110 protein-coding genes, 1 tRNA gene, 1 other RNA gene and 3 pseudogenes (1 of these 115 cut by a window edge) are annotated in these 115,343 nt (G+C 53.2%); 68 read left to right on the top strand and 47 right to left on the bottom strand.

Translation table 11 applies throughout. The features are described from left to right. Positions 1–1,374, bottom strand: the 5' portion of a protein-coding gene (locus ETA_RS15670) for an NADPH-dependent 2,4-dienoyl-CoA reductase (RefSeq protein ID WP_012442595.1). Its footprint begins 636 nt before the window's first position; the window shows 1,374 of its 2,010 coding nt (coding positions 1–1,374); its start codon is at positions 1,372–1,374; its stop codon lies off the left edge, out of view. A gap of 360 nt (positions 1,375–1,734) precedes the next feature. Here ETA_RS15670 and idnO point away from each other — a divergent pair, with 360 nt between their 5' ends. The 11 genes from idnO to ETA_RS15615 all read left to right on the top strand — a co-directional run bounded on the left by idnO (position 1,735) and on the right by ETA_RS15615 (position 12,736). After that, on the top strand, positions 1,735–2,499 hold the full coding sequence (idnO, locus tag ETA_RS15660) for a gluconate 5-dehydrogenase (protein WP_012442594.1): 765 nt from the start codon (positions 1,735–1,737) through the stop codon (positions 2,497–2,499). Positions 2,500–3,125: 626 nt separating this feature from the next. Further along, the gene (locus tag ETA_RS15655; protein ID WP_012442593.1) at positions 3,126–3,752 is read left to right on the top strand and encodes a carbonic anhydrase; all 627 of its coding nucleotides are present in this window, start codon (positions 3,126–3,128) and stop codon (positions 3,750–3,752) included. Further along, complete coding sequence (locus ETA_RS15650; protein WP_012442592.1) at positions 3,749–5,227, top strand: SulP family inorganic anion transporter; 1,479 nt, start codon at positions 3,749–3,751, stop codon at positions 5,225–5,227. Before ETA_RS15655 ends, ETA_RS15650 begins: the two co-directional genes overlap by 4 nt. Before the next feature lie 98 nt (positions 5,228–5,325). Next, entirely contained in the window at positions 5,326–6,375 is a 1,050-nt protein-coding gene (locus tag ETA_RS15645) for a dipeptidase (RefSeq protein ID WP_042959140.1), read from the top strand. 175 nt (positions 6,376–6,550) lie between these two features. Further along, the gene (pqqA, locus tag ETA_RS19425) at positions 6,551–6,625 is read left to right on the top strand and encodes a pyrroloquinoline quinone precursor peptide PqqA (protein WP_004160001.1); all 75 of its coding nucleotides are present in this window, start codon (positions 6,551–6,553) and stop codon (positions 6,623–6,625) included. Between the two features lie 95 nt (positions 6,626–6,720). Beyond that, on the top strand, positions 6,721–7,632 hold the full coding sequence (pqqB, locus tag ETA_RS15640) for a pyrroloquinoline quinone biosynthesis protein PqqB (protein WP_012442590.1): 912 nt from the start codon (positions 6,721–6,723) through the stop codon (positions 7,630–7,632). Then, positions 7,629–8,384, top strand: a complete 756-nt coding sequence (gene pqqC / locus ETA_RS15635; protein WP_012442589.1) for a pyrroloquinoline-quinone synthase PqqC — start codon at positions 7,629–7,631, stop codon at positions 8,382–8,384. The genes pqqB and pqqC overlap by 4 nt, the downstream gene beginning before the upstream one ends. Next, the gene (pqqD, locus tag ETA_RS15630) at positions 8,381–8,662 is read left to right on the top strand and encodes a pyrroloquinoline quinone biosynthesis peptide chaperone PqqD (protein ID WP_012442588.1); all 282 of its coding nucleotides are present in this window, start codon (positions 8,381–8,383) and stop codon (positions 8,660–8,662) included. The genes pqqC and pqqD overlap by 4 nt, the downstream gene beginning before the upstream one ends. After that, the gene (gene pqqE / locus ETA_RS15625) at positions 8,649–9,797 is read left to right on the top strand and encodes a pyrroloquinoline quinone biosynthesis protein PqqE (protein WP_012442587.1); all 1,149 of its coding nucleotides are present in this window, start codon (positions 8,649–8,651) and stop codon (positions 9,795–9,797) included. The genes pqqD and pqqE overlap by 14 nt, the downstream gene beginning before the upstream one ends. Positions 9,798–9,800: 3 nt before the next feature. Then, the gene (gene pqqF / locus ETA_RS15620; protein WP_012442586.1) at positions 9,801–12,191 is read left to right on the top strand and encodes a pyrroloquinoline quinone biosynthesis protein PqqF; all 2,391 of its coding nucleotides are present in this window, start codon (positions 9,801–9,803) and stop codon (positions 12,189–12,191) included. A gap of 311 nt (positions 12,192–12,502) precedes the next feature. Next, positions 12,503–12,736, top strand: coding sequence for a hypothetical protein (locus tag ETA_RS15615; RefSeq protein WP_012442585.1), 234 nt, complete (start codon positions 12,503–12,505; stop codon positions 12,734–12,736). Positions 12,737–12,811: 75 nt separating this feature from the next. On the opposite strand, the gene ETA_RS15610 is transcribed toward ETA_RS15615, so the two are convergent. Both ETA_RS15610 and ETA_RS15605 read right to left on the bottom strand, forming a co-directional pair. Further along, a complete protein-coding gene (locus tag ETA_RS15610) occupies positions 12,812–13,249 on the bottom strand; it encodes a bleomycin resistance protein (RefSeq protein WP_042959137.1) in 438 nt (145 codons plus the stop codon). A 152-nt stretch (positions 13,250–13,401) separates the two neighbouring features. Then, complete coding sequence (locus tag ETA_RS15605; protein WP_012442583.1) at positions 13,402–14,031, bottom strand: hypothetical protein; 630 nt, start codon at positions 14,029–14,031, stop codon at positions 13,402–13,404. A 1,484-nt stretch (positions 14,032–15,515) separates the two neighbouring features. On the opposite strand from ETA_RS15605, the gene ETA_RS15600 reads away from it, so the two are divergent. From ETA_RS15600 to ETA_RS20065, 7 genes are all read left to right on the top strand, one after another. Then, entirely contained in the window at positions 15,516–16,106 is a 591-nt protein-coding gene (locus tag ETA_RS15600) for a fimbrial protein (protein ID WP_012442582.1), read from the top strand. A gap of 54 nt (positions 16,107–16,160) precedes the next feature. After that, on the top strand, positions 16,161–16,871 hold the full coding sequence (locus ETA_RS15595) for a fimbria/pilus periplasmic chaperone (protein WP_042959135.1): 711 nt from the start codon (positions 16,161–16,163) through the stop codon (positions 16,869–16,871). 19 nt (positions 16,872–16,890) lie between these two features. After that, positions 16,891–19,524 carry a fimbria/pilus outer membrane usher protein gene (locus ETA_RS15590; protein ID WP_012442580.1) on the top strand — a complete coding sequence of 878 codons (2,634 nt, stop codon included), beginning with the start codon at positions 16,891–16,893 and terminating at the stop codon, positions 19,522–19,524. A 14-nt stretch (positions 19,525–19,538) separates the two neighbouring features. Then, positions 19,539–20,045: a hypothetical protein gene (locus tag ETA_RS15585; RefSeq protein WP_012442579.1), complete on the top strand. Its 507-nt coding sequence runs from the start codon at positions 19,539–19,541 to the stop codon at positions 20,043–20,045. A 111-nt stretch (positions 20,046–20,156) separates the two neighbouring features. Beyond that, positions 20,157–21,179, top strand: coding sequence for a hypothetical protein (locus tag ETA_RS15580; RefSeq protein WP_042959133.1), 1,023 nt, complete (start codon positions 20,157–20,159; stop codon positions 21,177–21,179). A gap of 77 nt (positions 21,180–21,256) precedes the next feature. Further along, positions 21,257–21,763, top strand: a complete 507-nt coding sequence (locus ETA_RS15575; RefSeq protein WP_042959132.1) for a hypothetical protein — start codon at positions 21,257–21,259, stop codon at positions 21,761–21,763. A 97-nt stretch (positions 21,764–21,860) separates the two neighbouring features. Then, positions 21,861–22,025 carry a hypothetical protein gene (locus ETA_RS20065; RefSeq protein ID WP_157861817.1) on the top strand — a complete coding sequence of 55 codons (165 nt, stop codon included), beginning with the start codon at positions 21,861–21,863 and terminating at the stop codon, positions 22,023–22,025. On the opposite strand, the pseudogene ETA_RS20725 reads toward ETA_RS20065, so the two are convergent. Beyond that, positions 22,015–22,513, bottom strand: a pseudogene (locus ETA_RS20725) (helix-turn-helix domain-containing protein). The gene ETA_RS20065 and the pseudogene ETA_RS20725 overlap by 11 nt on opposite strands. Between ETA_RS20725 and ETA_RS20475 the strand changes: the two are divergent. Together ETA_RS20475 and ETA_RS20060 are read left to right on the top strand one after the other, a co-directional pair. Beyond that, positions 22,488–23,175: pseudogene (locus ETA_RS20475) on the top strand (IS3 family transposase); the annotation flags it as partial. The pseudogenes ETA_RS20725 and ETA_RS20475 sit on opposite strands and share 26 nt — an antisense overlap. 179 nt (positions 23,176–23,354) lie before the next feature. After that, on the top strand, positions 23,355–23,666 hold the full coding sequence (locus ETA_RS20060; protein ID WP_157861816.1) for a hypothetical protein: 312 nt from the start codon (positions 23,355–23,357) through the stop codon (positions 23,664–23,666). A 23-nt stretch (positions 23,667–23,689) separates the two neighbouring features. Here the strand turns inward: ETA_RS20060 and ETA_RS15560 are convergent, their stop codons facing one another. Both ETA_RS15560 and ETA_RS15555 read right to left on the bottom strand, forming a co-directional pair. Beyond that, positions 23,690–24,178 (bottom strand): DoxX family protein, encoded by a 489-nt coding sequence (locus ETA_RS15560; protein WP_012442573.1) that lies wholly within the window; start codon positions 24,176–24,178, stop codon positions 23,690–23,692. A gap of 156 nt (positions 24,179–24,334) precedes the next feature. Then, positions 24,335–24,652, bottom strand: a complete 318-nt coding sequence (locus ETA_RS15555) for a Tn3 family transposase (protein ID WP_083772851.1) — start codon at positions 24,650–24,652, stop codon at positions 24,335–24,337. A gap of 716 nt (positions 24,653–25,368) precedes the next feature. On the opposite strand from ETA_RS15555, the gene ETA_RS15550 reads away from it, so the two are divergent. The 10 genes and pseudogenes from ETA_RS15550 to ETA_RS19740 all read left to right on the top strand — a co-directional run bounded on the left by ETA_RS15550 (position 25,369) and on the right by ETA_RS19740 (position 35,972). After that, positions 25,369–25,929 (top strand): tyrosine-type DNA invertase, encoded by a 561-nt coding sequence (locus ETA_RS15550; RefSeq protein WP_012442572.1) that lies wholly within the window; start codon positions 25,369–25,371, stop codon positions 25,927–25,929. Between the two features lie 445 nt (positions 25,930–26,374). After that, positions 26,375–26,923 (top strand): type 1 fimbrial major subunit FimA, encoded by a 549-nt coding sequence (gene fimA / locus ETA_RS15545; RefSeq protein ID WP_042959128.1) that lies wholly within the window; start codon positions 26,375–26,377, stop codon positions 26,921–26,923. A gap of 70 nt (positions 26,924–26,993) precedes the next feature. Continuing rightward, positions 26,994–27,533 carry a type 1 fimbrial minor subunit FimI gene (fimI, locus tag ETA_RS15540; protein WP_012442570.1) on the top strand — a complete coding sequence of 180 codons (540 nt, stop codon included), beginning with the start codon at positions 26,994–26,996 and terminating at the stop codon, positions 27,531–27,533. Positions 27,534–27,656: 123 nt separating this feature from the next. Continuing rightward, the gene (locus tag ETA_RS15535; RefSeq protein WP_231853340.1) at positions 27,657–28,331 is read left to right on the top strand and encodes a fimbria/pilus periplasmic chaperone; all 675 of its coding nucleotides are present in this window, start codon (positions 27,657–27,659) and stop codon (positions 28,329–28,331) included. A gap of 92 nt (positions 28,332–28,423) precedes the next feature. Next, positions 28,424–31,051, top strand: a complete 2,628-nt coding sequence (locus ETA_RS15530) for a fimbrial biogenesis usher protein (protein ID WP_012442568.1) — start codon at positions 28,424–28,426, stop codon at positions 31,049–31,051. A gap of 21 nt (positions 31,052–31,072) precedes the next feature. After that, complete coding sequence (gene fimF, locus ETA_RS15525) at positions 31,073–31,597, top strand: type 1 fimbrial adaptor subunit FimF (protein ID WP_012442567.1); 525 nt, start codon at positions 31,073–31,075, stop codon at positions 31,595–31,597. 12 nt (positions 31,598–31,609) lie between these two features. Further along, positions 31,610–32,113 (top strand): type 1 fimbrial minor subunit FimG, encoded by a 504-nt coding sequence (gene fimG / locus ETA_RS15520; RefSeq protein WP_012442566.1) that lies wholly within the window; start codon positions 31,610–31,612, stop codon positions 32,111–32,113. 45 nt (positions 32,114–32,158) lie between these two features. After that, positions 32,159–33,073, top strand: a complete 915-nt coding sequence (locus tag ETA_RS19415; RefSeq protein WP_012442565.1) for a fimbrial protein — start codon at positions 32,159–32,161, stop codon at positions 33,071–33,073. Between the two features lie 624 nt (positions 33,074–33,697). After that, positions 33,698–34,465, top strand: coding sequence for a helix-turn-helix domain-containing protein (locus tag ETA_RS15510; protein ID WP_042959125.1), 768 nt, complete (start codon positions 33,698–33,700; stop codon positions 34,463–34,465). Positions 34,466–34,960: 495 nt separating this feature from the next. After that, positions 34,961–35,972: pseudogene (locus ETA_RS19740) on the top strand (transposase). A gap of 100 nt (positions 35,973–36,072) precedes the next feature. Here the strand turns inward: ETA_RS19740 and ETA_RS15495 are convergent. From ETA_RS15495 to ETA_RS15460, 8 genes are all read right to left on the bottom strand, one after another. Then, a tRNA-Phe gene (locus tag ETA_RS15495) sits at positions 36,073–36,148 on the bottom strand. A 360-nt stretch (positions 36,149–36,508) separates the two neighbouring features. Next, positions 36,509–37,357 (bottom strand): hypothetical protein, encoded by an 849-nt coding sequence (locus ETA_RS15490; protein ID WP_012442561.1) that lies wholly within the window; start codon positions 37,355–37,357, stop codon positions 36,509–36,511. Between the two features lie 190 nt (positions 37,358–37,547). Next, positions 37,548–38,111 carry a helix-turn-helix domain-containing protein gene (locus tag ETA_RS15485; protein ID WP_012442560.1) on the bottom strand — a complete coding sequence of 188 codons (564 nt, stop codon included), beginning with the start codon at positions 38,109–38,111 and terminating at the stop codon, positions 37,548–37,550. Positions 38,112–38,145: 34 nt separating this feature from the next. Then, positions 38,146–38,889 carry a fimbrial biogenesis chaperone gene (locus ETA_RS15480; protein ID WP_012442559.1) on the bottom strand — a complete coding sequence of 248 codons (744 nt, stop codon included), beginning with the start codon at positions 38,887–38,889 and terminating at the stop codon, positions 38,146–38,148. Then, positions 38,886–40,205, bottom strand: a complete 1,320-nt coding sequence (locus ETA_RS15475; protein WP_012442558.1) for a fimbrial protein — start codon at positions 40,203–40,205, stop codon at positions 38,886–38,888. The genes ETA_RS15480 and ETA_RS15475 overlap by 4 nt, the downstream gene beginning before the upstream one ends. 21 nt (positions 40,206–40,226) lie before the next feature. Then, positions 40,227–42,683, bottom strand: a complete 2,457-nt coding sequence (locus ETA_RS15470; protein ID WP_157861815.1) for a fimbria/pilus outer membrane usher protein — start codon at positions 42,681–42,683, stop codon at positions 40,227–40,229. Positions 42,684–42,778: 95 nt separating this feature from the next. Continuing rightward, positions 42,779–43,492 (bottom strand): fimbrial biogenesis chaperone, encoded by a 714-nt coding sequence (locus tag ETA_RS15465; protein WP_068794411.1) that lies wholly within the window; start codon positions 43,490–43,492, stop codon positions 42,779–42,781. A gap of 60 nt (positions 43,493–43,552) precedes the next feature. Next, positions 43,553–44,107, bottom strand: a complete 555-nt coding sequence (locus ETA_RS15460) for a fimbrial protein (protein ID WP_012442555.1) — start codon at positions 44,105–44,107, stop codon at positions 43,553–43,555. A gap of 1,185 nt (positions 44,108–45,292) precedes the next feature. Here ETA_RS15460 and ETA_RS15455 point away from each other — a divergent pair. Next, on the top strand, positions 45,293–47,437 hold the full coding sequence (locus tag ETA_RS15455) for an ornithine decarboxylase (RefSeq protein WP_012442553.1): 2,145 nt from the start codon (positions 45,293–45,295) through the stop codon (positions 47,435–47,437). A 60-nt stretch (positions 47,438–47,497) separates the two neighbouring features. Here ETA_RS15455 and ETA_RS15450 read toward each other — a convergent pair whose 3' ends face one another. The 4 genes from ETA_RS15450 to mutY all read right to left on the bottom strand — a co-directional run bounded on the left by ETA_RS15450 (position 47,498) and on the right by mutY (position 51,137). Then, a complete protein-coding gene (locus tag ETA_RS15450) occupies positions 47,498–48,151 on the bottom strand; it encodes a TetR/AcrR family transcriptional regulator (protein WP_012442552.1) in 654 nt (217 codons plus the stop codon). Positions 48,152–48,648: 497 nt separating this feature from the next. Further along, the gene (gene mltC, locus ETA_RS15445) at positions 48,649–49,728 is read right to left on the bottom strand and encodes a membrane-bound lytic murein transglycosylase MltC (RefSeq protein WP_012442551.1); all 1,080 of its coding nucleotides are present in this window, start codon (positions 49,726–49,728) and stop codon (positions 48,649–48,651) included. A gap of 51 nt (positions 49,729–49,779) precedes the next feature. Further along, on the bottom strand, positions 49,780–50,052 hold the full coding sequence (locus ETA_RS15440; protein ID WP_012442550.1) for an oxidative damage protection protein: 273 nt from the start codon (positions 50,050–50,052) through the stop codon (positions 49,780–49,782). After that, positions 50,052–51,137: an A/G-specific adenine glycosylase gene (gene mutY / locus ETA_RS15435; RefSeq protein WP_012442549.1), complete on the bottom strand. Its 1,086-nt coding sequence runs from the start codon at positions 51,135–51,137 to the stop codon at positions 50,052–50,054. The genes ETA_RS15440 and mutY overlap by 1 nt, the downstream gene beginning before the upstream one ends. 220 nt (positions 51,138–51,357) lie before the next feature. Here mutY and trmB point away from each other — a divergent pair, with 220 nt between their 5' ends. The 3 genes from trmB to ETA_RS15420 all read left to right on the top strand — a co-directional run bounded on the left by trmB (position 51,358) and on the right by ETA_RS15420 (position 53,249). Continuing rightward, a complete protein-coding gene (gene trmB, locus ETA_RS15430; protein WP_012442548.1) occupies positions 51,358–52,077 on the top strand; it encodes a tRNA (guanosine(46)-N7)-methyltransferase TrmB in 720 nt (239 codons plus the stop codon). Further along, positions 52,077–52,403 (top strand): YggL family protein, encoded by a 327-nt coding sequence (locus tag ETA_RS15425; RefSeq protein ID WP_012442547.1) that lies wholly within the window; start codon positions 52,077–52,079, stop codon positions 52,401–52,403. Before trmB ends, ETA_RS15425 begins: the two co-directional genes overlap by 1 nt. Positions 52,404–52,532: 129 nt before the next feature. Then, the gene (locus ETA_RS15420; RefSeq protein ID WP_012442546.1) at positions 52,533–53,249 is read left to right on the top strand and encodes a YggN family protein; all 717 of its coding nucleotides are present in this window, start codon (positions 52,533–52,535) and stop codon (positions 53,247–53,249) included. A 176-nt stretch (positions 53,250–53,425) separates the two neighbouring features. Here ETA_RS15420 and hemW read toward each other — a convergent pair whose 3' ends face one another. The 4 genes from hemW to ETA_RS15400 form a co-directional block, all read right to left on the bottom strand. Further along, a complete protein-coding gene (gene hemW, locus ETA_RS15415; RefSeq protein WP_012442545.1) occupies positions 53,426–54,562 on the bottom strand; it encodes a radical SAM family heme chaperone HemW in 1,137 nt (378 codons plus the stop codon). After that, a complete protein-coding gene (gene rdgB / locus ETA_RS15410) occupies positions 54,555–55,148 on the bottom strand; it encodes an RdgB/HAM1 family non-canonical purine NTP pyrophosphatase (RefSeq protein WP_042959122.1) in 594 nt (197 codons plus the stop codon). Before rdgB ends, hemW begins: the two co-directional genes overlap by 8 nt. A gap of 135 nt (positions 55,149–55,283) precedes the next feature. Continuing rightward, positions 55,284–55,823 carry a YggT family protein gene (locus ETA_RS15405; RefSeq protein ID WP_012442543.1) on the bottom strand — a complete coding sequence of 180 codons (540 nt, stop codon included), beginning with the start codon at positions 55,821–55,823 and terminating at the stop codon, positions 55,284–55,286. 8 nt (positions 55,824–55,831) lie between these two features. After that, a complete protein-coding gene (locus tag ETA_RS15400) occupies positions 55,832–56,545 on the bottom strand; it encodes a YggS family pyridoxal phosphate-dependent enzyme (protein WP_012442542.1) in 714 nt (237 codons plus the stop codon). Between the two features lie 14 nt (positions 56,546–56,559). Here ETA_RS15400 and ETA_RS15395 point away from each other — a divergent pair, with 14 nt between their 5' ends. Continuing rightward, positions 56,560–57,567: a type IV pilus twitching motility protein PilT gene (locus ETA_RS15395; protein WP_012442541.1), complete on the top strand. Its 1,008-nt coding sequence runs from the start codon at positions 56,560–56,562 to the stop codon at positions 57,565–57,567. Between the two features lie 8 nt (positions 57,568–57,575). Here the strand turns inward: ETA_RS15395 and ETA_RS15390 are convergent, their stop codons facing one another. The 12 genes from ETA_RS15390 to metK all read right to left on the bottom strand — a co-directional run bounded on the left by ETA_RS15390 (position 57,576) and on the right by metK (position 68,275). Beyond that, positions 57,576–58,214, bottom strand: a complete 639-nt coding sequence (locus tag ETA_RS15390) for an NrsF family protein (RefSeq protein WP_012442540.1) — start codon at positions 58,212–58,214, stop codon at positions 57,576–57,578. After that, positions 58,201–58,767 (bottom strand): sigma-70 family RNA polymerase sigma factor, encoded by a 567-nt coding sequence (locus ETA_RS15385; protein ID WP_012442539.1) that lies wholly within the window; start codon positions 58,765–58,767, stop codon positions 58,201–58,203. Before ETA_RS15385 ends, ETA_RS15390 begins: the two co-directional genes overlap by 14 nt. Before the next feature lie 73 nt (positions 58,768–58,840). After that, positions 58,841–60,079 (bottom strand): protein-disulfide reductase DsbD family protein, encoded by a 1,239-nt coding sequence (locus ETA_RS15380; RefSeq protein WP_012442538.1) that lies wholly within the window; start codon positions 60,077–60,079, stop codon positions 58,841–58,843. Between the two features lie 24 nt (positions 60,080–60,103). Continuing rightward, the gene (locus ETA_RS15375) at positions 60,104–60,667 is read right to left on the bottom strand and encodes a peroxiredoxin (RefSeq protein ID WP_012442537.1); all 564 of its coding nucleotides are present in this window, start codon (positions 60,665–60,667) and stop codon (positions 60,104–60,106) included. Positions 60,668–60,804: 137 nt separating this feature from the next. After that, positions 60,805–61,230 carry a Holliday junction resolvase RuvX gene (gene ruvX, locus ETA_RS15370; protein ID WP_042959120.1) on the bottom strand — a complete coding sequence of 142 codons (426 nt, stop codon included), beginning with the start codon at positions 61,228–61,230 and terminating at the stop codon, positions 60,805–60,807. Then, positions 61,227–61,790, bottom strand: coding sequence for a YqgE/AlgH family protein (locus ETA_RS15365; RefSeq protein WP_012442535.1), 564 nt, complete (start codon positions 61,788–61,790; stop codon positions 61,227–61,229). Before ETA_RS15365 ends, ruvX begins: the two co-directional genes overlap by 4 nt. Positions 61,791–61,879: 89 nt before the next feature. After that, entirely contained in the window at positions 61,880–62,824 is a 945-nt protein-coding gene (gene gshB, locus ETA_RS15360; protein WP_012442534.1) for a glutathione synthase, read from the bottom strand. 116 nt (positions 62,825–62,940) lie between these two features. Continuing rightward, positions 62,941–63,672, bottom strand: a complete 732-nt coding sequence (gene rsmE, locus ETA_RS15355; protein ID WP_012442533.1) for a 16S rRNA (uracil(1498)-N(3))-methyltransferase — start codon at positions 63,670–63,672, stop codon at positions 62,941–62,943. Positions 63,673–63,725: 53 nt separating this feature from the next. Next, positions 63,726–64,439 carry a deoxyribonuclease I gene (gene endA / locus ETA_RS15350; RefSeq protein ID WP_012442532.1) on the bottom strand — a complete coding sequence of 238 codons (714 nt, stop codon included), beginning with the start codon at positions 64,437–64,439 and terminating at the stop codon, positions 63,726–63,728. Positions 64,440–64,561: 122 nt separating this feature from the next. Further along, positions 64,562–65,074, bottom strand: coding sequence for a SprT family zinc-dependent metalloprotease (locus tag ETA_RS15345; protein ID WP_012442531.1), 513 nt, complete (start codon positions 65,072–65,074; stop codon positions 64,562–64,564). Positions 65,075–65,296: 222 nt separating this feature from the next. Further along, on the bottom strand, positions 65,297–66,694 hold the full coding sequence (locus ETA_RS15340) for a sugar porter family MFS transporter (RefSeq protein WP_012442530.1): 1,398 nt from the start codon (positions 66,692–66,694) through the stop codon (positions 65,297–65,299). Between the two features lie 426 nt (positions 66,695–67,120). Next, positions 67,121–68,275: a methionine adenosyltransferase gene (gene metK / locus ETA_RS15335; RefSeq protein WP_012442529.1), complete on the bottom strand. Its 1,155-nt coding sequence runs from the start codon at positions 68,273–68,275 to the stop codon at positions 67,121–67,123. A gap of 819 nt (positions 68,276–69,094) precedes the next feature. Here metK and speA point away from each other — a divergent pair. From speA to speB, 3 genes are all read left to right on the top strand, one after another. Then, complete coding sequence (gene speA, locus ETA_RS15330) at positions 69,095–71,071, top strand: biosynthetic arginine decarboxylase (RefSeq protein WP_012442528.1); 1,977 nt, start codon at positions 69,095–69,097, stop codon at positions 71,069–71,071. A gap of 67 nt (positions 71,072–71,138) precedes the next feature. Beyond that, positions 71,139–71,600 carry a YidB family protein gene (locus tag ETA_RS15325; RefSeq protein ID WP_012442527.1) on the top strand — a complete coding sequence of 154 codons (462 nt, stop codon included), beginning with the start codon at positions 71,139–71,141 and terminating at the stop codon, positions 71,598–71,600. Between the two features lie 123 nt (positions 71,601–71,723). Beyond that, on the top strand, positions 71,724–72,647 hold the full coding sequence (speB, locus tag ETA_RS15320; RefSeq protein ID WP_012442526.1) for an agmatinase: 924 nt from the start codon (positions 71,724–71,726) through the stop codon (positions 72,645–72,647). 83 nt (positions 72,648–72,730) lie between these two features. Here the strand turns inward: speB and ETA_RS20620 are convergent, their stop codons facing one another. Beyond that, positions 72,731–72,961 (bottom strand): cysteine peptidase family C39 domain-containing protein, encoded by a 231-nt coding sequence (locus ETA_RS20620; protein ID WP_012442525.1) that lies wholly within the window; start codon positions 72,959–72,961, stop codon positions 72,731–72,733. 313 nt (positions 72,962–73,274) lie between these two features. Then, positions 73,275–73,595, bottom strand: a complete 321-nt coding sequence (locus ETA_RS15310) for a hypothetical protein (protein WP_012442524.1) — start codon at positions 73,593–73,595, stop codon at positions 73,275–73,277. 930 nt (positions 73,596–74,525) lie between these two features. Between ETA_RS15310 and ETA_RS15305 the strand changes: the two genes are divergently transcribed. After that, complete coding sequence (locus tag ETA_RS15305) at positions 74,526–75,509, top strand: TauD/TfdA family dioxygenase (RefSeq protein WP_012442522.1); 984 nt, start codon at positions 74,526–74,528, stop codon at positions 75,507–75,509. Positions 75,510–75,523: 14 nt separating this feature from the next. Next, the gene (locus tag ETA_RS15300; protein ID WP_012442521.1) at positions 75,524–76,156 is read left to right on the top strand and encodes a LysE family translocator; all 633 of its coding nucleotides are present in this window, start codon (positions 75,524–75,526) and stop codon (positions 76,154–76,156) included. 106 nt (positions 76,157–76,262) lie between these two features. Here the strand turns inward: ETA_RS15300 and loiP are convergent, their stop codons facing one another. Beyond that, positions 76,263–77,015 carry a metalloprotease LoiP gene (gene loiP, locus ETA_RS15295; protein WP_012442520.1) on the bottom strand — a complete coding sequence of 251 codons (753 nt, stop codon included), beginning with the start codon at positions 77,013–77,015 and terminating at the stop codon, positions 76,263–76,265. Positions 77,016–77,301: 286 nt separating this feature from the next. Between loiP and tkt the strand changes: the two genes are divergently transcribed. The 7 genes from tkt to ETA_RS15260 all read left to right on the top strand — a co-directional run bounded on the left by tkt (position 77,302) and on the right by ETA_RS15260 (position 85,684). Next, positions 77,302–79,293 carry a transketolase gene (tkt, locus tag ETA_RS15290; RefSeq protein ID WP_012442519.1) on the top strand — a complete coding sequence of 664 codons (1,992 nt, stop codon included), beginning with the start codon at positions 77,302–77,304 and terminating at the stop codon, positions 79,291–79,293. A 270-nt stretch (positions 79,294–79,563) separates the two neighbouring features. Then, on the top strand, positions 79,564–80,610 hold the full coding sequence (gene epd, locus ETA_RS20050; RefSeq protein WP_012442518.1) for an erythrose-4-phosphate dehydrogenase: 1,047 nt from the start codon (positions 79,564–79,566) through the stop codon (positions 80,608–80,610). Between the two features lie 21 nt (positions 80,611–80,631). Further along, positions 80,632–81,795, top strand: coding sequence for a phosphoglycerate kinase (gene pgk / locus ETA_RS20045; RefSeq protein ID WP_012442517.1), 1,164 nt, complete (start codon positions 80,632–80,634; stop codon positions 81,793–81,795). Between the two features lie 82 nt (positions 81,796–81,877). Beyond that, positions 81,878–82,957: a class II fructose-bisphosphate aldolase gene (gene fbaA, locus ETA_RS15275; protein WP_012442516.1), complete on the top strand. Its 1,080-nt coding sequence runs from the start codon at positions 81,878–81,880 to the stop codon at positions 82,955–82,957. A gap of 183 nt (positions 82,958–83,140) precedes the next feature. Further along, positions 83,141–84,022 (top strand): small-conductance mechanosensitive channel MscS, encoded by an 882-nt coding sequence (gene mscS, locus ETA_RS15270; RefSeq protein WP_012442515.1) that lies wholly within the window; start codon positions 83,141–83,143, stop codon positions 84,020–84,022. A gap of 187 nt (positions 84,023–84,209) precedes the next feature. Next, positions 84,210–84,827 carry an arginine exporter ArgO gene (gene argO, locus ETA_RS15265; protein WP_012442514.1) on the top strand — a complete coding sequence of 206 codons (618 nt, stop codon included), beginning with the start codon at positions 84,210–84,212 and terminating at the stop codon, positions 84,825–84,827. A gap of 131 nt (positions 84,828–84,958) precedes the next feature. After that, positions 84,959–85,684 (top strand): oxidative stress defense protein, encoded by a 726-nt coding sequence (locus tag ETA_RS15260; protein ID WP_193345518.1) that lies wholly within the window; start codon positions 84,959–84,961, stop codon positions 85,682–85,684. A 51-nt stretch (positions 85,685–85,735) separates the two neighbouring features. On the opposite strand, the gene ETA_RS15255 is transcribed toward ETA_RS15260, so the two are convergent. Next, a complete protein-coding gene (locus tag ETA_RS15255; protein ID WP_012442512.1) occupies positions 85,736–86,635 on the bottom strand; it encodes a LysR family transcriptional regulator ArgP in 900 nt (299 codons plus the stop codon). A 202-nt stretch (positions 86,636–86,837) separates the two neighbouring features. On the opposite strand from ETA_RS15255, the gene rpiA reads away from it, so the two are divergent. The 3 genes from rpiA to serA all read left to right on the top strand — a co-directional run bounded on the left by rpiA (position 86,838) and on the right by serA (position 89,122). Continuing rightward, a complete protein-coding gene (gene rpiA, locus ETA_RS15250; protein ID WP_012442511.1) occupies positions 86,838–87,497 on the top strand; it encodes a ribose-5-phosphate isomerase RpiA in 660 nt (219 codons plus the stop codon). Positions 87,498–87,575: 78 nt separating this feature from the next. Continuing rightward, positions 87,576–87,710: a hypothetical protein gene (locus tag ETA_RS20605; protein ID WP_269446401.1), complete on the top strand. Its 135-nt coding sequence runs from the start codon at positions 87,576–87,578 to the stop codon at positions 87,708–87,710. Between the two features lie 173 nt (positions 87,711–87,883). Continuing rightward, positions 87,884–89,122 carry a phosphoglycerate dehydrogenase gene (serA, locus tag ETA_RS15245; protein ID WP_012442510.1) on the top strand — a complete coding sequence of 413 codons (1,239 nt, stop codon included), beginning with the start codon at positions 87,884–87,886 and terminating at the stop codon, positions 89,120–89,122. A gap of 70 nt (positions 89,123–89,192) precedes the next feature. On the opposite strand, the gene ETA_RS15240 is transcribed toward serA, so the two are convergent. The 3 genes from ETA_RS15240 to zapA form a co-directional block, all read right to left on the bottom strand. Then, entirely contained in the window at positions 89,193–89,780 is a 588-nt protein-coding gene (locus ETA_RS15240) for a 5-formyltetrahydrofolate cyclo-ligase (RefSeq protein ID WP_012442509.1), read from the bottom strand. A 132-nt stretch (positions 89,781–89,912) separates the two neighbouring features. Then, a non-coding RNA gene (gene ssrS, locus ETA_RS18900) (6S RNA) lies at positions 89,913–90,097 on the bottom strand. A gap of 41 nt (positions 90,098–90,138) precedes the next feature. Further along, complete coding sequence (gene zapA, locus ETA_RS15235; RefSeq protein WP_012442508.1) at positions 90,139–90,468, bottom strand: cell division protein ZapA; 330 nt, start codon at positions 90,466–90,468, stop codon at positions 90,139–90,141. Between the two features lie 170 nt (positions 90,469–90,638). On the opposite strand from zapA, the gene ETA_RS15230 reads away from it, so the two are divergent. The 10 genes from ETA_RS15230 (at position 90,639) to ETA_RS15185 (ending at position 102,261) form a co-directional block, all read left to right on the top strand. Then, positions 90,639–91,217 carry a YecA/YgfB family protein gene (locus ETA_RS15230; RefSeq protein WP_012442507.1) on the top strand — a complete coding sequence of 193 codons (579 nt, stop codon included), beginning with the start codon at positions 90,639–90,641 and terminating at the stop codon, positions 91,215–91,217. Positions 91,218–91,268: 51 nt separating this feature from the next. Next, on the top strand, positions 91,269–92,585 hold the full coding sequence (gene pepP, locus ETA_RS15225) for a Xaa-Pro aminopeptidase (protein ID WP_012442506.1): 1,317 nt from the start codon (positions 91,269–91,271) through the stop codon (positions 92,583–92,585). Then, positions 92,582–93,760, top strand: a complete 1,179-nt coding sequence (gene ubiH, locus ETA_RS15220; protein ID WP_012442505.1) for a 2-octaprenyl-6-methoxyphenyl hydroxylase — start codon at positions 92,582–92,584, stop codon at positions 93,758–93,760. The genes pepP and ubiH overlap by 4 nt, the downstream gene beginning before the upstream one ends. 13 nt (positions 93,761–93,773) lie before the next feature. After that, the gene (gene ubiI, locus ETA_RS15215) at positions 93,774–94,976 is read left to right on the top strand and encodes an FAD-dependent 2-octaprenylphenol hydroxylase (RefSeq protein ID WP_012442504.1); all 1,203 of its coding nucleotides are present in this window, start codon (positions 93,774–93,776) and stop codon (positions 94,974–94,976) included. 80 nt (positions 94,977–95,056) lie between these two features. Next, complete coding sequence (locus ETA_RS15210) at positions 95,057–95,359, top strand: hypothetical protein (RefSeq protein ID WP_012442503.1); 303 nt, start codon at positions 95,057–95,059, stop codon at positions 95,357–95,359. Positions 95,360–95,584: 225 nt separating this feature from the next. Further along, positions 95,585–96,583 carry an Abi family protein gene (locus ETA_RS15205; RefSeq protein ID WP_012442502.1) on the top strand — a complete coding sequence of 333 codons (999 nt, stop codon included), beginning with the start codon at positions 95,585–95,587 and terminating at the stop codon, positions 96,581–96,583. 399 nt (positions 96,584–96,982) lie between these two features. Next, positions 96,983–98,080 carry a glycine cleavage system aminomethyltransferase GcvT gene (gene gcvT / locus ETA_RS15200; protein WP_012442501.1) on the top strand — a complete coding sequence of 366 codons (1,098 nt, stop codon included), beginning with the start codon at positions 96,983–96,985 and terminating at the stop codon, positions 98,078–98,080. A 23-nt stretch (positions 98,081–98,103) separates the two neighbouring features. Next, complete coding sequence (gene gcvH / locus ETA_RS15195) at positions 98,104–98,490, top strand: glycine cleavage system protein GcvH (protein WP_012442500.1); 387 nt, start codon at positions 98,104–98,106, stop codon at positions 98,488–98,490. A 70-nt stretch (positions 98,491–98,560) separates the two neighbouring features. Continuing rightward, a complete protein-coding gene (gene gcvP / locus ETA_RS15190) occupies positions 98,561–101,440 on the top strand; it encodes an aminomethyl-transferring glycine dehydrogenase (RefSeq protein WP_042959118.1) in 2,880 nt (959 codons plus the stop codon). A gap of 77 nt (positions 101,441–101,517) precedes the next feature. Further along, the gene (locus ETA_RS15185) at positions 101,518–102,261 is read left to right on the top strand and encodes an SDR family oxidoreductase (RefSeq protein ID WP_012442498.1); all 744 of its coding nucleotides are present in this window, start codon (positions 101,518–101,520) and stop codon (positions 102,259–102,261) included. An 88-nt stretch (positions 102,262–102,349) separates the two neighbouring features. Here ETA_RS15185 and ETA_RS15180 read toward each other — a convergent pair whose 3' ends face one another. Then, on the bottom strand, positions 102,350–102,958 hold the full coding sequence (locus ETA_RS15180) for an HD domain-containing protein (RefSeq protein WP_012442497.1): 609 nt from the start codon (positions 102,956–102,958) through the stop codon (positions 102,350–102,352). Positions 102,959–103,171: 213 nt separating this feature from the next. Between ETA_RS15180 and trhA the strand changes: the two genes are divergently transcribed. Continuing rightward, on the top strand, positions 103,172–103,831 hold the full coding sequence (trhA, locus tag ETA_RS15175; RefSeq protein ID WP_012442496.1) for a PAQR family membrane homeostasis protein TrhA: 660 nt from the start codon (positions 103,172–103,174) through the stop codon (positions 103,829–103,831). Here trhA and ygfZ read toward each other — a convergent pair whose 3' ends face one another. Continuing rightward, entirely contained in the window at positions 103,832–104,818 is a 987-nt protein-coding gene (gene ygfZ, locus ETA_RS15170) for a tRNA-modifying protein YgfZ (RefSeq protein WP_012442495.1), read from the bottom strand. It lies immediately after the preceding gene. Positions 104,819–105,042: 224 nt separating this feature from the next. Here ygfZ and sdhE point away from each other — a divergent pair, with 224 nt between their 5' ends. Beyond that, a complete protein-coding gene (gene sdhE, locus ETA_RS15165; protein WP_012442494.1) occupies positions 105,043–105,309 on the top strand; it encodes an FAD assembly factor SdhE in 267 nt (88 codons plus the stop codon). Further along, positions 105,290–105,703 (top strand): protein YgfX, encoded by a 414-nt coding sequence (locus ETA_RS15160; protein WP_042959116.1) that lies wholly within the window; start codon positions 105,290–105,292, stop codon positions 105,701–105,703. The genes sdhE and ETA_RS15160 overlap by 20 nt, the downstream gene beginning before the upstream one ends. A gap of 125 nt (positions 105,704–105,828) precedes the next feature. Here ETA_RS15160 and fldB read toward each other — a convergent pair whose 3' ends face one another. Next, on the bottom strand, positions 105,829–106,347 hold the full coding sequence (gene fldB, locus ETA_RS15155; protein ID WP_012442492.1) for a flavodoxin FldB: 519 nt from the start codon (positions 106,345–106,347) through the stop codon (positions 105,829–105,831). Positions 106,348–106,530: 183 nt separating this feature from the next. Next, positions 106,531–107,484 carry a DMT family transporter gene (locus tag ETA_RS15150; RefSeq protein ID WP_012442491.1) on the bottom strand — a complete coding sequence of 318 codons (954 nt, stop codon included), beginning with the start codon at positions 107,482–107,484 and terminating at the stop codon, positions 106,531–106,533. A 218-nt stretch (positions 107,485–107,702) separates the two neighbouring features. Here ETA_RS15150 and xerD point away from each other — a divergent pair, with 218 nt between their 5' ends. From xerD to recJ, 3 genes are read left to right on the top strand one after another with little or no spacing between them, the layout of a single operon-like run. Further along, positions 107,703–108,596 (top strand): site-specific tyrosine recombinase XerD, encoded by an 894-nt coding sequence (gene xerD, locus ETA_RS15145; protein ID WP_012442490.1) that lies wholly within the window; start codon positions 107,703–107,705, stop codon positions 108,594–108,596. 45 nt (positions 108,597–108,641) lie between these two features. Next, positions 108,642–109,343: a bifunctional protein-disulfide isomerase/oxidoreductase DsbC gene (gene dsbC, locus ETA_RS15140; RefSeq protein ID WP_012442489.1), complete on the top strand. Its 702-nt coding sequence runs from the start codon at positions 108,642–108,644 to the stop codon at positions 109,341–109,343. Between the two features lie 5 nt (positions 109,344–109,348). Then, the gene (recJ, locus tag ETA_RS15135; RefSeq protein ID WP_012442488.1) at positions 109,349–111,067 is read left to right on the top strand and encodes a single-stranded-DNA-specific exonuclease RecJ; all 1,719 of its coding nucleotides are present in this window, start codon (positions 109,349–109,351) and stop codon (positions 111,065–111,067) included. A gap of 15 nt (positions 111,068–111,082) precedes the next feature. On the opposite strand, the gene ETA_RS15130 is transcribed toward recJ, so the two are convergent. After that, a complete protein-coding gene (locus tag ETA_RS15130) occupies positions 111,083–111,706 on the bottom strand; it encodes a LysE family translocator (RefSeq protein ID WP_012442487.1) in 624 nt (207 codons plus the stop codon). A gap of 128 nt (positions 111,707–111,834) precedes the next feature. On the opposite strand from ETA_RS15130, the gene prfB reads away from it, so the two are divergent. Next, positions 111,835–112,933, top strand: a protein-coding gene (gene prfB / locus ETA_RS15125) for a peptide chain release factor 2 (protein WP_157861814.1) whose coding sequence is annotated in 2 segments (ribosomal slippage) — positions 111,835–111,909 and positions 111,911–112,933 — 1,098 coding nt in all. Because the reading frame shifts where the segments join, the coding sequence is not laid out codon by codon here. Between the two features lie 9 nt (positions 112,934–112,942). Then, a complete protein-coding gene (gene lysS, locus ETA_RS15120) occupies positions 112,943–114,463 on the top strand; it encodes a lysine--tRNA ligase (RefSeq protein WP_012442485.1) in 1,521 nt (506 codons plus the stop codon). Between the two features lie 72 nt (positions 114,464–114,535). On the opposite strand, the gene ETA_RS15115 is transcribed toward lysS, so the two are convergent. After that, positions 114,536–115,159, bottom strand: a complete 624-nt coding sequence (locus tag ETA_RS15115; protein WP_042959114.1) for a hypothetical protein — start codon at positions 115,157–115,159, stop codon at positions 114,536–114,538. Positions 115,160–115,343: the final 184 nt, after the last annotated feature.

Below are 115,343 nucleotides of genomic sequence, written 5' to 3'. Positions count from 1 at the left end.
CTCATCAAATGCGATCACATCCCGTGCGTTAACCCGCTGGTTAAGCCGCTGGGTAACGTGGAGCAGCTCCAGCTGACGGCGGAAGTAGCGCAGCGTTTCGCTAAACTCCTCCTTGCCGGGAATTTGCCGGGCGATGTTGAACTGGCCGCCAATTTCTCCCTGGGCATCAAACAGCGTGACCGCATGCCCGCGTGCGGCGGCGTTAACGGCAAACGCCAGCCCGGCAGGCCCGGCGCCGATCACCGCCAGCGTTTTTAACTGACGGGCAGGGCGGCTGACAAGTTCGGTTTCGTGGCAGGCGCGGGGATTGACCAGGCATGAGGTCAGTTCACCGACGAAGACGCGATCGAGACAGGCCTGGTTACAGCCGATACAGGTATTAATCTCATCGCTGCGCCCCTGGCTGGCCTTCATCACGAATTCGGCATCGGCGAGGAACGGACGCGCCATCGACACCATATCGGCGCAGCCCTCATCCAGCAGCGCCTGGGCAACGTCAGGATGGTTAATACGGTTAGTGGTAATCAGCGGAATGTTGACATGCCGTTTCAGCATTTGCGTCACCCAGGCAAAAGCGGCACGCGGCACCGAGGTGGCAATCGTCGGGATACGCGCCTCATGCCAGCCGATACCGGTATTTAGCAGGGTGGCACCCTGTTGCTCCAGCGCTTTGGCCAGACGGATCGTCTGCTCCAGCGTGCCGCCCTGTTCAACCAGGTCGAGCATCGACAGGCGGAAGATAATGATAAAGGCGGGTCCGGTCGCCGCGCGCACCGCCTTAAGGATCTCCAGCGCAAAACGCTGGCGACGGCCTTCATCGCCCCCCCACTCGTCGCAACGGTGATTGGTGTGCGCCGCGAGAAACTGATTAATCAGATAGCCTTCAGAACCCATAATTTCCACGCCGTCATAGCCCGCCAGCTGGGCCAACGCCGCGCAGCGGGCATAATCAGCAATCAGGCGCAAAATATCCGTATGGCTCATCTCTCGCGGGCAGAAAGGGTTAATGGGGGCCCGTATCGCGGACGGGGCCACCAGCGTGGGCTGGTAGCTATAGCGCCCGGCGTGCAGGATCTGTAGCGCAATTTTCCCCCCGGCCTGATGCACCGCATCGGTCACCAGGCGGTGCTGCGGCAGCTGTGAAGCGGCATTCAGCACCGATGCCCCCGCGCTAACTACACCTTCCGCCGCAGGTGCGATCCCGCCGGTGACGATCAGCGCCACCCCGGCGCGGGCGCGCTCCGCATAGAATGCCGCCAGCCGCTGCGGACCGTCCGGGTGTTCTTCCAGACCGGTATGCATCGAACCCATCAGAAAACGGTTTTTAAGCTGGGTAAAACCCAGATCCAGCGGGGCAAAAAGTGATGCGCTCATGGTCGGTTATCCCGAAGTGGTCGGATGAGTTCTACTGTAGCGGGCAAATGAGCCGGGTGAAAGATGAGTTAAACGCTTTGTGATGAAGGCCACTGATTGATGCGAAAGCGCAACCTGCCTCACGCCATTCATCATTTTAACCGCAGCGATCTGACCCACGCTTATTTGGGTGAAACATCGCTTTACCAAAGGCGGTAAAACGTTATCTGGCCGGGGTCTACACTGATTAGCATCATTTGGCTTCGCACTATCAGCGGTAGCAGCCTGCGGATATGACCGTCAGCAGGTTTGGCGAGCGATGTGCTGTTGACGAAGCGGAAGCTGCCCGAGTGCCATTCACCGACTTTAAAAAGGATAACCATGAACTCTCTTTTCTCGCTCGAAAATAAACGGGTACTGATTACCGGCTCTGGCCGTGGCATTGGGTTTCTGATAGCCAAAGGGCTGGCCGAGTCCGGGGCAGAAGTGATCGTGAATGCGACCACTCCGCAGGGAGCGGATGAGGCGGCGGCGGCGTTGCAGCAGCAGGGATTCAGGGCGCATGCCGTGGCGTTTAACGTTACTCAATCCCACGAGGTCAATGCTGCCGTGGAGAAGATAGAGCTTGAAATCGGCCCGATTGACGTGCTGGTCAATAACGCCGGTATCCAGCGCCGCCGCCCGTTCCTGGAATTTCCGGAGCAGGACTGGAACGAGGTGATCGCTGTTAATCAGACGGGGGTATTTCTGGTGTCGCAGGCGGTGGCGCGGCGGATGGTGACGCGCGGTCGGGGAAAAATTATCAATATTGGCTCAATGCAGAGTGAGCTGGGGCGCGAGACTATCACCCCCTATGCGGCATCTAAAGGTGCGGTAACGATGTTGACGCGCGGGATGTGCGTTGAGCTGGCGCGCCATAATATTCAGGTCAACGGTATTGCTCCGGGCTATTTCAAAACCGAGATGACCCAGGCGCTGGCCGACGATGAGGCCTTTACCGCCTGGCTATGCCAGCGCACGCCGGCGGCGCGCTGGGGCGATCCGCAGGAGTTGATCGGGGCGGCCGTGTTCCTCGCCTCTAAAGCCTCTGATTTTGTTAATGGCCACCTGCTTTTTGTCGACGGTGGAATGCGCGTCGCCGTCTAGCCTGGCGGCTATAATGGTGGTTGCAGGGGAGTCATGGCCCCTGCAAGGTAAAGTTCTGCCGTTGCCGTCTTAATGGATGCTATTTAGTCATGTTATGCGTGACGCTTTTCGACTCGGCGCAGGGCTAAGAAAATTGATTTTGATAACGTCAAGTATCGGAATATATTTTCGGTTCCACTATTCAATGTAAATCTATTTAAATAATTTCAAAATAATTGACGTTAGCTGATAACGCAGGTAACTAACTAATTGTATTTTTCAACAGAGGAGTTCTTTTTAAATGATATTTTAATCAAATCTAAATCAGGTTTTTTATGAGCCGTGACAAAGGTTTTTTTAGTTTTAAAAAATGTCATTTTAATAAGATTTTGACTGATGATTTTATTTTAAGTCAATGAAAAATATATTTTTATTTTCATCTTTTGTCCTTGTTTTACGGTGGGGGTAAGTCCGTGTTACTTGAGGAAGGTGGAGGCCAATGATCTCCCAAAAAAGATGAATTAATCACTTTCAAAAACACACCTCGCTCAAACTTAAGATGATTCTTAATCACTTTTTATCAATTAAGATGTTAAAACTTATTTCTCAGCGAGTTAAGAAACTGCTTCTGGAAGAGAGATTATATTTTGAGGACACTCAAACCCCTGTTAGCTAAAAACCGCAGCTGGGCGCTACAGCGACAGCAGCGTCATCCCCAGTATTTTCGGAAAAATGTAGACGGGCAGCAGCCACATTCATTATGGATTGGCTGCTCCGACAGCAGGGTGCCGGCGGAAGTCCTGACCGGCGCGCACCCGGGCGAACTGTTTGTGCATCGTAATATCGCTAATATGGTCGTCAGCCATGATGATAACTTTATGAGCGTATTGCAGTATGCCATCGAATATTTGCAGGTTTCCCGCATTGTGCTTTGTGGTCACTACGGCTGTGGCGGCGTGCAGGCGGCACTGACGTTGCCGGATATTCCGCTAAATGACGAGAATTCAGCGCTGGCAAGGCGCATCACCCTGCTGCGCGAAGCGCTGTCTGCCGATCTTGCTACGCCTGACGCGCAAGAAAATGAGGTTGAACGCCTTAACCGTCTTGTCGAAGCTAACGTTCTGGCGCAGTTCGGCCAGCTGGTGAAAACGGCACCGGTGCTTAATGCGTGGCGTAAGGGGGGCGATCTCGATGTATTTGGCTGCGTTTATGACCTGCACAGCGGACATCTGAAAGAACTTGTTCAGCAGCAATCGGAAGAGGATAGCGTATGAATCTGCAAACCTTACGTCAGGATATCCCCGCCGGACTGGTGGTCTTTCTGGTGGCCCTGCCGCTATGTCTGGGCATTGCCCAGGCCAGCGGCTTGCCGCCGTTTGTCGGGCTGCTTACCGGAGTGCTGGGCGGCCTGGTGGTCACCACTTTCAGTCCTTCAAAGTTTGCGGTCAGCGGGCCGGCGGCGGGGCTGGTCACCATCGTCACCGGCGCGATGGAAACTCTCGGCTCCTTTTCGGCGCTGCTGCTGGCGCTGATGATTGCTGGCGTGCTGCAATTTCTGCTGGGCGTGGTGCGTGCCGGGCGCTTTATCAGCCTGGTGCCGGGCAGTGTGATCAAGGGGATGCTGGCGGCCATTGGTATCCTGCTAATTATCCAGCAGATCCCGGTGGCGCTCGGCGCGGCGGGTGAAAACGGTCTGGCCTCGTTGCTGAACGGTGGTGCACTCAACGTCTCTTTGCCAGCGATGGCGGTTGCACTGGGTGGGCTGTTAGTTCTCTGGCTGTGGACAACGGCGGCGGTGAAAAAGAACCGCTGGCTGGGCTGGATGCCTGGCCCGCTGGTGGCGGTGCTGCTTGGCTGTGTGGCAACGGTTTTCGGCGGGCGTCTGTTTCCTGAATTAGCGGGAGATCTGCCGCGCATTTCCTTGCCGGCGTTTGACAGCCTGGCGTCATTGACCGGTGAGCTACAGCGCCCGGACTGGATGGCCTGGCAAAATCCGGCGGTGTATCTGGTTGCCGTCACGCTGGCGCTGGTTGCCAGCCTGGAAACGCTGCTTAGCCAAGAAGCGTTGCAGAAAATACGCTCGCAGTATCCGGCGCCCTCGCCGGACAAAGAGCTGCGCGCCCAGGGTATCGGCAATACGTTGAGCGGCTTCCTCGGCGGTCTGCCGATCACCGCCGTGATCGTGCGCAGTTCGGTCAACGTGGGCGCTGGCGCACGCGGTAAGCTGTCTATTCTGATCCACGGCGGGCTGCTGCTGCTCTGCGGCCTGTGGTTCAGCGGGTTGCTGAATGCGATCCCGCTCGCCAGCCTTGCCGCGGTGCTGCTCTATACCGGCTATAAGCTGGCCTCGCCGGGCCTGTTTGTAGCGCAAATTCGTCAGGGTACGCAGCAGTCTGTGCCTTTCCTCGCCACCATCGGCGGCATTTTGGTCTTCGGTATGCTGGCGGGGATCGCGATTGGCTTTATCACACAGATCCTGTTCAGCACCTGGCGAAGCCAGCGTAACGCGATGATGCTGACGCGTTATGACGATCACTACGTCCTGTGCTTTCAGCAGAACCTGAACTTTATGCATAACCCGCGCTTAAAAAGTTTGCTGTCCCAGATCGCGGAAAACAGCGTGGTGATCGTTGACCATGACAATGCGGAATATCTCGACCCGGATGTTACCGCGGTACTGCAAGAGTTTGGCGCAGAGGCGCAAAAGCGGGGGATCCAGCTGAATCACTGGCCGGTTAAGCTGGCGTAAAGCAGCATGCTGTTCACGAGAGAAGGCCACGGCGGCGTGGCCTTTTTTTGCCGCGCCTATATTATAGAAGGCTTGACGATTGAACCAATGGCAACCCGATGACCGATCCCTCTGCGCGAACCCCAGTCTTCGACGGGCATAACGATCTGCTGCTTCATCTGTGGCTTAATCACCCACAAAACCCTGCCGATGCCTTTTTTAATCAGCGTCTTAGCGGTCATCTCGATTTTATCCGTATGCGGCAGGGCGGTTTTTCCGGCGGGCTGTTTGCCGTATTTGTGCCGCCATCGGACTACGTGGCGAAGTTCCACGGTCGCGACGCACGGCAGGAAGCGCTACGCCACGATGCGCTGGCGATCACCGAAAGCCAGATAGCCATCCTACAACAGCTGGCATCGCGGTCGGGGGGGCGGGCAAAAATCTGCCGCAGCGTCAGTGACATTGAGCAATGTCTGGCCAGCGGCGTGCTGGCAATGGTGATGCACATTGAGGGTGCGGAAGCGCTGGATGCCGATTTAAGCCAACTCGATCGTTGGGTGGATGCCGGGCTGCGCAGCATCGGGCCGTTCTGGAACCTCCCTAACCGTTTTGGCTTTGGCGTCAGCGGCCGTTTCCCCGGCTCACCGGATACCGGTGAGGGCCTGAGCGCGGCAGGAAAGCAGCTGATCCACCTCTGTAACCAGCGCCGGCTGATGATTGATGTTTCACATATGAATGAAAAGGCCTTTTGGGATACGGCCAGGCTGAGCGATGCGCCGCTGGTGGCCAGCCATTCCAACGTGCATGCGCTTTGCCCGCAGCCGCGCAACCTGACAGACAGGCAGCTGGCGGCGATCGCAGAGAGTGATGGGCTGGTGGGCCTGAACTTCGGCACTGCCTTTCTGCGCCGCGACGGCAGGCGCGGAGGGGATATGCCGCTAGGCGTAATGGTTCAGCATCTGGATTATCTGCTGGAAAAGCTGGGGGAAGATCGGGTTGCCTTTGGTTCCGACTTTGACGGCGTTAGCCTGGCGGATGATATTGGTGACGTGAGCGGATTGCCGCGGCTGCTGGCGGTACTGCGCAGTGCGGGTTACAGCGAGCCGCTGCTGGAAAAGCTGTGCCGGGCCAACTGGCTACGAATACTGCGAAAAACGTGGGGAAAATAACCGCTTATATATGAACCAAATAGTACAATTAGCATAAACTGCTCAAATTGCAGGGTTGATATCGATTTATCATCGGTGCAACATCTGTCCCGCTACGTTACCAAAATCGGTAATGAAGCGATTTTGATCGGTAATAACAACCTTTGCTTCTTTTTTTACACCTGAGGAACTGATAATGCAGTGGACTAAACCAACTTTTATCGATATGCGTCTGGGCCTGGAAGTGACCTTATACATCTCTAATCGTTAACCGTTCTCTTTATCACAACGTGAATAACGCTGGTTAAAACGGTGATGCCTGTGGTCAAACCCAGGCATTTTTTCATTCCCTTTCCCGGTTAACCCATGAAAATCAAAGTTCTCGGCTCTGCGGCCGGCGGCGGTTTCCCGCAGTGGAACTGCTATTGCCGCAACTGCCAGGGCGTGCGTGACGGTAGCATTGCCGCCACGGCGCGCACCCAGTCTTCCATTGCGGTCAGTGATAACGGCCGCGACTGGGTGCTGTGCAACGCCTCCCCCGATATCTGCCATCAGATTGCTGCTAACCCCGAGCTTCATCAACCTGGCGTACTGCGCGGTTCGGCGATTGGCTCCATTATTCTCACCGACAGCCAGATCGATCACTGCACCGGGTTACTGAATCTGCGCGAAGGCTGCCCGCACCAGGTGTGGTGCACGCCGGAGGTGCATGCGGATCTGACCAGCGGTTTTCCGATCTTCACCATGCTGCAACACTGGAACGGCGGGCTGGTGCACCATGCTATCCAGCCCGCGCGGTCGTTTTCCGTCGCGGTGTGTCCGTCGCTGCGCTTCACCGCTATTCCCATCCTTAGCAACGCGCCGCCGTATTCGCCATTTCGCGGACGCCCACTGCCTGGCCATAATATCGCGCTGATGATTGAAGATACCGCCAGCGGCAGCAGGCTGCTGTATGCGCCCGGATTAGGTGAGCCAGACGCGCCGCTGTTAGAATTAATGTCACAGGCCGACTGCCTGCTGATTGACGGCACGCTGTGGCAGGACAACGAACTGGCGAATACCGGCGTTGGGCGCAATACCGGCCGCGATATGGGGCACCTGGCGTTGGGTGAAGAGCGCGGGCTGATGACGCTATTAGGCGAACTGCCTGCTGCACGCAAAATTCTGATCCATATTAATAATACTAATCCGATCCTTGATGGATCCTCTGACGAGCGCCTGGCACTGACCGCACGCGGCATCGAGGTTAGCTACGATGGCATGAGCATAGAACTATGACCGAACCGGCACTGATGACCCCACAACAGTTTGAACAGGCGCTGCGCGCGCGCGGAGCTTATTACCATATTTATCACCCGTACCATATCGCTATGCATAATGGCGAGGCAACGCGTGAGCAGATCCAGGGCTGGGTAGCGAACCGCTTTTATTACCAGACCCGCATTCCGCTGAAGGACGCGGCGATTATGGCCAACTGCCCGGATGCGGCAACGCGGCGTAAATGGGTGCAGCGTATTCTTGACCACGATGGCCATGACGATAGCGATGGCGGCATTGAAGCCTGGCTGCGTCTCGGTGAAGCGGTCGGCCTTGACCGTGAGGTGCTGCTGTCGGAGCAGCTTGTGTTGCCCGGCGTGCGCTTTGCCGTTGATGCCTATGTCTCCTTTGCCCGGCGTGCGGTATGGCAGGAGGCCGCCTGTAGTTCACTGACCGAACTGTTTGCCCCCGAAATTCACCAGTCGCGCCTCGACAGCTGGCCGCAGCACTATCCGTGGATTGAGGAAGAGGGCTACGGCTATTTCCGTGGCCGCCTTGGCCAGGCCCGGCGCGACGTCGAACATGGCTTACAGCTGGCGCTGGCGTACTGCAACAGCGTGGAAAAGCAGCAGCGTATGCTGGAGATCCTACAGTTTAAGCTGGATATCCTGTGGAGCATGCTGGATGCCATGACGATGGCCTATACTTTGAACCGTGCGCCTTACCACACCGTGACCGATCAACCCGTCTGGCATCAAGGAAAGCTGCTGTGAGCCTCGACCAAAGCATCCCCGTGTTCCGCCGCGGCTATCGCCTGCAGTGGGAAGAAGTGCAGAACTGCCATGTGATCCTTTACCCGGAGGGAATGGCGAAACTTAACGACAGCGCGACGATGATCCTCGAACTGGTGGACGGCAAGCGCTCGCTGGCGGAGATCGTGCTGGCACTGAATACGCGTTTTCCGGAGGCGGGCGGCGTCGATGACGACGTGGCCGATTTCTTTGCGGCCGCGCGCGAACAGAAGTGGATAATTTTCCGTGAACCCCTCTGAATCTAACGTTAAACCGCCGCTGTGGTTACTGGCCGAGCTGACCTACCGCTGCCCGCTACAGTGTCCGTACTGCTCTAATCCGCTCGACTTTGCCCAACAGGAAAAAGAGCTAAGCACCGCCCAGTGGATCGAGGTGTTTAAGCAGGCGCGGGCGATGGGCGCGGTGCAGATCGGCTTTTCCGGCGGTGAGCCGCTGGTGCGTAAGGATCTGCCGGAGCTGATCCGCAGCGCCCGCGAACTCGGTTTCTATACCAACCTGATTACCTCCGGGATCGGACTGACGCAGAAGAAGATCGACGCCTTTGCCGAAGCCGGGCTGGATCATATTCAGATCAGCTTTCAGGCCAGCGATGAAACCCTGAATGCCGCGCTGGCCGGATCGCAAAAGGCGTTTCAGCAAAAGCTGGAGATGGCGCGCGCGGTCAAAGCGCACGGCTATCCGATGGTGCTGAATTTTGTGCTGCATCGTCACAATATTGACCAGCTCGACCGCATTATCGAGCTGTGTATCGAACTGGAAGCCGATGATGTCGAGCTGGCAACCTGTCAGTTCTATGGCTGGGCGCAGCTCAACCGCGAAGGCCTGTTGCCGACGCGCGACCAGCTGGTGCGTGCCGAGGCGGTGGTTCATCGCTACCGCGAGAAGATGGCCGCCAGCGGTAATCTGGCCAATTTACTGTTCGTCACCCCGGACTATTACGAAGAGCGGCCGAAGGGCTGCATGGGCGGCTGGGGGGCCATCTTCCTTAGCGTGACGCCGGAAGGTATGGCGCTGCCTTGCCACAGCGCACGCCAGCTGCCGATCCGGTTCCCGTCGGTGCTGGAGCACAGTCTCCAGGATATCTGGTTCAACTCGTTTGGCTTTAACCGCTATCGCGGTTTTGACTGGATGCCGGAGCCGTGCCGCTCCTGTGATGAAAAAGAGAAAGACTTCGGCGGCTGTCGCTGCCAGGCGTTTATGCTGACCGGCAATGCCGATAATGCCGACCCGGTATGCAGCAAATCAGAACATCATGGCACCATCCTCGCCGCGCGTGAACAGGCCAACTGCACCAATATTCAGGTAAACCAGCTACGGTTCCGCAACCGTGCGAACTCTGAACGGGTCAACTCTCAGCTTATTTTTAAGGGCTGACGGATGGAGCCGCTGCGTCGACGACTCGAAAACGGTTTGCGCGTTGCGCTGATTAGCGATGCGCAGGCGGTGCACGCTTCGGCGCTGCTTCAGGTTGATGTCGGTAGCCATCATGAACCCGATAACTGGCCTGGGCTGGCCCATCTGCTGGAACATCTGCTGTTTGCCGGCAGTCGCGATTATCAGGATGACGACCGGCTGATGGCATGGCTGCCGGCACAGGGGGGGCGGCTGAATGCCACCACTCACGGCAGCAGCACGGCCTTTTTCTGCGAATGCCCCCCGCCGCTGCTGGCGTCCTCGCTGGCGCGTCTGAGCGATATGCTGCTGGCTCCGCTGCTGGCAGAGAAGGCGATCCGCCAAGAGGTCGCCACTATTGATGCCGAATGCCGTCTGCTGGCCGGGCATCAGGATACGCTGTGTGATGCCGCGCAGAGTCGCGCTTTTACCGCGCACCCCTGGCAGCGTTTTCACATCGGTAACGCCGCGAGTTTTGGTGATGACGGGCCGGCGCTGCGCCTGGCGTTACGTCAGTTTCATCAGCGCTATTATCACGCGGCGAATATCACGCTGTGGTTGCAGGGGCCGCAGTCGCCCGAAGCGCTCTGGCAGATGGCCCGGCAGTACGGCAGCGCGTTTGCGGCAGTCGGCCCGCGACCGCCCGCGCTGCCGTTACTGCATTACTCACCGCAGCGCGATATCGACCTGCAACTGGCGGGCGCGCCGCGTCTGCGTCTTTCATTCCTGTTGGATCGGCCGCGCGGCGGCGAACTGACGTTGCTGCGCCAGCTATGGCTGGACGAGGCGGCGGGGGGGCTGATGGCGACGCTGCGCGCGCGCAATCTGTGCGACGGCGCGCGGCTGCTGTTGCCGTATCAAAGTGCCTTGCAGACGCTGGTCAGTTTCGACATTGTGCTGGTTGATGAGAGTCAGGCGGCAGAGGTGGAAGGGTGGGTGCATGGCTGGCTGCAACGGCTGACGACGCTGGCGGCGGAGCCGCGCCAGCACTATGTGCGGCTCGCCCGCCGCCAGTTTGCCGCACTGCCGTCGATGGACCGGCTACGCGAACGCGCCTTCGGTTTTGCTCCACCGCCGATGCAGAAAGGCGGCGGATTCGGGCTGCTGGCGCAGCTGTCGGCGGCGCGTTTAGCCCGGCTGTGGATCGGTGCGCAAAAGTCGGTGCCACGGTGCCGCGTACAGGGGTTCAGCCTTAACTGTGCGGCGCAGACGCGTGCGCCGGTAAAGGCGCATCTTCCAGCTGAAGAACGTGTCTTTTTTCAAAGTAATCAACGCAGTATGCGGATCTCGTTGCCCGAAGCACGGGTGGCGTTAAACCATCAGCGGGCGGATAAGAACAGGGCTGCACTGCTGTTGAGTCCGCTCGACGATCTTCCGCCCCCGTGGGGCGTGATTATGCAGTCGAGCCTGCGGGCGCTGGCTGCCGATTGCGTCCATCAGGGCGGTGATCTTCGCGTCAGCTGTCAGGAAGGTCTTTGGGTTATCCAGCTGTGCGGCAGTCCGGCGTTGATGATACGCATGCTGGCATCGCTAAACCAGCAGCTGTGCGGGATAACCCCGGCGACGATCGCGCAGGGAGAGCGTGAATACCGGCGGCAGCAGCAGGCACAGCGTGAGGATATCGCGGTGCGTGCGCTGCTCAACGCCTTACCCGTGCTGTTGCGCGCATCGCATTATCAGCCAGCAGAACAGCCGCTGCCGCGCCTGGCGTGGCAGGCGGTACTGGATGGCGGTGATGAGGCGCTCTGCCGATCTTTGTCTCATCTGCTCACTTCTTTTCCCGGCAGGGTTAATCCGCCGCACTGGGCGCAGCCGCAGCCACCCGTGCCGCAGCCTGAGTATCAGGTGGCGACCGCCAGCCGCGATGCGGTCCTGCTACGCTTCTGCCCGCTGGTGGAAAACAGCGCACAATGCATGGCTGCCTGGCAGCTGCTGGCGCTGATCTACCAGCCGGCATTTTTTCAGCAGCTGCGCGTCGAGCAGAATATTGGTTATGTGGTCAGCTGTCGTTTTTATCAGGCCGCAGGGCGTTCAGGCGTCTTGTTTGCACTGCAATCTCCGCATGTGAGCACTGCCGATCTTTCGGCGTACATCGATAGTTTTTTAGTCGGGATCAGCGAGGCGCTGGCCGCCATCAGCGTTGATACGTTGCGCGAGAAGGCCGCGCTATTGCTGGATCAGCAGCAGCGGGAACCGGCCGATTTTCAGCAGGAAAGCCTCCGGCGCTGGCTGGCCGCACAGCAACCACGGCCTCATCCCGATGAGGTCGCCGTGCAGGCGCTAACCCCTGCTCACCTTTCAGACTATCATCAGCGCCTGATCGCTGACCGTCAGAACGCCTGGACGCTGATCGGCACGGAGGTCGACAGCCTTTAAGAAGCGTTCGCCTATCTCTGAGCGCATCCATCGCTTTTCCCGCCTTGCCCCCGTAAAGAAAACGGGCGCTCCTCTTACTGACCCATGTTTTTTTTCCGTTGTACCAGATACCTGAACACGAAGAAGAAACGAAATCACTGAAGATGATTGTTGGTTTTTTGTTCTTATAATTGTGCGTTATGCGGATTTTTTATCTTAATTCAGGCTTTGTAACCCCTTTGAAATAATGTTTATGACTGTTGTGAGTTCCATTTTGAACCATTGCGGCTTGAGATTTGTCTTAATGAAGCCTATTTTTTTGGGGATGGAAAATGAAAATCAGTACAAGAACGACATGGATAGCTCTCTTCATCTTTTGTTTATTAGTCTGGGCGCTAATCATTATCTCCTTAGTTTGTGTCTCAAATCGTGATGAAAAGAAGCTACAACAGCCAGCACAACAGGATGCAAATAAGCTGGTTAAGAAGTTAAAAAGGCTCGATCTCAATGAAAAACAAAAACAATTTATCGACTCATTGATTGTTTCTGATGAAAAGAAGCAATAAGTTGTGTCCGTAAGGCATTTGGCTTCTTCTTAAGGTTGTGACCAGCAGGATCTGCCTGGTCACGTGAGACAAAGGCTATGACGAGGAGGGCGGGGATTCAATATACTGACTGAAGCGCAGCAGGTATCCGTCCGGGTCCTGCACTAAAAACTCCCTCTGGCAGACTTCTGTCGAACCAATGTGGTAAAAATTGTCCCGCAGCTGGCGATACAGAGGAATGCGACGATCGTGCAGACTGGCGAGAACAGGATTGACGTCATCAATCTCTATCTGAAAATTAACGCCGCGCCCGAATGGCCTGATCAGCTCTGCGGTGTTCCAGCCTTCATCATGATATGCCTCCAGCATCAGCTGGGCTTCACCCAGTGCAATATAGGCGAAGTCAGGCTGATGCCGTCGGATGATGACGGTAAAGCCAAGAACGTCAGTATAAAAATGCAGAGATGCCGTAAGATCGCTGACGGTCAGTTCTGGCACCATACGATTCCAGTCAGTTTGTTGCTCATCGATCATTCATGTTTCTCCTTTTGAAGGTTCTGGCAGAAGCTGTGATCAATGGTTTAATACGCTGTAGATGGGACATTCATCATCACGATCATCCGGTACATGTTATGTCTCTTTGGATATGAATTCACCACGCCCGGTCATGATAAGACGTAGCCCCATCAATCTGCTAAGTACATTCTTAAGAAAGCCTCGCCGTTTCTCGTGTAGAGGGTTTGCAAAAAAGCAAAACTACCCAAGCCGGTTTTGTTAACGATGTTAGCGCGATGGCTTAGAAAATTTTTGTCTTTGTACCTGAACTGTTCCGGTAGCTGCTCGCTGCGGCTCTTTTTAAGAAAAAAAGGGAGTAGTTTGACTTCTGAGCGGGTTAACGTATAGCTGGTGTCGGTGCTGTGCTTGTCTTTTATCTTTCTGCTGTGAATGACCTTCTTGAATGCATCTATGTCTTGTTTCATCTCTATGATTTTATAGATATTTTTAAGGGGAGGTGGGGGGACTCTGTCCGTTTGTAGCCAGGCGATTTCAGCGTTGTCAGCTTTTTCAACGATATCTTCAAGCAGTGCAAGGTGTCCCGCAGAGCAAATGTTGCTGTCAACGAACACCTTGATGCTTTCCGTATGTTTTAGAAGGGAAAAAAGATAAGGATCTGGGTTGGATGGATTGATGGGGATTAAGCTTGGGCAAAGAGACTGTAGTGCTAAAATAAGATAATTATTCTCGCTAATAAGAATATTCCCTTTTGGCTCAGCGCTTGAAGACTGGGCCTTAATCATGTTCATGCTGATTTCCATGTTGATTTCCGTGTTGATTTTTCGAGAAAGACATTACATTGCCTGTAATAAAACTGTCATTTTTCGCGTGACAATAATATGACATCTTGTTCAGTTTCTCATGTTGCTTAACCCTATTTCGTCCGGGTACAGAATGAGACCTGTCGGCTTGGTTTTCCGCTCTTATGAAAAATGAGCATAGCGTTATTGTTATCCACACAATAAATGTGGTCTGAAAATGAAATAGAATTTCAGTGCATGTTATACGAGAAGTATTTAATCTCTTAATTTGCAGAAGATGACCAGCAGCCCAGTATGAAGATACCCTTTTAGATATAAGGTCTTTACCTCTCTTTGTTGCTCAATAGTGCCCCTTCATTTCAGATAGCATTCGCATATTATAAATAACGTAGAAATCACTGTTTTGGTAAAGTTGTGGTATACGGGTTGTCGTATCTTTTTATGTTATCAGAGAAAAAATTGTTTAAGCTGAAATGCACTGGTGGGCGCTAATGAGCCCAGTGACTGCTCTGATTCAGTCTGAATAATTTTGTTAGCAAAGAAAAATAATTTAATTGCATCAAGTTGTCAATATGTCATTTCTTTATGAATATATTTTATAATCACGTTGGTGATTGTTTTCATAGTGAGGATAGGAGAGGAGAAATTTCAACTGTGATCACAGATGTCATAATTAACCTTAACTTTAGGTAACGCGATATTCTTAAGATAATACCGGAGTCGGATTCAGATGCTTAAGTACGAGAATGTCCGGTTTTTTTAAGCAACAATACGAATTGATTTTCTAAAAAATATATTTAAATCAGACATTTATTTATTTTTAAATGGTGATGTATATATAGGATACATTCATAAGTTTTCCGCTAAGCTAGATAAGTGGAATTAGGACCATTCCAGAATCAAAAGGATGCGACGATCATTTTTACTATATAGATAGGCGTTGGCTATCAATTGACGAAGATAGAGCGGTAACAACAATTTTACAACCTTAATTAAGGTAAGTACTATCCTAATCGAAATGGATGGGATTTTAAGATTTTAAGGATGAATTTTCGTGAGCGCGACCATAGTATCATCACTTATATATGTAATGTTACCTGACTGAGGGAGTTTGTTATGCAGACTGTTCTTACACGAATAGGCTGTATTGGATTTTTTTAAACCATCCGTTTTTTTACATTATGATCTGGTTTCTTTATAGCGTGTAGAGATATCCTTTTTCTACATGTATGGCTATGTCTGTCCACATTTGCCTATTATAAAGCAGGTGATAAAGTTTTCCCCCTATATCATTTTACATAAATGAATTGGGTGTATTGTTACGCCCATTTATAGCGCAAGATGTTAACAGAGAATGCTTTTAATATCTGAGCGTGAAGTTGAAGTGTGAAGTAAAACATTCGTTTTTTTATGATCGAAATCGGTTTTTCCTGGTTTAAGTATCAATGAAATCATTCAACCCATAAAGGAAGTTGGGAATTAAAATGTGCATAATTAAAAAACGTTTTTCTGCTGTTTTCACGCTGGCTGCCGTTGCCATTATCTCTAACCCAGCGTCCGCAGCTGAAAATGAAACGGAAACAAAGCCAACGGTTTCTGTTCAAGGTGGAACTTTGCAGATGCAGGGTTCAGTGGTTAATACGCCGTGCGCGATTGATAACGATTCAGCATCTCAGTCGATAGCGCTAGGCCAGCTGCGTACCGCAGAGATTAACGATAAAAACAAAGTCTCCAGCCCGGTTGATTTCTCAATCAAACTTATTGGCTGCGCTATAGATACTTATTCTAAAGCCTCGGTGACCTTCAGCGGTAACACCCTGGCAGGCCATTCTATGGCGCTGGCTCCGGTTGGCTCCCAAGCTAACAGCACGGTAGCAAAAGGCATTGGTATCCAGATTTTGCAGGATGGTAATGCGGTACAGGTCGATGGCGAAAAGGCGACTGCGGCCAAGTCACTCAACTCGGGTAACAGTGACCTGAAATTCCAGGCGCAGTACATTGCGATGGGTCAGGCAACGGAAGTCACTCCGGGTGCTGCGAATGCCAATGTGAGCTTCACCGTAAATTATCAATAACCTGTTCGTGTGGTCACCATCCTGTCGATGGTGACTTTTTTCGAGGTTTTACTCATGTTAGCTTCACGCTTTAATTACCGTCGGCTTTTGCTGCTTGCCTCACTTTGTCTGCTGCCCTCCGCCGTCATCGCCGGAGGGATCACGCTCAATGCTACCCGCGTTATCTATCCGCAGGAGGCTAAACAGCTCACGGTGTCAGTGCGTAACACGGCCGATAAATCGACCTTTTTGGTGCAGTCCTGGGTAGAAAATTCAGATGGACATAAAACCCGCGACTTTATTATCACCCCACCGCTTTATACCAGCGCGCCAAATGATGAAAACCTTCTACGGCTGATTTTCAGCGGTCAATCGCTGCCCGTCGATCGGGAAAGCCTGTATTACCTCAATGTGAAAGGTGTTCCTTCGGTTGACAAGGAGGCGATGGAAAACCAGAACGCGCTGGTGCTGGCGGCGATCACGCGTATCAAAATGTTCGTGCGTCCTGCCGGACTCAGCCCTTCTGCGGATGATGCGCCGCAACGATTACGCTTTAGTCGTACAGAGGGCAAATTGAAGATCACCAATCCCACACCCTATTATCTCACGCTTACCGATATCAACGTGGGCAAACAGGAGCTTGAGCCCATCATGGTCTCTCCGCTATCAGATGCTTTTCTCGACGTGACGGGCCAGGGTGACCGAGTCAGTTACAGCTCGATTAATGATTATGGTGCCACTACTCCACCCCGTGAAGTCTCTATTCACTCGTCTCATCAGCGTTGAGTGAGGGCGGGAAGTGATCATGTTTCAACTGCAAATCCCTGGCGTCATTTTGGGCGCAACCATGTTGCTGATGTTGATGGTTTCCGTACGCGCCGAGCTGTATTTCCCGCCGGGGCTGGTCGCCGACGATGAGGCATCGATAGCGGATCTCTCCCTTTTTGAAAAACAGGGAATGCAGCTTCCGGGCTCCTATGAGGTGGAGATCTGGCTAAATGGCAATCCTGTTACCAGCCAGAGGCTGCGCTTTGTCGCAGCCCAGCGCGAGGGTGATAAAAAAGACGTTGCAGAGATAACTGAGGGAAAGACCGTCCGCGATAGTACCGGCCTGACGGCCTGCCTGACAGGCCGCGATATGATCGCGTTTGGCGTCAATTTACAGCGATACCCCTTACCCGCCTTACAGGGTGAAGACAGCTGCCTGTCACCCGGCACCTTTATTCCACAGGCGTGGACGGCGTTTGATTTCCGCAAAATGCGTCTGGAGGTCAGTATTCCGCAGATTGCGTTACACAATAGCGCACGCGGCGACATCCCGACCGAGCGTTGGGATGAGGGAGTCTCTGCCGCCATGCTCAGCTACAGCCTCAATGGAACCGACAGCCGTGGGCATTATGGCAATAGCCGCAGTCATTTTTTGAATTTGAACGGTGGCATCAATCTGGGGCCGTGGCGACTGCGTGACCGCCGTAACTGGAGCGAATACCGCAGCCGTAACCGTAATGAACAGCGTTGGCAGCACGGTACGACGATATTGAGCCGTGCCATTATCCCGTGGCGCAGCGAGCTGACGCTGGGCGACGACACCAGCAGTGGCGATGTATTTGACTCTTTTGCCTTCAGGGGCGCACGCCTGGCGAGCGATGATTCGATGCTGCCGGAAAGTCTGCGCGGTTATGCCCCGGTGATACGCGGTACTGCCGGATCTAACGCGCGCATCAGCATTAAGCAAAATGGCTATGAGGTGTACCAGGCCACGGTCGGCGCGGGTGAGTTTGTTATTAGCGATCTTTTCCCCATGTACGCCAGTGGCGACCTGCTGGTCACGGTGACCGAAGTGGACGGCAGCGCCCGCAGTTTTAGCGTGCCTTACTCCTCGGTTCCGGTGTTGGTTCGTCAAGGCCGTACCCGCTACGATCTGACCCTTGGCAGCTATCGCAGCAGCGGCCAAGGCTATAGCCAGCCGCGGGTGATGCAGGGAACCCTCGTTCACGGGCTTCCCTGGGGACTGACTGCCTACGGCGGCGTGCAGTATGCCGACAGCTACCGTGCTGCGGTGTTAGGGGCGGGGGTCAACATGGGCGTGCTTGGCGCACTTTCTGCGGATATAACCCATGCTGACAGCACGCTGAGTGATGGCAGCCAGCACCGCGGGCAATCTTTGCGCTTCCTGTACGCGCGCTCGCTTAACGCGCTCGGCACGACTTTCCAGCTGACCGGCTATCGCTACTCGACGCGAGGTTTCTACACACTGAGTGAAACGACCCTGAAAAGAATGAGCGGCTGGCACTATAACGACGAGCGGCTGGACACGCAGGGCCAGCCATTACCACCACGGGAGACGGATTTCTACAGCCTGTATGACAGTAAAAGGCAACGTTTACAGGCCAGTATTTCCCAGCAGATTGGCTCGTTCGGATCGCTCTATTTGTCCGGCAGCCAGCAGAGCTTCTGGAACCGTTCTGGCGTAACGCGTTCAGTGCAGGCTGGATTTAGCAGCACCCTCGGCTCGCTGAGCTACACCCTGTCGCTCAGCCAAAACCGCAATGCCGGGATGGATCGTGCGGACAGTTCGGTTTCTTTCTTTGTGTCTTTGCCGCTGTCGCAGTGGATGCCGGCAGGAACCCCGTCAATTTACGCCACCTTTAATGAAAGCCGTAATAGCGATGGTGCAATATCACAGCAGGCCGGACTGAGTGGGACCCTGCTGGATGCAGGCAATCTGAACTGGAACCTGATGCAGGGGCGTTCACGCGGCGACACCAGCAGCAGCGCCAGGATGAGCTACCGCGGTGCACTGGCCGATGTAGGCATGGGATACAGCAGCAGCAGCAACTATCGCCAGCTTAACTACGATGCCGCCGGCAGTGTGGTACTGCACCGTGATGGACTGACGGTCAGTCAGCCGCTGGGCGACACCAATATCCTGGTTGCGGCTCCCGGCGCAGCGGGCGTGAAGCTGGAAAACGGCAATGGTTTGCAGACCGACGGGCGCGGCTACGCGATACGTCCGTGGGCATCCGGCTATCGAGAAAACCGCGTGGCGCTGGATGTCAGCACGCTGGATGACCGTACGGAGTTGGAGGGTGCGGTGATGCAGGTTGTGCCGACCCGCGGAGCGCTGGTACGGGCAGATTTTAAAACGCGTAGCGGCGTACGCGCCCTGTTTACGCTCACCTTCGACGGTAAGCCCGTGCCGTTTGGCGCACAGGTCAGCAGCGGCGACAGCAGCGGTATCGTCAGTGACGAGGGGCAGGTTTACCTGGCCGGTCTGGCAGAAGAAGGCGAATTAACAGTCCGGTGGGGGGGCGGTGCGCATCAGCAATGCACGCTCAGCTACCGGATTCCACAGGATAAACAGCAGGCTCCGCTGGCACAAATGCAGGCCGTTTGCCGTCAGCTGAACGCAGTACCTGTCTCTACAATCAACCACTAAGGAAAGTACATATAATGAAATACCCGATTTATCTTTGCGCCCCGCTGTTGGTGATGATGGGCGTGGCGAGTACGGTATATGCCCTGGATTCTAATACCGTTCAGGTCGCCATGAAGGCGAATGTTACCGCATCCTGCACGATCTCAACGTCGACAGCAGCGGTAGTGCTGGACGCTATTCCTGCATCAGATTTTGTCGGTAAAAAGGATGGCGATCCCATTGGGAATTCCAAAGTCTTCAAGTTAACGCCGACATGTTACGGCAAGCAGAATTACACGCTTACCCTGACCCCATTATTGACAACGTCAACCGCCTGTATAAAAACGAGCGCCGACTTTATGCGTTTTTGCCTCAGTGAGGACAGTAAGGCGATTGATTTCAAAAATGGCTCTGCCACGTTAACCAAAGCCGTCGCCGATGGGACAAAAACGTTTACCGTGATGCCCCAGGTTGGAAAAAATAACGGGGTGACGGCAGGGGATATTGAGGGAGGACTGACCATAATTATTGCACCTCAGTAATTATGCTCAGGGGCTGCGCTGGCGCATCCCCCTATTTTTATTTCCAGCCGCCGCCGCCGTTATCAATAAGATATTTGGTGATTAGCAGACCTGCCTATTTCAGGAGAAGTGATGTCCACCACTATGTCCAGCGCTGCACGCCCAGAAGTGGCGTCCGCACCGTGTTTAACCTACCGCCGTTTTTTGGCGTGCAAAAGTCAGTACTTTCTGGCTGCTGCCCTACTAGGGGGCGGGATCGCCAACTGCGCTTGGGCAGAATTAAATGCGCAGTTTGGTAGTATGAATTTGACCTATACCTTAAAGCCAGGGGAAGCAGATGATCAGGGGATCCCTGGATCCTTTTTCGGCGCTGCATGGGATATTAAGCTGGGCGAACGGGCTCCCACAGGGATCATTGAAGAAATAGTACTTGACAAGGCATTGGTGTTACCGGCTGGCATTATGATGGGAATGAGCCTGGATTTTGAAAGTGACTTTCAAAGAGTCGGCAGTGAAAATCATGTGACCTGCATGCAGAAGGTATTGATTCATAAAGAATCTGGTCAAATACCCTGGGTTGTGAAACCTTGGAATGATTGCGATATGAAAGTCTGGCCATTTATGCGCTATGTCGCGGATATCACTTCATCAGGCACCATGCAGCTCGTCAACAATACTGACAAACCCTTCAGGTTTACAACCAATCTGACCGTCAAAATGTACCAAGGGGCGCAGGTACGGGGAATTGTAGATTTCACCGTAGGGGAACGTAAGTCCTGCACCATTGATATTGCCGACTCGCTTTATTTGGGCAAGATCTCGGCGAGCAGGCTGCAAAAGATAACTGAAGGAGAGATTGTCGACGATCTTGGCGGGATGTTGGGGGCGGTGCTGAAGTGTAACCATAACAGAGCGGCATATTTAACCATAACCTCTTCTTCAACGTCTACGGACGGTTGTGCCAGCGACAATCTTGGTTCGCTGAACTATTGCGCCTACCTGGATGGGAAAAAACTCAGTATGGGTGAGAAATATGGGCCGATATGGAGACCTATTGCGGAAACAAAAAATATTACCTTTCTCGCAACTAAGGGAAAGAAAAGCACCGGCGGAAAGTCCCAGGCGCAAATACTGCTGACCTTTGAACCGCGCTGAATATACCGCGAACAACGCATTGCAGATCGTTGCTGCCAGCGGCTGCCGCTGGCCCGACTAATTTAGAGAAAAAATCAATGAAATACCCGGCTTATCTTGGCACCATGTTAGTGGTGGCGGCACAGCTATCGGCGGTGCCGCATGCCGCTGCCGGCTCGGCGGCGGTTACGCTGTATTCCGATATCACCTCATCCTGCACAATATCACAGCCCGAAGTGGTAACGCTGCCCAATATCCCGGCACTGGCCTTTGCCGGTAAAGATCCCGGCAGTATTCTTATGGATTACTGGGCCGAATTAAATATCACCGTGTCATGTCCAGGTGCCACGCGTTACAGTTTGACTTTTACTCCCGGCGGAGCCACGCCCACCAAGACCCAGTGTATGGCAACGGATAAAGCATTTATCCGTTTTTGCGTATTAGATTTCTTAACCGTTCTGGATTTTAGCAAAGGCCCGGTAGTGTTATCTAAGCCTGTAATATCGACCAGCACGGCATACCATGTGCTCCCAGCGGTTGGAACAGGTGATATCACCGCGGGAACGGTAAACGGCATAATGACCGTTGTGGTTGCCCCGCTGTAAAGGCCATACCCTCCGGGCTATCGGTTTCTAACCTATTCCCTCGTTTATTCGCCCTCGCAGCCAGAGTGAATGCGCCATCAGTCAGGCGATGTGCCACGTGGCACCGCACAAAAAATCGTCCTGCTGGTGGATTCCTCAAATTTGGGCGCAAAAGTTCATTGTGGTGTGCAGCCTGGATGCGGGTGACGCGCCGATCACCACCAACAACAACGTCGGATGCAACGTGCTGTCCAGCGGCATCAGGGCTTATTTCACTCTGTGAGTTCGGTTTTTCCGGCCACCTTACCAAGTACCACAATATCCGTGGCATGACATTCAAAAGAGGCGGGGTCGTCTTCAACGCGCAATTTGCCTCCGGCAGGCGATAAACCTGGCGGATGCTCTTAAAGCCGTCGATCTTAATCAGCCAGCGCCCGTCATTAGTCTCGCCGTTTTTCTCATCGACCAAATAGATAGATTGTTCAAATTCTACCAGCAGCGGTGCGACAGTTTCTGCCGGGATGAATTGCGGATCGTAATTAACCTAGTCTACCGATGAGAAATCCCCGTTGGTGATTTCCATAAATTGTAATGTTAACGCTGAAACGATGCTGGTATCCAGATGACAGGCAATTAGCCTGTCATGGGGAAGTTATCGCGCACCCAGCGGTTAGCCATCGTGCTTTACGATACGCCAAGGTGACCGCACAGCACCTGGCGGGTATTCATTCCGTAGGCATTAGGGATACGGGGGATGGCAGAAACCCGAATTCGTTACAGTGTGTAGCAGCTTCATATCCTGCTGCGGCACGAAGGCTTGACTGGTTAACCACAAGAAAACACATCGATTTATCGTCTGGAAAGGCTAAGGCTGAGTCAAGCGCTCACTGCGGCGCGTGACGTGCAGGGACAGGCGTATCCGCCCGCCCGTAACCGTTGTGGAACAGTGCCGGAGCATGGATTCCGTCGCTGATAATCAGTTCAACTGGTGCCGGATCCGTGTCCTGACTGTCGTCGATAATTTTAGTCGTGAATGCGTGGCGATTGAGGTAGGCCAGGGACTTCGCGGTGACGATGTGGTCGCCGTGATGGAGCGGATCAGGCAGACACAGCAGCGTGCACCACGACGTCTACAGACGGACAATGGCAGCGAATTTATCTCGAAAACGCTGGAGCGCTGGGCATATGAAAACGGGGTGGAGATGGACTTCTCACGCTTCGGAAAGCCCACATATAACGCCCTGGTTGAGTCATGTAACGTCAGCCTGCGTGATGAATATCTGAACGTGCACTGGTTCCTGTCACTGGAAGATGCTTGGGAGAAAATCGAGCACTGGCGGCAGTAATATAACCAGTACTGACCGCATTATTCGTTAAATAACCAGACCCCGGCAGAATTTGTCCGAAGCCTGCAAACAGGCCCGGATTGCTGATTTATCTCGTCACCGATAGTGGGAGGAGATCAATAGGGGGAGCAGAAATCTACCGAAACCCCAAAAGCGAAGAGCCAGCCCGTAGGCTGGTTCTTCTAAATAGTGGTACCGGACTCAGAATCGAACAAGGGAGTAGTTGATGGTGATTTGTTGTATCTCACCCTGATTATGATTCGGGTGTGAAAATACATTTAAATTACTCATGTTACATATGTGGCGTTAAGCCACAGTTGCTTCCAGATGTATCTGTCAAAGGTGGGGAGAGTAAACCAAACCAAGCTGCAAACGCTGTTTTCAGCGATTGTGACATGATTACCGATGCTTCTACCGACTTTGATGATTTTGGGATACTACGCTGGAAACCCCGATTGTGCGTTATCCCGGTTTTAGCCCGGCAACGGCTCAATAAGTTTATTGCAGCTTTGGAAGGTATAATGTCCGTTCATGCTAACGTCGCTGAAAAAGATGCAATGGATTTTCCTAAACATTAAACGTCCCAGAAAAGCGGGGCGTTTCACTTATGGCGCAGAGAATGTCCCCGTAATGCAAGACGTTTAGCGACAGGGCGGTCAACGCTCAGCGGGCCGCCTCCCTGCACAACCAGCAGCAGGCAAATGACGATATAGGCAGATTCGGGCAGGTAAAACAGCCAACTGTACCAAGTAAGCAAATTGAGATTCGCCGGTATATGGTGTAGTCCGACGGTAAACAATGCCACCAGACTGATTATCATCAGCACCAGCGCGCTCACGCGTGTCAGGAATCCCGCCGCCATCAACAGCCCGAACAGCGTTTCGCAGCCGGCGACAAAAAACGCCATAAATGCCGGGAACGGGATGCCTGCTTCGGTAATGGTTTCCAGCATCATGGCCTGGCTTTCTGGCATAAAAACTTTGTTAAAGCCCGAGGCGAAGAAGAACACCCCGAGGGCGACTCGTATTATGACTAGCGGAATAAAGCTGCGGGTGCCTGGCGTCTGAAACAAAGCTTGCAAATAGGTCATAAATCTTTTCCCTGAATTATAGAATTTAATGTCCCTTACAGGACCGGTATTTATCTGCCCTGACGCAGGTCAAGTTCATATAGCCTCAGATTCGCTGCGCTGTTGGAACATACTGAACGCAGCATTTAAGTGCAAGCGCGGTACAAAAAATTACATTCAGAGGTTATCCGCTGGGATCGCTGAAATCTCATTTATCCCATTTTCAGCCTGGCAATCAGCGTAATTCCACCGTGGTTTTGGAAGGTATAATGCTGCCAACGGCGATATCCGGATCTGAGCATCAATCCCTTTGACATTGCCTTCCAATTCCGGTCGTTCCAGCAATCGCGACAGGATCGCCGAGTTGTGATACACGGAAGCGTTCGAAATAAGCTGCTCACACAGGTTGCTCATTTTTTGTTTCAATGCCATTTTTCCCCGGTTAACTTGTTCTTTCTGCCGCTCATCACGCAGTAGCTTTACCCATTTCGTCATCGTAGAAGGCCTGCGTCCATGACTACCTGTGCCTGCGTGACTGTTAATTTTGAACGACAACTAAATGGGCCAATTTGCATTTCATTTCTGAAATAAAATTTTCTCTTTATATCAGAGGACCTGTGCTGTGCGGAGGTGCGCATATTACCTCTTTTCAGGAGGGAAATTTAGTAAATCAATTTAGAGCACGGTGAAATGTACCGGTGCGGTGAGTTAGTTTCAACGGCATTTGTGTGGTCACACCTAATGAAGTAATAGCCAGAATAATTGCCAAAAATAGCAGGTGCAGTGGAACAGAAAGATGAGCACTGTTTGTGACAGATCCGGACCGCTGTTCTGAATGAATAGCTGTAGAATAAATTCTGCCTGCTGATATACGGGTTCTCAAGGGAAAAAAAGGGTCGAAAAGGTATCTTCGATGCCAGCATAAGCTACGGTCACCCCGCGAATTTATCCTCTACTCAATAACCAACCGCGCAATTTTCAGCAATTTTCTTACACAAATACAACATCCTCATCAGAGGAAACGATCATTTTTTTCAGAAAGTCTCTGGAAGCAAAGGGCGTGTTTTGCAGAAATACTTAAATAATATTAAACTGGGAATATTGCTACATCTGATAACGGGGCTTGAGAAATAACTTAGATGACAATACTATCAAGTCTCGAAAAATAAAATATTAATTTTTAATAACTTAACACTAGGAAGAGTTATCACGTGAATAAACGAAAATATCTTACTCATGATGAAATTCAACGCCTGCTTCAGGCCTCTCGAGAGGGCACCTACCCAGTGCGTGATGAGTGTATGATTAAGATGTGCTTTATCCACGGTTTTCGTGTAAGCGAGCTATGTCACTTGAGAATTTCAGACATCAGTCTCGAAGACGGAATAATACATGTTAACAGATTGAAAGGTGGTCTGAAAACAACGCATCCCTTACTAAAATCAGAATTACTACTCTTGAAAAAATGGCTTAAGGAGCGCCTCTTATGGCGTGGCTCCGATACTTCGTGGATTTTTCTGTCGCAAAAAGGGGGGGCTATGTCACGCCAGCAGATATACAAGCTGATACGGTCGTATGGCGCGGCAGCTCATATTCCTGTCGATTTGAGTCCTCACATGTTACGCCATGCCTGCGGATTCGCTTTGGCTGACAGGGGAGCCGATACACGGTTAATTCAAGATTATTTGGGCCACAGAAACATACAGCATACAGTTTTATACACGTCGAGTAATTCAGCGAGGTTTATAGGCGTTTGGCAGGGGGATGTATAAATAACGGGTCAAAATGAACCAAACTGTAAATATTGTGCTTTAAATTCGCACTTAGGTCAAATAATAGTGCATGTAAGAATCCACCTTCAATAAAAATCAATAATTTCAATAGTATGGGGAATTGTCAGCTTACTGCAATTTTAGTTGGCCATACGAAATTATTCTCATGCGCTGAAAAAAATTCTAATGCATAAGCTAAGTGCAGGATTAAACTCCACTAATTAGGTGTTTTATGAAATAAAACACCGCCCTCTTTACATAAAAAAAACAAATACAAATTTATTCACTAAATGCGTCAATTTGGTTCATTTTGACTACTTATGAATAATGTGGAATTGATACCGAATCGTATTTTCTCGGGATTGCTAAGCGTTATTTGAGTCAATAAATGAGTCAGCTTTCGACGGCCCCTGTGGCTCTTTTCCAAGACATGGAGTTTGGACCTATGAGTAAAATTCGTTTCATCAATAGCCTGATCGCTGCTTCGCTGCTGACTGCTGGTATGGCACACGCAGCAACCACTACCGTTAATGGCGGTACCGTTCATTTTAAAGGTGAAGTCGTTAATGCTGCCTGCGCCGTTGACGCCGGCTCCGTCGACCAGACCGTACAACTGGGTCAGGTAAAGACCGCCACTCTGAGCGAAGCGGGCAAAACCAGTTCTGCCGTCGGTTTCAATATCCAGTTAAACGACTGTGACACATCTGTAGCGACCAAAGCTGCGATCGCCTTCTCTGGCGTGACCGCTGGTGGAGACAATACGACCGCTCTGGCCCTGGAAAGCTCCTCTGCAGGTGGCGCGACTAACGTCGGCGTTCAGGTGCTTGACAGCGCAGGTAAAGCACTGGCGTTTGACGGAGCAACCTTCAGCACCGCCGCTACTCTGAGCGATGGTACGAATACCCTGCCATTCCAGGCGCGTTACATTGCAACGGGTGTTGCCACCGCGGGTACGGCCAACGCCAACGCCAACTTTAAAGTTCAGTACGAGTAATTCTGGTCTGCAAGGATGAATTCCCGGGCCAGGATGGCCCGCTTTTCAGCAGTCGAAAAGGGAGAAGGCGATGCTAAAAATCAGACTGGGACTTTTCCTGATGCTATTGGCACCTCTGTCAATGGCCGGCAATAAATGGAATGTCACTCTGCCAGGCGGGCAGATGCGTTTTCAGGGCGAACTGATAGCCGAAGCCTGTACGGTTGATATTGGTGACAGGCAGCTGATTGTCCATATGGGGCAGGTCAGCAGTAACCGTTTCAAAGCCGTCGGCGACGATGCCGACCCGGTTCCCTTCACGCTGCATCTTCAGGATTGCAATACAAACGTCAGCGAGCGCGTGGGTATCGTATTCCACGGGGTGGCCGATGGAAAAAATCCTGACGTGCTCTCCGTAGGCGAAGGTGAAGGTACTGCGACAGGCGTTGGTATCGCTCTGTTTGACGACACCGGGAAAATGATACCCGTCAACTCTGTCCCCCAGGCCTGGAAACCACTGGTTAATGGGGCGCGCGAACTCCAGTTTGTTGCCAGGTATCGTGCCACTGGCCATGCGGTTAACGGTGGTAAGGCTGATGCTCAAGCCTGGTTCTCACTGACATATCAATAACACTGTCTACCCATCTCTCTGCGGGTAAGTTCCGCCAGAGACAGGCGTTTATGCGGTCTGCGGCAGGGTGATTATGCGTTTTAAGAGGTTTACGTGACAAAGATGAAAATGACCGTAAAAGCCATGATGGCACTGCTGGCACTGTCTACAGCTGTTGCAGGTGCCGGCCGTGCTGAGGCTGGCGTAGCGCTGGGAGCAACGCGCGTAGTGTATCCGGCCGATCAGAAACAGGTCACCTTAGGCGTCAGCAACAACAACGATAAAGATACTTTTCTCATCCAGTCCTGGGTTGAGAATGATGACGGCCAAAAAGAGAGCCGCTTTGTTATGACGCCTCCGTTGTTTGTCATGCAGGGGAAGAAAGAGAACACGCTGCGGATAATTGACGCCACGAACAAGGCGTTGCCTCAGGATAAAGAAAGCCTGTTTTGGGTCAACGTCAAAGCCATCCCGTCACTGGATAAAGCGCATCAAAAAGACAATACGCTGCAGCTGGCGATAACCAGCCGGATAAAAATGTTCTACCGTCCGGGCAACCTCAGTATGGCCCCCGATCAGGCGCCGTCAAAGCTGACGTTCAGACGCAGCAAGAATGCACTGGAACTGCGCAATCCGACCCCCTACTTCCTGACGGTCACCGAACTTAATGCGGGGACGCGAATACTGCCGAATACCATGGTTCCTCCAATGGGTTCGGTCAGCGTCACGCTGCCGGCCGACGCGGGTAGCGCAATAACCTATCGAACAATAAATGATTACGGCGCGCTGACGACGGCGATAAAAGGAACCATGCAGTAATCATTTTCAAGTATTCCGTTACGGGATAATCAGTTTTGGACCATGCAGGTAAATAGAAGGCCGGCATCACGTATTAGAGTGCGGGAGGGACCATGTCATACCTGGATTACGGAGCAGGCAGCGATAAAATGACAACACTCGACACCCGGGGGAAGACCCTGAAAAGAACGATGCTTACGCCGCTAGCGATGCTACTGGTGGCATCGACATTCTCTGCGCGTGCAGACAACTACTTCAACCCCCGGTTCCTGTCTGACGATCCTGAGTCCGTTGCCGACCTGTCCGGTTTTGAGAAAGGGCTGGAGGCCCCCCCCGGGACCTATCGCGTAGACATCTATATGAACGATGGCTACATGTCTACCCGGGACGTCACCTTTGAATACTCCACTGACGGCAAACGGCTGGAACCCTGCCTGACCCGTTCGCAGCTGGCGACACTCGGGGTGAATACCCTGACCCTGCCGGACATTGCGGTGATGAAGAGTACCGCGTGTGTCCCCTTTACCCGGTTGATTGCTGATTCCTCAAGCAGCTTTGACGTTGGCCGCCAGCGGCTCAATATCAGCGTCCCACAGGCGTTTATGGGCAATCAGGCTCGTGGCTACATTGCTCCGGAGCTCTGGGATAACGGTATTACCGCCGGCCTGCTCAACTACAACTATACCGGCAGCGAAGTGCGCAGTCAGAATGGAGGAACGCGTAACTACTCGTACCTTAACCTGCAAAGCGGGCTTAACGTTGGTGCATGGCGGCTGCGTGATAACTCTACCTGGAGTTACAGCAGCGGGGCGGCATCGAACGAGAATCGCTGGCAGCACGTCAATACCTGGCTTGAGCGTGACATTACGGCCTGGCGCAGCCGCCTGACCGTGGGTGACAGCTATACCGCGGGCGATATCTTTGAGGGTATCAATTTCCGCGGCATTCAGGTGGCCTCTGATGACAATATGCTTCCCGACAGTCAGCGTGGATTCGCTCCTGTGATCCATGGTATTGCGCGCGGTACGGCGCGCGTTTCGATCAAACAAAACGGCTATGAAATCTACCAGACTACCGTCCCGCCGGGCGCATTTACCATCGGCGATCTTTATGCGGCGGGAAACAGCGGCGATCTGCAGGTAACGGTTAAAGAGGCGGATGGATCTGTTCAGGTGTTTACCGTGCCGTTCTCATCCGTTCCGATGTTACAGCGAGAAGGGCAGGTCAAGTTTGCGGCTACTGCGGGACAGTATCGCAGTGGCAACGGTATGCAGGACAAACCCACGTTTTTCCAGGGAACGTCGCTTTGGGGGCTGCCCGACGGCTGGACGGTTTACGGGGGCACGCGTGCGTCCAGCGATTACCGTTCGTTTAACGTCGGCCTGGGGAAAAACCTGGGTTATCTGGGGGCCGTTTCCGCGGATATCACTCAGGCAAACGCCACCCTGCCCGATGACACCCGGCACCAGGGGCAGTCCCTGCGCTTTCTTTACAGCAAGTCGCTTAACGACACGGGAACCAATCTCCAGCTGGTTGGATACCGTTATTCAACGCAGGGTTTCTACACCCTGGCGGATACCGCCTGGCACCGTATGAGCGGCTACACGGTGGTCAGTGAAGATGGCATCGTCAACGTAAAGCCGAAATTCACGGATTACTACAATCTCAACTACAGCAAACGTGGCCGTCTTCAGGCTACGGTGACGCAACAGGTCGGACGGTCATCGACCATCTATCTCACCGGCAGCCACCAGAGCTACTGGAACACCGGGCGTGCGGACGAGCAGCTGCAGATTGGCTATAACAGCACGATAACGGATATCAGCTGGGGCCTGAGCTACAGCCTGTCCAAAAATGCCTGGAGTGATGATAAGGACCAGCTGCTGGCGTTCAATATTAATATACCGTTCAGCCACTGGATGCGTTCGGATACCCGTTCGGCATTTAAAAACGCCAGTGCAAGCTACAACACATCAACCGACTTCAGAGGACGTACGGCGGGTACTGCCGGGCTTTACGGTACCCTGCTTGAAGATAACAACCTCAGTTACAGCGTGCAAACGGGGTACGCCAGCGGCGGGTCGGGGACATCGGGGGGAACCGGCAATGCGGGGCTTAACTATCGTGGCACCTACGGTAACAGCAACATCGGCTACAGCCACAGCGGCGACTACCGCCAGTTGTATTACGGTGTCAGCGGCGGCGTGCTGGCGCATGAAAATGGCGTGACCTTCAGTCAGCCTCTCAACGACACCTCGGTGTTGATAAAAGCGCCGGGAGCGGGACACGTTGGCGTTGAGAATCAGACCGGCGTGCGCACCGACTGGCGGGGTTACGCGGTACTGCCTTATGCCATGGATTATCGCGAAAACCGTGTCGCTCTTAATACCGACTCTCTGGCCAATAATGTCGAGCTGGAAGAAGCGGTAGTGAGCGTGGTGCCGACACGCGGCGCCGTGGTGCGCGCGGAGTTTAAGGCGCGTGTCGGGATGAAAGTCCTGATGACGCTGACCCGGGACGGGAAACCCGTTCCCTTTGGCTCCATCGTATCCTACGAGGCCGGGCAGTCGGGAAGCATTGTTGCAGATGGCGGGCAGGTTTATCTGACAGGACTGTCACCCGCAGGAAAAATCAAGGTTAAGTGGGGCGAGAGCGCAAATGAAAGCTGTACGGCAACATACAGCCTGCCCGCCGACAGCCAGAACAGGGCGCTGAGCTATTCCTCAGCCGTATGCCGGTAATGATGCAGGGGACATACATCCATGACTAGATACGTTTCAATCCTGTGTTTACTGTCTGTTTTCGCCGGGAATACCCATGCGGCGGACAGTACCATCACCATTACAGGATATTTAAAAGATAACGCCTGCTCAGTGGCGGTGGATTCGCAGAACTTTACCGTGGATCTGATGAGCAATGCGGGCAGACAGCTTTATCGTCCGGGCGCCGTCACTCCCGCAGTACCCTTCACCATTGTCTTTGATAAGTGCGGGAGTTCAGCGACGGCGGTAAGAGTGGGCTACACGGGAATATCAGACGGTGACAACGCTACCCTGCTGAAACTTGATGCGGTCAGTAATGCTGCAAGCGGCATGGGGATTCAGATTCTGGACAAAGATAAGGATCCTGTCTCGCTGAATTCAGCCCAGGACACGCTTAACTGGACCACGCTGACAGCCGGCCAGGCGAACACGCTGGGCTTTTACGCACGCCTGATGGCAACGCGCTCCCCGGTAACGGCGGGTATCGTTAATGCGACGGCGAACTTCACCTTAGAGTTTCAGTAAGGAAGTCTGAAGATGACCAAGATAAAGTGCGTCCTGCTGGCAGGGATGCTGATTTTTACCACAATGCCGGGCGCTCATGCTGCCGATGTGACCATTACGGTGAACGGCCGCGTGGTAGCCAAACCCTGTACGGTATCAACGCCATCAGCGGCGGTTAACCTGGGTGACCTTTTTACGTTCAATTACGTGCAGGCGGGTTCAGGATCTGCCTGGTATCCGGTCACTCTGAATCTGACCAACTGCCCGACAGGCACGTCCAGGGTGACGGCAACGTTCACGGGGACGACGGACAGTACGGGCTATTACAAAAATCAGGGCGGGGCTACCAATCTTCAGCTGGAGCTGCAGGATACGGATGGAAATAACCTGAACAACGGCAAGAAAAAAGCCGTACAGGTTGACGACTCATCACAATCGGCGAGTCTGCCACTACAGGTCCGCGCGCTGTCGGTCAATGGCAATGCTAAGCAGGGCAGCATCCAGGCGGTGATTAACGTCACCTATACCTATGCCTAAAATTTAAGGGCTCTCTTAATGAAACTCTCAAGCAACATAAAAAACATGCTCAGAAGAAAGAATGCTTTAGCGCTATTAGCATTCTGTTCGCTATCGCTTTTTTCATCAGGGGCGAATGCGTTCGCTTGCAGAACCGCTGGAGGTGTAGAGATACCGATTGGTGGAGGGAGTGCAAACGTGTACGTAAATTTAACGCCTTCTGTAGGGATTGGACAAAACCTCGTCGTAGATCTGGCAACCCAAATCGCATGTCGCAATGATTACCCTTCTACACACACGGATTACGTTTCGTTACTACAAGGCTCCGCTTATGGCGGAGCACTGAAGAACTTTAAAGGAAGCATCATCTACTCTGATTCCACGTACCCATTTCCAACAACCTCTGAAACCAAAATATTAACCTATAAGTCGAAGACCGAGACACCCTGGCCCACTAAACTCTATCTGACTGCAATCGGATCTGCAGCAGACGGAGTTGCTATTAAGGCCGGAACTCTAGTGGCTATATTAAATATGCACCAGACTAACAACTATAACGAATCCAATTCGTATGTCTGGAATGTATATGCTCAGAACTCAGTGGTTGTTCCTACTGGCGGTTGCGATGTGTCATCACGGAACGTCACAGTAACACTTCCTGATTATCCAGGAAGTACAGCTATACCGTTAACTGTACATTGTGGGCAGGACCTGAAGTTAGCCTATTATTTGACCGGATCTACTGAGGATACTGCCAATAGCGTATTCTCTAACACCTCTTCTTCTAACCCTGCACAGGGGATAGGTGTTCAGCTATCTAACCGCAACGGCATTATTTCAAGCAATAAAAACGTGTCCTTAGGCACTGTGGGAACCAGTCCGGTGAGTCTGGGGCTGACCGCCTCATATGCCCGCACAACGGGACAAGTAGTGGCTGGAAATGTTCAGTCAGTTATTGGTGTGACGTTCATCTATGAATAATGTCAAACGGTCTCGAAAGCAGCACCTGGTGCGAGGCACGCTGCAATCAATCCTTAAAAGGAAAATAGATGAAATTTTGGGTAATTATCGATATTGACGGGCATTTTTTCTTGTTTTTTTGATCATTACCCTTTCCGATATTCACTGAGGCGAGTGCAAGGCTCTTGGATTTATAATATATGAAAATTGAATTTTCTCGGAGCGTTCGCACGAAATGAAAAAAAGGTTGTTACTATTAAACTTGTTGGAGTTATTAGTAATGGTATGACTACTTAGCTAAAGTAAATCGTTAATGAAAATGAATATCAGCAATATGACATGAGAGTGGAATTTATTTATTTCACTTTGGATGTTAGCTCATTTATTAATTGCATTAGATCTGAATGGTATGTGAGTTTGGAACGTTGCAATTCTACTGGCGCGAAAATTATTTATTCTTCATCTCTAATAGGATGAAAATTGATAGTCTAACTACGTGATTGATGTAGTGTGTATTTAATGTGAGAAAAACAGAGTTTTTTTTATAATACTTATTTCAAGTGGAATAGACTCTATGCGGGTGGTCTTAATAAGTGGGTGCTCCCCTTGGGTGCTGAGTTTTATACAAGTAAAAAAGGAATTAAAATGATAGAGCGCCGTTCGTCTGTATTGAGTTCTTTATGTTGCCACCCCCAGGTTTCTTTTTCTGAAAATAAAACAAAAAAAAAGAAAACTCTTCTTTTAATGGAACCGGTGGAATTGTACCGAGATAGCATGTACCATTTGCTCAATGATTATATAAGCGACGCGGTGGTTGTTACTGGTGTCGTAACCAGTCTCGCTGAAATGATGCATTCCGTTGTATTAAACGGACCGGCAGATATTTTTATGATGGAAGCATTTGGTCAGGATGAAAACTATAAAAACTGGCATGATTTTACTCGTTTTATGAGTAACAACTGCCCGTCATCAACGTGTTTGGTCTGGTCCTCAAAGCCAACTAAATTTCTCATAAAACTGAACACCTGTGATAAAGAAAAAGTCTGTTGGCAGATACCAAAAGTCATCGATATCAATATTATCATACGATTTATGCACCAGGTTATTTGCAGCTCCTCTCCTTCTTCGCTGTATGGTGATAAGGGTATTGCTCATCACGCATCGGATCTTACAGCCAGTGAAATACTGATAATCACAGGGTTGATGGAGGGGAGGAGCAATTTAGAAATAGCCAGCAAATACAAAATATCCAGTAAAACCGTTAGTCAACACAAACGAAATGCAATGACTAAATTAGGGGTCTCAACGACATTTCAACTTAGGAATGTCATTGAGGAAGTTTATATCTCTAACAGGTGTAATATGCCCCATTATCCATTTGACATTAGTCGTATAAACCATGCGGGTATATGAAATTAGATCGAGAGTCCAGGAAGTTAAATTTCTATGCGTTCTGTAGGCTTATATCAGGGGCGCTACAATGGGAAACTGTAATAAACTAACTATTTCACGTGTGTCGTTATATAGTAAAACTAAATCCCCACAGTGTCTATACACGCTGGTCGTATGCCTGTCCGATGAAAAAGACAAAATTTATAAATTACCATATAGTCTTCCACCTGATACTGTAAAACGCACTGAAAGGCGCATTTCGCTATTGCTCAGCAAGATACAAAATAAGTTACGCGCTGCAGGCTGCACCGCTGTCTGATCCAAATTTTTAAGTTAGCTAGCTGTCTCAATTTTAATGGGAGATATTATTGTGATGAACGTATATTTTTCCGAAAAACACCTATCGTATCCCTGGTGACTAAGGAGTTTAGATATCTGTGTAGCCATCCCACATAATGCTGCCATTCACTTTTAGAGATCTTCCGACATACTGATGACGGATTTGGTGAGATCGCTATGCGCAGAGTCCGTTTTACCGAACACCAAATCATCGCCGTTCTGAAGCCCGTGGAGGCTGGCAGAACGGTGAAGGATGTCTGCGGTGAGACCGGAATTTCAGAGGCCAGTTATTATAACTGGAAAGCAAAATTCGATGGTATGGAGGCCAGCGAGCTTATGAAGATCACAGGTCTGGTGGATGAAAACCGCCGTTTGAAGCAGATGTTCGCCGCTCTGAGTTTTGAGAACAGGGCATTGAAGATATGATGGAAAAAACTCTGAAGCCGGTCGCACAGTGGGAGCTGATAAAACCCCAGTGCAGATATTTTCTCTCAGCATCAGGCAAGCCCGGGGGCTATTTCTCTTAGCCGTACGGTTTATCATTACCGTCCCCAAATATTGCGTGATGGATCTGTTATCAGTGCACTTCAGCAGGCTGCTGAACGGTTATCCGCGTGACGGCTTCATTAAACTGTTCCAGATACTGCGCCGCCAAGGCCACGCATGGCATTATAAAAGAGCACGCCGTATATACTCCTGCTGAAGCTGAATTTTTGTTGTAAAGGGAAGTAGTGGCTTCCGGCACGTTATCCATCGTCACTGGCTGTTCCGTAGGCACTTAATCACAGCTGGCCGGTGGATTTGAATATACCGGCACCGCGGGTGATAAGGGAACCGGCCGCATTGTTGCAGACAGAGTTTCTCCGCATAAGCGACGGATGGATAAGGGCAGGAGTTTATCTCTCTGAAACTGACCGAATGGGCAGAAAGCCGGGACGTTGGGCTGGAATTTATTCAGCTAGGAAAACCAACGCAGAATGTGTTTATCAAACGCTTAAACCGGACTTACCTGACAGAGATACTGGATTATTATCTGTTCAGTACGCTGAATGAGGTGCGGGAAATTACAGATAAATGGCCGGGCGAACACAACACTGAACGTCCGCGTGAGTCTCTGTACAATCTGATGCTGGAACAGTACCGGAAGATGGATAATTGCGGCGGAACCTCAAAAGATGCATGGAACTAAAACGGATGTCTTTACAATGGGAACTGTGGATAAGATGACCAGAAATTTACCGGAACCCCAGAAAGCAAAAAACCCGCCATAGGCGGGTTTCTTTAAATAGTGGTGCCCGGACTCGGAATCGAACCAAGGACACGGGGATTTTCAATCCCCTGCTCTACCGACTGAGCTATCCGGGCAACGGGGCGCATTAAACCTTATGCCATCGCAGCCGTCAATGGCTTTATAAACAAAACGGTCTGGTTGCACCCTTTTTCACCAAATCCTACCCATAAAGTCCCTTATAGTGCATTTTCAGTGAAGTATGTGCTGCCCCTGCTTTCGTTCATCTTTGTTAAAACACGGCAGGCATCAACAATATTTTAGCTGCTGTAGCGAAGCAGGATGCGGGTACATCGGTGACATTTTTTGCTCTTCACGGGGACAGAAGCAGGTCCTGTACGCCGCAGGATACCGTGCTTGATCCACCTTCATTCAATCGCGTTGGCATGCGGATCCTCGCCATCTTTTTCCATTCGCATGGTACGAAATTGTGAGTTTCACAGATCGGCATCAAAGCCAATTAGCACGCTGGAAAAATAATAAGCCATATATTCTTCCGTCATCTGGAAGAATGAAGGCAGTAACATGATTTCCTTATTTTCTATGGAAAACAGTAATAGGCCTGCCAGTTCTGCTTCTGTAATTATTCGCTTAATATGAGACCGTGACACGCCACAACTTGCTGAAATTTCAGCAAGGGAAAGAGAGACGATATTACCATGAGGTTTTTTTTCAACATTGCAATAAAGGTTCAGTATAATCATGTGTCCTGCATCTTTGAGTATGAATATGCCAATGTTGTTGACTCTTTCGAAATCGAATAATCTGTTTCTCACTATGGCTGCGTAATGATGAAAAAACTTATTGAGAGCGTCTTTTTCACTTATTTTTGTTTTGAGTGAGAGGTCCGGGTTTAAGAAATCGAGCGGGATAGCCATCGTCTTAATAAGTTCAAGGGTTTCGTTTAATCCTTTATCAGTCACGATAAATTCTTGTTTTCTTCGATCGTCAATCAACGCTCGTGTTTTTATTCTTCTGCTCACTTTTAAGAAAATAAGAAAATTCGAAACGGTATTATCACTTAGCATATCCAATAACATGAACTTCCTCTTAACTTCTGCCAGTAGCGGAGGGGAGGAGGTGAAAAACTCGATGACTAAAATGGTGGCCAAAACAAAACGATGGCTTTTAAAAATCGTTTTGTAAAAAAGTTTGTTCTTGCTGTAAGAGTAAGACATTGAATGATAGTGCAGGAGGATGGATTTTTTGAACGCTTGGTGAGGGAAAGATTTTATTGCCTCAACATGTTTTTCCATTTTGACGATCGTTAACTGTTTTTCACTCATACACTTTCCTTATGATGTTTAATATTTGTAGAGCAAAAGTTAAAAAACCGGATGTCAGCACACCCGGTCAGGCAAATAATAAGTGGTGTTATAGGGTGAGGCTCATAGAGTGAAGCATAATCAAGTGAACATCCTGTCGTAAAATTTTTTAGTACAGAAGCCGCCGATCGGTAGCTCCCTGTCAAAATTTTTATGCTGCCCCGTTGATTAGAATCATCTTTATGTTAAGTTCAGCGTTATCTCTTACTAGCAGTTTGTTACTCATGTTTTTCAGATGGCTGTAGGCCGTTTTATGGTTTATGTGAAGCTCATCGGAGATCATTGTAGCACTGTATTTCTCCATAATGAGTTGAAGGATTTTTTTTTCGACTAGGGTCAATGGTTTAATAGAGCATTGTTCGGTGTTGGCGGCAAATATTTTATGCAAGATTTCATATACTTCTACGAGTTTTGTAGTTAATTTTATGAAAGTTATTGGTCTGACATTGAGGCCGCAAAAAATCCTTTCTTTAAGATCTGAACATAGCATCACTACACGATCATAGTGACTATCCTGCAGGTAATGATAAGCCGACTGATATATTGAGTTACTTGTGTTAATAATAATAAGCAGTTTGTGATCTTTCTTATTGGCGGCATTAACATTGAAGATCATATCCTGCAATAAACAATGGATGCCTTCAGATACAATAAAATCGTCATATTTTATTGTGATGAGTACCCCTTCCGCGCTTGTTATAGACGTTGTTCTCATTGCCGAGTCTTCTTTTTTTAAATCGTGTTGCTTCTTATTTAGAATGTGTAATTACAGTTTCATTATTCTCAATAGCGCCGCTGTCAGATATATAATAAAATTTTGCACGCCCCCCGCTGAGTTTTTCTGCGGTTTCACCTAGATAGTAACGCTTGTTGCTTTTTGGATAGGTCATCATGTCCATCTCGCCGCGTGCTTTAATTTCTTTTTGCGCTAAAACCAAATAAATGTCGGTAAAAGAAATATGGTAGGGCGTCGGGTTATGGCACTCTATAAAGCTGCCATGCCGATCTTGTCCGGTAATAAAGCTTATCCTGCTCGCTATGTTATCGATTTTTGCCAGTGCTGCCGGGCGATAAAATATCTTGATTTGTGTATTCATCGTCATGGTTAAATGCGAATGCTGTTCATTACGTTTATCGAGCGGTGGAACTTCGTAAATATTTAGCCAGTATACGGACTCCCGATCCTCAGGAAGCTGACTGCCATTATAGGTGATCCTGATCCCCTGCATCTGCCTTGGCTCCAGGCGAAAAATTGCCGGGGTAACAATAAACGGCGAGTCCGGGTAGTCCGATGAACCGCGGCCGTCATCACTCCAGGTCTGAACAATCACCGGCCAGGGGTTAGTATTCACCAGCATAAGGGAACGTTCCCGGCTGTTCTCTGCGTAAATAACCCGTGTTTTTTCGGCAAGTATCCCGGCAAATGCTTCGCCACTGGTGCACACTGCTACCAGTGTGAGGCAAAGTATCGCCATAGTATTTCTTATTTTCATTGCATTTTTACCACGACGTAGGCTGTTGCATAGACTTTTCCCGGCGTAACGTCAGCGCCCGGCAGTTTAACCAGCCTGGCTGTCATAGACTGATTATAAGTTGTATACCCGGTGGCATTGCTGCCAACGGCACTGCTTCCGTTCAGCACGGGATACCAACCGGCGGCATTCCCTCCTGGGGTTGTCAGCGACATCGTGCCGGCTTGCCCGACAAAGTTCATATCCGTACCCTGGCTGTTACGCAGAGTAATGCCGACCCCTTTAGCCATGTCACTGGCATAATAATTGTCTGACACCAGGTAAGACACGCCGCCGCTGGCGTTGACCAGCCCGAGGCGCTGCGCTGCGCTCCAGGCTCCGTTAGAGACCTGGAATCCTATTGCCGTTTGCATGCTGTTAATACCCGAGCTTGCCGCGTTGCTGCATTCAATCTGCACGGAAAAATCAGCGCTTGCGCTGTCTCCCGCCTGCAGTCTGGCTGCGGAAATACCGGGCAGGATCACCACCGGCGTTACGTTTCGGGCTACGCAGCTGGAAGTTTGAAACAGTGAATTAGACGCCCGCATGCCATAGCCAATCCCATTGGATGCGAACCAAAAGTTGAATCTGTAAGCGCTATCTTCACCAGGTTTATCCCGGCCGAACGCAAATGACACGTTGCTTTCACCCGATAGCTGGATATAAGCATTGGGCTGATTGCAGGTGTAGTTGGTTCCTGTAGAGCGGGCGAACCCCAGACCGCCGTTTCCCGAGCCGCAGTACATAGAGGCTGCGGCGCTTGCGGGCAGGGAACTGATTTTATACAGTTCTGCCTGCATCGGAGGAATATCCTGTAGGCGGATTTGTATCTTGCCGTTGCTGGTTGTTGCATAGGTGCTGATGGGGATTTTTTTCCAGTAGCGCGTGACCGTATTACCCGCGATTGTCAGCTTAAGGCCAGTATAACTAAACCACGTGGCATAGACGTCCTGGAGCCCATCCGGGCCCCCGATATCGTAGAATCCACCCACCCGATCGTCACCATTAGTGGCAACAAGAAAATAGATTGAGCTAAGATCGGCCTGATCGCATTCAAACAGCACGCTGGACGCATTGGCACCCGCGTAGCTGTAGTTGGTTGGTGGTATGACCACACTGCTCAGCAAAGTACCGGGCGGCTGCAAATAGTCATCACTGAGGTTAATTTTTCCGAAAGGGATGGTTGCGGTTACAGCGTCTCCAACCTGGCCTGCGCTGGTGCGAGTACATGTCGCCTGCACGGTGGCGGAAAGCATCAGTAGCGAGATGACGATAGACATCACAGAAAATTTTCTCACGGGATCACCTTAAAAAATTGACTATTGGCTGCGGCATTGAGCCGTTTTTTTTCCGAATTTTTTTGCAATATCAGTGGATGAAAGATGGTAACTGAGATGGCACTTTTCATCGGTATTTTCGCCCCATTTCACGATTAAATTGTCATCTTTCTTATCGGTTCGCAGGTAGAGTTGGCCATTTTGAGCAACCATTCCCGTCAGCACGCCCGAGCTGTCGAACACATCGGCTCCTAACGGTACGGATTGACCATTTTCCTGTGTCGCTTTGATAATGAGGGCCGTGCCGGCTCGCGTTTTGAACGTGATTTTTACCGTTGCCCCAGCCAGCGGAGCGATTCGCTTTTCGTTATCAATAAGCTCTACGTCATCCGCCATGCCCTGAGGGCTAAGCGTAAGCATGTTATAGCGATAGGGGATCAGTGAGGGCACCAGCGTATACCCCTCATCGTTTATGACCGATTGTTTTGAGTTGAACATCTTTGCACCACTGGCACCTTTAGCTTCAACAAGGGCGAATGTGTCTCCCAGCCAGGGGCCGAAGGTTACGCCTCCCCCATGAACAGCAAGTGCGCCCTGAGCCATAGCGGAGGCCTGCCAGTAGTTTTGCCCGCGCGAGGCGTTAATGCCCAGATTTGCTTTGCTGGTTGATTGCTGTAATCCACCGTTGATCGTTGTCTGGCTATTATTCCGGCTGTGCTGTGCGCCGACATTATAATTTAACGTCTGGTCACTGCCGATTGAGCCTGAAGCACTGGTTTGATACTGATCGCCAGAGCTTGAGGAGTGCGTCCAGCTGCTGTTAACCGACGATACTCGATTGTCGGTAAATGCCAGCGGAATAGATAATGACAGCGATGTGATCGTCTCTGAACTTCTCCGACTGCTGCTGCCCGTGTCTGTGAACTGTTTCCCCAGCGAAACGTTATAAGAGATCCCGTTCTTCAGGCTGTCGCTGTAACCCAGCTGCAGTTGGGTATCCTTATCTTTGCTATTGCGATATTGCTGCAACGATCCTGAGACGAAAAGGTTACCGTATTCCGCGAGGCCCTGACTCATGGATATATCGTATCGTGACTGCTGTTGATAGCTTGCAGAACGCCAGTTTCTGTCATTGCTAAACGATCCGCGCAGACCAAGAACATCGCTAAGATCGCGATAGCCGGAGGTCGAATAACGAAAGCTGGCCAGCGAGAGTGTAGTATTTGTTGGCTGGAAAGTTTTGCTGTAGGAGATATGTGACATCCAGCCATTCACATAATCGCTACCGGGCAATTTTGCGCGTGAGGCGGTCAGATCAAGGCCGAAAGCGCCGAGATAACTGCCGTATACGCCACCGACGACGGCAGAGGTGTATCCATCTGCCAGGCGCATTCCGCTGTTAACCGTGATGCTATTGCTAAGGCCGTGCTGCCAGGTCAGATCGCCAAAAAGGCTTTTTTCACCGCTGTCCCTGGTCTTACCTACCGCCAGGTCGAAGTGTGAAACGCCCGGCCGCATCGACTCCGGCACGGCGGAGAAGGGCACGCTAAAGCGGCTGGTTCTGCCGTCCGCGCCCGTAACCTCAACGTCCAGATCGCCGCTATAGCTGGTGGGATAAAGGTCATTAATAGCGAAAGAGCCGGGAGATACCGTCGTCTGATAAATTTGCTGACCATTCTGTGAGATGGTGACTTTAGATGTCGTTGTGGCGACGCCACGCACGACCGGTGCATAGCCTCTCATTGAGTCGGGCAGTATCCGGTCCTCCGTTGAGATATTGATGCCGTTATAATTCAGTCCAGAGAAGAAACGGCCAGCCGTGATCAGTTCACCTGCACTAAGCTGGCTGCTCATTGCGGGTAAAGGTCGCTGCACGTAACTGCGCACTCTTTGCCAACGTGTTCCCTGCTGCTGGCTCCAGTTGAGATTTGAAAGTTGCCTGAACTGCCATGCTCCCATGTTGACCCCACCGTTAAGGGATAACCAGGCTGAATCCTGGTTTTTCAAATCGTTGTCTGAATAAGAGACATGGTAGTAATTAGTGAGATAATTGATAAAACCAATAGACGCCCCGGCATCGAGATTTTCAGGCGATACATACCCTTGCGGCAGGTTGATCATTTCACTTTGCGGCACAGATAAATCCAGCCGCAGCTGTTGCCGATTAAATCGACTGACGCCACTCTTAGAAACGTCTTTTAATTCTACGCACTGCGTGTTTTTTTGTTTCTCGGACAGCCGTGACGAATCAAATTTTATACCCGCATGTTGCAACGTCTTAATATCAAAACAGGGCGTGACTGTGCCATCGGGTTGCAAAACGAAACGAACATCCGCCCGCTCTATATACGTTCCGTTGGTATAAATATCGATTTTATAGCTACCCGGCTCAATTGAGCCGGGCTGTGACAGACGTAAATAAGTGGCTTCGCTAAGATTTTTACCCTGGAAAAGCGCCGGATCAAAATAGAGATCGCTGGTTGCATCCTTTTTTTCCATTTGGGTTGCCGATACTGAAAAAGTTGTCGGGACTACCAAAATGAATACAACAAATTTTCGAAGTATCAACATGATACCTGCCTTGATCGTTTAAATTATTTTAATTCCGTATCAGTGATCTGACCTGCACCATAGTCGTTTACCGTCACCATTTTGATTTTTTCCCCACGGGTTACGTTCCCCGATGCGGGCAGTAGCCTGACTGATTTTTCTGATTTCGGATCAATCATCACGGAATCGATAAGAGAAATATCCTTGCCGTTATGTCGGGCTGAAATGGTTTGCAGATTGATATAGTAAGGGGTCGGATTTTTCAGCAGCAGGTTTCTATCTCTGGCCTGAATAATTAACTCCGTAACACTTTTTTCCGGGCTGCTGTCCAGACCGGCAGGACGGTAGAAAATTTTGATTTTGCTGGTGATGGCCAGCAGCAGTTTATTCTGATCGTTATCTTTTTTATCTAATGCCGGGATCTGGCTAAATGAGAGATAAAACACCGACTCGCGATCCTCTGGCAGGCTTCCTTCCAGCCGATTCAGGCGCACGGACTGACCGCTGTGAGGTTCCATTCTGGAAAATGGCGGTAAAATGATAAAGGGCACATCTTCGTCTTTTTCACCCTCACCGTCCGGCGTTTTGCTCACGCTAAGCTGCAGTACATAGGGCACAGGATCGGGATTGGTAAACTGAAGCGTTTTTTCTTTGCTGTCCGCTGGAAAAATGATGCGTGTGCCGGTCATGACGATACTTGCATGGGCGCTGGCAAGGAAAAGAAAAGTCGCGGGTAAACACCTCAGTATGTTTTTCATTGGGAAACCTACAAAAAAAGGAATGTTAAGCATCCCGGCCTTTAACAGCCGGGAAGCCTATTACAGATAGCTCAAGGTATATTCTGCCACTGCGGTGACCGCACCGGCGGTTGGGGCGCTGCTAAGTGCATAATACTGCGCACCAAAATCGTAGCTTGCGCTGGTCTCATTCTGCTTAAGGACCAGTCCGGGCACTGCGGTTGGCCCGTTCAGATTCACCGGGCCTGTACCATCACTTTTTTGTGTGATTTGGATACCCACATCCTTAGCCGGGCTTACCGTTGCCAGGTTGCCAAGTACTCCCGTAGCACTGTCGACGTTGTGACCAAGAAATTTAGTCTTTATTGCCGTATCAGCGCTGGAAACGGCGGTGCAATTGCTGATAGCAACGGTAAAAGGCGTTACTCCTGTCGCTTTACCCGCGCTACCGGTTAAATTAGCCAGGTTGGCCGTTGGCAGCATCACTATGGCATTAGGCGTACCATTGATGTTGACCGTGCAGGTTTGCGAACTGACTTCACCCTGGAAGGTGACGGTATTTTGAGCGAGTGCGGGCATTGTGATAACACAGCCTGCCATCAGTACTGGCGCGATGATTGAGCGATGCATTTTCATGCTGACTCCTTTTTTGAAATGATGATGCGTTATTAATACTCTTATGGGGTTCCCACAGGTATTAAACGGTGTATAAACAAAATGAGTTAACTTACTTAGGAACGTGCCTGATAAATGAATGGCGAATCCACTTAGCCGGCTGGATTGTTTTTTCAAAAGAGGCAGTGAGACGCAGATGGCTCAATTATTTCCCTATAATTAATATTTGAAGCAATAAAGCGTTTTTATTTTTTACCTACGCTAATATCTTGCCGATTTAGCATTAGGAATAATCTTATGTCAACGGTCATTGCTGTTCATTTTTGGGGGTATTCTTGATTTTTTGAGCTTGATTCATTCTAAATTTTTTTGTTTCAAAACCGATTTGTTACTATTCACAGTCTTCGTTTCTTCCCTTTTTAATGGCATGTCGTCAAGTCTTAAGGTATTGAAAAAACGCTGTTAATTGGCATTGCGTTTTTCATGTATCAGGTTTTTTTTGCGGGTGCGGTTAAATGCTGGCGAAGAACTCCTGGCACAAAAAGGAGTGTTGATCATTATTATCAACATTTTGTGTGATAGGTTTAACTGATGCGGGAATTGCTCTGCAATCAACGGGAATAATCATTTTCGACAACATGCTAAAGAACGGAATCATTTTTTCGGTCAGCCACCCTAAAAGGGAGAGCGTAAGTTTCTGATTGCAATTAATATACCGCATAGTGCGAGAAGGTATGTGTGAAGGGAATATAACGTTCAGTTTGTTGATTATTAGTGGCTGACGATCATTTTTTTTACATAGATAAATCCGGCTGCTCAGGTTGTACCTGTTGTTCAAAAATGCAATGATTACGTAGGTTTATATGCCCCATCACGCTGGTACATCGAGGTGGCCGTTATAGATGATGTAACGCTTTTTATCCTTGTTGGTAAGCGCCTTCAACCGCCGCAGCCCTGCCTGTTACCATGCGGTGCTGCCATGATGATAAATTGCCCCTCTATACGATGAGGCCCTCCAGCGCTCGGCAATTGGCCATGAGTAAAAACAGACGAGATCTGCTTTTACTGATGTCTATCTGGCGAAGCGGTAAAATACTCTGCTGAACACCCACTTGACAACTTTCGCCGGGAATACGTGCGCTTGTTCATATTCCTATTGCTGTGCCTCCGGCACCCACTCATCCTTGAATATTTGGGATTTGTGCTATGACCCCTTTGAAAATTGCAGCCAGCACGACCGTGGCTATTCACCTTCGTACCGGGCGTGAAGTCGTTACGTTGGATAACACAGATTTTACCGATGTGGCGGCGGTGGTGCTCTCCGTCAGTGACTCCCGATCCGGTATGCTGGCACTGTTACGCCACACCGGCTTTGCGCTACCGGTCTTTATCGCGCTGGACGACGTTTCACAGGCGGTGGACTTACCGCAGGTCGATGGCGTACTGAATGGGGATGCAGACGATGCTGCGATGCTGGAATCTGCCGCGGCAGAGTACCAGTCAAAGCTACTGCCTCCTTTCTTTCACACGCTGACTAAATATGTTGCGATGGAGAACAGCACCTTTGCCTGTCCTGGCCATCAGGGCGGTGCTTTCTTCAAAAAACACCCGGCCGGGCGTCAGTTTTACGACTTCTTTGGTGAGAATGTATTTCGTGCGGATATGTGCAACGCCGATGTGAAGCTCGGCGATTTGCTCATCCACGAGGGTTCCGCGAAACACGCGCAAAAATTTGCCGCTAAGGTGTTTAATGCAGATAAAACCTACTTTGTGCTGAACGGCACGTCCAGCGCCAACAAAGTGGTGACCAATGCGCTACTGACCCGTGGCGACCTGGTGTTATTTGACCGCAATAACCATAAATCTAACCATCATGGTGCGCTAATCCAGGCTGGAGCTACGCCGGTTTATCTTGAAACCGCGCGCAACCCGTTTGGCTTTATCGGCGGTATTGACGCGCACTGCTTTGATGAAGCCTATATTCGTCAGCAGATTTCTCAGGTGGCAGCCGATCGCACCGATGATGCACGTCCGTTCCGCCTGGCGGTGATCCAGCTTGGTACCTACGATGGCACGGTTTACAACGCCCGTAAGGTGCTCGACAGCATTGGGCATTTGTGCGATTACATTCTTTTTGACTCGGCATGGGTCGGTTATGAGCAGTTTATTCCGGTGATGGCTGCCTGTTCGCCGTTGCTGCTCGATCTGCAACCCGGCGATCCCGGTATTTTCGTCACGCAGTCGGTACATAAACAGCAGGCCGGGTTCTCTCAGACCTCTCAAATCCACAAGAAAGATAATCATATTCGCGGCCAGCCGCGTTTTTGCAGTCATAAACGCCTGAATAATGCCTTTATGCTGCATGCTTCTACCAGCCCTTTCTATCCGCTGTTTGCCGCGTTGGACATCAATGCAAAGATGCACCAGGGCGAAGCCGGACGTCGCCTGTGGCACGAGTGTGTGATGCTCGGTATCGAAGCGCGTAAGGCCATTCTTGAACGCTGCACCATGATCAAGCCGTTTATACCTGACGACGTTGACGGTCAGCCGTGGCAGAATGCGCCGAATGCGACCATCGCCAGTGACGCCCGCTATTTCAGCTTTGCGCCAGGGGCGCAGTGGCACGGCTTTGCAGGCTATGAAAAGGATCAATACCTGGTCGATCCTTGTAAGCTGCTGTTGACGACGCCGGGTATTGATGCCGCCAGCGGTAAATATGCCGCATTTGGTATCCCGGCGACTATTCTTGCCAACTATTTGCGTGAGAATGGTGTCGTACCAGAAAAATGCGACTTGAATTCAATTCTGTTCTTGCTAACCCCGGCGGAGAGTGCGGAGAAGATGGCCCGGCTGGTGACAAAGCTGGCGCAGTTTGAGCAGCATATTAAAGAGGATGCGTTGCTACGCGACGTGCTGCCGACTATTTATCGTAAAAATGCGGTGCGATATAAAGATTATACCCTGCGCCGTTTGTGTCAGGAGATGCACGATCTGTATGTCAGCCACGACGTAAAGGCCCTGCAAAAGGCGATGTTCCGTCAACAAACGCTGCCCCAGGTTGCGATGAACCCCCAGGATGCCAATATCGAATTTATCCGTGGCAACGTCGAACTGGTCGCTGTCTCGGAGGCCGCAGGGCGCATTGCTGCTGAAGGCGCACTGCCTTATCCGCCGGGCGTGCTGTGCGTAGTGCCGGGAGAAGTGTGGGGCGGGGCGGTTCAGCGCTACTTTTTAGCGCTCGAAGAGGGACTTAACCTACTGCCTGGCTTCTCACCAGAGTTGCAGGGCGTGTATGCGGCAGCCGATGAAAACGGTATTAAGCACCTGCAGGGATATGTGATCGCTAAATAGCCTGCTGGGGCGACGAACACGTCGCCCCTTTAATGCAGATGTTGAGATGTGTCCGCGGCGCTATTCTGTTGCCCGCGCATCCTCACGCGCCTGATGAACGATCGCTTTGGCGATCCACTTACCTATCTCCTGCAGCTCATCGTTATCGCAGCCCCAAATATCCTTCATGACCAGAAAAATCTCTGAACCATAAACCAGTGACAGTGCGCGCACCACGCGATCGTTTAACTCCGTGGTCAGTTCGTCCTTTAGCGGCAGCGTGACCAGCGACAGTATCGCCGCGTGATTACTGCGCACCAGCCTTTCCTGTCGCGGTGGAGAATCGGCTGACTGTAATCGCGCCCACTGCGTCAAAGACAGATGTAGCGCGGCGCGCAGAGTGCCCTCGTGCTTCAGCATATGGGGAAATGCGAAACTGAGTAATTCATCAATACGCGCAATTACGTCCTGATGGGTGGGCTGCCAGTCTGCCATCGGGCTCAGCGTCGCGGCGACAATAGCTGAAACTAGCGCATTTTGTGTAGGGAAGTAACGATAGGCGGTGGCGCGTGACAGCTGCGCTTCATGCGCGACTTCCGTAATAGACGGAAAAGCTCCCCCGTCAAACAGTCTTATTGCGGTGTCAATCAGTAGGAGACGTGTTCTGGCTCGCGTTCTCGTTAATACCAGAATGTCGACGGGATCCCTCTGTTCCACGGTAACCTCATTTTCCATAATCAGTCAGCCTGTCCTTAGAATAGCGGCCAGTACAACATCGCTAACGGCGGTGATTGTCGTGATGGCGCTGGCTGCTACCCGTAATGGTATAAGTCGCAAAAATCGTTGCTATACTCACATTACATTCAATAAATTTATCATTATTAATTGTGAAAAAGTGAGATTAATTTTAATTTTTCTCGCAATATCAAAAATTTTTGCGTTTTAATCCTAAGATATCAACGTCTTATTATTTGGTTTTGTGGGCGCCCTGGGAGAGGATGATTATTATACAGCATGTTGTCGGTTTTTTTTGACAACAGACATTAAACTTAGCTAACTGTTTTCATCGAGGAATCGATATGACACGTTGCCGTAAATAGGTAAGGCGGAGAGTTTTTTCACCTAAGTATGCTTTCTTGGCGGTATCTTGTCATGTTACCTGCCGTTGTGATGGTATGCAGAAGGCGGCGGGCCCGGAGTCATTGAGCCCGACGTGATAAAAGGAGGGAAAACTAGTAACGGTGATAGCCCTTCTGGGCGTTGTTCACTTTATACAGGTAACGGCGTGACTCGGCCGACGGGTGTTTGTTGGTCAGCGTTTGGTAAACCTCTGAAGGTGACAGGCCGTTAATCGTGTTGAAAGCACGATCTTTATTGCTGGAAAACACCCGCAGCACGCTACCCGCTCCGCCGTTATAGGCGGTAATGACCGCATAGCGCCGTGAGGTTGGGTTATTGATACCAGAAAGATAGCTGCCCTGAAGCAGGGAGAGATAGGCTGCTCCGGCATCAATGTTGTTTTCAGGGTCCAGCAAATAGCTGCGGCTGGGTTTGCCCCATTTCCCCTTCATGCGGAAAACGTCAAGACCGGCAGTATGCTGCACGACCTGCATCAGGCCCAGGGCATCAGCATGGCTTACCGCATAGGGGTTAAAGCTGGATTCAATCTGCATAATCGCCAGGATTAGCGACTGATCGACGCCGTAGCGCTCTGCGGCTTTGCGCACCATAGGCAGGTATTTATGCGCACGTTTGTCGAGATGGTTTGGCACCATCGGGATGGTGACCGACCAGATCGTATGCAGTCCGGAATTGCGCCGCTGTAGTTTATTTTGGATCAGGTAGTCCGCAAAACTGGCGGCGCGCCCCTGCCAGCGAATGGGCTGCCCGGTGTTATCCAGTACCTGGCCGTAAAGCAGCGGCTCTTTGCCTGTCTGAATATCATTGGCGTCAGAATAGAGATCGACGTTGCTGGGATCTTCACCGATCAGCAGGGTAGTGATAATCGCCTGACGCAGGCTGGCCGTTGGGTCAGTCCCGGCGATGGTTTCAATGGTGATGCTACCGGCTTCAAAGTTGATATGGCTGCGGGTGTAGTAGCCATCGCTGTACTTCACATAGTCTTTCGGGCCGGCTATCAGCACCTCATTGATCCCCCAGATATTTTCGATGTTGTGGGCAAACTGTCCCATCAAAATATCAAAGGCATTGGTGTCTTTAACCCACTCTTCATGGAAGACGTTCTGTTTCTTGCTGGAGCAGGATATCAATAACGGTGCGATAATTAGTAAAGAAATCAGTTTCTTGTTCATTTTTCGTACATTGCCCACAATTTATAAGGCCTCCTCATTGAGGCCCAACGCTTATTCTTCCGGCGGGGTATAACCTTCGATATGAACTTCATGACCTTCGAACAAGAACTTAATCATCTCCTGTTCCAGCAGTTTGCGGTCATCAGGATTCATCATACTCAGTTTCTTTTCATTGATAAGCATGGTCTGCTTTGCCATCCATTTTGACCAGGCCTCTTTCGAAATCTCATTAAAGATACGTTTACCGGTGTCTCCAGGATAGAGCTGGAAATCCTGTCCTTCGGCATCACGTTGCAAGAACGTACAAAATATAGTGCGGCTCATTACTTTTCCTCTTCTGTCGCGCAAGCGTTCAGCGCCATTTGTTGTGGCTGGCGCAGCTGCTGTAGCAGGCGATCCACCGGTGCGGCCAGCCCCACGGCGGGCGGCTGCGCTAAGTTATACCAGAGACCCGCGCCATCATCCATTGCCAGCCGGGCAGAAGGCAGATCCAGCCAGACGGGCACAATATCCAGATGGAAATGGCTGAAGGTATGGCGGAAAGCGTTCATCTGTTGCAGTTTACTGTCATCGACCCCGCGTGCGCGCAGTGCCGCGCGCAGATCGGACTCGGTAGCGTACTGCGGGAAGCAGAACAATCCGCCCCACAGTCCGACCGGCGGGCGCTGTTCCAGCCATACGTCCTGACCTTGCTGCATCAGCAGCAGCCAGCCGGTGCGCTCTGGGATCGTTTTTTTAGGTTTTTTACCCGGGTACTGTGCCCAGCTGCCGTGAGCATACGCCATGCAGCCGCTATTCACTGGGCAGATCTCACACTTAGGCTTCGAGCGTGTGCACACTATCGCGCCGATATCCATCATCGCCTGATTAAACCGGCTGACGCCGTCGGCGGGAGTCACCTCTTCACTGATTTGCCACAGGCGCTTTTCCACCTCTTTGCGGCCAGGCCAGCCCGCGACGGCATAACAGCGGGCCAGCACACGCTTGACGTTGCCATCAAGGATAGGAAAGTGCTTGCCCAGCGCCAGTGACAGAATGGCCCCCGCCGTTGAACGACCGACGCCGGGCAGATCGGCGACCTCCGCGAAGGTTTGCGGGAACACCCCGCCGTGCTTCTCCACCACGGTTTTTGCCGCCTTATGCAGATTGCGCGCACGCGCGTAATAGCCGAGGCCGGTCCACAGATGCAGCACTTCATCCAGCGGGGCGGCGGCCAGATCGCTCACGTCGGGGAAACGTGCCATAAAGCGCTCAAAGTAGGGAATGACGGTGGCGACCTGGGTTTGCTGCAGCATCACTTCGGACAGCCAGACTTTGTAAGGCGTTTTTTCCAGCTGCCACGGCAGAGTTTTACGTCCATAGCGCTGATACCAGTCCAGTACCTGCTGTGAAAACTGCGATGCCTGCATAGTGTCTGTTTCCGCCCGTGATTGAGATAAATCAGGCAGGGATTCCAGCACAGACAATAATCAGTGTAAACCGGTTATTCGCTGCATTTTGTGAATGACGCAGGCGTACAGGCACTTCCGCCCAGACGGCGGCTATCCTGCCAGCCAGCCCGGCCTTTATGTTTTCACTCACGAAGGGCATAATGCCCGCTTTCTACAGTGCACAGTTGCAGGCAGAATCATGAAAAACGATGTTATCTCACCGGAATTTGACGAAAACGGTCGCGCCTTACGCCGTATCCGCAGCTTTGTACGTCGTCAGGGCCGTCTGACCAAAGGTCAGCAGCAGGCGCTGGATCAGCTGTGGCCGGTGATGGGCGTTGAGTATCAGCCGGAACCGGTGGATTTAACCGCTCTGTTTGGCCGGGAAGCCCCGCTGGTGTTAGAAATCGGCTTCGGTATGGGCGCATCGCTGGTCGCGATGGCTGCCAGCAACCCGCAGCAGAACTTCCTCGGCATTGAAGTGCATTCACCGGGCGTGGGTGCCTGCCTGGCAACGGCGCAAGAGGCCGGGGTGGATAATCTGCGCGTGATGTGTCATGACGCGGTAGAAGTGTTGAATACCATGATCCCGGATAACTCGCTGCGCATGGTGCAGCTGTTTTTCCCGGACCCGTGGCATAAGGCGCGTCACAACAAACGCCGCATTGTGCAGGTGCCGTTCGCCGAGCTGGTAATGCGTAAGCTGAAACTGGGCGGCGTGTTCCATATGGCAACCGACTGGGAAGCCTATGCGCAACATATGCTGGAGGTGATGAACAGCATCGACGGCTATAAAAATCAGTCACAAAGCGGTGACTGGGTACCGCGCCCGGACTCGCGACCGCTAACGAAATTTGAGCAGCGCGGCCAGCGTCTTGGTCACGGTGTATGGGATCTGATGTTTGAGAGGGTTAAATAATGGCTACACAACGCAGTCGTCGTCTTCGCAAGAAAATGCATATCGATGAGTTTCAGGAATTAGGTTTCGCCGTCGGCTTCACCTTCCCGGAAGGGAGCGACGAACAGGTTATTGATAGCACCGTTGATGCGCTGATCGATGAAGCGATCGCTCCGAACGGACTGGCGTTTGACGGCAGCGGCTATCTGCAGTGGGAAGGTCTGATCTGCCTGCAGAAAATCGGCAAATGCACTGATGAACATCGTGAGCTGGTGAAAAACTGGCTGGAAGCACGCCAGCTGGGTGACGTGAAAGTGACCGAACTTTTTGACGTCTGGTGGGACTAAGTATACCAGGACGCAGATGAAAACCCCGGCGGAGCATGAATCAGTGTTCGTATGCGGGGCATTCACCATCGTTTAACAGGGGGTGACCGTTTTGTCGGTCGCCCCTTTTTTCTATCAAGGAGTAGAACCATGCGCAAAATCCTTTTCAGTGGAGCACTGCTGCTGCTGGCCGCAGGCCAGGCCCAGGCAGACTATCAGTGTCGCGTTAATCCTCAGGACGACATCGTAATCAACCCACAGCAGGTGAAGGTGGTGGGAGCCAGCGGCAATCTGTCGATCTCGCCATCGGGTGACGTGCAGCGAAACGGTAATCTGGTGAACATTGACCCGGCGACCCGGCAAAAGGCCGTCGACTATCAGAACGCGCTGCGCCGTGATTTGCCGTGGATTGACGGCGGCGCGAAGCAGCGGCTGGAAAAAGGCCGTGTGGCGCTGGATCGGGTGATTGTCGATAAGCTGGGCCAGGAGAGCAGCGTGCGTAAACGCCTGACCACGCTGGATGGTCAGCTGAAACAGCAGATGAACCGCATTATTGAGCAGCGTAGCGATGGCCTGACCTTCCACCATAAGGCGGTGGCAGAAGTACGCCAGGACGGTGAGCAGCTGGTGCAAAGCGCGCTGGGCGGCGTGGTGCAGGACAGCCTGAATGAGATGGGCACCCGGTCGGTTGGTAATGGCGATAACCCGCTACAGGCGATTATGGGCAACCTCGGGGGCTTACAGCAGTCGATTCAGGCAGAATGGAACAATCAGCAGCAGGACTTCCAGAATTTTGGTCATGAAGTCTGTCACCGCGTGATTAAACTGGAAGACCAACGTAAGGCGTTGATTGCCGGATTAAAGTGATAAGCGGAGTTCTGCTATCCCGGGGGGCTCTTAAGCGCCTCCGAGAAAGGACATCTCGATATTGTATTGAACTTTTTTGACCGTGGGCTATTCAGATTCCACCTCTTAACTGATAAATACGCTTTCTCTACCCGGCAAGGATTTCAGCTTACCTGGCCGGGTAGAGAGTGCTGACGCTATTCCGCCAGGAACAGTTCCAGCAGCGAGTTCAGAAACAGTTTACCTTTCTCGGTTACCTGCCAGTATTCAGCGGTTTCCGTCAGATAGCCTTTGGCCAGCGCGGTGTCGATCTGCGCACGTACGCTGTGCTCTGGCAGGCCGGTATAGCGCGTATATTCGGCGCGCGGCGCGGCTTCCAGCAGGCGAAAGCGGTTCATAAAGAACTCGAACGGCTTCTCGGCATCGGCCACCTCACAACGCTTATCCAGATAGTTACCGGACATAAACCCACGCGGATGGCGGGTTTTGCTGGTGCGGATAATCGTTCCGTCAGGCTGGGTCAGCTTACCGTGCGCGCCGCAGCCAATGCCGAGGTAATCACCGAAACGCCAGTAGTTCAGATTGTGCTCGCAGCGATAGCCGGGTTTGGCATAGGCGGACGTTTCATACTGCTGATAGCCGGCGGCGCTCAGCAGCTGGTGGCCCTGCTCGAAAATATCCCACAGGTCGTCTTCATCAGGTAAGCGCGGCGGTCTTGAGGCAAACAGCGTGTTTGGCTCAATCGTCAGCTGGTACCACGACAGATGCGGCGGGTTCAGGGCAATCGCCTGGCGTAAATCGTCCAGCGCTTCTTCCAGAGACTGGTCGGGCAGGCCGTGCATCAGGTCAAGGTTAAAGCTGCGCAGGCCGAGTCCGGCGGCAAGCTCCGCCGCGCGCCTGGCTTCATCCGGGCCGTGAATGCGCCCGAGGCGCTGTAGTTTTGCCGGGCTGAAACTCTGTACGCCAATGGAAATACGGTTAATCCCGGCGCGCTGATAGCTGCTAAAGCGATCGGCCTCGACCGCGCCGGGATTGGCTTCCATGGTGATCTCCGCGTCCGGCGACAGCGGCAGCCTTGCGCGCACGCCGTCCAGCAGCATCTGCATCGCCTCACCGCTTAGCAGGCTGGGCGTACCGCCACCGATAAAGACAGTGCCGACTTCGCGTCCCGATGTCAGCGGCAGGTCAGTATCCAGGTCGTTCAGCAGATGCTGCACGTATTCTTCATGCGGCACCTCGCCTTTCAGCGCGTGGGAATTGAAATCGCAATAGGGGCATTTCTGTACACACCAGGGAATGTGGATATACAGGCTTAACGCGGGCAGATTAACCATGTTTCATCGCGTCCAGCAGCAGGTTCAGCGCCTTCCCGCGATGGGAAACGGCCAGCTTTTCGCTTTTGCTCATCTCGGCTGCGGTCTTACCCAGCTCCGGGACAAAGAAAATCGGATCGTAGCCGAAACCACCAACGCCAGCAGCGCTATGCGCAATCTCGCCCGTCCAGCTGCCATGGAACACCAGCGGCGTAGGGTCTGCGGCATGGCGCAGATACACCAGTACGCAGTGAAAATGCGCCTGGCGTTCGCCGTCCGGCACGGCATTCAGCGCCGCCAGAAGTTTGTCCAGGTTCTGCCGATCGGTTGCTTCTTCACCCGCATAGCGGGCTGAATAAATACCCGGCGCTCCGCCAAGGACGTCGACCGCCAGACCGGAATCGTCGGCAATTGCCGGTAGTCCGGTGACGGCTGAAGCGTGACGCGCCTTCAGGATGGCGTTCTCAATAAAGGTCAAACCGGTTTCTTCGGCTGACTCTACGCCCAGCGCTGTCTGCGCCACGATATCAAGGCCAAACGCGGCCAGCAGGTCGGCCAGCTCACGCACCTTACCGGGGTTGCCGGTGGCGAGTACAACTTGTTGCATAGTCAATCCAGATTGTTGTTTCATTCTATTTGGTTGCCAGAATGGCTGCGGTTGCCGGCGGGGAGCAGGTTCCACCCCGGCGGCTGAAGCAAAGTCAGTGGCCGGGGCGCTGCAACGACAGGCAGTAAAGCGGTTTTAGAATTGCGCCCAGCCTGGAATATATTCCAGCCCGAGGAAATTCAGCATATACAGGACGAGGATCACCGCCATCGCAGAGAAGTCGATACCGCCCATTGCCGGGATAATGCGGCGGATGGGTGCCATTAACGGCTCCGTCAGCTGTAACAGCACATAATCCACCGGATTACGTCCCTGGCTGACCCAGCTCATCAACGAGCGCACGATAATCACCCAAAATACCAGCATGCCGGCGGCTTTTACCAGCAGCACCAGGCCCAGATAGAGGAAAATCGGATCGGGGATAAACAGGCGCAGCATCACCGGGATCGACAGCACGCTGACGATATACGCTATCAGCAGTGAGGCGGTATCAAGCGGCCCGATGGACGGGATAATGCGCCGCAGTGGTTTAACCACAGGCTGGGTGATTTTCACCACAAATTGCGAAAACGGGTTGTAGAAGTCGCAACGTGCCCACTGCATCCAGATGCGCAGTAACAGCACTTTGATATAAATCGCCATCACCGTAGTTACCAGAAAGATCAACGCTAGCATGGGGTTCCTTAGTTATTGTGTGTAGCGGCGGCGCTAACATAGTCGCGCGCGCCGAAAATGGCGGTGCCAATTCGCACCATGTTGCTTCCCGCCGCAATCGCGGCGTCCATATCATCACTCATGCCCAGCGAGAGAGTATCCACGCCGGGATACTGCTGTTGCAGCTGTTTAAACGCTGCCGCCATCTGCTGGCACACCGCCAGCTGACTGGCATAGTCGTCCTGAGGTGCAGGGATAGCCATTAAGCCACGTAGCTTCAGACGCGGTAGCGCCGCGATCTGCTGCGCCAGCGCCGGCAGCTCTGCCAGCATAATGCCTGATTTGCTCTGCTCTGCGCTGATATTTATTTGAATCAGCACATTAAGCGGAGGCAGGGGATCGGGGCGCTGCTGGCTAAGGCGCTCGGCAATACGCAGGCGATCGACGGTATGACACCAGTCGAAGTTCTCCGCCACCAGGCGACTTTTATTGGACTGTAGCGGCCCGATAAAGTGCCAGACAAGGTCAGGGTTTGCCAGCAGCTGGATTTTATCTACCCCTTCCTGCACGTAATTTTCACCGAAGCAATGCTGTCCGGCGGCGACCGCTTCTTCGATGGCGCTCGCAGGTTTTGTTTTGCTCACTGCAAGCAGCGTAATCTCTTGTGGGCAGCGCCCGCATTGCGCGGCTGCCGCCGAGATCCGCTGTTGGACTTGCTGTAAGTTGTGCTTAATCGAAGTCATAGTCAGGGAAACATATGGATATTGAGGATTTAGTGGCCCTTAGTGTAAAGCATAATGCGGGGGATCTGCACCTTTGCAGTGGACATTCGCCATTCTGGCGCTGTGACGGTCGGCTGGAGGCGGTACCCGACAGGCCCGTGCTGCAACAAAAGTGGCTGGAAAGCGTTGCCGCAGACTGGCTGACTTCGGAGCAATATCACGAACTGACGCAGAACGGCCAGGTGGATTTTGCCCTGACGCTGGGCGACGGCGTGCGTCTGCGCGCTAATCTGTTTCGCCAGCGTCACGGCCTTTCGCTGGCGCTGCGTTTGATTGCCGCCCGGTGTCCGCCGCTGGCATCACTGCATCTGCCTGCCGTGACCGCTTCTCTGTTGCAGATGGAAGAAGGGCTTATTTTGATTACCGGCGCGACCGGCAGCGGCAAGTCCACCACGCTGGCAGCGCTGATCGACGACATGAACCGGCGGCAGCGGAGGCATATTCTGACGCTGGAAGACCCAGTAGAATTTTTGCACCACAGCGCACAATCGTTGATCCAACAGCGTGAGAAAGGGCTGCATTTCACCCGCTTTGACGCCGGGCTGCGTGCGGCGTTGCGTCAGGACCCGGATGTGATCCTGCTGGGTGAGTTGCGTGATGCGGAAACCATCCGTCTGGCACTGACGGCTGCCGAAACCGGGCACCTGGTGCTGGCGACGCTGCATACCCGTGGTGCCGCTCAGGCGGTGGAGCGGCTGGTGGACGTGTTTCCGGGCGATGAAAAGAATCTGGTGCGTAGTCAGCTGGCGGGGAGTCTGAAGGCGGTCATTGCCCAGCGTTTGGTCACAGCAGTGCAGGGCAGGGTGGCGCTGTTTGAAGTTCTGGTGAATGGCCCGGCGGCGGCAAATTTGATCCGCGAAGGAAAAAGTCATCAGTTGCCAGGGCTATTACAGACCGGTAGCCAGCAAGGAATGCAAACCTTTGAACAGAGCCTTGCCGAGCGGAAAAAAATGGGCCTGGTGAGCGCCACGCCAGCGGTCTGATCCCAACGCTACTGGCCAAGACGTATCCATTTTCTTCCGGCCAGCATGGTGATGGCCGTAATGGTAATGCCTGCCGCAAGGTGCATAAAAAAGTCGAACAGGTGCAGCCGGGTGCCGTGACATAAAGACAGCAGTACCGACGACATAAAAGCCGTTCCGCAGCCTGCCAGCGCCAGGCTCTGGGCGGGGTAGAGCGAACGGGTACGATACAGGCAGATAATTGAAATTATCATCATCGGCAGGCTGGCCGTCAGCATAAACAGATAGCAATGCACCCCCTCACCGAGCCTGCCCGCTGCCGTAAGGGTGGGTGAGGTCGTGTTCAGTAGATTCACAGCCAGCCAGAGCATGGCCAGCAGGGCTGCCCACCTGAGGCGGAGCGGCTTGCGACCGGCAATACTGAGATTAAAGGCACCGGCAATGGCGCTGGCACCGATGATAAACGAAATCAGCAGCGAGATAAGCGCGGGAAACGCTCCCGGCTGTGACCAGTCGGTATATTTACTGTGAAATGCCCAGCTGCTGAGCATCCCGCAGGGAAGCACGGCAATCGTCCAGGCGGCAACGCGCCAGCCGGTTGGCCAGATGCGTTTTACCGGGCCGGCCCTGTTGCTGAGCTGGTCGATCAGCCGATCATGGTTTCTCATGGGTACCCCTGCCATACTTACGGAGGTTTAACATTGCGCGATGCAACAGTGATTTAACCGCAGAAACGGACATATTATTTTGTGCCGCCGCCTGCATCAGGCTTTGCTCACCCAGATGTACGGACTCCACCATCTCGCGCTGGCGCGGCGGCAGGCTGCCCAGATATCCGGTCAAAACGTCATTTTCTTCGCGTCCGGCGGATTCAAAGCCGTCTGGCTCTGCGGCCCGATTGAGTAGCGCGTCCTCATCCTGCACCTCCAGACGGCGGCCAGACTGGCGCAACGCATCAATTGACCGCGCGGAGGTGATGGCCGCCACCCAGGGAAGAATAGGGCGCTGTGGGTCGTAGGTATGACGCACGCGATGGATCGCCAGTAACGTTTCCTGAACCACGTCTTCAATCAGCGCCTCATCGCAGATTTTTCTGCGCACAAATGCCCTGATGGCGGGCACCATCGCTTTCAAAAGCCGGTTATAGGCGGCCTTGTCGCCAGCCTGAGCACGGGCCATCAGTGCTGGCCAGGCCCGCGCCTGTGCTTCACCTTCTGCCATTGGCAGCCCTGAAACAAAAGGGCCAATGCTTAAGGTAATGGCACATAGCGATGGCTTTTTATCATCAACTGACTCATGTTTTTTTCCTATTCATCGTGGCACTTTCGAGCGCGGAAATAACGATATGAGGCGTCAGCACCTGTGGCAGCACCACCGGTTTACCGCCGTCTGCAGGATAAACAACATACAGCGGCAGACCGCCGCGACCAAAATCGCTGAGCGCCTGTTCGACATCAGGATTGTAGTTCGTTGAGTCGGCGATCATATAAATAGTGCCGGTGCGCGCTATCGCGGATTTAACCGCCTCGGTCGACAGCGAGGTACGATCGTTCACCTGGCAAGTGATGCACCAGGACGCGGTGAAGTTGACCAGAACCGGTTGCCCCTGCCCTTTTACCGCATCCACCTTCTGCGGTGACCAGGCCACCGTTGCCGCGGCTTCAGCGTTTTCAGCAGGGGTATCCCGGTGGGAAAACGTTCCAATATTGGCCAGCGGCGGCACAACCAGCAAAGCGAATATGGCGCTGGCGATATGCATCGGCCAGTGGCGTTTGCCCATCATACGGCGTTTCTGAGCTTTACCATAAAGCCAGGCGGCAAAGCTGAGTATGATGCAGCATGCCAGGATCGCCGCCAGCGCCAGTGAACCCGCCTGCCGCTCAAGAACCCAGATAAGCCAGGCTACCGCCCCCAGCATCGGAAATGCGAGTCCATGTTTTAGCGTGACCATCCAGGCGCCCGGTGCGGGCAATATGCGTGCCAGCAGCGGAAAGAAGGAGATTAATGTAAACGGCGCGGCGAAGCCCAGCGCCAGCGCAATAAAAATCACCAGACTGACCGGCGTTGGTTGAGTCAACGCGTAGCCGATGGCGCTGGCCATAAAGGGCGCGCTACAGGGTGTGGCAACGATAATCGCCAGCGCACCGGTCAGTGCGGAGCCCGTCAGACCTGAGCGCGTACCGCCCACTTCACCGACCCTCTGCACAGAAAGGCCAATCTCAAACAGGCCGAACAGATTGAGCGCCGATGCCAGCATGACCAGAGCAAGAAGCGCAATCACCAGCGGTGACTGCAGCTGGAACCCCCAGCCGACCGCCGAGCCGCCGGAACGGGCCAACATCAGTGCGCCAGCCAGCGCAAGCATGGTTATTACCACGCCGCCCAGAAAGGCCAGACCTTCGGCTCTGGCCTGAGCGGGCCGATCGTGATGACGGATCAGGCTTAGCGCCTTGAGCGAAATGACCGGGAAAACGCACGGCATCAGATTGAGAATGATGCCGCCCAGCAGGGCGGCAGCGATAGCAGTCAGCATAATAAACCTACTTAGAAAGAGGCGTTAAGCCGGGTTGGCCTGACGGTATTTTTTGACTGCATCCATCGCTTTCTGGATGTGCGCCTGTGGGTTTTTATCGCTGTAGCTGAGCAAAATTTTGCCGTCAGGAGCGATAACGTAAGAGGTGCGGTCGGACAGGGTTTTACCGTTGAACTGCATCGTGCTCTGGTATTCTCCCGCGACTTTGGCACCCGGATCGGCGGCTATCGTGAATTTGTCACGGCACTCCAGCTGGGAAAATTTGGCGATTTGGTCAACATTACCGGCGGTAACGCCGATGACGGTCGCCCCCTGCTTTTTGAATTCATCGGTCGCCTCGGCGAAGGCGTGTGCTTCCAGGGTACAGCCCGCGCTGAATGCAGCCGGGAAGAAGTAGAGCACCACCGGCCCTTTCTGTAATGACTGCTGTAGCGAGAACGTTGTTGGCTTACCCGCCAGCGCTGCGTTTAGCTGAAAATCAGGGGCTTTCACACCCGTTTGCAGGGCAGCAAGTGCAGAGGTGACGGGCAGTGTGAGGCTAAGAATGGCTGCGGCAGCCAGGGTGTTAAGGGTGCTTTTCTGACGCATTACGGTTTCTCCAGTGTGGGGCAGGCGTTAGCGCCTGCTGACCTTAACCTAAGTTTCGCTGACGCCAGCGGAAAGGTTGCGGTCGGGAGAAAATATTTTTTGCCGTTGTTCAGTCCGGGCGTGGCCGCCTGCCATCCTTATACATACTGATTTTCAAACCAGCTTTCTAAGATGATAACCGCGGATAGCGAGTCAACGTTGCCCTTGCTCAGCGCGCGAAAACCGCCGCGTTCAAACAGCTCCGCTCGCGCTTCTACGGTGCTGAGGCGTTCATCGTGCAGGTCAACCTGCACGCCGAAGCGCCCGTGCAGGCGGTTGGCAAATTTACGCGCACGCGCCGTTAACGGCTGTTCGCTACCGTCCATATTCAGCGGTAGCCCGACCACAACCCGCTCCGGCTGCCACTCCTTCAGCAGGGCTTCGATCCTGTTCCAGTCAGGTATGCCGTCCTGGGCCTTCAGCGCGTTTAGCGGTCGGGCCGTGCCCGTTAACCGCTGGCCGATGGCAACGCCGATACTTTTTGTACCGAAGTCAAATGACAGAAAGGTCTGACTACTCATTATGCATGTCCTGCTTCACTGGCAATATTGTGAATATCGACGCCGATGCTTTTCGCTGCTTCGCGCCAGCGTTCGGCTATCGGGGTATGAAATAAAATATTGCTGTTAGCTGGACTCGTTAACCAGGCATTTTCCAGCAGTTCCTGTTCCAGCTGATCTTTTTCCCAGGCGCAATAGCCCAGGGCAACCAGTACATTATCCGGCTGTTCGGCGGTGCCGAGTGTTTCCAGCACGTCACGTGAGGTGGTGATCACCGTGTTATCCGACACGCGAATGCTGGAGGTAAAGGTCTTCTGTGCCGAGTGCAGAATGAAACCGCGATCCTCTGCCAGCGGGCCACCGGAGAACACCGGCTTATCCAGCCTGATGTCAGGTTCGCGTGCGGTGGGGGCAATTTTGAGTTTCTTTAGAATGCCCTCAACCGTCAGATTTTCCATCGGCTTATTAACGATCAGCCCCATAGCGCCGTCAGCGTTGTGTTCACAGATGTAAACCACTGAACGTTTGAACAGCGGGTCCTGCAGGGTGGGCATGGCAATCAAAAAATGGTGCTGTAAATTCATACTTAATGTTCTGTAGTCTGGTTAATACCCGCGCTAAATCGGCGGGCATTAAAGGTTAGCCGTGGGGCAATCCGCCCCCGCAGTAACAATCAGGCGAGGCGTTTTTCAATAGCATCCATCAGCATTGCGGTAACAGAGATCGGAAACGCGGCTTCGATCTCACGAATGCAGGTTGGACTGGTGACGTTAATTTCAGTCAGCTTATCGCCAATAATGTCCAGGCCAACAAAGATAAGACCCTTCTGCTTCAGCACGGGCGCAACGCGACGCGCTATTTCCCAGTCGCTATCAGAAAGAGGTCGTGCTTCGCCACGCCCCCCGGCAGCCAGGTTGCCACGCGTTTCACCCGATTTGGGAATGCGCGCCAGGCAATAGGGGACTGGCTCACCGTCGACCACCAGCACGCGCTTATCGCCGTCTTTGATTGCCGGCAGATAATTTTGCGCCATGCAGTAGGCGCTACCATGCCCGGTGAGGGTTTCAACGATGACCGACAGGTTAGGATCTTCCTGCTTAACGCGGAATATCGACGCGCCGCCCATTCCATCCAGCGGTTTGAGGATAATGTCACCATGCTGCTGCCAGAATTCACGGATCTGGCTGGCGTTGCGGGTAACCAGCGTATCAGGGGTTAGCTCGGCAAACCATGCGGTGAAAAGCTTCTCATTACAGTCACGCAGGCTTTGCGGTTTGTTGACGATCAGCGTGCCTTTTTCTTCTGCACGCTCAAGAATATAGGTGGCGTAGATAAACTCGGTGTCAAACGGCGGATCCTTACGCATCAGCACCACGTTCAGGTCCGACAGGGCGATATCCTGTTCATTGCCGAACGTAAACCATTGGTCATAATTCTGCTCTACGCTTAGCAGGCGCGTACGAGCCCGGCCTTCACCGCCGCGCAAATAGAGATCGTTCATCTCCATATAGTGAATTTCGTAACCACGGTTTTGTGCTTCCAGCAGCATAGCAAAGCTGGAATCTTTTTTAATATTGATGGAGGTTATCGGATCCATCACTATGCCAAGCTTAATCATTGTTCTCTCCGCTTTGAGCTATTTTTGCCATTTTAAATGGATGCCGTGTTCAGACAAGTTATACATCATCTGAACGCTCATCGGATGATCCGATGAGTGAACAAAGTACAGCGCCTTCAGCCTAAATCGCCAAAACGCACCTGCAGGGCAGTGATAGCCGTCAGGGCGGTTGTCTCGGTACGCAGCACGCGCGGGCCTAGCAGAATATCAGTAAAACCATATCGTGCCGTCATGCTAATCTCATCGGCAGAAAGCCCCCCCTCCGGGCCAATCAACAGCCGCACGCGCTCTACTGGCAGCGGCAGCGTATTAATGCTGTGATCCGCACGCGGGTGAAGGTTGAGTTTCAGGCCCCGATCCTGTTCGGCGCACCACGCTTCCAGCGTCATCGCCTGGCGTACTTCAGGAATGCGGTTGCGCCCACATTGTTCACAGGCGGCGATAGCGATTTTCTGCCACTGCTGGATCTTTTTCGCCAGGCGTTCTGCATCCAGCTTGACGCCACAGCGCTCTGAAAACAACGGGGTGATGACATTCACTCCCAGTTCGACTGCTTTCTGGATGGTAAATTCCATTTTTTCCCCGCGCGACATCACCTGTCCAAGATGAAGATGCAGCGGCGACTCGCGGCTGTCATCGCGTGCCGTGTGAATTCTGACATGAACATTTTTTTTGTCGGCCTGAGTAATTTCAGCGGCAAAAGTCAGATCGGTACCATCAAACAGCTCCAGCCTCTGGCCGGGCCCCATTCGCAGCACGCGGCCAACGTGATTAGCCGCCTCTTCACTAAGGGCTATCTCATTGCCGGCGTCTAGCGGCGCGGGGTGATAAATGCGGGGTATACGCATGGAAATCCTGTCAAAGTTTACGCATCAATGCTGAGCAGTTTAGGCCAGCGATTTTACCGCTGGCAAGCCTGCTGTACATAAGGATTATGATTTCCCTGCACACGGGCAATCCGTCGATCGCGTTCGCACTCCCATTGCGTGGCCGGGTAAAGCCTGTCCCAGGCGGTCATCAGCTGGGTCTGCTGTTTTGACATGCGCAGCTGATACTGGTCACGCATATAGAACCAGGTTCGGGCGATAGCACCACGCGCCCGCTCTGGCGGTTCCGCCACTTTATTTTTGAAATCAACCTTCATGGCACACTGGCCATACTGCTGCTCACCGCCGCGCCACTGTCCGTACATGAAGTTACCGCGATCGCCGTTGACCTCGCCGATGGACGGTTGCAGGTTGTGCAGGTCGCTTTCCATCCGGCGATAGACAGGATCTTTGGCGCAGTTTTTACGTCCACCGTCCTGCCAGCACAGGCGCTGATGGCCAAAAGTCCAGGCGGGAACAACATGCTCCCATTCGATACGGCTGGCGCGGGTGGCACTTTTACGTACCTGATAGCCGCAGGAGGCCAGGTCGGGCACGCCCTTTTTCCCCTGCCAGTGAATGGTACAGCCGCAATAAAATGACCCAGGGGCATCATGGTGGATCTGCGCAGCCCAGGCTTTGGCCTGGCTAAAATTATTTTGGTGGTAGTTATCCAGGCTAAGAGCGTGGGAAAAAAGGGGAAAGCAGGGCAGGATGAACGCCAGTAAGGCCAAATAGTTGCGAGACATGTTCAGGTAAATCTGTAATCCATAAAACGGTAATGGAGAGTAACAGACGTGCCGGTTATAACGAATGGTGGCTTGATAGATAAGCGTTATATCGTACGTTCTTCAGGCAGTTATGGGCTTTTTTAAGACTTCTGGAACTCGCCCGGCCTAAGAGAAGTACCACAATGCAGACAGCGATACTCGCTCTCCCCCCTGACTACCCGGTTATGACGGCGCACGCTCAATTGATGCTGCTGGCAGCCACAGCGGTAAGGAAAAGTGCGGCTGCGCACAGAGGCTATCGCGAACTGATGGGTACGGCGTGCGGGCAGGCCAAGGACGCTTTCCATCATCCATTTCCATTCTTTGCCGTGTGGCGCAACGCGGCCAAAATGCTTCCAAACCAGCAGGTGCGCCAGTTCGTGCGGTACAACCTCATCAATAAACGCCTGCTGGTTTTCCAGCAGCAGCACCGGATTAAGGCGGATCTCCCAACTTTGCAGCCAGGCCGTTCCCGCCGCCGTGCCGCGCTGCCTGTAATGCAGTGCGGGTTCAGGATAGTTGCGCTCCAGCCGCAGATTAGCCTGCTGAAGTTTTTCACGCAGCCTGAGCATCACGGCCTGTTGCAGGCAAATTGGGATTCTTTCGGGTTTCATCCGCGCAAGAATACGGCGTGCCGGCGGTCAATTCAAGCCGCGCGCCACTGCCGTTGTCAGAACAAAAGGATAAGGGTTTATTGATGAGGCTGGCCGTTGTGCGGCAGGGAACAGGAGGCATGGAGGATTGGGTATGAGGATGAGGCCGATGCGGCTCTGTTAACTAACAGGCCAGCAGTGTGCTGGCCTGTTTTATTGTCTAATCAATGGATTAAGACAGGGTTAGTCATGCTGACCAATATCGCGCAGCTTCTTGCCGTTCAGCAGATTGCGCTCGATGTGCTCCAGCGAAATATTTTTGGTTTCCGGGATTAGCCACAGGGTAAGAACAATAAAGAACAGGTTCAGTGCCCCGTAAACCCAGAAGGTATTCGCGTTACCGAGATTGTTCAGCATGGTCAGGAACGTTGCCCCGACAATCATGTTTGCAATCCAGTTAGTGGCAGTAGAAACGGTAATGCCGAAATCACGCCCTTTCAGCGGCTGGATCTCTGAACACAGCACCCAGATAAGCGGGCCGGCGCTCATGGCGAAGCCGATGATAAACATCAGCAGCATGGCGATAGCAAAGTACTGTCCGCTGCTGGAACTAATACCGAAGTGCAGCATCGTCCCCAGCACGCCCATGCCCAGAGCCATGACCATAAAGCCGAGGATAAGCGTCGGTTTACGCCCCCAGCGATCCACCAGGCCGATAGCAATAAAGGTGGCCAGCACGTTAATCAAACCAACAATCACCGTCCCCCACATTTGCTGGGTAGTATTAGCAAATCCGGCAATTTCAAAAATTTTCGGTGCGTAATACATGATCACGTTCATGCCGGTGAACTGCTGCATGACCTGCAACAGCACGCCCAGATATACCGCGCGACGGAAGTTGCTGTTGTCCTTGAACAGCGACCAGCCGGACTGTTTTATCTTCAGGCTCTCGCGGATCTCATCCAGCTCGCGTTTAGCCTGCTCGCTGGTATCACGCAAGCGATCCAGCACGCGCTGGGCACTGCGGAAATCGCCTTTGGCCGCCAGCCAGCGCGGGCTGTTGGGGAGGAAGAAGACGCCAACCAGCAATAGCAGGGCAGGAATGGTAATCACGCCCAGCATCCAGCGCCATTCGCCGCTATAGCTAAAGGCCGTGTCGGAAAGGTAAGCACCGAGAATACCGATAGTAATCATTAACTGATAGAGCGAAATCATGCTGCCGCGAATTTTTTCTGGAGCAATTTCAGAAAGATAGAGCGGTGCGGTGTATGACGCCACGCCAACGGCCAGGCCCAGCAACACGCGGGCGACGATCAGCATCTCCGGGTTAGGGGAAAGCGCTGACCACAGGGAGCCGATAACAAACAGTACGGCGCCGATCATCAGGCTTTTTTTGCGCCCGAGATAAGAGGACATCCAGCCGCTGCCGACCGCACCAATAGCGGCGCCAAACATCATCGAGCTGACTATCCACTCCTGCTGATGGGGCGTGACGCTAAAATCTTTGGCGATAAAAGGAAGTGCCCCGGCAATTACGCCGATATCCAGACCGAACAGCAGGCCGGCCAGTGCCGCAAGGAAGCAGACGAACAGGGTCATGGCCTTGTTTGAAGTTCTGCTTCGTTTTTTCTTTTCAGGCATAACGCCTCCGTTAGGTAGTACCGCATATTGTTGTTATAAACAGCCATTCTTCAAGCCGCAGGCGCGTCAGCCGCTTTCTGCAACCTGAATTGTTGAGGTGTCAAATGGTAGAAAACTCGGCCACGCAAGACTGTGCGACAGATCACACCAGTGTAACCGGTTACAACTAAATTCTTGCAGAAAAAAGCGTCTTTATCCCTGTTGCCGGGCGTTTTAACCCGCAAGCCGTAGCAAAGGGTAGTCTGTACGATTTCTAAAGCCGAAAAATATCAGACAGAGCTGAAAATAATTTGCCCTGTGCCCAGTTGTTGAAACTATCAGCACCTAATCGACTGAAAAGTCACCTTCACACAGATGTAATCGTTAACAACCAGGCATAAAAAAGGGCATCCCCTATGGGATGCCCCTGAAGCTCAACCGGTGACGTTATTTCAGGCCAGCGGCCTCGCGCAGCTGCGCCGCTTTATCGGTTTTTTCCCACGGGAAGTGTTCACGGCCAAAGTGACCGTAAGCAGCGGTTTCGCGGTAAATTGGGTGCAGCAGATCCAGCATCTGGATCAGACCGTGAGGACGCAGATCGAAGAATTCGCGCACCAGCAGGGTCAGCGTTTCGGTAGAGATTTTCTCCGTACCAAACGTTTCTACCATGATTGACGTCGGTTCTGCGACGCCGATAGCGTAGGAAACCTGAATTTCACAGCGATCGGCCAGGCCAGCGGCAACGATATTTTTGGCCACATAGCGGGCAGCATAGGCCGCAGAGCGGTCAACTTTTGACGGATCTTTACCCGAGAATGCGCCACCGCCGTGACGAGCCATGCCGCCGTAGGTATCCACGATGATTTTACGACCGGTCAGGCCGCAGTCGCCCATTGGGCCACCGATGACGAAACGGCCGGTCGGGTTGATATGGTACTTGGTGCTGGCATTGATCCACTCTGTCGGCAGTACCGGCTTGATGATCTCTTCCATCACCGCTTCCTGCAGCTCTTTTTGCGAGATGTCTTCCGCATGCTGGGTAGACAGAACTACCGCATCAATGCCCACGATCTTGCCGTCGTCGTACTGGAAGGTGATCTGACTTTTTGCGTCCGGGCGCAGCCACGGCAATGCGCCGCTCTTACGTACTTCAGACTGGCGCTGTACCAGGCGGTGAGCATAGGTCACCGGTGCAGGCATCAGTACGTCAGTTTCGTTGGTGGCGTAGCCAAACATCAGGCCCTGATCGCCGGCACCCTGTTCCAGGGGATCGGTGCGGTCTACGCCCTGGTTGATGTCCGGTGACTGTTTACCAATGGCGCTCAACACCGCACAGGAGTTGGCATCAAAGCCCATATCGGAATGAACATAGCCGATATCACGCACGGTCTGACGAGTGATCTCTTCGATATCGACCCATGCGCTGGTGGTGATTTCACCGCCAACCAGAACCATGCCGGTTTTCACATAGGTTTCGCAAGCCACGCGAGCTTTGGGGTCCTGCTCGAGGATGGCATCAAGCACGGCATCAGAGATCTGATCGGCGATTTTATCGGGATGTCCTTCTGATACGGACTCGGATGTAAAAAGGTGTTTAGCCATTTTATTCTTTACCTTGAATTTAACGGGTTAAAAATCAACTGCATAGCGCGAAGACTGGTCACAAGTCTGTCAACTCAGACTTAACGCCCCCACAGGCAAAGCCATGAGCAGTAGTAAGACGGTGAGAAGTTGACCGATATAGACGGATTAACTTCTGGACGTCTATTTTAGGTTACTCGTTAAGCGGATTGCCAGCATTTTTTGCCGGATGAATGTTACTCAAGGCCATGAGCAATAAAATATCCTGCTACTGCGCCTGTTTAGCTCATTTAGATTTTGCATTTTGACCTTAGGGGCTGTATAAAACGCCGCTAAAGAGCCATCGGTGGCGATGGTCATATGCAGGCTTTTAGCCTCATTTTCAGCTTTATCCGCGTGCCGAGAAGGCAGGTGTGGAGGTGATAACGGTAATGAACCACCAGTTCGCTTTATCCGCCCCATTACGCCATCCTGGCGTATTCAATTTTCTTACTCCCATCATCTGTGCCGAACGATTGCGGCGAAGTTATCCGCCCGTTTACTCTGCTGCACCCTAATCGGTAAATTCCGCGGCCCTACGTCCGCCGTCTGGCTATAATGTGCATGCGATAACGGTTAAATTAGGTGCGGTTCTCTCGGATGATATTGAGAGTTTTCCCCATAAGTTCTCTGGCCCGCAACACGGAGTCTGCGACTTGTCTTACAATGTAACACTGCAAAAAACGATTTCAGCACCCCATTCGCGTGCGCGGCCGTGCAGGCCGTTAATCGATAAATTCTTGCTGCAGGGTGCTCCTGTGGCTGCCAGCCGTTTTGCTTTAACACAACTTGAGGTTTGCGATGTCTGACGACATGAAGAAAATTATGGGTTCGTCAGCAGGCGAACAGGGTGGATTACGCTCCATGCAGGAGGTCGCCATCAGCGACCAGGATGCCAGCAGAATGTTGCGTACCTACAATATTGCCTGGTGGGGTAACAACTATTACGACGTGAACGAGCTGGGGCATATCAGCGTCTGTCCCGATCCTGACGTGCCGGAAGCCCGCGTCGATTTGGCTAAACTGGTGAAAGAGCGCGAGGCCGAAGGCCAGCGTCTGCCGGCCCTGTTCTGCTTCCCACAAATTTTGCAGCACCGCCTGCGTTCAATTAACGCCGCGTTCAAGCGCGCGCGCGAATCCTATGGCTACAACGGCGACTACTTCCTGGTATACCCGATCAAGGTTAACCAGCATAAGCGCGTTATTGAGTCGCTGATTAACTCCGGCGAGCCGCTGGGGCTGGAGGCCGGTTCCAAAGCCGAACTGATGGCCGTGCTGGCCCATGCGGGCATGACGCGTTCGGTTATCGTCTGTAATGGCTATAAAGACCGTGAATATATCCGCCTTGCCCTGATTGGCGAGAAGATGGGCCACAAGGTCTATCTGGTGCTGGAAAAAATGACGGAAGTGAAGCTGGTACTTGAGGAGGCCGAGCGGCTGAACGTGGTGCCGCGTCTGGGTATCCGTGCCCGTCTTGCTTCGCAAGGTTCCGGTAAATGGCAGTCGAGCGGCGGTGAAAAATCGAAGTTTGGCCTGTCTGCAACCCAGGTATTAAAGCTGGTAGAAATTATGCGTGAAGCGGGCCGCATGGAAAGCCTGCAGCTGCTGCATTTCCACCTCGGTTCACAAATGGCGAACATTCGTGATATCGCCACCGGCGTGCGGGAATCGGCGCGTTTTTATGTCGAACTGGCCAAGCTTGGCGTTAATATCCAGTGCTTTGACGTGGGTGGCGGTCTGGGCGTGGACTACGAAGGCACACGTTCACAAAGCGACTGCTCGGTTAACTATGGCCTGAACGAATACGCCAATAACGTGATCTGGGCCATTGGCGCGGCTTGTGATGAGCATGATCTGCCGCATCCGACGGTGATCACCGAATCCGGGCGTGCCGTGACCGCGCACCACACGGTGCTGGTTTCCAATATTATTGGCGTGGAACGAAACGAATTCAGCGAACCCCAGCCGCCGGTTGAAGACGCGCCGCGTCCAATTGTCAGCATGTGGGATACCTGGCAGGAGATGCACGAGCCGAGTAATCGCCGCTCGCTGCGTGAGTGGCTGCACGACAGCCAGATGGATCTGTTTGATATCCATACCGGCTACTCGCAGGGAACCTACGATCTGACCCAACGCGCCTGGGCCGAACAGCTGTATCTGAGCATTTGCCACTATATCCAGCAGCACCTGGACCCAAGCAACCGTGCGCACCGTCCGATTATCGACGAGTTACAGGAGCGTATGGCGGATAAAATCTACGTCAACTTCTCGCTGTTCCAGTCGATGCCGGACGCATGGGGTATCGATCAGCTTTTCCCGGTGCTGCCGCTGGAAGGATTGAACAAAGTTCCGGAGCGCCGGGCGGTACTGCTGGATATCACCTGTGACTCCGACGGCACCATCGATCATTACATCGACGGCGACGGCATTGCCACCACCATGCCGATGCCGCAGTACGATGTGGATAATCCTCCGATGCTCGGCTTCTTTATGGTCGGTGCTTACCAGGAGATCCTCGGCAATATGCACAACCTTTTCGGCGACACTGAAGCGGTGGATGTGTTTGCCTTTGCTGACGGCAGCGTTGAGGTTCAGCTGTCGGATGAAGGGGATACCGTAGCGGATATGCTGGAGTACGTGCAGCTCAACCCGGCGGAGCTGCTGACGCACTTCCGTAATCAGATCAAACAGAGCGATCTGGACGAAGATCTGCGCGCGCAGTTCCTTGAAGAGTTCGAAGCGGGACTCTATGGCTATACTTATCTGGAAGATGAGTAACGTAACAACCTGATGGCAACGTTTTTACGATTGATAGTCCCTGAAATGGAAGATAAAGGAGCGAGACATGGGTTTATTAGACAGCTTAATCAATAATGCACTCGGCGGCGCTGACAAAGAGCCAAACTCTGGCAGCGAGTCGGGCATGGGCGGTAAGTTGGGCAGCCTGGCGATGATGGCGATCCTGCAGTGGGTACAATCGCAGGGTGGTTTTCAGGCGGTGCTGGCCAAGTTGCAGCAGGGCGGTCTGGGTGGCCTGGCGGAAAGCTGGCTTGGCAGCGGCGAAAATCAGCCGGTTGCCACCAGCCAGTTACAGTCTGCTTTTGGTCACAGCGAGCTGCAATCGCTGGCTGACAAACTGGGCACCACTCCGGAAGATGCGGTGAGCAAGCTGCAACAGTTCTTGCCGCAATTTTTCGATCATGCTTCGCCAGACGGTGAGTTGAAGCCGGAAGCGGAACAAAGCCTGAACAATGCCGATGGCAATGATTTGGGTAAGTTCGTTGACGGTATTTTTGCTAAAAAGTAACGCCGTTACGAAATATTAATTTCCGATCCCTTCTACGTTAAGCTTGACGCAGAAGGGATTTTTTCTATACCGGGTAAACGGACAGGGCAGCGCTAAGACGCCGCCGTTTAACGAGGATTTGCTATGAACAACACCTTAAACCATGAGTATGACAACTCTCTGGTTTCCAACGCCTTCGGTTTTATGCGTTTTCCGCTCAACTTCCAGCCGTATGACAGCGATGCGGAGTGGGTGATCACCGGCGTGCCTTTTGATGCCGCCACTTCTGGCCGCCCCGGCAGCCGTCTTGGCCCCGGTGCCATCCGGCAGATCTCCACCAATCTGGCCTGGGAGGGCTGCCGCTGGCCGTGGCAGTTCGATCTGCGCCAGCAGCTGAAGGTCATTGACTGTGGCGATCTGGTTTATGCCTTTGGTGACGCGCAGGATTTCAGCGATAAGTTGCAGGCTCATGCTGAAAAGCTGCTGGCGAAGGGTAAGCGCATGCTCACCTTTGGCGGCGACCACTATATCAGCCTGCCGCTGCTGCGCGCGCATGCGAAAACGTTCGGTAAAATGGCGCTGGTGCATTTTGACGCGCATACGGATACGTATTCCAACGGCCCCACCTTCGATCACGGCACCATGTTCTATACGGCACCGAAAGAAGGTTTGATCTCTCCTGAACACTCGGTGCAGATTGGTATTCGTACCGAGTTTGATCCTTCGCTGGGCTTTAACGTGCTGGATGCGGCGCAGGTTAACGATCGTAGCGTGGACGACATTCTGGCGCAGGTAAAACAGATCGTCGGCGATCTGCCTGTCTATCTGACCTTTGATATTGATTGCCTCGACCCGGCCCATGCGCCTGGTACCGGCACGCCGGTCATCGGCGGCCTGACCAGCGATAAAGCCAGCAAGCTGATCCGTGGCCTGCAGGGCATGAACATCGTGGGGATGGACCTGGTAGAAGTGGCTCCGGGTTACGACCAGTCTGAAATTACCGCGCTGGCGGCTGCCAGCCTGGCATTGGATATGCTGCACGTCCAGGCTGCCAATAAGATCAAATAAGTGTAAGGGCGGGGAGACCCGCCCGGATCAATGTCTGTCAGCCTGACAGACATTGATCCGGAAAAATATCTTCTGATCGTTGGTTATTGAGTTAGAATTTTTTTAGAATGAATTCTATTGCTGTTGATAAGTATTTTCTCATCTTTTAAGAATAGTAACGCACGCCCCAGGCCATCTTCATGTAACCAGTAATTTTCAAATTGTGCGCGGGTATAATTTAGCCCTCCCCACCCAGGGTCATCGATTTGCACCCATGTGTCATCAATACCTTTTAATATGACGAAATGAGCACTGCCAAAGCGGTTGATATGCAACAGGGTGAGTGGATTATTTTAAACGGTTGAATGATTATCTTTACCCCTGATATTGGGATGCCGAACTCTTTGGCTATTAGTGATAAATCCACAAACGAATACTCTGGCTTGATTTCTATCAACGCGAGCAGGTCCACTTCATTTTTATACACTGAGTAACTTTTCTTGAGGATATTAGAAACAGAAGCTATACCACAGGTACTATCAAACAGTTGTTTATCGATGCCCTGAAACCTCTGTTCCTGGTATGAGGCATTAGTCAGATGGATAGTATTTACTAATAGTAGTAATATGAGGATGTTTGTCTTTATCATCACTCAATAACACCCGCCCATAACAGAATGATGCGCATTTCCAAAGGGAATGGCAACATGATATAGGTCATATACAGGGTGGAGAAATCTTTTACGATGATTTTATTGATGTTTCTCAGGTGGGTTATGATTATACCAAATATTACAAAAGCACAAATGATTAAGAAGTAGGGTTCTGCGTAGCCGTGAAAAAATAGCGCGTATCCAAGAAAGACCGTCTTTATAATATGGAATATCTTATTGGGGGTTTCTATTTCGTTATTGAATGCAAAAATGCCAAACCACGTTATAACAACAAGTAAATTGGCAACCAGCCACATATCAATGTCCTCGCATTATTTAGAACAGTATTCAGGAAGCCGGTTAGCGTCAGCGGGAGACGTTCCTTTATCGCCGCTATTGATAATATTTTTGCCAGTACTTATCGACCATTTGTGTCTGGCAGGAAAGAAATTCTCTATCTTAGAATGGATATCGGCGTCTCTGCTTTCATCGCAGAAAAAGTCTCTTCGGCATAAACAGACGAAAAAAATACCGATACAGTAGAAGACAAAAAAGCGTGGATGATGTTGCAGCTGTTGATAACCCTCTCTCCCTGATGGCAAGCTGAACGCGCAATTTATGCGTTTATTTGCTCTCTGTTCGGTGATGCGGATCTGATTTTATATATCGCCTTATAAAAGAGCATTTATTTATATAGCAGAGATTTGTATCGCGGATAACGACATCATCGACAATAGCATGAAACACAGGGCAGGCTTAACGCGGATCCGATGTTCAGCATTTACTGATTTCGTCGAGTGCCCACTATTACCGGGTAAGATCGGCTATATGGGGAAAACAATAACTCTCTGCCCGGCAATGCTGTTATCTGGTAAGGCTCTTGGCGATTAGCTGGAATACAGGCTGGATGGAAATGGCCATCGGGAGATCTCAGTCGTGCAAGTTTTTTGCTTACCTAATCTCAGACGTTACGTCCATGATTGGGGCACCCAAAAACCGTTATTACTTTGTATAGTACAAACACTTATGGCGTAATAGATATTCTAGTATTATTTTCTCTATTAGCACTGCGGCCCCATTTAACCTGTTTATAGCCGTGTCGCCGGGTATGCCTGTTGATTTGGATAGCGTAAATTGTTGTTTCTTTAACACTCGACAGGGGGGTTAAGCCTGTGGTAAAAGGGGTTCAGGTTGACCTGTCTTTATATATTTACATACCCTAATCTCTTGACGATGCAGGTGGCTATATGGACATATCCAAAATATCGGGCGAACACCTCTTAGATCTTAACTCTATTTACATTGATGAATTGTTAGGAGTATCTGCGTATTCTCCTTATGCTCAACCTTGTAAATTTATTAAAGAGTCCTACCTATACTCTTGTCAACTCCCCAGTAAAATCATTGAAGCTTTATATGATTTCAGAAACTATAGCAATGACTATGGCGTACTTCTCATTCGTGGTTTTAATGTTATTTCCGACAATATATTAACGCCCAATGATAATTTTTCTATTCCTGATGCTTGCCATTTTTATCGAGAGCGTATTATCTCCATGGTGGGTGAACAGTTAGGGTATTTAGTTTCATATAAACAGGAGAAAAAAGGTGCTATTTTTCAAAATATAATCCCATCAAAAGAGCATGAATACCATCTTTCATCAGAAAGCTCAAAGTCTCTCCTTAATTTTCACACGGAAATAGCTTTTCATCATGAGAAACCAGATTATATAATTTTACTTTGTATCAGGCCCGATCATGATAAAAAAGCGAAGACATTTACATCCAGCACAAGAAGGATTAAATCTTATTTAAGTGATGGAGATATATCTGTGCTTTCAGAAGAAAGATTTAAAACGGGAGTGGATTATTCTTTTGGGAGTAAGCATGGTGAAAAAGGAAATGGACGTATAGTTTCTGTTTTTAAAATAAATAATCATGACCATATTTGTTATGATTTAGATCTTATGGAGGGTATTGATAATGAAGCTAACGAAGTCTTAAAAAAATTGGCAAAAGCTGCTAACCACGCTAAATGTTATGTCTCTCTTGAGTCTGGTGATTTATTTATTATTGATAATAATAGAGCAATTCATGGAAGGACCAGCTTTACGCCTCGATATGATGGCTTTGACCGTTGGCTGCTCCGGGCATGTGTTTTAGAAGATAGGGTGAAATTAGAATCTGTTACTGCGGAAGGTAATCCAAGAATGATTTGCAGGAAATTTTAAATAGAGGGTTGAGCATGTCCGTTTATTTGCTTTATATTTTTGTTGCTTTACTGTCTTACGTGACACCTGGTCCTGATTGGTTGATAATATCGAAGAATACATTTAGAAGTAAAAGAGAGGGAATGCTTTCAGCATTGGGCGTTCAGTGCGGTCTCTTCTTTCATATGATCCTTGCGGTCATCGGGGCCTCAGCTATCTTTCTCGCCTCGAAGGATGCCTTTTATATTATCCAACTCCTTGGTGGAATATATATTACATGGCTTGGTTTTTCATCGTTAAAAGAGTTGTATTCTAATCGTGATAAGAGTATTGAGGACACTCCTCCCCAAAGATTCAATAAGGGGGCTTTTCTCAGTGGAATGACTGCGAATATTCTAAACCCAAAGGTTGCTGTTTTTTTTATTAGTATACTTCCCCAATTTGTTAGCGAGAAAGGTAATGTCATCTCTCAGGTGATTACTCTGGGTATCATTGATATATTGGTGGGTGTTGTTTGGTGGGTCGCGTTTGTTAGCCTGATTGGGAAACTCTATAAATTAGCCAAAGATGATAGTATTCGCAACAGGATTGAGTTTTTTACCGGCTCTTTACTTTTACTTATAGGTGTTGTTTTTATTATTAAATCAATATTTTCAATTTTTGGTTAGGGTATGAACCCAGTAGTTTTCAAAACGCATTTAGCATTTTAAATGACTATAACGAAAGGCATAATTTCAGCCATACGGGGCGGCTTTACCCGCCCTCTGTTCGATGTTACTTACCTGCGGCAATACGCTGTCTGATATGGTCAGCACGCGCCTGCGAGGCGGGGTGCGAGTCAAACATGCTGCTGGTGTGGGTGCCTTCCATCTTCGCCAGTTTCTCAAAGCTGGTGACCAGCCCTTGGGGATCGATGCTGCGTTTTTTCATCAGGTCGAAAGAGTAATCATCAGCCTGAGATTCCTGGCTCTGGGAGAATTGCGCGTTGACCAACTTTTCTCCCAGATCGCCCAGCTGGGACTGCGAGAGTGAAGCCGCCGCCCCGCCGACGGAGGCAGCAGCGCCGCGCGCCGCGGTGGTAGCCCAGGCCAGCTGCATGGCTTTACGCGAGTGACCCAGCGCCACGTGACCCATTTCGTGGCCCAGAACGCCTTCGACTTCGTTATCGTTCATCAAATCCATCAGGCCGCTGTATACGCGGATGCAGCCGTTCGCCATCGCCCACGCGTTGACGTCTTTAGTCAGATAAACTTTATAGTCGGCCGGGGTGCCGTTGATGTTATCCCCAAGCGCGGCGGCGATCTTTTTCAGGCGTTGTGCATAGGGGTTGCTGTCAGGGGCAATCTGAGCCTCGCCGTCCATCTGCTGGCAGGACTTGTCGCTCAGCTCTCTCACCTGCGCATCGCTAAGGGTCGCGGCCTGCCAAGCCTGGCTGCCAGACTGCATCAGGGCATTGCTGTCCAAATTTTGACAGCCGGAAAGTAAGCCAGACAGCGCCAGCACGATACAAGTGATACGTTTCGTCATTCCAGTTTATCCATTAAGGTAACAAATGAGTAAAAACAAAATGTTGTTATGTTTCGCCGGGAATTAGCCCTGCGCGAAAGGCGTTTATAACGTTTGTTGCTCTGATTGCATAGTCGGCTTGCGCCAGAATCGCAAGTTATGTGATTTTTTTTACCGCCAGCGCCATGTACATGTCACCCGCATTTCATGTACATTGATGATCGACTTTCCTTCGGCTTTGCCCCATAACTCATTCATTACAATAGGTTAAGTGCGGCGAAGCGTTAAATCCGACCTGGAGTAGAAAATGTCCTCTCGCAAAGAGCTTGCCAACGCCATTCGCGCATTAAGTATGGATGCGGTGCAAAAAGCCAAATCTGGCCACCCTGGCGCGCCAATGGGCATGGCTGATATCGCTGAAGTGCTGTGGCGTGAATTCCTCAATCATAACCCAACTAACCCGCTGTGGGCCGACCGCGACCGTTTCGTGCTGTCAAACGGTCATGGCTCTATGCTGATCTACAGCCTGCTGCATCTCAGCGGTTATGATTTGCCTATTAGCGAGCTGGCTAACTTCCGCCAGCTGCATTCCAAAACCCCAGGTCACCCAGAATATGGTTATACCGCAGGCGTAGAAACCACCACAGGGCCATTGGGACAGGGTATCGCTAACGCGGTCGGTTTTGCGATTGCGGAGCGCACGCTGGCGGCACAGTTTAACCGTCCGGGCCATGACGTGGTTGACCATAACACTTACGTGTTCATGGGTGACGGCTGCATGATGGAAGGCATCTCACATGAAGTATGCTCGCTGGCGGGGACGCTCAAGTTGGGCAAGCTGGTGGCTTTCTATGACGATAACGGGATCTCCATTGACGGCCACATTGACGGCTGGTTCACCGACGATACGGCGCAACGCTTCGAGTCATACGGCTGGCACGTTGTGCGCGGCGTGGACGGCCACGATGCGGACGCGATTAAAAAAGCGGTGGAAGAAGCCAAAGCGGTTAGCGACAAACCTTCCCTGTTGATGTGCAAAACCGTCATCGGTTTCGGTTCACCGAACAAAGCCGGTACGCACGACTCTCACGGCGCACCGCTGGGAGATGAAGAAATTGCCCTGACCCGTAAGCAGCTGGGTTGGGATCACGCGCCGTTTGAGATCCCACAAAATATCTACGCGCAGTGGGATGCTAAAGAAGCCGGCCAAGCCAAAGAAGCGGCCTGGAACGACAAGTTTGCGGCCTATGCACAGGCTTTCCCAGAGCTGGCCGAAGAGTTCAAGCGTCGTGTCAAAAACGAACTGCCGGCCAACTGGGCTGCTGAATCGCAGAAGTTCGTCGAGCAGCTGCAGGCTAATCCTGCGAAAATCGCCAGCCGCAAAGCCTCGCAGAACGCCATCGAAGCCTTCGGTAAATTGCTGCCGGAGTACCTGGGCGGCTCCGCTGACCTGGCTCCAAGCAACCTGACCATGTGGTCCGGCTCTAAGCCGATCAACGAAGACGCTGCGGGTAACTATATCCACTATGGCGTGCGCGAATTCGGTATGACCGCCATTGCTAACGGCATTACGCTGCACGGTGGTTTCCTGCCTTATACGGCGACCTTCCTGATGTTTGTTGAGTATGCGCGAAACGCCGTGCGTATGGCCGCACTGATGAAAATTCGTCAGGTAATGGTTTATACCCATGACTCAATCGGACTGGGTGAAGATGGCCCGACTCATCAGCCTGTCGAACAGTTGGCGAGCCTGCGTGTGACGCCAAACATAAGTACCTGGCGTCCGTGTGACCAGGTTGAATCCGCTATCGCGTGGAAATATGCCATTGAACGCCATGACGGCCCAACGGCACTGATCCTCTCACGCCAGAACCTGGCGCAGCAGGATCGTACCGCTGAACAGCTGGCGAACGTAGCCCGTGGTGCCTATGTACTGAAAGATTGCGCGGGAACGCCGGAAGTGATCTTTATCGCTACCGGTTCCGAAGTGGAGCTGGCGGTGGGGGCATATGACAAGCTGACTGCTGAAGGGCGTAAAGCGCGTGTGGTTTCCATGCCGTCTACCGATGCCTTCGACAAGCAGGATGCGGCCTACCGTGAATCCGTGTTGCCGAAAGCTGTCAGCGCCCGCGTGGCGATTGAGGCCGGTATCGCCGATTACTGGTTCAAATATACCGGCTTGAACGGTGCCATTGTTGCCATGACCAGCTTCGGCGAGTCGGCTCCGGCAGAGCAACTGTTTGAGCTATTTGGCTTCACCGTTGATAACGTGGTTGCCAAAGCGAAAGAGCTGCTGTAACGCTACATAAATGGGCGGATCGACGATCCGCCCATTCCCCACTAATTGCTAATTTTGTGACGCAGATCGAAAGTTACGTGCCACAATTGATCCCAGTCATTCCCATTATTCCTCACATCTATTACTCTAGCTGAAGCGTTTCAGTTTCATTCTGTATGCAGGCCGTTGGCGGCAGCGTTCAATGTTTTAGCGCAGAATTTTCTGTACAATTTCCGACTGCTGGCTCAGGCTGATTGTCCAATTTCAAGATGAATTCAGATTTGGAGTGCTATGACCGTTCGCATTGCCATTAATGGTTTTGGTCGCATTGGGCGCAACGTTTTACGTGCGCTCTATGAAACCGGGCGACGGGCTGAAATCAGCGCGGTTGCGATCAATGAACTGGCTGATGCGGCCGGAATGGCGCACCTGCTGAAATATGATACCAGCCACGGGCGTTTCGCCTGGGACGTGCGTCAGGAGCGCGACCTGTTGACGGTCGGCGATGACACTATTCGCCTGCTGCATATCCCGGAGATTGGCAGTCTGCCGTGGCGCGAGCTGAACGTTGATATCGTATTGGACTGCACCGGGGTTTACGGCAGTCGTGCCGATGGAGAAGCTCACCTGAAGGCCGGTGCCAGAAAAGTGTTGTTCTCGCATCCTGGCGGTCATGATTTGGATGCCACGGTGGTGTACGGCGTCAATGAAAAAGAGCTTCTGCCAGAGCATTTACTGGTATCCAATGCCTCCTGCACCACTAACTGCATTATTCCGATAATCAAACTGCTGGATGATGCCTGGGGGATTGAATCGGGTACGGTAACCACCATTCACTCGGCGATGCACGACCAGCAGGTAATTGATGCTTATCACCCGGATCTGCGCCGTACCCGCGCCGCCAGTCAGTCGATTATTCCGGTCGATACGCGCCTGGCCGCCGGGATCACGCGCATATTCCCGAAATTTAATGACCGCTTTGAAGCAATAGCGGTACGCGTACCGACCATCAACGTCACGGCTATCGATCTTAGCGTCAGCGTACGCGACGCGGTGAAAGCCAGCGAAGTCAATGCTCTGCTGCACAGTGCATCATTAGGGGCGTTTAGTGGTATAGTCGACTACACGGAATTACCGTTAGTCTCTATTGATTTTAATCACGATCCGCACAGTGCCATCGTTGATGGCACGCAAACTCGGGTCAGTGGTCAACACCTGATTAAGACGTTAGTCTGGTGTGACAACGAATGGGGCTTTGCTAACCGCATGATCGATACCACGTTAGCGATGGCCGCCAGCGGTTTCAGCCTGGACGCGGCTGCGTCAATAAAACTTTGAGAATCAACGAGAGGGTTCACCATGTCTGTAATTAAGATGACCGATCTGGATCTTGCTGGTAAACGTGTTCTGATCCGTGCCGATCTGAACGTGCCGGTAAAAGAAGGGAAAGTGACGTCTGATGCACGTATTCGCGCTTCTCTGCCGACCATCGAAGCGGCGCTGAAGCAGGGCGCTAAAGTGATGGTGACATCCCATCTGGGCCGCCCGACCGAAGGTGAATACAATGAAGAGTTCTCTCTGCTGCCGGTAGTGAACTATCTGAAAGAGAAGCTGGGTGCAGAGAATGTCTCCCTGGCTAAAGACTACCTTGACGGCGTTGAACTTGCCGCTGGTAAGCTGGTGGTGCTGGAGAACGTTCGCTTTAACAAAGGCGAAAAGAAAGACGACGAAACCCTCTCCAAAAAATATGCCGCACTGTGCGACATCTTCGTGATGGACGCCTTCGGCACCGCGCACCGCGCGCAGGCTTCTACCCACGGCGTGGGCAAGTTTGCTCCGGTTGCCTGTGCAGGCCCGCTGCTGTCAGCTGAACTTGAAGCCTTAGGCAAAGCGTTGAAAAGCCCTGCGCGCCCGATGGTGGCAGTGGTGGGGGGATCGAAAGTTTCCACCAAGTTTGATGTTCTCAACTCGCTGGTTAAGATTGCTGACACCGTTATCGTCGGCGGCGGCATCGCCAACACCTTCGTCGCCATTGAGAATAACGTGGGTAAATCCCTGTACGAGCCGGATTTTGTTGATGCGGCGAAAAAACTGCGTGATGAATACGGTATCCCGGTTCCGGTTGATTCCCGCGTTGGCACGGAGTTCTCTGAAACTGCGCCATCTACCGTGAAAAAAGTGTCTGAAGTTCAGGATAATGAAGAGATCATGGACTTTGGTGACGAAACCGCACTGGCAATGGCTAACCTGCTGAAAGATGCTAAAACCATTTTGTGGAACGGTCCGGTAGGCGTATTCGAATTCCCTAACTTCCGTAAAGGGACTGAAATCGTTGCGAATGCGATTGCAGACAGCGACGCATTTTCCATTGCCGGCGGTGGTGATACGCTGGCAGCCATCGACCTGTTTGGTATCGAAGATAAAATCTCTTATATCTCTACCGGTGGCGGTGCCTTCCTCGAATTCGTAGAAGGTAAAGTTCTGCCAGCGGTTGCCATGCTGGAAGAGCGTGCAAAGCAGTAAACCCCGTGGCGGGGCGAAGTTCCCCGCCTGATTGATTGAACAGATTCCATTTAAACGACCGACAAAAACAGGACAAGCTAACATGTCTAAAATTTTCGATTTCGTAAAACCAGGCGTTGTCACCGGTGACGACGTGCAGAAAATCTTCAAAGTGGCGAAAGAGAACAAATTCGCTCTGCCAGCAGTGAACTGCGTGGGTACTGATTCTATCAATGCCGTGTTGGAAACCGCTGCGAAAGTGAAAGCGCCGGTCATTATCCAGTTCTCTAACGGCGGTGCAGGCTTTATCGCGGGCAAAGGTCTGAAATCAGACCAGCCACAGGCAGCTGCCATTTTTGGCGCCATCTCTGGCGCACATCATGTACACCTGATGGCCGAGCACTACGGCGTGCCGGTGATCCTGCATACTGACCACTGCGCGAAGAAACTGCTGCCGTGGATCGACGGTCTGCTCGACGCGGGTGAAGCACACTTCGCCAAAACCGGTAAGCCACTGTTCTCTTCTCACATGATTGACCTGTCTGAAGAGTCTCTGGAAGAAAACATCGAAATTTCCAGCAAGTACCTGGCGCGCATGGCGAAAATCGACATGACCCTGGAAATCGAACTGGGCTGCACCGGTGGTGAAGAAGATGGCGTTGATAACAGCCATATGGACGCTTCTGCACTCTACACCCAGCCAGAAGACGTGGATTACGCTTACACCGAGCTGACCAAAATCAGCCCGCGTTTCACCATTGCGGCCTCTTTCGGTAACGTGCACGGCGTATACAAGCCGGGCAACGTTAAGCTGACCCCGACTATCCTGCGTGACTCGCAGGAGTTCGTTAGTAAGAAGCACAATCTTGAGCACAACTCACTGGACTTCGTGTTCCACGGTGGTTCTGGTTCTTCAGCCGCCGAGATTCAGGAATCAATCAGCTACGGCGTGATCAAAATGAACATCGATACCGATACCCAATGGGCAACCTGGGACGGCATCCTGCAGTACTATAAAAAGAATGAAGGCTACCTTCAGGCGCAGCTGGGCAACCCGGAAGGCGCAGATAAGCCAAACAAGAAGTTTTACGACCCGCGCGTATGGCTGCGCGCTTCCCAGGCTTCAATGATTGTTCGTCTGGAGCAGGCATTCAAAGAACTGAACGCCGTCGACGTACTGTAATTAAACGTTTGTGCAAAAAAGGCCCCAAAGGGGCCTTTTTTTTTGCGCATTTTGCAGGAAATCTAAGCAATCTCGCCACTTACTTGGCACATTTCACTTTATTGTTTTACCCTTACTCCGGCGGTTGTCGTGATCACGACAAAAATTTGAACGCCTGCATTGGGCTAATAACAGGAAAGGGAAATGGACAATTTGAATGTGGTAGACGGCATTAACAGCGCCGGTAGCTGGCTGGTGCGTAATCAGGCGCTGCTGATTGGTTACGTGGTCAATATCGTCGCGGCAATTGTTATCATGACTGTCGGTATGGTGGCGGCGCGCTTTATTGCTAAAACCGCTAACAGGCTGCTGGTGGCACGGCATATCGACCCCACCGTAGCTGATTTTCTTTCCGGGCTGGTTCGTTACGGTATTATTGCCTTTACGCTGATAGCGGCTTTGGGGCGAGTGGGCGTTGAAACCGCATCGGTTATTGCAGCACTGGCTGCTGCCAGCTTAGCCTTTGCGATGGCGTTACAGGGCTCTCTGGGTAACCTTGCGGCAGGCGTGCTGCTGGTCACCTTCCGTCCATTCCGTGCGGGTGAGTTTGTTGACCTCGGTGGTGTGAGCGGTACGGTACTGCAGGTGCAGATCTTCTCCAGCACGCTGCGAAGCACCGATGGCAAAATTATCGTCGTGCCAAACGGTAAAATCATCGGCGGCAATATTATCAACTACTCGCGTGAGCCGGAGCGTCGTAACGAATTTATCATCGGCGTTGCCTACGATGCGGATATCGATCGGGTGTTTAAGGTACTGCGCGAGGTGGTCGATGCCGAGCCGCGTGTGGTGCAGTCTCGCGGAGTACAGATAGGCGTTAATGAACTTGCCGGTTCATCCGTTAATGTCATCGTACGCTGCTGGAGCAAGTTAGACGATATGCAAAACGTCTACTGGGACCTGATGAAAAACTTCAAGATTGCGTTGGATGCTAACAAAATCGGTATTCCATACCCGCAGATGGACGTGCACTTTCATCAGAACAAATCCGCCGAAGCTGCGGAAAAACCCGCCCAACAGGAATAGCCTGATGACGCGGTAGTCAGACTTTCAGCAGAATGATGGTCTGGTCTCTTCCAGGGCTGATCTTAGCGGTCAGCCCTGTTAACTCACTGGTTTTATTAATATTACTTATTGACTATTAATTCTTTGAATTTCCCCTAATAATCCCTCCGCTATACACTTGCCGAAAAATAACCGGTGAGGATCCTTAATGTTATCCGTTTACTTTCAAGGCGTTGCTATGGGAGCAGCGCTTATCCTGCCGCTGGGCCCGCAGAATATATTCGTATTGAATCAGGGGATCCGTCGACGGTTCCACCTGATGACGGCGGCGCTCTGCGCTTTGAGTGATATTCTACTGATTTGTGGCGGTATTTTTGGTGGTAGCGCCCTGTTGAGTCAGTCGGTTTTGCTGCTTAACCTGGTCACATGGGGCGGCGTGGCGTTCCTGCTGTGGTACGGCTGGGGAGCGCTGCATAATGCCTGGCGTGGCCATATTCACATGGCTTCAGAGGGGGCGTTACAACACGGGCGCTGGCGCATTATTGTGACTTTGATTGCGGTAACCTGGCTGAATCCGCACGTCTACCTTGATACGTTTGTCGTGCTTGGCAGCCTCGGTGGCCAAATGCCGTCAGAGGCACGTCGCTGGTTTGCTCTCGGCTCTGTCAGCGCATCGCTGCTGTGGTTTTTTGGCCTGGCGCTGCTGGCGGCATGGTTAGCGCCTTTGCTTAACACCACGCGCGCCCAGCGTACGATCAATCTGCTGGTCGGGTCAGTGATGTGGGCGCTTGCCGTCAAACTGGCATGGCAGGCTATCTCCTCCTGATGGTGGGAACTCACTGGCGAAGGTGCGGTCATAGTATGACGTGCATTGGCACAGCAAAACGGGCTGGCGGCATTCCGACGAAGCTCGCCCGCCATTGACAGAAATTGACGACAGACCGCATGGAGAACGCAGTGAAGCTCACTAAACTGGCCCTGGCCGCCGTATTGGGATTAGGTACTTTGCCACTGGCAGTGCAGGCGGACGAACTACCGAACGGACCGCATGTGGTTACTTCAGGAAAATCCAGCGTTGATGCCACGCCGGATATCGCTACCCTTGCCATTGAAGTTAACGTTTCCGCTAAAGATGCCGGAGATGCCAAAAAGCAGGCCGATACCCGCGTACAGCAATATTTTGATTTCCTGAACAAAAATGGCATCGATAAGAAAGATGTTAACGCGGCGAACCTGCGTACTCAGCCAGAATACGACTATCAGAAAGACGGTAAGTCAGTGCTGAAAGGCTACCGTGCGGTGCGCCAGGTACAGGTGACGCTGCGTCACCTTGAAAAGCTGAATGAACTGCTTGATGGCGCGCTGAAGTCAGGCCTGAATGAAATTAGCGGGGTTGAGCTGGGCGTCGCTAATCCAGAGCAGTACCGCAACCAGGCGCGTAAGGCGGCGATTGCGGATGCGACCCAGCAGGCCGGTGAACTGGCGCAGGGCTTTGGCACTAAGCTGGGGCAGATCTACAGCATTCGCTATCATGTCGCTAACTACCAGCCGATGCCGATGGCACGGATGTATAAAACGGCTGATGCCGCCGTAATGACTTCTGCCGCACAAACCTATGAGCAGCAGAGTATTCACTTTGACGATCAGGTTGACGTGGTGTTTGAATTACAGCGCAATCCGTAACGCGAGTTCTGCGGGCGGCCGCTTATTCCTCGGCCGCCCCGCAAAACCCAACTATGCCGTATCCTGACGCAGAACGCGGTGGCCATGTGCCAGCAGGGCGTCTGTTACCTTACGCATCAGGCGGCTTTCCGGGGAAAAACGGTGCCAGTAAAGCATGCGGCGCTGCAACAGCCCTGGGGTTAAATCGATTAATTCCCCCTCCGCCAGCTCGCGTTCAATCTGCAGATGCGGGATCATACAGCAGGTGGTTCCCTGGCGCGCCAGCTGCACAAAGGCTTCCGACGAGTTAACGATATGGCAGGGTACGCTGCCCGGCGACAGATCGAAATTCTGCTGTAAGAAGGCCTGATGCATATCATCCAGATGGTCAAAAGCGACCGCCGGGGCTTTCAGCAAGGCGGAGCGCGTCACGCCGTTCGGGAAGTAGCGAGCGGCAAACTCTTTTGAACCGACAAACAGATAGTCAAGCGCCCCCAGCCGATCGACCAGGCAGCTGGGCAGCGGCTGCGGCTGGATACTGACCGCACCGACCACTTCACCACGGCGCAGGCGCTCCTGAGTACGGGTTTCATCCTCCACCTGAATATTTAAACGCACCGGGGAATCGGTCAGTACCGTTTTCAGCGCGGGCAGCAGCCAGGTCGCCAGGCTGTCGGCGTTCACCGCCAGCGACAGCAGCAGCGGGGTTGTGCCGCTGTTATCATCCCCCAGCCACTCCTCCTCCAGCAGCTCAACCTGATGCAGTAGCGCCAGCAGCTTTTGCCCTTGCTCCGTTGGGCGTGGCGGTACGGTTCGCACCAGCAGCGGCTGACCGAACATATTCTCCAGCTGTTTAATGCGCTGTGAAACCGCTGACTGGGTAATACACAGCTTTTGTGCCGCGCGTTCAAAGCCGCGCTCTCGAATCACTGCGTCCAGCGCCTGAAGCGTTCGGTAATCCGGGCGTTTCATTAATTTGTGCACTCTCTTTCAGGTGTGGTGGGTCACTATGCCATATATTCTGCAACTTGCGCGGCGCGAATGCCAGATTATGAATCCGGCACTTTGCGGGGCACATTCCATTCTTGACAATCTGACGTGGTACAGACGGTTTTTTTATTGGGCTTGCTTTATACTACGCGCACAGAGTGGCAGCACAGGTTTTGAACATACCATGACGCAGGATGAACTGAAAAAGGCCGTTGGCTGGGCCGCGCTTGATTACGTCACGCCGGGTACTATTGTTGGGGTAGGCACAGGCTCGACCGCCGCGCATTTTATTGATGCGCTGGCGTCGATTAAACATCAAATCGAGGGAACGGTTTCCAGCTCGGAGATGTCTACCGCCAGGCTAAAAGCGTATGGCATCCCCGTTTTCGACCTCAACGAGATCGATGCTCTCTCGCTCTATGTTGATGGTGCCGATGAGATAAACGGACAAATGCAGATGATCAAAGGTGGTGGTGCCGCGCTGACGCGCGAGAAAATCATTGCTGCGGTTGCCGATCGTTTTATCTGTATTGCTGATGAGTCGAAGCAGGTTGATGTGCTGGGGCACTTTCCGCTGCCGGTGGAAGTGATCCCGATGGCACGCTCCTACGTCGCGCGCGAGCTGGTAAAGCTCGGCGGTCTGCCGGAGTACCGTCAAGATGTGATCACCGACAACGGCAATATTATTCTCGACGTGTATAACCTCAGTATTATTGACCCCATCAGGCTGGAAACGGCGATCAACGCGCTGACCGGCGTGGTGACGGTGGGCCTGTTTGCCGCTCGGGGTGCCGATGTGGCGTTAATTGGCACTGCCGATGGTGTGAAGACCATCAAAAAATGATCTATCAGGTGCCGTGTCGGCGTCTGCTATTTCTGCATCAAATACAAAATTTATTTCATGGCTGAAATTTAGTGACTTATGTCACATTCTGCTTTCTGGCTACGCGATCCTCCTGAGAGCTGGGGCTGCACCACAATTTTCTATCGATTTGTGCTGGCAGACGGGTCTGAAGTACTGGCGGCCAGGCAATCGTTTGTATTGCTGCTGGCGTAAATTTTGTTATTTTGGCAGAAGGCTATCTTATATCCTCACCCGATCTCCTGTTGCAGCACGGAGCTGCCTTCCCTGTGATGACGTCACCAAGCGGGCGGCCAGCTTACCGACAACAGGCCGGGGAGGGGATACAGCCACATCTGAGGTCTGCTAAATAAGGTCGGGAACGGGAAATGGCAAAAGTATCACTGGAGAAAGACAAGATTAAATTCCTCTTGGTGGAAGGCGTGCATCAGAGTGCAATTGATAATCTGCGCTCGGCAGGCTACACCAACATCGAATTTCACAAGGGCGCACTGGATAGCGAAGCACTGAAAGAGTCTATCCGCGATGCGCACTTCATCGGACTGCGTTCGCGTACCCACCTTACTGAAGAGATTTTCGCCGCGGCGGAGAAGCTGGTGGCGGTTGGCTGCTTCTGCATTGGGACTAATCAGGTCGATCTGGGCGCTGCGGCAATACGCGGTATCCCGGTGTTCAACGCGCCATTCTCCAATACTCGTTCCGTGGCTGAACTGGTTATCGGCGAGCTGCTGCTAATGCTGCGCGGTGTTCCTGCGGCAAACGCCAAGGCGCACCGCGGTCAGTGGCACAAACTGGCGGTTGGCTCTTATGAAGCGCGTGGCAAAAAGCTGGGCATCATTGGCTATGGTCATATTGGCATGCAGCTGGGCGTACTGGCCGAAAGCCTCGGTATGCACGTCTTCTTCTATGATATCGAAAGCAAGCTGCCGCTGGGTAATGCCACCCAGGTTCAACATCTTTCTGACCTGCTTAACATGAGCGACGTGGTAAGCCTGCATGTGCCGGAAACCCTGTCCACCCAAGATATGATGGGCGCGGAACAGCTGTCGCAGATGAAGCCAGGCGCGCTGCTGATCAACGCCTCACGCGGTACGGTGGTCGATATTCCTGCTCTGTGCAATGCGCTGGCGTCTAAGCACCTGGCGGGCGCGGCAATTGACGTCTTCCCCGTGGAGCCGGCTACCAACAGCGATCCGTTCAATTCTCCACTGTGCGAGTTTGATAACGTCATCCTGACGCCACATATCGGCGGTTCTACTCAGGAAGCGCAGGAGAATATCGGTATTGAAGTCGCGGGTAAGTTGGCGAAATACTCTGATAACGGCTCTACGCTTTCAGCGGTTAACTTCCCTGAAGCTTCACTGCCCATGCACGGTGCCAACGCCAGCCGCCTGATGCATATTCACGAAAACCGTCCGGGCGTACTGACGGCGATTAACCAAATCTTTGCGGAGCAGGGCATCAATATCCTCGCCCAGTATCTGCAAACTACCCCGAAAATGGGATATGTGGTGATTGACGTCGAAGCGCCGCAGGAAATCGCCGATAAAGCGTTGCAGCTGATGAAGTCGATCCCCGGCACCGTCCGCACACGTCTGCTTTACTAACGTTTCGCTAGCAAAAGGTCTGCCCACCGACGTAAGGTCGGGGGCAAGTCCGCCGATTAATCTCCAGCCATCACCACTGCCAGATTTTTGACGGCGTGATCAGCGCTGGCAGGGGCACATCCCAGCTTGCCACTGGCAGCTGCTCAACCCGCTGACAGTCATGAGCCAGCCCCACCGGTAAGAAACCGTGCTGCCGCCAGCTCTGCAACGTCCTGTCGTAAAATCCTCCGCCCATACCCAGGCGCTGCCCGGTGTTATCAAAGGCCACCAGCGGCACCATGACCACGTCCAGCTGACTGAGCGGCAGAAGCCGACGAACGTCCAGCGGCGGTTCCGGGATGCGCAGGCGGTTATTTTTCAGCTGGGTATGTTCGTCGTAGCGTATAAACAGCAGGTTACCCGGCGAGAAGGGGTGCAGCACCGGTAGATAAACCTGTTGCTGGCGCTGCCAGAGGCGGGCTATCAGCGGGCCTGTATTCAGTTCGCCATCGACAGAAAGGAACAGCGCAATGTTATGCGCCTGCCGTATCGGAGCAAAACTGAGCGCACGTTCGGCGACCTGCATGGCGGCAAGCTGCTGCTGCTCGTCGCTGAGCTGGCGACGCAGCCGGCGGATATTGTCACGGATATGATGACGATCGCACGGGTTGAGATTCATAAATCCAGGCAGGTCCTGAACACCGGGTTCGGTGTGCTTGCTTAGCGTAAACGCAGATTATTTGTTCGGAAAGGGCAGGTTGCCGGGTCGTGCGGGAACTGTCAATGGTGGGATAGAACAGAAATAAAAAGAGGGATCTCCGAGATGCCGCCGCAGGCTGTAACCCTTGAACCCTTGGTTCAAGGTGAGCATGCCGTCGTAACCATCAGGTTTCTCGGACGGACCGAGCATACACACAGGTTACAGAGCGCCACACTCTGTTTGGTATGAAATATCGGCTCAGGGGACTGGCCCGCTTGCAAACACCTCAGAGAATTTTGTCCTTCAACGTCACTCTATCATAGCTAACGTTAAAGTGTTATTCGAAGTTCGTTCCGGTACGTTCAGTAATGCGACCCTGTTCAAGCAACGCCTGTTCAATGGTCTGTTGCAGCATCCGGATGCGCTGCTCCATATTTGACGCATAGTCACGAGTTTTGGATTTCTCCTGCGCCAACTCGTGGCAAATATTCAGTGCAGCAATAAAAACTAACTGCTCGGTATTCGTGACTCTAGTGCGAACTTTTAAGTCTTGCAACCGTTGATTGAGGTCTTCAGCAGCCAGGTTCAGCGCATCTTGCTGTTCCGGCGGACAATTTACTCGTAATGAACGGCCAAAAATTTGAAGATCTACCGGTTGTGCAGACATGCCACCATCCTGACTGATTACTGTACCCGCAATCATCCTTGCCGCTCAAGGGCTTGGAACGGGCGTCACTATAACTACCCCAAATATAAGAAACAACCCCTTTCTGGAATCATCGAGGCACCTGGTGGTAGCATAACACGAACTTATTCAGCCAACGACGGCCAAAACGTATGTCACTAACCAACATTATGCCGGGCTACAACGCTCTGGCCTCAGTACTTACCCAGCAGGGCGTTGCCATGACCCCTGCCGAAATGCATGGTCTGATCAGCGGTTTAATCTGCGGTGGCAGCGGTGACCGCTGGCAAACCCAGGTGCACGATCTGACAAATGAGGGGATAGCCTGGTCACAGACGCTGGCTCAGCCTTTGCAGCAGCTGCACGACGCGACGAGCAATGCGCTGGAAGATGATGGCTTCCTGTTTCAGCTCTACCTGCCGGAAGATGATGACATCAGCGTGTTTGACCGCGCCGATGCGCTTGCTGGCTGGGTAAATCATTTCCTGTTGGGATTAGGTGTCACGCAGCCAAAACTCGACAAGGTGAAGGGCGAAACCGGCGAAGCGATCGATGATTTACGCACTATTGCCCAGCTCGGTTATGATGAAGATGAAGATCAGGAAGAGCTGGAGCAGTCTCTGGAAGAGGTTGTGGAATATGTGCGTGTAGCGGCATTACTGTGTCACGATACCTTTACCCGAGTGTCTGCACCGACTAACGTCGTAATGAAAAAACCGACGCTGCATTAAGGGCAACCCGCCGTCAGCGGTGATTTAACGGATTTGTATTCAGGAGGTTGAATGACACAGCAGGAATTTTTGCGCCGCCGCCAGGCGCTGTTAGCGAAAATGGCCCCGGCCAGCGCGGCGTTAATTTTTGCCGCCCCGGAAGTCACTCGCAGCAACGACAGCGAATATCCTTATCGGCAGAACAGCGATTTTTGGTATTTCACCGGTTTTAACGAACCGGAAGCGATGCTGATGCTGATAAAAAGCGCGGATAACCACAGCCACAGCGTGTTGTTCAACCGGGTGCGTGACCTCACCGCTGAAATCTGGTTTGGACGCCGCCTCGGGCAGGACGCCGCGCCTGCCTCGCTGGCGGTGGATCGTGCCTTACCCTGGGATGATATAGCCGACCAGACTCACCTGTTGCTGAACGGACTGGATGTTGTTTATCACGCCCAGGGGCAATACGCCTTTGCTGACCGCATCGTCTTCAGCGCGCTGGAGAAACTGCGTAGCGGTTCACGCCAGAATCTCTCTGCCCCGACCACGCTTACCGACTGGCGTCCGTGGGTGCATGAACTGCGCCTGATTAAATCCCCTGAAGAACAGGCCGTATTGCGTGAGGCGGGGCGTATCAGCGCGCTGGCCCATACGCGAGCCATGCAGCAATCGCGCCCCGGTATGTTCGAGTATCAGCTGGAGGGGGAAATTCAACACGAATTCAACCGCCACGGCGCACGTTTTCCCTCCTACAACACCATTGTCGGGTCGGGCGAGAATGCCTGCATCCTGCACTACACCGAAAACGAAAGCCAGATGCGCGATGGCCAGCTGGTGCTGATCGATGCCGGATGTGAATTTAAAGGCTATGCCGGAGATATCACGCGGACTTTCCCGGTAGGGGGCAAATTTAGCGCCCCGCAGCGTGCGGTCTACGATATTGTGCTGGCCTCACTCAACCGTGCGTTGGCGTTGTATCGCCCCGGCACCAGCATCCGTGAGGTGACGGCGCAAGCGGTGCAGGTGATGGTCAGTGGGCTGGTCAAGCTGGGAATAATGCAGGGCGATGTGGACATCCTGATTGCTGAAAATGCCCACCGCCAGTTCTTTATGCATGGCCTAAGCCACTGGCTTGGGCTGGACGTGCATGACGTGGGCCACTACGGTGTCGATCGTGACCGTGTTCTGCAACCGGGAATGGTGCTGACCATTGAACCGGGTCTGTATATCGCCCCGGATGCTGATGTACCGCCGGAGTATCGCGGTATCGGCATTCGCATTGAAGATGACATTATTATCACCGCCGATGGCAATGAGAACCTGACTGACTCGGTGGTCAAAGATGCCGATGAAATCGAGGCACTGATGGCGGCAGCGAAACGGCCATGAGCATTATTATTGCAGGAGGAGGGATGGCCGGCGCCACGCTGGCGCTGGCTATCTCTCATTTAACCCAGGGAAAGCTGGCGGTAACGCTGGTGGAAGCCAACGAGCCCGTTGGCCGCACACATCCGGGCTATGATGGCCGCGCTATTGCCCTGGCTGAAGGCACCTGTCAGCAGCTGGCCGCGATCGATCTCTGGCCGTTACTGGCTCCGGTCGCTACCGCCATTACCCGGGTTCACGTCAGCGATCGCGGTCACGCGAGTTTTGTTTCGCTCGATGCTGCCGACTACGGCGTATCGGCGTTAGGGCATGTGGTGGAACTGCACGAGGTGGGGCAAAGGCTGTTTGCCCTTTTACAGCAGTCACCCGGTGTCACCCTGTGCTGCCCGGATAAGGTCGCCGGGGTGGAACGCTCGCAGAATAGCGTCAGCGTTACGTTGGCCAGCGGCGAACGCCTCACGGGGGAATTACTGGTCGCGGCGGACGGCGTTCGCTCACAGGTTGCCGCAGCCTGCGGTATGCAGTGGCAAAGCGCGGATTACCAGCAGCTGGCGGTGATTGCCAATATTTCCAGCGAGCTTGCGCATCATGGGCGGGCTTTTGAACGTTTTACCGAGCACGGACCGCTGGCGCTGTTGCCGATGTCCGATGGCCGCAGCTCGCTGGTGTGGTGCCATCCGCTGGCGGACAAAGCGGCGGTGGACGGCTGGAGCAATGAGGAGTTCCTCGCTCGCCTGCAGCGCGCCTTTGGCTGGCGGCTTGGGCGGTTGCAGCAGGTAGGGCAGCGGCACAGCTATCCGCTGCGGCTACAGACCGCCACCCGGCATATTTCTCATCGTCTGGCGCTGGTCGGCAATGCCGCGCAGACGCTGCATCCTATCGCCGGTCAGGGGTTTAATCTCGGCATACGTGACGTGATGTCGCTGGCGGAAACGCTGGCGGCGGCCTGGCGCAGCGATCGGGGCGTGGGAGATTATGCGACGCTGCAACGCTACCAGCAGCGTCGTCAGCCGGACGCACGAGCCACCATCGGCCTGACCGATGGGCTGGTCAGAATGTTTGCCAACCGCTATTCGCCGCTGGTTATCGGACGCAATCTGGGGCTGATGGCGATGGATAACCTGCCGCCGTTACGTAATTTGCTTGCCGAGCGCACATTGGGCTGGGTTAAGCGTTGAGGAGAAAGCAGTAATGCAAAGCTATGATGTGATCATCGCCGGTGGCGGCATGGTGGGACTGGCGGTAGCCTGTGGTTTACAGGGCAGTGGACTGCGCGTGGCGGTGCTGGAGCGTGAACAGCCCGTTGCACCCGCGGACGATGCGCAGCCTGCGCTGCGTGTTTCGGCAATTAACGCGGCCAGCGAGCGTTTGCTACAACATCTTGGCGTCTGGAGTGATGTTCTGAACAGGCGCGCCAGCGCCTATCACGGAATGGAGGTCTGGGACCGCGACAGCTTCGGTCATATCGCCTTTGACGACGAGCAGCAGGGGCTGGCGCATCTTGGGCATATCGTTGAAAACCGGGTGATCCATCAGGCGCTGTGGCAGCGTGCGCAGAGCCTGAGTGATATCACGCTCATAGCCCCTGCCGAGCTACAGCAGGTGGCCTTTGGCGATAACGAAGCCTTTGTTACCTTACGCGATGGCAGCATGATGACCGCGCGCCTGCTGGTGGCGGCAGACGGTGCCAACTCATGGCTGCGCAATAAAGCCGATATCCCACTGACCTTCTGGGATTATCAGCATCATGCGCTGGTCGCCAATGTCCGCACGGAAAAACCGCACCAGTCGGTAGCGCGTCAGGTGTTTCACGGTGACGGCATCCTGGCCTTTTTGCCGCTTAGCGATCCGCATCTTAGCTCTATCGTCTGGTCGCTGCCGCCACAGGAGTCTTCACGTCTGAATGAGATGCCGGAAGCGCTATTTAATCAGCAGTTGTCGGTGACCTTCGACCTGCGGCTCGGCCTGTGCGAGCTGGCCAGCGAGCGTAAAACCTTCCCATTAATGGGGCGCTATGCGCGTAGCTTTGCTGCCCATCGTCTGGCGCTGGTCGGCGATGCCGCCCATACCATTCATCCGCTGGCGGGGCAGGGGGTTAACCTTGGCTTTATGGATGCGGCTGAATTAATCGGTGAAGTGCGCCGCCTGCACCAGCAGGGAAAAGATATTGGTCAGCACCTCTATCTACGCCGCTACGAGCGCCGCCGTAAGCATAGCGCCGCCGTGATGCTGGCCAGCATGCAGGGGTTTCGCGAACTGTTTGAGGGTAATCATTCGGCGAAAAAAATCCTGCGTGATATCGGCCTGGCGCTGGCGGATAACCTGCCGGGGGTTAAGCCACGGCTGTTAAAACAGGCGATGGGCCTGCACGATCTGCCTGACTGGCTGCGTTAGCGCCGGTTTTTTTCATCCCAGCCGCCAGCGCGGTCAGAGCGAATTTGTTCATCTTTATGGATGAGAAGAGGTAAGGAGCTATGCCACTGAAAGGGAAGCCTGTTATTAATAACAAGAAGAGGCTAACTAAGCGTGTGCCGACCGGATTTAAGCTGCTTATTTTTTTGATGGCCTTTATTGTGCTCTATTTCTTGTTGACGTGGGTTAGCCAGATCATCTACGCCAACACGAATATCTGGCAAAGCGCCGCGACAGCGCTCGGTGATAACGATCGGCAGGGCTTCATCCTGTTAAGCCTGGTCGTCATTAGCCTGATTGTATCTCTGGTCTTTTACAACGTCGTTGTCCGTGCTATTGAGCGGCGGGTGAGTAATTCGAGCTGATGTCGGTTATTTAAAGCGATTGCCATTGCGCAACAGGCAAAAGCAGCCGGAGGGAGATTATATGCGGGAGTTTGATAGGTGAAACGAGAAAATCCACCGCGAGGGTGGCTTTTCCGGTACTAACTGTACGCTCAGGTCCGAAGAAATCTGAGCCTTGATAAAATCGATACTAACAAGTATTGACGATATGGTCAATAGCTTCGGCTATTGGCACCGGAGCCTTTCATGAACTTCGAAGACTATATTTCAGCCGAGCGCCTGAAAATTTACACCGATGTGCTTAAGCTGAAGCCGGACGAAGCGCTGGGCGGGTACAACTGGAATAAGACGCTCTGTAGTGCAATGCAGCCCCTGATGCACTGCCTTGAGGTCACGCTACGTAACAGTATTGATTATGCTATCCGTCATAATCCACCTCCTGGTGCGGTAAACCTGTGGCGCACTGATGCCAACTGGATATTTGACCTGCCGCGTTACATGGGTGACAAAGCCTGGATCCGTCAGGACAAACGCTATGCGCTGGATCGGCAGGGCAACATCCGCTACCGCCGCGGCATGCCGGTTTACGACAGGACCGCCTGGGAAGAGGACTGTATCCGGAAAGTCTCGAAACGTATAACGGATGCAGGAAAGGCGGTGACGGCTGAGCGCGTCATCTCCGGGCTGGACTTCGGCTTCTGGACCAACTTTCTGACGCCGGAATATGACGAGCCTCGCAACCGTAGCCTGCTGTGGCCGCACCTGATCGCAGATGTCTTTCCCGGCACGCCGCCGGGCACGCCACGCCATATCATCGCCCGTAAGTTCAGCCGTATCCGCGAGCTGCGTAATCGCCTGGCACATCATGAAGCCATCTGGAAATTTCAGTATGCAGATCCGATCACGGGAAAACCGGACTATCTTCGTCCCGTGTACGGCACGAACGCCTCACTTCACCTTCTTCTGATGGCCTGGCATGACACGCTGGACGCCTTATCGTGGGTGAGCCCGGCACGGTATGCCGCATTTCTGGCGGAGGGACATCACCGGCGCTTCGAAACGCTGGCCACCGCAGACGGCCTGTACAGTTTTACCGGCAGGGAACAGATAAGCAGCAGCCTGAACGTCAGCGGCAGCCGGGAAGCCAGGTTGCTGCTTTCCAGCTTGCGGCAGCAGAGGGTTATCCGCCTTACGGATCGGGGCCGCATTGTAGCAGTGATCGGCCCGGATTTTGTTCGTCTTTAAGTCACAAAGTTCATATTGAGATAGCGGTTATATTGGCGCACCATTTTCGCACATCATTTGAAATATTCTAATTTCACTTGGCTATTCGCATTAGTTAAAATAATGTCACAAGCGATCCTTCGCAGTGATTTTTTATTTGGCATTCATAAATCCTCTATTTTTAAACTGCATTTTTGCCGCCTGATTGCCATTAATGTGCGTTAATTCGCGTTTTTCTAGTGAAAAAAACTAGAAACTCAACGGTGGTATTTTTTGCCTTAGCCCGGATTCGACCTCGTTTACCTTATGGTTAATGAACAGAAACGGTGATAAGTTCAGCGGAAGGGTAACGTTTGCGTTCGGCCGCCGCTGGCGGTAACAGGCGCTCTTCAGCAACCGGATATCAGTCACAGGATGAATATGACCCAGCAAACCCCGTTATTCGCACAGCACCAGGCCAGCGGTGCAAGGATGGTGGATTTTCACGGATGGATGATGCCGCTGCACTACGGTTCGCAAATGGATGAACACCATGCGGTTCGCCGTGATGCCGGCATGTTCGACGTTTCTCATATGACCATTGTCGATCTGCATGGTGCTCGCACGCGCGAGTTTTTGCGCTATCTGCTGGCAAACGACGTCGCCAAACTGACCCAGCCGGGTAAAGCCCTGTATAGCGCGATGCTAAACGCCTCCGCTGGGGTGATCGACGATCTGATCGTCTATTTTATCAGCGAAGATTTCTTCCGCCTGGTGGTTAATTCGGCAACCCGCGAGAAGGATCTGGCGTGGATCGTAGAGCATGCGGCGGCGTACGGCGTTCAGCTGACCGAACGCGACGATCTGTCGCTGATCGCGGTTCAGGGGCCGAACGCGCAGCAAAAAGCGCAAAGCGTGTTTGATGACGCCCAGCGTGATGCCGTCAGCGCGATGAAACCCTTCTTTGGCGTGCAGGCGGGTGAACTGTTTATCGCGACGACCGGCTATACCGGCGAACCGGGCTATGAAATCGCCCTGCCGAATGAGCTGGCGGCCGAATTCTGGCAGCAGCTGCTGGCCGCCGGAGTCAGGCCCGCCGGGCTTGGCGCACGCGATACGCTGCGTCTTGAGGCCGGTATGAACCTGTATGGGCAGGAGATGGACGAGAAGGTCTCCCCGCTTGCGGCCAATATGAGCTGGACCATCGGCTGGGAACCGTCAGACCGCCAGTTTATCGGGCGCGAGATGCTGGAGATACAGCGCACCAAAGGCACGGAACGGCTGGTCGGTCTGATCATGACTGAAAAAGGCGTGCTGCGTAACGCGCTTCCGGTGCGCTTCAGCGATGCCGATGGCAACATGCTTGAGGGCGTTATCACCAGCGGTTCGTTCTCCCCCACTCTGGGGTGCAGCATTGCCCTCGCCCGCGTTCCGGCCGGCATTGGCGAACAGGCGGTGGTGCAAATTCGCAACCGCGCGATGCCGGTGACCGTGACCAAACCTGTTTTTGTCCGCGCCGGTAAACCGGTAACGAACTAATTTTGTCTCCCGGAGATATGTGAATGAGCAATGTACCAAACGAACTGAAATATCGCGACAGCCATGAATGGGTGCGCAAAGAAGCGGACGGCAGCTACAGCGTGGGGATCACTGAACATGCACAGGAGCTGCTTGGTGACATGGTGTTTGTCGATCTGCCTGAAGTGGGCAATCATTACAGACAGGGCGATGACTGTGCCGTGGCAGAATCGGTAAAAGCGGCTTCGGATATTTATGCTCCGCTCAGTGGCGAAATCATTGAGGTTAATAGCGCGCTGGCCTCAGAGCCGGAGCGGGTCAACAGCGCTCCGTACGGCGACGGCTGGCTGTTCCGTCTTAAAGCGAGCGATGAGGGCGAGCTGGCAACCCTGCTGGACGCTACGGCTTATCAGACCGCGATCGCTGAATAGCTTTGTCACCACCGGCGCGGGGCGGTGCCCCGCGCTCCGTCTTCCCCGCCCTATGCAGGATCTCTTGCCCATGACCCAGACACTCAGCCAGCTTGAACATCACGGCGCTTTTATCCAGCGCCATATCGGCCCGTCGCAGGAGCAGCAGTCGGCCATGCTGCGCGCCATTGGCGCTGCGTCCTTGCCCGATCTGATTACCTCGATTGTGCCTGCCGACATTCAGCTTCCCGGCCCGCCACCGATTGGCGAAGCGCTGACCGAGCATCTGGCGCTGACCGAGCATCTGGCGCTGGCCGAGTTGAAGGCGATTGCTGCGCAAAACCAGCGCTATAAATCCTGTATTGGCATGGGTTACACCCCGGTGCTGACGCCACCGGTTATCCTGCGCAACATGCTGGAAAATCCCGGCTGGTACACCACCTATACACCTTACCAGCCTGAAGTTTCCCAGGGGCGTCTTGAGGCGCTGCTTAATTTTCAGCAGCTAACCCTGGATCTGACCGGGCTGGATATCGCCTCCGCTTCACTGCTGGATGAAGCGACCGCTGCCGCCGAAGCGATGGCGATGGCGAAGCGGGTCAGCAGGCTGAAAAACGCCAACCGTTTCTTTGTCGCTGATGATATTCACCCGCAGACGCTGGACGTGGTGCGTACCCGCGCGCAAACCTTCGGTTTTGACGTGCTGGTGGATAAAGCGGAGAAAGTGCTGGAGCGGGAAGATGTGTTCGGCGTGCTGTTGCAGCAGGTGGGAACCGGCGGCGAAGTCCATGACTACGGCGTGCTGATTGCCGCGCTGAAAAACCGCAAGGTGGTGGTGAGCGTGGCCGCCGACCTGATGACGCTGGTGCTATTACGGTCACCGGGCAGCCAGGGCGCTGATATCGTTTTCGGCTCCGCGCAGCGCTTCGGCGTACCGATGGGCTACGGCGGCCCGCATGCGGCCTTCTTTGCCGCGCGTGATGAACATAAACGCTCGATGCCGGGGCGTATTATCGGCGTTTCGCGTGATGCGGCGGGCAACAGCGCACTGCGCATGGCGATGCAGACGCGTGAACAGCATATCCGCCGTGAAAAAGCCAACTCCAACATATGTACCTCACAGGTGCTGCTGGCCAACATCGCCAGCCTGTACGCGGTGTTTCATGGCCCGTCTGGCCTGAAGCGCATTGCCGGCCGCATTCACCGTCTGACCGATATCCTCGCCGCTGGCCTACGGCAGGGCGGGCTTAAGCTGCGGTACACCAGCTGGTTTGACACCCTGACGGTTGAAGTGGCGGATAAAGCGGCGATACTTGAGCGCGCGCTCAGTTTTGGTATCAATCTGCGCAGCGACCTGCACAACGCGGTCGGCATGACGCTGGATGAAACCACCACCCGTGAGGACGTGCTGGCGCTGTTCTCCATCCTGCTCGGCGCGCAGCACGGATTAAGCATTGACGCGCTGGATGCCGATGCAAACGCCATCCCGGCAGACATGCTGCGTCAGGATGCGATCCTTACCCATCCGGTATTTAACCGCCATCATAGCGAAACCGAGATGATGCGCTATATGCACAGCCTGGAGCGCAAAGACCTGGCGCTGAATCAGGCGATGATCCCGCTTGGCTCCTGCACGATGAAACTTAACGCGGCGGCAGAGATGATCCCGATCACCTGGCCTGAATTCGCCGAGCTGCATCCGTTCTGCCCGGCGGAGCAGGCGGGCGGATATCTGCAAATGATCGGCCAGCTCTCCCAATGGCTGATCCAGCTGACCGGCTATGATGCGCTCTGCATGCAGCCCAACTCCGGTGCACAGGGTGAATATGCCGGGCTGCTGGCCATTCGGCGTTATCACGAAAGCCGCGGGCAGTCCGCGCGCCATATCTGCCTGATCCCCGCGTCGGCCCACGGAACAAACCCGGCTTCGGCACAGATGGCGGGGATGACGGTTGTCGTCGTCGCCTGTGATAAGCAGGGCAATATTGATCTGCACGATCTGCGCAATAAGGCCGGACAGGCGGGAGATGCGCTCTCCTGCATCATGGTCACCTACCCGTCAACCCACGGCGTGTACGAAGAGACCATTCGTGAAGTCTGTCAGATTGTTCACCAGTTCGGTGGCCAGGTTTACCTGGACGGTGCCAATATGAATGCTCAGGTGGGTATCACCACGCCGGGGTATATTGGCGCAGATGTGTCGCACCTCAACCTGCACAAGACCTTCTGCATTCCCCACGGCGGCGGCGGCCCCGGCATGGGCCCCATCGGCGTCAAGGCGCACCTGGCACCGTTTGTGCCGGGGCACAGCGTGGTGCAGCTGGACGGAGTACTGACCGCCCAGGGGGCGGTGTCCGCCGCACCGTTCGGTAGCGCCTCGATACTGCCTATCAGCTGGATGTATATTCGCATGATGGGCGCGGAAGGGTTGAAGCAGGCCAGCTCGGTGGCCATCCTCAACGCCAACTATATTGCCCGCCGTCTGCGGTCGGCGTATCCGATCCTGTATGCCGGGCGTGATGGGCGCGTGGCGCACGAGTGCATTCTCGATATCCGGCCAATCAAAGAACAGACCGGTATCAGCGAGCTGGATATCGCCAAGCGTCTGATCGACTACGGTTTTCATGCGCCAACCATGTCATTCCCGGTTGCAGGCACCCTGATGGTGGAGCCAACCGAGTCCGAAAGCAAAGTTGAACTTGACCGCTTTATTGACGCCATGTTGGCGATCCGCAGTGAGATCGACCGCGTGGCGAACGGCGAATGGCCCGCTGCCGATAACCCGCTGGTCAACGCACCGCATACCCAGATGGATATTGTCGGCGAGTGGAGCCACCCTTACACGCGTGAGCTGGCGGTGTTCCCGGCCGGTAGTGCAAATAAGTACTGGCCAACGGTGAAACGGCTGGATGATGTTTACGGCGACCGCAATCTGTTCTGTTCCTGTGTACCGCTAAGCGAATACCCGTAATCGTTGCTGATGCACACTGCCGTATAAGGGGTGAGCCGTTTTTTACGCTCAACCCCTTTTCTTATTGAGGTTCTGATATGAACATTGCTTTGGTCACCGGGGCCAGTCGCGGCATAGGTCGGGCGACCGCACTACTGCTGGCGCAACAGGGCTGGCACGTTGCGGTGAATTTCGCCCGGCGTGCTGACGCGGCTCATGAGGTAGTACAGGAGATTGAATGGCAGGGCGGCAGTGCGTTTGCCATTCAGGCCGACATTTCAAATGAGGACGAGGTGGTGGCGATGTTTGCCAGTATTGACCGCCAGCCGGGACGGCTTACCGCGCTGGTGAATAATGCCGGGATACTGTTTCAGCAGGCCACGCTGGAGCAGCTAAGCGCCGCACGTATCAACCAGGTTTTTGCGACTAACGTCACCGGCAGTTTTATCTGTTGCCGCGAGGCGGTGAAACGTATGGCCAGGCGTCACGGCGGCAGCGGCGGGGCGATTGTCAACGTCTCTTCGGCCGCTGCGCGGCTGGGGGCTCCGGGTGAGTATGTCGACTATGCCGCCTCGAAAGGGGCAATGGATACCCTGACCAAAGGGTTAGCGCTGGAGGTCGCGGCGCAGGGCATCCGGGTTAACGGCGTGCGGCCAGGATTTATTTACACAGAGATGCATGCCGATGGCGGGGAGCCGCAGCGGGTAGATCGCGTTGCGCCTGCCATTCCGATGCAGCGTGGTGGTCAGCCGTCAGAGATCGCCCACGCCATCGCCTGGCTGCTTAGTGATAGCGCCTCGTATATTACCGGGTCGATCGTTGATGCAGCGGGAGGACGATAAAAAGCAGCGCCGGTGAGCACCGCATCGCCTCGCCGTTCAGCAGATAAAGGGCCGGCCGCAGCCAGCTCTCTGTCTGACAGGGGAGACGTTACAGCAACCAGCCCTTAGCCTGTGCGTCATCAAGATGTTTTTTCAGGTGATGCCACAGTTCCGGCCACTGGCTGGCCAGCTGCACATTCCGCGCTTCAACCTGTTCCAGACGGATGCCATTTTCGCGCCAGCTCTGGCCCTCATCATGCAGGTTGAGCATGATCGGTAACGCACGGTCGAGCATATTGGCAAAGCGGGCATCAACGCTTTCCCCCGCTTCATACTCATCCCACAACGCGCGAAAGCGCTGCTTCAGCCCGTCGGGCAGCAGGCCAAATATGCGCTCTGCGGCAGCCACTTCCTGCTGCTGAACCGCCTCACGCGCGGCGATGTCGTAAACCATCACGTCACCTGCATCAATTTCCACCACGTCATGCAACAGCGCCATCCGTATCACATGCGGGAGATCCACGGCTTGCGGAGCAAAGGGCGCGAGGCTCATCGCCGCCATGGCCAGGTGCCAGCTATGCTCGGCCGAATTTTCCTGGCGCGTATTGCCCAGCAGGCGGGTACGACGCTCCACGGTTTTAAGCTTATCAAGCTCCATCAGGAACTGCACAACCTCTGTCATCGCGCCGAAATCTAAAGGAATTACCCTGTCAGACATTTACCGATCTCACTTATCTTCCAAAAATAGTGATGAATATTCTAAAGTAAACGATTGCGTATTTCCTGTAGGAATGTGTGCGGAACGGTGAAATACGCTATTTTAGCGTACAGCTGTACACTGAAACTATTCTCAGCCAGGATAGAGGCGATGCATTTTCCGTTGCGGCATTCTGTGGTGACGGAGGCGGGTAAGTAAGGATATATATCAACTATGGTTAAAGAAAAAGTGGTGACGACGGGGTATTCACTGGCGGAAGAGGTGGCCAATAGTATTAGTCACGCGGTGGGCTGCCTGCTGGGTATTGTTGGTTTAGTGCTGATGCTAAACCAGGCAAGAGATGCCGGGGCGGATGCGCTGGCCATCGCCAGCTACAGTCTGTATGGCGGCACAATCATCCTGCTGTTTCTGGCCTCTACGCTGTACCACGCTATCCCAGGTAAACGGGCAAAGTTTTGGCTAAAAAAACTGGACCATTCGGCTATTTATCTGTTGATTGCCGGAACCTATACGCCATTTCTGCTGGTTGGGCTGAAGTCGCCGCTGGCATACTGGCTGATGGCGATAATCTGGGGACTGGCGCTGGTTGGGGTTATCTTTAAGCTGGCGTTTGCTCACCGTTTCGCGGCGCTTTCACTGGTCACCTATATCCTGATGGGCTGGCTGTCGGTGATCGTACTGTATCAAATGGTGATGCGCCTGCCGGCAGGCAGCGTCTGGCTGCTGGCCGCCGGAGGGATTATCTATTCTCTCGGGATTGTCTTCTATGTCGCTAAGCGCATCCCCTATAACCACGCTATCTGGCATGGGTTTGTTCTCGGCGGCTCGCTTTGCCACTTCCTTGCCATTTATCTGTACGTCACGCCGGGATGATTACCCGGCGGTAATGTCGTAGGGCAGCGGCTGGATAGCCAGCTGCCCGCCGTTATCTCCCTGCACGCGCAGCACGGTATCGGCTGCCAGATCGTTATTCAGCACCGCCTGTACCCAGACGTCACCATTGTCGAGCTGGCAGGCGGCAAGGATCGTGCCGGTGCGCCGCCAGTTTTCGCCCATTTTCATCTCCAGCGCATCGTTTGCCACAGGGACAACGCCCGCCGTTCCGGCCAGCCAGTAGAGGGCGCGTTTATTGGCACCACGGAATTTGGCGCGTGCCACCATCTCCTGCCCGGTGTAGCAGCCTTTCTTAAAGCTGATCGCCCCCAGTGCCTGTAGGTTGGTGGCCTGCGGAATAAACTGCGCGCTGGTGGCAGCGTCAATCACCGGAAAACCGGCTTCGATATCCAGCGCCAGCCATTGAGTGCTGTCGTTAAGCTGGGCCTCACCCGCCAGTTTTTCAGCGATCTCGGCGGCCTTTTCTGCCGGGGTCACCAGCAAAAAACGCTCGGCAGGCAGGTCGAACCACAGTAGCGTACTGTCATCCTGCTGTATTACCGGGGATCCGGCATCCGGCAGCGTGCTGAACAGATTTGCCAGCGCGGCTCTGGCCTGGAAACCCGCCACGCCAAGCAGGACGGACTCGTCATCGGCGGCCAGGGTGATTTTGGCAAACACCGCATACTTTTTCAGTTCGCTCAGCTGGTTATCGCGCAGGCTGCGGCGTTCAATGTAGGCCAGGCCATCCATGCGGTGGAACAGGCGCAGGTTACTCCACATTTTACCTTTCGCATCACAGTGCGCGGCAGGGCGGTGCTGGCTGGCGGGCATGTCTGCCACGTCCAGCGTAACCTGGCCTTGCAGATAGCTGATATGGTCGGCACCGCTGGCGTTGACCAGCGCCCACGCTTCCAGTGAAATCAGCGTCAGCGGCAGACGAGTCGATGCCACCGGTTGACGAGGCGGGAAAGAAATACTTGGCATGATCCAGTCCTAAATTAAGCAGTGTGGTGAAATCTGATACTCATGTTAAAAGAGCGGCCCCGCTTTGCAACCTGTTTCCAGGGATGCGGCACAAAAGGCGCGATAGCCCGATCACGTTTTATGCCGTTTGCGCACCATCTCGCATGATGATCATTGCTGCATCAACAGCGAAGCAAAAAGGCGCTACACTACGCGCTATGTTTGGTTAAACGTTGCAGAGTGACATGGATATTACAAATAAATCACGTATTCACTGGGCATGCCGTCGCGGCATGCGCGAACTGGATATCTCTATCATGCCGTTTTTTGAGTACGAATTTGACTCGCTGAACGACGGCGACAAGCGTCTGTTCGTCCGCCTGCTGGAGAGCGACGATCCCGACCTGTTCAACTGGCTGATGAATCACGGAGAGCCGGCAGATGCAGAGCTGAAAAGGATGGTATTGCTGATCCAGCAGAGAAACAAACAACGTGGTCCTGTGGCAATCTGAGCTACGGAAGTCAACGCTGGCGCGGCGGTCTTCGCTGCTGCTGCATGGTATGGTCATGCTGGCGCTGCTGCTTGCCTCATGGCCTGTCAGCGCAACCCCCGTGCGGATGCTGCTACTGGCTTTAGTGCTGCTGGATTGCCTTCGCAGTCTGCGGCGTATCCGCCGCCGCCAGGGGAACATCGCCCTGCTGGGCGGACGTGCGCTACGCTGGCGTCAGCGCGAGTGGCGCATCCTTTCCCGCCCGTGGCTGACCCGACAGGCGATCCTGCTGTCACTGCGTGATGCCAAAGGGGAGCGTGAACGGCTGTGGCTGTTCGCCGACGGTATGGAAAACAGCAGCTGGCGTTGCCTGCGCATGCAGCTGCTGATCGACAGGGAAGCAGACAATGAATAATGTTACCCTCTGACCGGTTTTGCCGAGCCTGTGCTCCGGAAATCATGGCTGGCAGAGAAGGGGGCAGGACGGCCAGCGGGCAACCCAAACTCAATGTCGGGTGACAGGCAGCCGCGCAGGAACGATTACAGCAGCCGTTCCATCTCGGTCAGGATCTGCTCACACCATTGGGCGATACGCTCATCGGTTTGCTCAAACTGGTTAATATCATCCAGAGCCAGGCCAACAAACTGCTTACCGTCGGCGGTAAGGGGTTTTTTACTGGCGAATTCGTAGCCTGACAGTGGCCAGTACCCGACAAACTGAACGCCGGAAGGGGTTAGCACTTCGTGCAGCATGCCCAGCGCATCGAGGAACCATTCGCTGTATTCCCCCTGATCGCCCATGCCATACAGCGCCACGATTTTTCCCTGCAGATTAAGCTCTGGCAGATCGGTCCAGACCGCCTCCCAGTCTTCCTGCAACTCGCCAAAATCCCAGGTAGGGATACCGAGGATCAGCAAATCATACTGTTCCATCAGGGTTGGGGAGTCATCTTTGAGATTGTGCAGCGTCACCAGATCTTCGCCGATAAAGTCGCGGATCTTCTCTGCCGCCATTTCGGTGTAACAGGTGCTGGAGCCGTAAAAAAGACCAATATTCATATTATTTTTTAAAATCAGTAAGTTGCATTAGAGTTAGCCAGATACAGCTTAAATGATACTGTTACCGTTGCCAAACCCCGCAGGACAAATTTGCCAAACCGGAAAATACCCACTCCCGCCGGATAACAGAAGTGTCAAAGCGGTGTGCATATCAGTGACAATATGCACAATGACTTGATGCAGTTAAATCTGGGCTTTTGGCCCCCCCGGCTTGACTCGCATAGCTGCGATAACGCCAGCAATCAGGCAGGCAATCCCGGCGATAGTGAGTAGCGGAGGCCACGCCTGACGCAGCAAAAAAGTATACGTCAACCCGGCCAGGATCTCGAAGACAATTAATGGCCCAACTAAAACCGTTGGCAAACGCTGGCTGGCCTCGTTCCAGCAGAGCGAGCCAATCCACGAACACAGCACGCCAATGGCGATCATCAGTGGGATAAACACTTCAGGCCGGGGGCCGAACGGCAAGCGAAAAGCGGTATCGGTAGCGCTTAATTGCCCACACACTGCCACATAGCCGAGCAGCGCCAGCGGAAGAGTTACCACGCCCTGTGCCGTGGCCCAGGTAGCAGGCCGTGTTGCCGGGTGCTTGCGTAGCCAGCGAGCGTTACGCAAAGGAAACCACGTCCAGCATGCTACGGCGATAACGGCCAGCGCCAGACCGCTGCCGTAATGCCATGGGTCAACAGGGACTACGTTCGCCGTTAACTCAGCAATATTGACCAGCACCAGCCCCAGCGCAATGACCAGCAGAGCCGGGGTTAACTTTCGCCAGGAGAGTTGCCCTTCCTCGCGGCCATAAAAGAGGTTGGCCGCCACGGATATCACCACCGGTAACGTGCCGATAATCATGGTCGAAACCGGCGCGCCGGTACGCTGAATAGCGCTGGCCAGGCAGAAGTAATACAGCAGGTTACCAATAACTGTCAGTTTCAACGCCTCCAGCCAGTCTGCCTTGCTTAAATGCCGTAGTCGGCGACGGTCGGCCCAGGCCAGCGGTAAGGCAACAAGCCCGAATGCTAAATAACGGGCGGTCGACTGCAGTGCTGCCGGGTAGTCCGGTATAATGACGGGGCCGACGAAGATCAGCCCCCACATCATGCCCGCCGCCAGCGCAAACAGAACGCCAATAAACATAGTGACTCCATTTTAATTGTGACCCGGAACGCTCACTTCACCTTATCCCACCCCAGCCTTATTTTCCTTAAAGGCTGCCGGCAACGATATCAGAGAAGTGCATAAATAAGGCATAATAGGCAATGGTCGGCATAACAGCCCGATATTTGGACAGAAATTGAGTGATGAATGCGCTTAATATCCTGTTGTTGCGTCAGGCTGCTGTAAAGGGGAGAGCGGTGCAGGATAACGATCTGATTGAGCAATTCCTTGATGCCCTGTGGATAGAGCGCAATCTGGCGCAAAATACCGTGGCTTCTTATCGCCTCGATCTGCGCTCGCTCTGTGACTGGCTGGCCTGTCAGCCGCTGTCGTTGCTGAATGCGCAAGCGATCGACCTCCGGGCGTTTCTGGCGCAGCGCCTGGAAGGCGGCTACAAGGCGAGCAGCTCTGCCCGTTTGCTTAGCGCCATGCGGCGTCTGTTCCAGTATCTTTACCGGGAAAAGCTGCGTGAAGACGATCCCAGCGCGCTGCTTTCCTCGCCTAAACTGCCGCAGCGCCTGCCGAAAGATCTGTCAGAGGCCCAGGTAGAAAGATTATTACAGTCGCCATGCCTGGAACAGCCGATTGAGCTGCGCGATAAGGCAATGCTGGAGCTGCTGTACGCCACGGGGCTGCGCGTCACTGAACTGGTCGGGCTGACCCTGAGTGATATCAGCCTGCGTCAGGGCGTGGTAAGGGTGTTGGGGAAAGGGAATAAAGAACGTCTGGTGCCAATGGGGGAAGAGGCGGTGCACTGGATAGAGCAGTTTATTGAGTACGGCCGCCCGTGGCTGCTCAACGGGCAGACGCTTGACGTGCTGTTCCCCAGTAACCGTGCGAAACAAATGACGCGTCAAACCTTCTGGCATCGCATTAAACATTACGCCACACTGGCGGGCATCGACAGCGACAAACTGTCACCCCACGTTCTGCGCCATGCTTTTGCAACCCATTTGCTGAACCACGGGGCAGATTTACGTGTCGTACAGATGTTGTTAGGTCACAGCGATTTATCGACGACACAGATTTATACACATGTAGCGACAGAGCGCCTGCGGCAGCTGCATCAGCAGCATCATCCGCGCGCCTGAATCAGCGTTAAAACAGCCCGTCTATGAGGCGATAAGGACATAGTTATGAAAAAGCATTTGTTACTTCCGATACTGTTAGCCGCTTTCAGCGGACTGGCCAACGCTGATGACGCAGCGATCCAGCAGTCGTTGAGCAAACTGGGCTTACAGCAGACCGAGATCCAGCCTTCACCTTTGCCGGGATTTAAAACCGTGCTGAGCGAAAGCGGTGTGCTGTACGTCACCGACGACGGCAAACATTTTATTCAGGGGCCACTTTATGATGTCAGCGGCAGCCGCCCGGTTAACGTCACCAACCAGCTGCTGGACAAGAAAGTGGACGCGCTGAGCAAAGAGATGATCGTTTACAAAGCGGCGAAAGAGCAGCATGTGGTGACGGTGTTTACCGATATCACCTGTGGCTACTGCCATAAGCTGCATCAGCAGATGGCGGACTATAACGCGCTGGGGATCACCGTACGCTATCTGGCCTTCCCGCGTGAAGGGATGGAAGGCCCGGTAGCGCAAAAGATGAAATCGATCTGGTGCGCAGCCGATCGTAACAAGGCCCTTGATGCGGCAATGAAAGGTGAAGAAGTGAAGGCGGCCGACTGCAAGATTGACCTTGCACAGCAGTTCAAGCTGGGCGCCCAGTACGGTATTCAGGGTACTCCGGCTATTCTGTTGCAAGATGGCACCCTGATCCCCGGCTACCAAGGGCCGCAGGAACTGAAGAAATACCTCGACGGTCAGAAAAAGGGTGGCTGATTGTCGTGAACAGTAAAACCGAACTCCGTCGCCGAGAGGCGACGGAGGTTGCTGCACTTCCCGCCGATCTGCACCCGTTACTACGCCGCCTGTACGCCCATCGCGGCGTCTCCTGTGCCGGTGAACTGGAGCGTGGCGCGAAAAACCTGCACCCTTTCCAATCCCTTAGCGGGATTGAAAGGGCGGTCACCCTCCTGCAAAAGGCGCTGGCAGATAACCTGTGCATTATGATCGTCGGCGATTTTGACGCAGACGGCGCGACCAGTACCGCGCTGGCCGTTCTGTCGCTGCGCGGGATGGGCGGGCAAAACGTCAAATATCTGGTGCCCAACCGTTTTGATGACGGCTACGGTTTAAGCCCTGAAGTGGTGGAGCAGGCGGCGGCACGCGGGGCACAGCTGATCGTTACCGTCGATAACGGTATTTCATCGCTTGCAGGTGTCGCCCTGGCCCATCAAAAAGGCATTGCGGTGATCGTTACCGATCACCATCTGCCGGGCGAGATCCTGCCGGATGCTGACGCGATCGTTAACCCTAATCTGAATGACTGCACCTTTCCTTCACGCGCGCTGGCAGGAGTGGGCGTGGCGTTTTACCTGATGCTGGCATTGCGCGCCCGGCTGCGTGACGGCGGCGCGAACGGCTTACCGAACCTGGCGGAACTGCTGGATTTAGTGGCGCTCGGCACCGTTGCTGACGTGGTGCCGTTAGATGCCAATAACCGCATCCTGGTATGGCAGGGGCTCAGCCGTATTCGTGCAGGTAAGTGCCGTCCCGGTATTCGTGCCCTGCTGGAGATTGCCAATCGTGATGCGCGGCAGCTGGCCGCCAGTGATCTAGGCTTTGCCCTCGGGCCACGGCTAAATGCCGCCGGCCGGCTGGACGATATGTCGGTTGGAGTGGCGCTGCTGCTCAGCGAGGATCTTGGGCAGGCACGCATGCTGGCCAGCGAGCTGGATGCGCTCAACCAAACGCGTAAAGAGATTGAGCAGGGCATGCAGTCGGAAGCGCTGACGCTGTGCAACCGTCTGGAGAGTACCAGCGAAACGCTGCCGCTCGGCATTGCTATGTACCATCCTGAATGGCATCAGGGCGTGGTGGGTATTCTTGCCTCCCGGCTGAAGGAGCGCTTTCACCGCCCGGTGATTGCTTTTGCTCCGGCGGGTGACGGCATGCTGAAAGGCTCCGGTCGTTCCGTTACCGGGCTGCATATGCGCGATGCGCTGGAGCGGCTGGATACGCTGCATCCGGGGCTGATCGTCAAATTCGGCGGCCACGCGATGGCGGCCGGTTTATCGCTGGAAGAGGCCAGGTTTGACGAGTTCCGCCAGCGTTTTGCCGATCTGGTCGGCGACTGGCTGGATGCGGAATCGCTACAGGGCGTGGTGTGGTCTGACGGTGAGCTGATGGCGCAGGAGTTGACATTGCCCACTGCGGAACTGCTGCGTGAAGCCGGTCCCTGGGGCCAGGCATTCCCGGAACCGACCTTTGACGGCCGGTTTAAGCTGCTACAGCAGCGGCTGGTGGGGGAACGTCACCTGAAGATGATGATTGAGCCGCTTGGCGGCGGTCCGCTGCTGGACGGTATCGCGTTTAACGTGGATACCGCGCTGTGGCCGGACCCGAGCGTGAAGCAGGTTGAGCTGGCATACAAGCTCGACGTCAATGAGTTCCGCGGCAACCGCAACGTGCAGCTGATCGTCGACCATATCTGGGCGCTGTAGCTTAACCGTTCGGGATTACCCCGGCCGGCGGCTTAGCGCCAGCCTGGCTGCAAACAGTAGAAACACAGCACCTGTGGAGCGGTCCAGCCACTTCACAACCTTTCCACGTTTCAGCACGCTGGACAGGCGGCGCGTGCAGCCAATCAGCAGAGCCGACCACAGGGTGCCGAGCAGTAAATGGATCAGTACCAGGCCAAATGTCCACAGCACCGGCGAATGTCCGGTCGGAATAAACTGCGGCAGGAAGGAGACATAGAAGATGCCAACTTTAGGATTAAGCAGGTTGCCAAAAAAACCGCGTAGGAAGCCGTTTTGCTTACCTTGCGCCAGCCTGACTTCGCCCATTTTGCTGCGCGGCTTGAACAGCATTTTTACCCCCAGCCAAGCGAGATACGCGGCACCGGTCCACTTCAGCAGATTATAGGCCAGTTCAGAGACGGCTATCAGCGCGCCCAGCCCGCAAGCGACGGCTGCGGCCCACGCCAGACAGCCCGCATTGATGCCTATCTGAGTCTGAATTGCTTTCCGTGTCCCCTCAATCGTCGAGGTGCGCAAGATCAGGGCGGTATCCAATCCTGGTGTCAGGGTGAGCAGTGCAGCAGAAAAGGTAAAAGCCAGCAGGGCATCGGTGATGGACATTCAGGTTCTCCATTTCATGGCGGCACGGCCAGCAAAGCGTGTTCAATACTACAAACCGTGCGCTGTTTCAGTTAAACTGCGTGGTTACATTTAAGCCCTTTTCGATCACCTAAAAAGATCTCAAAATCATGTTTGAAATTAATCCGGTAAAAAACCGTATTCAGGATCTCACCGAGCGCAGCACCGTGCTCAGGGGGTATCTTTGACTATGATGCCAAGAAAGAACGCCTGCAAGAAGTTAACGCTGAATTAGAACAGCCTGACGTCTGGAATGAACCCGAGCGCGCCCAGGCGCTGGGTAAAGAACGCTCCGCATTAGAAGCCGTGGTCGACACACTCGACCAGATGACCCAAGGGCTGGAAGATGTCTCCGGCCTGCTGGAGCTGGCGGTGGAAGCCGAAGACGAAGAGACCTTCAACGAGGCGGTCGCCGAACTTGACGGGCTGGACAAGAAGCTCGCCGAGCTGGAATTCCGCCGTATGTTTTCCGGCGAATATGACAGCGCCGACTGCTATATGGATATCCAGGCCGGTTCCGGCGGCACCGAAGCGCAGGACTGGGCCAGCATGCTGCTGCGCATGTATCTACGTTGGGCAGAGGCCAAAGGCTTTAAAACCGAAATTATCGAAGAGTCAGATGGGGAAGTTGCCGGGACTAAATCCGCCACCATCAAGATCATCGGTGATTATGCGTTCGGCTGGTTGCGTACTGAAACCGGCGTGCATCGCCTGGTGCGCAAAAGCCCGTTCGATTCCGGCGGCCGTCGCCACACCTCGTTCAGCTCGGTGTTTATCTATCCGGAAGTCGATGACAATATTGATATCGAAATCAATCCGGCCGACCTGCGTATCGACGTCTACCGCGCCTCCGGTGCCGGTGGTCAGCACGTTAACAAAACCGAGTCGGCGGTGCGTATTACCCACTTACCGACCAACATTGTGGTGCAGTGTCAGAACGACCGCTCTCAGCATAAAAACAAAGATCAGGCATTCAAACAGCTGCGCGCCAAGCTGTACGAATACGAGATGCAGAAGAAAAATGCGGATAAGCAGACGGCGGAAGATAACAAGTCTGACATCGGCTGGGGCAGCCAGATCCGTTCTTACGTGCTGGACGACTCCCGCATCAAGGACCTGCGCACCAGCGTAGAGACGCGTAACACTCAGGCGGTTCTGGACGGCGATCTGGATCGTTTTATTGAAGCAAGTTTGAAAGCAGGTTTATAAGGAACTCACATGTCTGAACAACAACCGCAGGCCCCGGATGCTGCACTTGAGCTGAACAACGAACTGAAAGCGCGGCGCGAAAAGCTGGTGGCTCTGCGCGCAACCGGCCTGGCCTTCCCGAACGACTTCCGTCGCGATCGCACATCTGACCAGCTGCACGCCGAATTTGACGGTAAAGAGAACGAAGAGCTGGAAGCGCTGGGCATTGAAGTCAGCGTTGCGGGCCGCATGATGACGCGCCGTATCATGGGCAAAGCCTCTTTTGTTACTTTGCAGGATGTCGGCGGCCGTATTCAGCTGTACGTCTCCCGTGACGATTTAGCCGAAGGTATCTACAACGAACAGTTCAAAAAGTGGGATCTCGGCGATATCCTCGGCGCACGCGGCAAGTTGTTCAAGACCAAAACCGGCGAGCTGTCGATCCACTGTAGCGAACTGCGCCTGCTGACCAAAGCGCTGCGCCCGCTGCCGGACAAGTTCCACGGCCTGGCCGACCAGGAAACCCGCTACCGTCAGCGTTATCTTGACCTGATTGCTAACGACGATTCACGCAACACGTTCAAAATTCGCTCGCAAATCATGGCCGGTATCCGCAGTTTCATGGTGGATCGCGACTTTATGGAAGTGGAAACGCCGATGATGCAGGCGATCCCCGGCGGCGCGTCTGCCCGACCGTTTATCACTCACCACAATGCGCTGGATCTCGATATGTACCTGCGTATTGCCCCGGAGCTGTACCTGAAGCGTCTGGTGGTGGGGGGCTTCGATCGCGTATTTGAAATCAACCGCAACTTCCGTAACGAAGGTATTTCGCCACGCCATAACCCAGAGTTCACCATGATGGAACTCTATATGGCGTATGCCGACTATAAAGACCTGATCGAACTGACCGAAAGCCTGTTCCGCACGCTAGCGCAGGACGTGCTGGGCAGCACCGTGGTGCCTTACGGCGACCAGCAGTTTGACTTCGGCAAGCCTTTTGAAAAGCTGACGATGAAAGAAGCGATCCTGAAATATCGCCCACAGACCGATCTGGCCGATCTGGCGGACTTCGATAAATCAGTCGCCATCGCCCAGTCTCTGGGGATTAAGGTTGAGAAAAGCTGGGGGCTGGGCCGCCTGGTAACCGAGATCTTCGAAGAAACTGCGGAAGCTCACCTGATCCAGCCTACCTTTATTACCGAATATCCGGCTGAGGTCTCACCGCTGGCGCGTCGTAACGATATGGACCCGGAAATCACCGATCGCTTTGAGTTCTTTATCGGCGGCCGCGAAATCGGCAACGGCTTCTCGGAGCTGAACGATGCTCAGGACCAGGCGGAACGTTTCCTGCAGCAGGTGAATGCGAAAGACGCGGGGGATGACGAAGCGATGTTCTACGACGAAGACTACGTCACCGCGCTGGAGCACGGCCTGCCGCCAACCGCAGGCCTGGGCATCGGTATCGACCGCATGGTGATGCTGTTTACCAACAGCCATACCATCCGTGACGTGATCCTGTTCCCGGCGCTGCGTCCAGGCAGCAAATAAGCGCGTACTGCTTTATCAGGCCAGCTTTTATAGCTGGCTTTTTTTTGCCTGGTGAAATCCTGACGGGCGGTGTCAGGATTTTAGCGTTTTATCGAGCCAGTCTTTGAAGCCAGCGTAGGGAACATACAGCGAAACGTCCTTATACAGCGTTTTACCGGATTTCTTATCGCTAATACTGGCCGCGTACCCAACAATCACTCCGGCAATCGAATCGTCAGAAGCGTTATACACCGCGCCCCCTGACATTCCCTGCACCACGCCCGCATTGGTGGCGACGACCACGCAGCCAGCCTTATTCCAGCTGTTGATCATATCGGTATTGATCAGGTTAGTTCCGGTCGAAGCGACCGGCATTGCCGAGATAAAACTGTAGCCATACATATTGATCTTGTCGCCAATCATGCCGTTACGAAATTTTGGCTGCGGGTTGGGCGAATTTTTATGGTAAACAACGGCCAGGTCGCAATCAGGGTTATACGCCTTGACGCGGTATAGAGAATATTTCGCCACGTGTCCGGCGGTCAGGCTGTATTCCGCCGTCAAAGGAATAGTGGTGCCCAGAGTGCCGATCCCTAACACCGTTGGGATCCCGGTCACCGTCATATCTACCCGTTGATGCGCTTCGCTGCTGTAGTGATAATCGCCAACGGAACACCCCCCCAGGCAGAGGGTTAACAGGCAAAGGATGTATCTCATGGGGTGTTCCTCGGTGGTCGGTCGGGGGCTGCACGGGAGGGCCATGCCGTCAATCATGATTAATCGGTAGTCAGCCGCATAACTTTAATCAATCCGCACGGCCAATAGCGCTGGTAGCAGGGCGTGAGCGGCAGGAGGCCATCGCCTTCATGCTAAAACTAGGATTAACCTTATTAAGGATTGT

The organism is Erwinia tasmaniensis Et1/99 (assembly GCF_000026185.1).
Classification (GTDB): Bacteria; Pseudomonadota; Gammaproteobacteria; order Enterobacterales; family Enterobacteriaceae; genus Erwinia; species Erwinia tasmaniensis.
Note: the sequence above shows the minus strand (reverse complement) of the source record. Positions and strands in the feature narration are given on the sequence as shown.

What these genes read in the sequence shown, in the direction of transcription:
- ETA_RS15210 (WP_012442503.1), top strand. Translation starts at nt 95,057, where the DNA reads ATGCCACTGAAAGGGAAGCCTGTTATTAATAACAAGAAGAGGCTAACT.
- ETA_RS15510 (WP_042959125.1), top strand. Translation starts at nt 33,698, where the DNA reads ATGATAGAGCGCCGTTCGTCTGTATTGAGTTCTTTATGTTGCCACCCC.
- pqqB (WP_012442590.1), top strand. Translation starts at nt 6,721, where the DNA reads ATGAAAATCAAAGTTCTCGGCTCTGCGGCCGGCGGCGGTTTCCCGCAG.
- ETA_RS15115 (WP_042959114.1), bottom strand. Translation starts at nt 115,159, where the DNA reads ATGAGATACATCCTTTGCCTGTTAACCCTCTGCCTGGGGGGGTGTTCC.
- rdgB (WP_042959122.1), bottom strand. Translation starts at nt 55,148, where the DNA reads ATGCAACAAGTTGTACTCGCCACCGGCAACCCCGGTAAGGTGCGTGAG.
- ETA_RS15400 (WP_012442542.1), bottom strand. Translation starts at nt 56,545, where the DNA reads ATGACTTCGATTAAGCACAACTTACAGCAAGTCCAACAGCGGATCTCG.
- ETA_RS20605 (WP_269446401.1), top strand. Translation starts at nt 87,576, where the DNA reads ATGTCACATTCTGCTTTCTGGCTACGCGATCCTCCTGAGAGCTGGGGC.
- zapA (WP_012442508.1), bottom strand. Translation starts at nt 90,468, where the DNA reads ATGTCTGCACAACCGGTAGATCTTCAAATTTTTGGCCGTTCATTACGA.
- ETA_RS15610 (WP_042959137.1), bottom strand. Translation starts at nt 13,249, where the DNA reads ATGATCGATGAGCAACAAACTGACTGGAATCGTATGGTGCCAGAACTG.
- ETA_RS15425 (WP_012442547.1), top strand. Translation starts at nt 52,077, where the DNA reads ATGGCTACACAACGCAGTCGTCGTCTTCGCAAGAAAATGCATATCGAT.
- trhA (WP_012442496.1), top strand. Translation starts at nt 103,172, where the DNA reads ATGGTTAAAGAAAAAGTGGTGACGACGGGGTATTCACTGGCGGAAGAG.
- fimA (WP_042959128.1), top strand. Translation starts at nt 26,375, where the DNA reads ATGAGTAAAATTCGTTTCATCAATAGCCTGATCGCTGCTTCGCTGCTG.
- metK (WP_012442529.1), bottom strand. Translation starts at nt 68,275, where the DNA reads ATGGCTAAACACCTTTTTACATCCGAGTCCGTATCAGAAGGACATCCC.
- ETA_RS15255 (WP_012442512.1), bottom strand. Translation starts at nt 86,635, where the DNA reads ATGAAACGCCCGGATTACCGAACGCTTCAGGCGCTGGACGCAGTGATT.
- pgk (WP_012442517.1), top strand. Translation starts at nt 80,632, where the DNA reads ATGTCTGTAATTAAGATGACCGATCTGGATCTTGCTGGTAAACGTGTT.
- rsmE (WP_012442533.1), bottom strand. Translation starts at nt 63,672, where the DNA reads ATGCGTATACCCCGCATTTATCACCCCGCGCCGCTAGACGCCGGCAAT.
- ETA_RS15575 (WP_042959132.1), top strand. Translation starts at nt 21,257, where the DNA reads ATGAAATACCCGGCTTATCTTGGCACCATGTTAGTGGTGGCGGCACAG.
- ETA_RS15455 (WP_012442553.1), top strand. Translation starts at nt 45,293, where the DNA reads ATGACCCCTTTGAAAATTGCAGCCAGCACGACCGTGGCTATTCACCTT.
- ETA_RS15560 (WP_012442573.1), bottom strand. Translation starts at nt 24,178, where the DNA reads ATGACCTATTTGCAAGCTTTGTTTCAGACGCCAGGCACCCGCAGCTTT.
- ETA_RS15590 (WP_012442580.1), top strand. Translation starts at nt 16,891, where the DNA reads ATGTTTCAACTGCAAATCCCTGGCGTCATTTTGGGCGCAACCATGTTG.
- fimF (WP_012442567.1), top strand. Translation starts at nt 31,073, where the DNA reads ATGACTAGATACGTTTCAATCCTGTGTTTACTGTCTGTTTTCGCCGGG.
- ETA_RS15615 (WP_012442585.1), top strand. Translation starts at nt 12,503, where the DNA reads ATGAAAATCAGTACAAGAACGACATGGATAGCTCTCTTCATCTTTTGT.
- pqqF (WP_012442586.1), top strand. Translation starts at nt 9,801, where the DNA reads ATGGAGCCGCTGCGTCGACGACTCGAAAACGGTTTGCGCGTTGCGCTG.
- fimG (WP_012442566.1), top strand. Translation starts at nt 31,610, where the DNA reads ATGACCAAGATAAAGTGCGTCCTGCTGGCAGGGATGCTGATTTTTACC.
- ETA_RS15405 (WP_012442543.1), bottom strand. Translation starts at nt 55,823, where the DNA reads ATGCTAGCGTTGATCTTTCTGGTAACTACGGTGATGGCGATTTATATC.
- ETA_RS15490 (WP_012442561.1), bottom strand. Translation starts at nt 37,357, where the DNA reads ATGAGTGAAAAACAGTTAACGATCGTCAAAATGGAAAAACATGTTGAG.
- ETA_RS15310 (WP_012442524.1), bottom strand. Translation starts at nt 73,595, where the DNA reads ATGTGGCTGGTTGCCAATTTACTTGTTGTTATAACGTGGTTTGGCATT.
- ubiH (WP_012442505.1), top strand. Translation starts at nt 92,582, where the DNA reads ATGAGCATTATTATTGCAGGAGGAGGGATGGCCGGCGCCACGCTGGCG.
- ETA_RS15580 (WP_042959133.1), top strand. Translation starts at nt 20,157, where the DNA reads ATGTCCACCACTATGTCCAGCGCTGCACGCCCAGAAGTGGCGTCCGCA.
- mscS (WP_012442515.1), top strand. Translation starts at nt 83,141, where the DNA reads ATGGACAATTTGAATGTGGTAGACGGCATTAACAGCGCCGGTAGCTGG.
- ETA_RS15485 (WP_012442560.1), bottom strand. Translation starts at nt 38,111, where the DNA reads ATGAGAACAACGTCTATAACAAGCGCGGAAGGGGTACTCATCACAATA.
- ETA_RS15470 (WP_157861815.1), bottom strand. Translation starts at nt 42,683, where the DNA reads ATGGAAAAAAAGGATGCAACCAGCGATCTCTATTTTGATCCGGCGCTT.
- ETA_RS15375 (WP_012442537.1), bottom strand. Translation starts at nt 60,667, where the DNA reads ATGCGTCAGAAAAGCACCCTTAACACCCTGGCTGCCGCAGCCATTCTT.
- gcvP (WP_042959118.1), top strand. Translation starts at nt 98,561, where the DNA reads ATGACCCAGACACTCAGCCAGCTTGAACATCACGGCGCTTTTATCCAG.
- ETA_RS15185 (WP_012442498.1), top strand. Translation starts at nt 101,518, where the DNA reads ATGAACATTGCTTTGGTCACCGGGGCCAGTCGCGGCATAGGTCGGGCG.
- ETA_RS15420 (WP_012442546.1), top strand. Translation starts at nt 52,533, where the DNA reads ATGCGCAAAATCCTTTTCAGTGGAGCACTGCTGCTGCTGGCCGCAGGC.
- mutY (WP_012442549.1), bottom strand. Translation starts at nt 51,137, where the DNA reads ATGCAGGCATCGCAGTTTTCACAGCAGGTACTGGACTGGTATCAGCGC.
- ETA_RS15230 (WP_012442507.1), top strand. Translation starts at nt 90,639, where the DNA reads ATGTCACTAACCAACATTATGCCGGGCTACAACGCTCTGGCCTCAGTA.
- pepP (WP_012442506.1), top strand. Translation starts at nt 91,269, where the DNA reads ATGACACAGCAGGAATTTTTGCGCCGCCGCCAGGCGCTGTTAGCGAAA.
- ETA_RS15340 (WP_012442530.1), bottom strand. Translation starts at nt 66,694, where the DNA reads ATGCCTGAAAAGAAAAAACGAAGCAGAACTTCAAACAAGGCCATGACC.
- ETA_RS15365 (WP_012442535.1), bottom strand. Translation starts at nt 61,790, where the DNA reads ATGAATTTACAGCACCATTTTTTGATTGCCATGCCCACCCTGCAGGAC.
- ETA_RS15535 (WP_231853340.1), top strand. Translation starts at nt 27,657, where the DNA reads ATGATGGCACTGCTGGCACTGTCTACAGCTGTTGCAGGTGCCGGCCGT.
- gcvT (WP_012442501.1), top strand. Translation starts at nt 96,983, where the DNA reads ATGACCCAGCAAACCCCGTTATTCGCACAGCACCAGGCCAGCGGTGCA.
- sdhE (WP_012442494.1), top strand. Translation starts at nt 105,043, where the DNA reads ATGGATATTACAAATAAATCACGTATTCACTGGGCATGCCGTCGCGGC.
- ETA_RS15180 (WP_012442497.1), bottom strand. Translation starts at nt 102,958, where the DNA reads ATGTCTGACAGGGTAATTCCTTTAGATTTCGGCGCGATGACAGAGGTT.
- gcvH (WP_012442500.1), top strand. Translation starts at nt 98,104, where the DNA reads ATGAGCAATGTACCAAACGAACTGAAATATCGCGACAGCCATGAATGG.
- ETA_RS15530 (WP_012442568.1), top strand. Translation starts at nt 28,424, where the DNA reads ATGTCATACCTGGATTACGGAGCAGGCAGCGATAAAATGACAACACTC.
- ETA_RS15460 (WP_012442555.1), bottom strand. Translation starts at nt 44,107, where the DNA reads ATGAAAATGCATCGCTCAATCATCGCGCCAGTACTGATGGCAGGCTGT.
- ETA_RS19415 (WP_012442565.1), top strand. Translation starts at nt 32,159, where the DNA reads ATGCTCAGAAGAAAGAATGCTTTAGCGCTATTAGCATTCTGTTCGCTA.
- ETA_RS15130 (WP_012442487.1), bottom strand. Translation starts at nt 111,706, where the DNA reads ATGTCCATCACCGATGCCCTGCTGGCTTTTACCTTTTCTGCTGCACTG.
- trmB (WP_012442548.1), top strand. Translation starts at nt 51,358, where the DNA reads ATGAAAAACGATGTTATCTCACCGGAATTTGACGAAAACGGTCGCGCC.
- rpiA (WP_012442511.1), top strand. Translation starts at nt 86,838, where the DNA reads ATGACGCAGGATGAACTGAAAAAGGCCGTTGGCTGGGCCGCGCTTGAT.
- ETA_RS15480 (WP_012442559.1), bottom strand. Translation starts at nt 38,889, where the DNA reads ATGAAAATAAGAAATACTATGGCGATACTTTGCCTCACACTGGTAGCA.
- mltC (WP_012442551.1), bottom strand. Translation starts at nt 49,728, where the DNA reads ATGAACAAGAAACTGATTTCTTTACTAATTATCGCACCGTTATTGATA.
- ETA_RS15605 (WP_012442583.1), bottom strand. Translation starts at nt 14,031, where the DNA reads ATGGAAATCAGCATGAACATGATTAAGGCCCAGTCTTCAAGCGCTGAG.
- ETA_RS15345 (WP_012442531.1), bottom strand. Translation starts at nt 65,074, where the DNA reads ATGAAACCCGAAAGAATCCCAATTTGCCTGCAACAGGCCGTGATGCTC.
- ETA_RS15450 (WP_012442552.1), bottom strand. Translation starts at nt 48,151, where the DNA reads ATGGAAAATGAGGTTACCGTGGAACAGAGGGATCCCGTCGACATTCTG.
- ETA_RS15465 (WP_068794411.1), bottom strand. Translation starts at nt 43,492, where the DNA reads ATGAAAAACATACTGAGGTGTTTACCCGCGACTTTTCTTTTCCTTGCC.
- speA (WP_012442528.1), top strand. Translation starts at nt 69,095, where the DNA reads ATGTCTGACGACATGAAGAAAATTATGGGTTCGTCAGCAGGCGAACAG.
- ETA_RS15205 (WP_012442502.1), top strand. Translation starts at nt 95,585, where the DNA reads ATGAACTTCGAAGACTATATTTCAGCCGAGCGCCTGAAAATTTACACC.
- ETA_RS15390 (WP_012442540.1), bottom strand. Translation starts at nt 58,214, where the DNA reads ATGAGAAACCATGATCGGCTGATCGACCAGCTCAGCAACAGGGCCGGC.
- fbaA (WP_012442516.1), top strand. Translation starts at nt 81,878, where the DNA reads ATGTCTAAAATTTTCGATTTCGTAAAACCAGGCGTTGTCACCGGTGAC.
- serA (WP_012442510.1), top strand. Translation starts at nt 87,884, where the DNA reads ATGGCAAAAGTATCACTGGAGAAAGACAAGATTAAATTCCTCTTGGTG.
- ETA_RS15585 (WP_012442579.1), top strand. Translation starts at nt 19,539, where the DNA reads ATGAAATACCCGATTTATCTTTGCGCCCCGCTGTTGGTGATGATGGGC.
- argO (WP_012442514.1), top strand. Translation starts at nt 84,210, where the DNA reads ATGTTATCCGTTTACTTTCAAGGCGTTGCTATGGGAGCAGCGCTTATC.
- dsbC (WP_012442489.1), top strand. Translation starts at nt 108,642, where the DNA reads ATGAAAAAGCATTTGTTACTTCCGATACTGTTAGCCGCTTTCAGCGGA.
- ETA_RS15325 (WP_012442527.1), top strand. Translation starts at nt 71,139, where the DNA reads ATGGGTTTATTAGACAGCTTAATCAATAATGCACTCGGCGGCGCTGAC.
- ETA_RS15300 (WP_012442521.1), top strand. Translation starts at nt 75,524, where the DNA reads ATGTCCGTTTATTTGCTTTATATTTTTGTTGCTTTACTGTCTTACGTG.
- lysS (WP_012442485.1), top strand. Translation starts at nt 112,943, where the DNA reads ATGTCTGAACAACAACCGCAGGCCCCGGATGCTGCACTTGAGCTGAAC.
- ETA_RS15395 (WP_012442541.1), top strand. Translation starts at nt 56,560, where the DNA reads ATGGATATTGAGGATTTAGTGGCCCTTAGTGTAAAGCATAATGCGGGG.
- pqqC (WP_012442589.1), top strand. Translation starts at nt 7,629, where the DNA reads ATGACCGAACCGGCACTGATGACCCCACAACAGTTTGAACAGGCGCTG.
- gshB (WP_012442534.1), bottom strand. Translation starts at nt 62,824, where the DNA reads ATGATTAAGCTTGGCATAGTGATGGATCCGATAACCTCCATCAATATT.
- endA (WP_012442532.1), bottom strand. Translation starts at nt 64,439, where the DNA reads ATGTCTCGCAACTATTTGGCCTTACTGGCGTTCATCCTGCCCTGCTTT.
- loiP (WP_012442520.1), bottom strand. Translation starts at nt 77,015, where the DNA reads ATGACGAAACGTATCACTTGTATCGTGCTGGCGCTGTCTGGCTTACTT.
- ETA_RS15305 (WP_012442522.1), top strand. Translation starts at nt 74,526, where the DNA reads ATGGACATATCCAAAATATCGGGCGAACACCTCTTAGATCTTAACTCT.
- ETA_RS15595 (WP_042959135.1), top strand. Translation starts at nt 16,161, where the DNA reads ATGTTAGCTTCACGCTTTAATTACCGTCGGCTTTTGCTGCTTGCCTCA.
- idnO (WP_012442594.1), top strand. Translation starts at nt 1,735, where the DNA reads ATGAACTCTCTTTTCTCGCTCGAAAATAAACGGGTACTGATTACCGGC.
- ETA_RS15380 (WP_012442538.1), bottom strand. Translation starts at nt 60,079, where the DNA reads ATGCTGACTGCTATCGCTGCCGCCCTGCTGGGCGGCATCATTCTCAAT.
- hemW (WP_012442545.1), bottom strand. Translation starts at nt 54,562, where the DNA reads ATGGTTAATCTGCCCGCGTTAAGCCTGTATATCCACATTCCCTGGTGT.
- ubiI (WP_012442504.1), top strand. Translation starts at nt 93,774, where the DNA reads ATGCAAAGCTATGATGTGATCATCGCCGGTGGCGGCATGGTGGGACTG.
- ETA_RS15240 (WP_012442509.1), bottom strand. Translation starts at nt 89,780, where the DNA reads ATGAATCTCAACCCGTGCGATCGTCATCATATCCGTGACAATATCCGC.
- ygfZ (WP_012442495.1), bottom strand. Translation starts at nt 104,818, where the DNA reads ATGCCAAGTATTTCTTTCCCGCCTCGTCAACCGGTGGCATCGACTCGT.
- fldB (WP_012442492.1), bottom strand. Translation starts at nt 106,347, where the DNA reads ATGAATATTGGTCTTTTTTACGGCTCCAGCACCTGTTACACCGAAATG.
- ETA_RS15650 (WP_012442592.1), top strand. Translation starts at nt 3,749, where the DNA reads ATGAATCTGCAAACCTTACGTCAGGATATCCCCGCCGGACTGGTGGTC.
- ETA_RS15385 (WP_012442539.1), bottom strand. Translation starts at nt 58,767, where the DNA reads ATGGCAGAAGGTGAAGCACAGGCGCGGGCCTGGCCAGCACTGATGGCC.
- ETA_RS15645 (WP_042959140.1), top strand. Translation starts at nt 5,326, where the DNA reads ATGACCGATCCCTCTGCGCGAACCCCAGTCTTCGACGGGCATAACGAT.
- ETA_RS15440 (WP_012442550.1), bottom strand. Translation starts at nt 50,052, where the DNA reads ATGAGCCGCACTATATTTTGTACGTTCTTGCAACGTGATGCCGAAGGA.
- tkt (WP_012442519.1), top strand. Translation starts at nt 77,302, where the DNA reads ATGTCCTCTCGCAAAGAGCTTGCCAACGCCATTCGCGCATTAAGTATG.
- speB (WP_012442526.1), top strand. Translation starts at nt 71,724, where the DNA reads ATGAACAACACCTTAAACCATGAGTATGACAACTCTCTGGTTTCCAAC.
- ETA_RS15150 (WP_012442491.1), bottom strand. Translation starts at nt 107,484, where the DNA reads ATGTTTATTGGCGTTCTGTTTGCGCTGGCGGCGGGCATGATGTGGGGG.
- ETA_RS15600 (WP_012442582.1), top strand. Translation starts at nt 15,516, where the DNA reads ATGTGCATAATTAAAAAACGTTTTTCTGCTGTTTTCACGCTGGCTGCC.
- ETA_RS15555 (WP_083772851.1), bottom strand. Translation starts at nt 24,652, where the DNA reads ATGACGAAATGGGTAAAGCTACTGCGTGATGAGCGGCAGAAAGAACAA.
- fimI (WP_012442570.1), top strand. Translation starts at nt 26,994, where the DNA reads ATGCTAAAAATCAGACTGGGACTTTTCCTGATGCTATTGGCACCTCTG.
- epd (WP_012442518.1), top strand. Translation starts at nt 79,564, where the DNA reads ATGACCGTTCGCATTGCCATTAATGGTTTTGGTCGCATTGGGCGCAAC.